Below are 112,984 nucleotides of genomic sequence, written 5' to 3' on the forward strand. Positions count from 1 at the left end.
CGTGCGCTCGACGGACGCGCGACATGAAGCCCTTGAAGCTCTTGAGCCCTGGAGATCCTTAACCTTTAGGTTAATAGATAAGCGTTGTAGACCACTTCGGTGGCGCGTCGCGCGGCAGCGGCCACGACGACGCTCGTATTGAGCCAGGTGTACCGGGCCGCGCCGGTCTCGAACCGGCAGAAGAGCCGGAAATAGTATTCGGCCGGGTCGACGGCCTCACCGGCGCCCAGCCGGGCCAGCACCTCGGGGCTGCCGGTGCGGTAGCCGGTGGTCTGCAGGTAGACCAGCGCCCCGTCGTGCGTGCGCAGCGTGTACCTGGTATCGACAGTGATCGAACCGTCGGCGTGCACCACCTGCCAGTCGGCTCCCCCCGGCAACACCTCGCCGGAGAAGCGTTCCCCGGTGAAGGCGCCGCCGACGATCGGCACCACCCGCCGATTGCCCCACTGCGTGGCGCCGAGGTCGAGGATCGGGTCCAGCCGCACGGTGACGGTGGCGAGCGGCTCCAGCCCCGGCACGTTCATCGGCGCACCCCGAACGACTCGCGCTCGTTGAGCAGCGCCGGATCGAAGCCGGCCGTCCTCTGGTAGCCGTCGGCGATGCGCGCCGGTTCGGCGTGCGGGATCGCGTCCTCGACGTCGGCGGTCGCGAGGCCGGCGAGGCCCCCACCGACGATGATCACCCGCATGGGACTCCCCCGATGTTCGACAGTCGGCGAATCGGCCGCTCAGGATTCTGCACTGTTAAAGAACCCGTCGTCCACCTGGACAAAACAGAGGATCCGTTGAGCCAACCGATACCGGACCGCCGAAGCTCAAGATTCGGTCTGCGGCTTTCGTAGCGTTGGCAACCCACCGGCACCCGAACGGGAACCCGCCGGCACCCGACGCCCCCGGAGCTTGCCTTGACGCACCGCCGCCTCCCCACCGTCCTTCGCGCGCTGCCCGTCGCGCTGGTCGCCGCGGCCCTGCCCGTACTGCCGGCCCTCACCGGCACCGCGAACGCCGCCACGGCGTACCACGAATACGCGCTCGACCGCGACGCGAGCAGCCCGGCCGCGATGACGGTCGCCGGCTGCAACGGCACGTGCGTCCTCGTCCCCAAGCCCACCGGCACCGACGACTGGGACAACATCAACGCCAAGCTCGTCGCCGCCGCCAAGAAGGCCACCGCCAGCAACCCGGTGAACGTGCTGCTCCAGAAGGGCACGTACTACCTGAGCCAGCCCCTGGACCTGCCGCCGAACGTCAACCTCAAGGGCCTCGGCATGGAGCAGAGCGTCCTGCGCATCAAGCCCGGCACGTTCGCAGCCTTCTCCTACTCGTACATGGTGCGCCCGAAGGCCGACCCCGAGGCGGGTCCGGACACCACACCCGGCAGCACCAACCTCGTCTCCGACCTCACGATCAACGGCAACTGCGTGGCCGGCGCCGGCACCTTCAGCAGCACCGCCGAGACGCTTCTGGCCTGCGCGGAGGGCCTGCCGTCGAACGCCGGCGGCGGGATCAAGGTCGGCCACCGCTGGACGGTCCGCCAGGTGCGCTTCACCAACCTCAACTACTTCAAGATCTGGGTGAAGGGCGCGACGGACGTTCGGATCGTCGACAACCGCTGGGACAACCGGGGCGGCGCCGGCGGCGGCGAGGAGGACAACATCGGCGGCGGCGGCAACGCCACGCGCGTCCTCATCGAGAAGAACGAGTGGGACGCGACGATCCGCGGCAACAGCATCGACCTGACGAACGCCGCCGACGTGACGGTGCGCGGCAACATCGTCACCGCGACGCCGGAGTGGGCGAACAAGCGCAAGGTCAAGGGCTACGGAACCATGTACATGGAGGCCGTCACCCGCGCGCGGATCACCGACAACGTGCTCACCGGGGCCGGCATCAGCCTCAAGTCCAACGTCGGCTACGACCCTGCCGGCGAGAACCTCGACGTCACCAACCCGCGCGACTCGGTCGTCAACGAGAACACGCTGCGCAGGTCGTTCGGCACGGCGATCACGGTCAACTACGACGACCACCCGGCCTCGGCACCCGCGCACGTGCGCCGCCCCGGCGGCAACAACGCCGTCATCGACAACGTCATCACCGACGCCGCCAAGAGCGGCATCATGATCGTCGGCCTCAAGAACGCCGACAAGGACACCCGCGACGTCGTCACCGGCAACCGCATCACCAACGTCGGCGTGCGCGCCAACCTGCCGGCGGAAGAACTGAAGGAGCTGACGCAGGCGGGCGACGTCAACCGCACCGAGTTCGACGGCTTCGAGCCCTCCGGCATCGCGCTCGGCGTCGGGAACGGCGACATCGTGCACCACAACACCGTCGTCGACACCCAGGGCGCCCCGACCACGTGGTACGGCCTGTCGATGGGCCAGCGCGGCAACAGCGGCACCACGGTCACCGGCATCCGGCTCACCGACGACAGCGGCAACGGCTGGGACACCGTCGTGAACGCCATCGGCGGCGCCCGGCGCACCGTCGACGGCAACCTCCCCGCGAAGCCGACCGGCCTGTCCGTCACCGACCGCACGTTCGGCTGGAGCGAGTCGAACGGCCCCGTCGGCGGCTACCGCGTCTACCGCAACGGCAAGCAGGTCGCCACGTACACCGTCGGCGGCCCGGTCCCGAACAACCTCGTCGCCGACTTCACGCCCGGCTCCGCCAGCTCGAGCGACCCCGGCTACTACAACGGCTGGCGGGCGTTCGGCGCCGGGCTGGCCGGGGCGAACGAGGACTACGCCACCGGGACGGGATCCCTGGCCGTCACGCCCCTGTCGGACACCACGGTCGTCGTGTACGGGCCGCTGGTGAAATTCGGCGAGGGCAACACCGTCGCCCCCGGGCAGAACATGACCTCGGTCGCCTCGTTCAAGGCGCTCGGCGGCAGCGGCCGCAGCGTGCGGGCCGGCGTCGGCTTCTTCACCGCAGAGGTCACCGGGCTGGGCGAGTTCGCGGCGCCGAGGGACGCGACCATGTCGACGACCGCCGGCTGGGTCACCTCGTCGTACACCACTCAGGTGCCGGCGAGCGCGATGTACGCGCGGTCGTTCCTGATCATCGATGGGGCCACCGCCGCCGACGCGCACCTCATCGACCGGGTCGGGCTGGTCAGCGGCACGGCCACCGAGGGCTGGGTCGACGCGGAGTGGGCGGCGGGCAACCGCTACCAGGTGGTGGCGTTCCGGGCCGGCGACGGCGCCAACTCGCCGGTCGCGACCGTCATCGACATCGGATAAGGCTTCTTGCCGCGGGGGCGGCGGACGTATTCGCGGTGCGGGCACGGCGGGCGCTTTCGCGGCGCCGGCACGGTGGCGCGAAGTGGTGGGGCGTTACGCCGGTTATCGAGCGTGGATAACCGGCGTAACGGCCCCACCACTTGCGTTTGTCGGGCGGACTCAGGCCGCCAGCGCCGCGCGGACCTTGCGGACCTCGGACAGGCTCAGGCCGCGAGCGCCGTGCGGACCTTGCGCGCCGCGGGCACCACGAGCGGCGTGCCGGTCTCCGGGTCGGGCACCACCCGCGACTCCAGCCCGAACACGTCGCGCACCAGGTCCGCGTCGACGATGTCCCCCGGCGCGCCCTCGGCCACGATCGCGCCGTCGCGCATCGCGATCAGGTGGGTGGCGTACCGGCAGGCCTGGTTGAGGTCGTGCAGCACCGCGACCAGCGTGCGGTCGCCGGACTCGCGCAGGTCCGCGCAGAGGTCCAGCACCTCGATCTGGTGCGTGATGTCCAGGAACGTCGTCGGTTCGTCCAGCAGCAGCAGCTCGGTCTGCTGCGCGAGCGCCATCGCGAGCCACACCCGCTGCCGCTGGCCGCCGGAGAGCTCGTCGACCGACCGCTCGGCGAGTTCACTCACTCCGGTCTGGGCCATCGACTCGGCGACCACCCGCTCGTCCTCGCGGGACCACTGCCGCCACAGCTTCTGGTGCGGGTACCGGCCACGCGCCACAAGATCCAGAACCGTGATGCCGTCGGGCGCGATCGAGGACTGCGGCAGCAGCCCGAGTCGCCGCGCCAGTTCTTTGCTCTTGAACTGGCTGAGCTCGGCCCCGTCCAGAAAGACCGACCCCTTGCGCGGCTTGAGCATGCGCGACAACGCTCGCAGCAGCGTCGACTTGCCGCAGGCGTTGGGCCCCACGATCACCGTGAACGAGTTGTCGGGAATGGCGACGGTCAGCTCCTTGGCGACGACCCGCTGCTCGTAAGCGAGGGTCAGCCCGGTGGCGTGTAACCGGCTCTGCTCGTCCAAGGCCCCTCCCGAGGGCTGCCGCGGCGTCTCCACTGGAGCGCCCGCAAAGTTAGGTGAGGCTATCATTCTTACCCGCCCCTATGCCTTCCGGGCCGGAAGGCATAGGGACCAGCTCGGAGGCAGCGTGACTAGCTGATGTGAGGCAAGCTGTACGCCGTGGATCTCAGCGACCCGTCGTCATCGATCACCCTCATCTGCGCGATCGCCATGGTCGTCGGCGTCTTCGGTGTGGTCGTCCCGATGCTGCCCGGCCTCCTGCTCTGCTGGGCCGCCGTGCTCGCCTGGGCGGTGCTCGCCGCCGACGGCTGGGGCCGCTGGGTCGAACTGGCCGCCGCCACCCTCATCGCCGTCGCCGGCATCACGCTCAAGTACCTGTGGCCCGGCCGCAATCTCAAGCGCAGCGAGGTGCCCAACCGTTCGCTGCTGCTCGGCGGGGTGCTCGGCGTCGTCGGGTTCTTCCTGATCCCGGTCGTCGGGCTGCCGATCGGTTTCGTCGCCGGCATCTTCCTCGCCGAACGCATGCGCCTCGGCACCAACGAGGCCGCGTGGCCCTCGACCAAGCACGCCGTCAAGGCCGCCGGCCTCGCCATGCTCATCGAGCTGACCGCCGCCGGCCTCATCGCCGCCAGCTGGGTCGTGACCCTGGTGGTGACCTGAGGTGCGGCAGCGCCTCTGGTGGAGCCTGACGGCGTCGGCGATCCTGGGGGCCGGCCTCGGCGTGCGGGCGTTCACGGGTGGGGCGTTCGCCAAGTACGCCGGCATCGCCCTGTACGCCGCGCTCGTCTACGCGCTCGTCGCCTGGCTGTTCCCGCGGCTCGCTCCACAGTGGACGGCCGTCGCCGCGACGGGGTTCTGCTGGCTGGTCGAACTGGCACAGCTGACGCCCTGGCCGGCGGAGCTGTCCGAACGGAGCGTCATCGCCCGGCTGGTGCTCGGCAGCACGTTCAATCCGCCCGACCTCTTCTGGTACTTCGTCGGCGCCGCCGTCCTTTTCGGCGCGCATGCCGTGGCCGTTCGTTCCGTTACTTCTACGTAGCGTTCCGGGCACCGCCGGTCATCTATACCGTCTGCGCCGGAGGTGGTGGCGGTGCTCGGAACGGTGCTGCGGCGGGGTGCCAACGTCGTTGTCAGCGAACGGCTTCTGACCGTCGAAGTCTCGTGGCGGGCCGGCACCGCTGTCGACCCGTGCGCGTTTCTGGTCACGCCGGACGGCAAGGTGCGCGACGACAACGACTTCGTGTTCTACAACAATCCGGAGCACGGGTCAGGGGCGGTCGTGCTGGCAGCCGACACGACGGGCACGGCCACGCTCACTGTCGATCTCAACCGGATCGACGCCGGCCTCGACCGCATCGTCATCGGCGGCTCCGTCGACGGTGGCACATTCGCCACGATCCCCGGCCTCCATCTGGCCGTGAACGGAGCGGCCGGCAGCCTCGCGACGTTCCCTCTCGAAGAAATCGAACCGGTGACCGCGATCGTCTTCGGTGAGCTTTACCGGCGCGGCACCGAATGGAAGTTCCGCGCGGTCGGCCAGGGCTGGGACTCGGGCCTGGCCGGATTGGTTACCACCTTCGGAATCGCGATCGAGGAGGACGACCCCGAGCCGTCACCGGCCACTCCGGCACCACGGCCCGACTGGCATCGTGCGCCCGACGATCCGGCGACGCTTCGCTGGTGGAGCGGGACGGAGTGGACCTCGCACAGCGTGCCCGTCCGCGCCGATACCCCGCACCAGTGCGGTCGTTGCGGCGGGCCGAAACGACCGTCCCCGTACTCGCACACACTGCTCATCTGCGCGCCGTGCGAAAGCGAGACCACGCACGTCCTCAACATTTGGCGAGGCAAGGTCGCCGAACTGCTCGCCACCAGTGGCCCCACGGGACCCGCGTGGGACCAGCTCTGGACCGACCTGCGGTTCTACCGTGTGCGCGAGGACAACGGCCGCGCCGCGATGCGCCCGATAGCACTGCAGCACCTCCAGCAGCTCGTCACCTTCGCATTCGCCGACGACCTCATCGAACAGCACGAGGTCGACGGGTTCGAGGAGGTGGTGCGGCAACTGGGCATCAGGGACCCCGCCGTGGACCACATGCGCGCCCGCCTCCAGCGGGGGCTCGCCCTCGCCGCCATCAGCAACGGCGACGTCCCGAACATCGACGAGACGACCCTGACGCTGGACACCGACGAGATACTGCACCTCGACGCCTCGGCTGTGCACGTGCGCTATCTGGCCAGCGGCCCGCGTCGCAACAGCGGGCGGCTCATCGCGAGCAATCGCAAACTCCGGTTCGTCGGCACGTCCGGCGGCTCGGAACTGGCCTGGGTCAAGGTGTTGGAGGTCCGGCCCGAATACGGCAGCGTGGTGCTTACGGCGACCGGTAAGGGAAGCGGCTCATACGAGGTCGACGATCCTGAGTACATATCCGCCGTACTGTCAGGTGCACTGAAGGTCGCCAAGCGCCAGGCGGCGATCCCAGCGCAACGCGACTCCCGGTCGATTCCGAGTCACGTCAAGGCGGCCGTGTGGCGGCGCGACGGCGGCGCGTGCGTGGAGTGTCAGGCGACCGAATACCTGGAGTTCGACCACGAGATCCCGTGGAGCCGCGGCGGCGCTACCAGTGTGAACAACCTCCGGCTGCTCTGCCGTCGATGCAACCTCGCCAAGGGTGCGCGCATCTGACCCAGAATGGGTTTCATGAAGCGGGGAGTGCTGGCGGTGTGTGCCGTCTTGGTGGTGGCCGGGTGCGGGGGCTTCGCCGACGGCGACGACAAGCCGTCCCTCGGCGAGGGGCCGCTGACCGCCTCCGCCGTTCCGGGCCCGCCGGTGGCGTTCCAGGTGAGGCTCGCCAAGGGCCAGCGGCTCGACCCGCAGCCCGCCGATCCCGCAGGCTGTCCCGGCCTGCGCACCTATCTGGCGAGCGGCCGGTACACGCTGGTGACGTTCGAGGCGTTCGCGGCATCGTGCCAGCTGCCCCGCGACAACGATCGATCGGGGAACGGCCGGCACGCGTGGTACCGCTCGGCGGCCGATGCGCCGGCCGGCGGGACGAAGGTGGCGACCCCGATCGGCGAGGCGCTCATTTTCGGCAGCGGCTATTACGAGTGCACCAACTCGTGCAGGAACTACACCGACACGGTCGCCGTCATCACGCTCGACAAGCCGGTGGACTCCGCTTATGCGGCACTTGTCGTCCGTTCCGACAAAGGCTCTGTCAGTTTGGAAGAAATGACGGCGCTGGTCCGCGACCGCCTCGGCGCATAGCGAAACGGGTGGGGACAATCGTCCCCACCCGTCACACCTGAATCAGTAGCCGGTCACGGCGTCGCGTGCGTGACGGCCGGCGTCACCGAGGTGGTCGCCCGCCTGCTTGGCCTTGGCCGCGGCCTTTTCGGCAGCGCCCTCGGCCTGCAGCCGCTCGTTGTCGGTCGCGTCGCCGAACTTCTCCTTGGCGGCACCCTTCAGCTCTTCAGCCTTGTGTTCCACCTTGTTCGTGAAACTCATTGTCGTCTCCTTCCGGCGTATGTTCTCCGGTACGCAAGAAGGCATGCCCGCCGCCACGGCCACCGAAACCTGAACAATCAAAATGTCACGTACAGCCCGCGCCCCGCATCGACCGCCCGCCGCAGCATTCGGGCCAGATCTTCCAGGGTGGTCGAGTAGCGCCGCGTCGCGATGACAGCGTCGACGGCGGCCAGATCCTCCCGCGCCCGCTCGGCCGAACGGAAGAACGAGCCCATTTTCCCCGGATCGAACGGATTGCGTGCCGGCCCGAACGGCGTGCCGAGCACCAGCTCCTCCGCGTTGCCCGGCACCTCGTTGCCCACGTCCTCGAGCACGAACTGCCACACGTCGGCCAGCCCGCGCTCGTCCCGGATCCGGTAGTAGGCCGTCAGCGCGTAGTCGCCGTATTCGTGGGCGTCCCGGACCTTAAGCCGATCCTGCCAGTCCGGCGGCAGCGGCCGGCCTTCGTACGGATCGGTCACCACGTCCCGGTGCGCCTCGATGAACGCCACCAACGGCGCCACGTCACCCGTTTCCAGCGCGCGCCGGAGGATCGGCGCCAGCTCGGCCGAAAAGCCCTCGTGGTCGAACGGATATGCCTTGTGGTCCATGGACATGGCGAACTCCTGTCACTGGTCCGTGTCGCGCAGCCACGGCATGAACCGCTGCGGCGGATAGTTCCGTGGCGGTTCGAGGGCACCGGTCTCCGGGTCGTAGCCGACGATGGAAACGTTGTCGGGCAGCCTGCCCTCGCGCGCCTCAAACGCCTTGATGAAGCGGATCATCTCCTGGCGATCCTTGTCGACGTCGCGGTCCTTGGGCTTGTAGTCCATGATTTCACCCCGCCCGTAGTGCACGCCGTCCGGCGAGGCCGTCTGGGTGTCCGTGGGGTCGACCGGTTCCCCCGTGCTGAGGTCGTACGAGCGCGGCACCTGGATCGGTGTGCCGTTCTTGTCGGTGATCGGTCTGGCGACCGAATCCCAGTTGCCTGATTGCCGGTCGATCGCCGCGCGTTCCGCGTGGACCCGCGTGCCGGTGCGGTTGGCTTCGGTCGAACCGGAGGTGCTCTCCCGCGGCTCCGGAATCAACCGGTAGTGGCGGCTCTGCGGGTGGTAGTAGTAGCTGTTGGGATCCTCGAGCACATGCGGCGGAACGTTGCCGCCCTCGGCGAGCCGGTCCTGGATCGACATGCCGCCCGGCGGGATCGGACGCTGCTCCGTCCCATGTGGACTGTCCTCAGTGGACTCCGTCGCACGGGGCGGATCCGTCGGCTCCGCACCGGTGGCGTCGCCGGTGGCCGGCTCGGTCGGTGCGGTGCCGTTGGCGGTGGCCGGCTCGGGCGGGGTGGTGGCTCCCTCGGCTGCCGGCGCGATGGGCGGGGTGCCGTCGGTGGTGCTTTCGCCCGATGAGGTGTCCTGGCCGGTCGGGGCCGGTGGATCCTCCGTCACGTCCGGTGGGTCGTCGTCCGACGACTCGGTCCCGGTCGGGTCGCCCTCGGTGGACTCATCAGCTGAGGCTTCCTCGTCCGGTGGCTCACGCTCGTCGGAGTCGCCGGATGTGTCGTCCTTCAGCGGCTCGGTCGGCTCTCCTTCTTCGGAGTCCTCGGAGGGGTCGTCACCGGACCGCTCCCCGGCCGTCCCGGGGGCCGTCCCCTCGCCGTCGGGCTCCTCGTCGCCCCTGTCCTCGTCTTCGGCCGGCGCCTCGGGCGGATTGCCGTCGTCGTCGCTGTCGGCGCCGTCGCCGCTGTCCTGGCCGTCGCCGTCCCGGCCGCCGTCGTCGCCATCGCTGTCGACGCCGTCGTCCCTGTCCCGGCCGTCGCCGTCCTCGCCAAGGTCGCTGCCGTCGCCGTCCTGGCCGTCGCCGTCCTCGTCGCTATCGCTACCGTCGCCGTCGCCGTTGTCCCGGCCGTCGCCGCTCTCGCCGCCCTCGTCGCCGCTGCCGTCGTCGCTGTCGTCGCTGTCGCCGTCGAAGCCGCTGTCCTGGCCGTCGCCGTCCTCGCCGCTATCGCTGCCGTCGCCGTCCCGGCCGTCGCCGCTCTCGCCGCCCTCGTCGACGACATCGCCCTCGTCCTCGCCGTCGCCGTCCTGGCCGTCGCTGCTGTCGCCGTCCCCGCCGGTGGAGCTGTCGCGTCCGCCCGCATCCTCGTCGCCCTCAGCGCCGCTCGTATCGCCGTCACTCGCGCCCGTTCCGCCCTGGGCGTCGCCGTCTTCCGTCCCGTCGGCGGCGTCACCCGAGCCGGAATCCCCGGCAGCCGCAACGGATTCCTCGGACCGGTCATCGTCCGAGGACTCAACAGGACCGGCGGAACCCGACGTGTCCGACGACGCCGGCGCGGTGGACGACGAGTCATCCTCCGACCCGCCGCCCTCCGCCGCCCCGGTGTCGTCCTCGGCGGATGAGCCCTCGTCCGGTACCGCAGGCGGATCCCCGTCGTCCCCGGCCGAGGCCGAGTCTTCCGAGCCGTCGGACTCCGCGGAACCTTCGAAAGAGGCGCCCTCGTCCGGCTCGGGCGGGTCCCCTCCCGAGCCGCCGGTCTCACCGGTGGAAGAGGCCGATTCCGCGCCGTCCGAGGGGACGTCGGGCGCCCCCTCGCTCTCCCCACCACCGCTGTCGGCCGGTGCCGAATCCGCCGGTTCGGCGCTCTCAGGGGGATGGTCACTCATCGCGGGTCGAGTTCGCGGCGCACGCGGTCGGTCCATCGGACGGCGCGGGCCCGGCCCTCGGCACTCCAGCGGTGCGGCGGATACGCGGCCCGGAACGCGTGGATGAACACACACACCCGGTAATCCGTCGTCGCGTCGGGCGCATCGCCCGGCACCGGGCCGGCGAGTTCGGCGAGCTTCGTGGCGAGGGCGGGCCACTTCGGCGACAGCCCGACGAGTTCGCGAGCGGCGGCGCGATCGCTCATGATCGACTCGGCCTGCTGGCGGAACGCGCACCGGTGCGCACACCCGTGGCATTCCTCGTACGGTGCCATCGCGTCGGCGGAGTCGCCGAGTGTGCGCAGGAAGCGGGCCCGCAGTTCGGCGTCGTCGGCCAGCGGCGCCTCGGCGATCCCGCGCGCGGCGGCGTCCTCGGCGCGCACGTTCGGGACGGTCACGGTCACCGCGCGGTCGAGCCCGTTGTGCGACACCACCGCCTGGAACGGTCGCAGTGCCGCGGCCGCGTCGATCTGGTCCACGTGCATCGACATCGTGGAGCCGAGCAGCTGCCGGTCCTCCTCGGCGGCGGTGCGGTGCATCACCTTCAGGTTGGTGATCTTGTACGCGTCCTCGGCGACCTTGCCGACCTGCTGGTCGATGAGCACGTAGGACTGCTTGTACTTGCGGTCCTCGGCGAGGCCCTGGGCGATGCGTTCGGCGGCGAGGGCGGCCGCGTTGCCCTCCTTAGGATCGCCGGCACCGGGCACGAAGCGCGGGAAGATCCGGTGCGCCTCCTCGATGAGCAGCACGTGCGGGGCCGCCGACGCCGCGCGCGAGGAGCGCCGGTGCCCGCGCACGGCCGTCAGGAGCAGCAGCGTGACGAGCGCCTGTTCCTTGGCGTTGTCGCCGACGCCGGCCAGTTCGACGATCACCGGCCGGTGCAGCAGGCCCGCGATGTCGAACGAGCGGCGGCAGTCCAGCGTCGGTCCGCAGGCGCCCTCGGCGAGGGCCTGCGCCCGCAGGGTGGCGGCGGCGTCGATGTTGTGCGCGACCTCGCCGGCGTAGCCCAGTTCGCCGACGACCTCGGCGATCATCGCGACGAACTCCCCCAGCACCGGCCACTGCCCCGCCAACTGCTGGGAACCGCGGTCCGAGGGATGGAACCCGCGCCGCCGGTAGGTGCGCACGAGCGCGCGCCGGTAGATGAACGGCAGCGGGTCCCACAGCCCGAACGCCGCCTCGAAGCAGGCGAGCAGGTTCGACACGTGCGCGCTCACGGTGGCACCCACCGGCACCTCGAAAGGGTTCAGGCGAAAGGGCGCCACCGACTCGTCCCCGACCGTGAGCACCAGCAGGTCCTCGAATCCGGGCTGGGTGGCAAGCCATCGATAATCGTCTAGTTCTGAATTGACCGGCTCGATGACGAGGAACGGCACGCCCGCCGCGCCGAGTTGCCGACACAGGTGCAGGGCGGTGTTGGTTTTGCCGCTTCCGGGCGTTCCCACGACAAAACCGTGGCGCGGCAGGTCGGCGACCGCGAACCGGACCTCGCTCCCACCCGTCTGGCGACCGAGCAACAGCGACGGACCGGCGACGGCCTCGACGACGCGGGCATCGTCCGGCGGCGCGGCGACCCGGAAGCCGGCGATCCGCCCGTCGGCCGCGACCGGCAGCCGGAACAGCGACGGCGCCTCGGCCCGGTCAACCAGCGTGCGCAGGATCGCCAGCCCGTGCCGCCCGGTATCGCGGTCGTAGCCGAGCCGCTGGTGCAGTTCGTGGTCGGGCAACTGAACAGGATCGATAGAGGCAAATGCGTTTCGCAGCGCCTCGAATTCCTCCGCGGTCCGCGGGTGGACGATGGCGTATCCGGTGGGCACCGCGGTGGGGTCCGCCCGGGCCGCCGTTTCGTTCGCCGACGATATGGAACGGGCCACCGCCTCCACAATCATCGAATCGAGCCCGACCGGTGAGGCCACGGTGACGGAGAAGCGGAAGGCCCGGTCGGCATAACGCGCAAGCGCATCCCGGAACATCGGTTCGAGCACGCCCGCCGCACTGTCGGCGGGGAAGCGGATTTTCCCGCCGGTGTCGGCCGGCATCTCGAACGGCTCACGCAGCCGCGCGTACCTGGTCGCCTCCAGCTCGAGCGTGCGGCGCACCTGCGGCGGCACCTGCTCGGGCGTGAACGCCACCGTCACCGACACCGGATGCGGATAGCCGCTCAGCACCTCCAGCAGCGGCGCCCAGCTCTCCACCTCCCGCGAGAACGGCTCCACGGCCAGATACGACGCCACACCGGCGTCCTGACGCACGGTGCCCTGCACCCGCAGCCGCTTGCCGACCTGGGCGATCCCGCCCGCAGCCGGCGCGAACGGCGTCAGCACGCCCTGCAGTTCGCCCTGATCCACCACCTTGCGGACCTCGACCTGCGGCGGCACGTCGGCGAGCCGGTCGGCCAACTCCGCGGCCCGCGCGACGGCCGGCACCGGCCCCGGCCCGGCGACCCGCCCGAGCAGCCACATCTTCAACGAACCGCGCGCCACGCGGGTGATCCGCAGCGCGGCGACCTCGCCCGGCCGGATCGACAGCAGCCGGTCGAGGTAGGCGCGCTGTTCGGTCACGGCGGCGGCGAGCCGCTGCGCCGGGTCGAGCCTGATCGAGTCGGCCCGGCGGGTCAGGTCGTACGCCGCCGTGATCTCCACGGCCGTCCACGCCCAGGTGCGGCCGTCCTGATCGAGCAGAACGGTCATGCGCTGCCGCTCCGCCTACTGCTGCGGCGAGCCGCCGTACGGCGGGCCGCTCTGCGGAGGCGGGGTCTGCGGCCAGCCCTGAGTGGGCCCGCCGCTGGACGGCGGCGCGCTGGTGGGATAGCTCGCGGGCGGCGCGCTGGTCGGATACGCCGCCTGCTGGTGCTGCGTCTGCTGATGCTGGGCCTGGTGCTGGTACTGCGCCTGCTGCTGCGCGGTGAACTGCTGCGCGCTGCTGACGTCCGGACCGCGCTGCGCGTCGAGGCTCGGCAGCTGAGCGATCTGTGCCCGGGCCACCTCGTCGGCCACCGGCGGCTGCAGGATCGCCGCCTGCACGCCCTCACGGGTCACGCTGTGGATCAGCTCCCGCAGCGCCCGCGCGGACGCCCCCCGCACGTCGCTGGACATGCTGTTGCTGAGGAACTGGAACATGTCGCGCAGCATGTGCGCGATCAGCACCACGGTCGACCGGCTGCGCCACATCGTCCAGCCCACGTAGAGATCAGTCCCGACCGGCCGGACGACGACGAGGCCCTGCTCCCGCCCGTTCGCCAGCAGCAGGATCGGCACCTCCTCGACCCTCGCGAGCCGCGCGTCGAACGGCGTCTGCCGCGCCCGCACCGTGTTCATGATCCACCAGTAGGAGACCGCCGCGGCCGCCCCACGCCCCTCGATGAGCAGCCCGTACTCCGCGATCGGCTCCCGCAGCGGCAGGAACAGCGCCACGATCCACACGACGACGACCAGCACCTGCACGATCAGCAGCGCGTAGGAGACGCCCAGCACACCGGCACCCGCGTTCTCCTCCGCGCTGCCGAACGGCCCCGACGAGCTGCTGGCGCTGGAGACGATCGCGAAGAACGAGAACAGCCAGATGAAGAACGAGATCACCGACACCACGATGAACAACGCCAGGAAGAACGCCGAACGCACCACGTGCGGCCGCCACACCCGGGTCGAGACGACGTCGCTGACCAACTCGTCCGGCGGCTCGTGCCGGAGTCGGTTGCTCCGGTAGTTGCCGTGGACATCGACGAGTGCGTTGTGGAACGCCGTCGTCGGATCGGACATCCTGAACCCCCGTAGGCCGCTGGCTTCCCTCGTAGCTCGGTGACAATATCCCGCCACGCAGAGCGACAGGTACCCCGTTTGACCACTCCTTGAGCAACAAAGATCCAGCTCCGCGCGACAGGTAGTCCGGTCGGCGTAACCCCATCGGTCGCGTCCGAACGAGTAGCCTTTCGCTATGACCGCAGAGGCGTTCAGCTCACACCTTCCACAGCCACTCACGCTCGACGACGTCGCGTTGATGGCCGAGGCGGATCCATACAGCCGCTTCTATGAGCTGAGCCCCACAGGAGTGCTGTCCGTCATGACCCCGCCCGGCCTGAGCCATGCACAGGTGGCCACCCGTCTCATGCTCTGGTTCGGTGAACATGGGTACAGAGAGGTGTTCCAGAATCTCGGCATCCGTACGGAGACCTCCGAGGGCACCGGCGCCCGGATCCCCGACCTGAGCGTCTGGAATCCCACCCCGACGGCGTACCCGGTGTGGGTGCCGGTCGACGGGCTGCTGGTCGCCGTCGAGATCCTCTCTCGCAGCACCGAGCTCACCGACAGGATCGAGAAGCGCGAGGAGTACGCCGCCGCCGGCATCACCCGCTACTGGATCGTCGGGAGGGACAAGGCCAACACCGTGACGATGCTGGTGCTGCAGGACGGGAAGTACGAGGAGGTCGAGGGGTCGCCGCGGCCGTTGTCGTGGCTGCTCAACACGACCCCGCAGCAGCATCTCAGGTGAGGGTGCGTTCGCGTTCGGCGCGTTTGCGGGTGGGCTCGTCGTCGCACCACAGCTGCATGAAGCACCCCTCCCGCGCCACGTAACCGCCGAGCTGCGCCCAGCCGAACCGGGTGCCGAAGACCTCCGGCGGGAGTACCGCGCGCAGGACGCCGTTCGGCTGGCGTTGGGGGTGCACGGCGCGAAAGCCGGCGCCGTCGAGCCAGTCCCGCCAGATGCGTTCCTCGTCGGGCGGCGGCTCGGCGGCGAGCACGTCGAGGAGTTCGGGCAGGGTGGCGCAGAGGCGTTCGAGCCAGGGGTCGCGGCCGGTGCCGTAGCGGCTGTACGCGAGGTAGCCGGCGGCGGACTGGACCAGGTAGACCGGGAGCCACTCCGTGCGCCAGGACAGCACCCGCAGGTCGGCCACACCGGGCAGGTGCACCGCCCCGGGGCGGAACTCCTCGAAGGACACCACCGGGCGAAACCGGGTGCCGTCGGCCAGGGAGAGGCTCGGCGAGCCGAGGAAGCGCAGTTCGGTGTAGTGGCCGCGGGGCAACGGTGTGCCGCGGAACGCGTCCAGGAACACCCGGGTGCGTTCGGCGTTTCGCAGGTGGCGGCGGTCGGTGTTGAGCGACTCCCGGCCGAGCGCGGTGAGCTTGAGCGCCTCGCCGTCCCGGGTCAGGTGGCCGAGGGTGCAGAGGTGGCGCACAGCCCGTTCCATCAAAGGCTTGTCGACCCCGAGGAACGCCGCGAGGCCCGCGACGTCCGAGATGCGGGCGTCGCCGACGGCCCGATCGAGGAACCGGTCGATGAGGTCGTACTCCTGGGTCTGCGCCCTGGTGAAGCTGACCTCGACCGACCAGAACGGCAGCAGCACGGCGAAGAACCGCGTGGGGCGTACTCCCGGCTCGGCGGCGGCGGCCTCGATGGCCCGGACTGCGGGGTAAAGCATCTTAGGCGGCGAAGCCCTTCCATGCGTCGGCCAGCAGGGGGCGGAGCGCCTTCGACGGGAGCACGGCGCCGTGACGGATGGCGTGCTCGCCGAGCCGTCCGATGAGCTTGCGGAAGTCGGGGTCGGCGGCGGCGCGCAGGCTGGCGAAGTCGCCGACCAGCACCAGCTGCTTGCGGGTGCGGCCGATGGCGGCGTTGAGGCGGCGCAGCTCGCGCAGCCGGTCGACCTGGCCCTCGCGGTTGCTGCGGGTGAACCCGAACACCACCACGTCCGGCAGCGCCCAGGACGGCGACAGCGCGTCGACGGTCGTGATGCGGGCGCGGGACATCGGATCGTCCGAACCGAGCCGGGCGCGCAGCAGGTCGACCTGTGCGCGGTACGGCACGAGCACCGTCCAGGCGACCCCGATCCGGCTGTACCACTGGGTGAGGCCGAGGATCATGTTCGCCTCGGCGGTGTTGGTGTAGCCGGCGGCGTTCCACAGCTCGGTGCCGGGCGCCTCGCGTTCGGCGCGCTCGCCGTCGGAGAGGTCGGCGGTGTCGAGCACGACCAGGGGCGAGGTGAAGAGCGGCAGCTCGCCGCCCTCCTTGACGTCGCTGGTCAGCAGCCCGTCGTAGAACTGCGCGGAGACGAACTCGGCGAGCACGGCCGGCATCCGCCGCTGCCGGTCGAGGAGCACCCGGTTGGCGGGCGGCGCGGTGCGGGCCAGCCGGTCGAGAAGGCTGCGGCCGAGGAGGTTCTGGCCGGGGTCGGCCGCGCCGGGCAGGGCGAGCCAGCCGCGCACCTCCTCGTCGGCGTACGGCGGCAGGTCCTGCGGGTCGCCGACGAGTACCGCCCGGCGGGCCCGCACCATCGGCACCAGCGCGGCGGGCAGCGGGATCCGGCCGGCGTCGACGATCACCACCAGGTCGAACGTCAGGTCCGGCCGATCGGCCAGCCCGGCACACGCCACGCCCACGACGTCGGCGTAGCGGACCAGTTCGTCGGGAAGCGGGGCGGCGGGCTCCTTGAGGCGGTCCCGCCAGTCGGCCAGCAGTCGGGCGCGTTCCTGCAGGATGGGGTGCACCTGGGCGGCCCACTGGTGGAAGCGCTTGAGCGTGGCGGGATCCTTGCCGGCATCCGGCGGTTCGGCGACGACGTCGGTCAGCAGGCGGCGCAGCGCGGCGGCGGCCCGGGCGGCGGCGGTGCCGGTGCGGCTGACGGCGACGTCGGCGGAGGCGACCCGTTCGGCGCAGTCGCGCACGGCCGGGTCGGTGGCGCAGGCCCGCCGCATCTCCTCGACCAGTTCGGTGAGCGCGTTCTGCGCCCTGGTCGCCTCCCGTTCGGCCTCGGTCAGCGCGGCGGTGGCGCGGTCCAGTTCGGCGGCGCGGCGGGTGGTCAGCGGGCGGTACGCGAAGCCGATCAGTCCCTCCGCGGTCACGCCGTCGAGCCGCTGCCGGGCCGTCTCGACCGCCGCCTGCGCCGCCGCGAGGTCCTGGCGGGTGCGTTCGACCGCGGTGTGCGCGGCGGCGAGAACGTGCGTGTAGCGGCGTTCGACCAGGGCGATGGCGTTGCGGTGGTTCTGGTCGGCGGTGGCGCGTTCGACCACGGCGCGGTCGCCGTCCCCGATGGCGCGGCCCAGCTCGGTGAGCCACGACGGTGCGGGCGAGGTGTCGGTCAGCCAGGGCGCGAGGCGCAGCGCGCTGGACTCCGTGCGTTCGAGGGTGCCGCGGCGCAGGACGGCGGCGGCCTTGCCCTCGTCGCCGATGCGCAGGACGCGGTGGTCGGCGGGGAGGCGTTCGAGGACGGTGTCGACGGCGCCGGTGGTGGGGCCGGTCACGAGGACCCGTTCGCCGCGTCCGGCCGCGGCCCGCACGATCTCCGCCGTGGTGCGGATCTTGCCGGTCCCGGGCGGCCCGAGCACCAGCATCACGTCTTGAACGCCCAACGCCCGCACGAAGGCGTCCGTCTGGGCCCGGTCGAGCGGCTCCGCCGGCCGGGGCGCATCCGCCGCGCCGGCCTCCGGGGCGGGCGCGAACGTGCCGTCGGCGATCAACGCCAGCAGTCCCGGGTTGGCGGAACGGTCGTTGCGCAGCGCGTCGACGGCGTCGTGCTGCGCGCGGGCGGCCTTCTCGCCGGGATCGTCACCGCCGACGCGGGATCTGCGGGGGCTGCCCACTCCGAGCCGCACCAGGTCGAGCTGGCGGTCGGCCTCGATGACGGCGTCCAGCACGTCGCAGAGATCGTCGTGGCGCTGCGGGCGCCGGGTCGCTTCGAGGCCCGGCGGGTCGGCGACGAGGCGCTGCCACGCGGCTGCCAGTTCGGCGTGGTAGGTGTGGTGCTCGGCGGGCACGGCCGTCGCGTCGGCATACGCCCGCCACCCGGGAACGCTCACCATCAGCGCCCCGCGGGAGAGCCGCCCGTGGTCGCGCAGGCGCAGGGGCTCGACCGACTCGACCAGATAGGCGCGCTGTCCGACGTCGGGCCGGACGACGACGCGGTGCCGCCGGGTGTGCAGGTGCAGCTCGCCGCCGTCGAACGTCGCCGGCACCACCGCACCGAAGTCACGCACCAATGTGGACAGATCGGGCAGCTCGAATTGTGCCGCCGCACGCCGGGTCGCTGGCACCAGCGCGAGCGGTCCCGGGAGACGCAGCCGCGCACCTGCGGTGGCCACCATGTCGTCAGACTCTAATTGTCAGAGTTCGTCACGCACAGTGCCTCAGTGGTTCCGTTCCGGAATCACTCATTTCAATGTGTCCGATTTCGTACATCGAACCTGTCCGATCACAGCCCACACCGGCACAATCCGGCATGGAAGAGTCGTTACGCAAGACCGTAAATCGGTCGAGCAGCAAGGGGGGAGGGCGGGCGGGTCGCGGCGACGATCCGCCCGCCCGCTTCTGTCACCGGAGTCTCACTAGGCGGAACGGACCTCCGGGTGCGCCAGCACGTACTCCGGCACCTTCTGCGTCCGCACCGCCTCCAGCAGCCCGAGCGTCGTCTCGTCCAACTCCTCCTGGCCCAGGTTCTGCTGGGAGGGGTTGTAGGTGCCGTTGTTGGTCTGCAGCGTCGTGATGCTGTCGCCGCCGATCCCGCGCATGGCGAAGATCCAGTCCTCCAGGTCGATGCCGCCGTTGTCGATCGTCATGGCCTGACCGACGACCTTCAGGATCTGGTTCAGCTTCACCGGGTTGGCGAGCACGCCGGCGCTGAGCGTCTGCTTCACGATCGCCTTGAGGAACTGCTTCTGGTGCCGCCCCCGGTCGTAATCGCTGTTGGGCAGCGTCTCCCGCTGGCGCACGTAGTCCAGGGCCAGGTCGGGCGTGAGGTGGTGGTTGCCGACGTGGTAGACCTGCGGGGTCACGCCGGGGATCGGCGTCAGCTTGGTGCCGCCGTTGGGCGCCTGCGACTGGCGGAACGGCACCGCCACCGTCCCGTCCTTCTTGTATCCGATGTGGACGGAGACGGTCTCCTGGTCGACGTACATGTCGACGCCGCCGAGGACCTTCACGACCTCCTTGAAGCCCTCGAAGTCGACGATCGCCGCGGCGTCGAAGGTGAGGCCCCACTCCTCCTTGATGGTCTTCGCGAGCAGGCCCATCGACTGCTTGCGGCGTTCGGTCGGGTCGACGAGGCCGTTGCCGCCGAGGCCGTACGCCTCACCGAGCTTCGCGATCTGCTGGCCCGTGCGCTGCTTCCCGTTGTTGAACGCGGGCACCGTCACGCGGGTGTCACGCGGCAGCGACACCAGGTATGCGGCGTCGTGCGCGGCGGGGATGTGCAGCACGATGATCGAGTCGGCCCGGATCTGATCCTCGACGGGCTGGTCCTTCCGGTTGTCCACGCCGACCATGAGGATGGTCTTGGCGCCGGTCACCGTGACGTGCTGGCGCTGCGGGGCGGCGTCACCGGCGGCACCGAGCAGGTCCTCCTGCCCCACCGACTTCGTGGCCTGCGGAAACAGCACGAACCTTCCGACCACTCCGGCACCGCTGGACAGCACCAGGAGAACACCGGTCGCCAGGCATAACTTCGCCCAGATCGGCGATCTTCGAGCCCTCGCACGAGTCACGCTTGAGAAGACGAAGCCAGTTACGCGTTTCGTTGCACAGACTTGCTCGGAACGGATCACATTTCACCAGGTGCGGGCATGGTTCCCGTGCGTGAGCGGCCCCGCGGATTCAGTTCAGGCCGAATCGGTGGTGCGCGCGCCCGATGCCCGCCAAGCTACGCGGCATGCACGACACCAAACTCCGCATGGGCTACGGCGCGCTGCGCCTGACCGGCCCCGGCGCGTTCGAGCGGACCGTCGACCGGCCCGCGGCCATCGCACTGCTGCGCCGGGTGGTCGACTCCGGCATCACGTTCATCGACACCGCCGACTCCTACGGGCTGGGCGACAACGAGGAACTGATCGCCGAGGCGCTGCACCCGTTCCCGGAAAATCTGATCATCGGGACGAAGGCCGGACAGGCGCGACCCGACCACCGGCGCTGGGTGCCGCTCGGCCGGCCCGAATACCTGCGCCAACAGGCGTACCTCTCGCTGCGGCGGCTGCGGGTCGACCGCCTCGACCTGTTCCAGCTGCACCGGATCGACCCGAAGGTGCCGTTCGAGGAGCAGATCGGTGCGCTGCACGAACTGCGCGAGGAGGGGGTGATCGCACGCGTCGGCCTCTCCGAGATCACCGTGGACGAGCTGGAGGCGGCGCGCCGGATCACCCCGATCGACACCGTGCAGAACCTGTACAACGCCGCCGACCGTTCGGCGGATCCGCTGGTCGACCGGTGCGAGGAGCTCGGGATCACGTTCCTGCCGTGGCTGCCGGTCGCCAACGGCACACCCGGTGCGGCGGCCGTCGAGGTAGCCCGCGACCTGGGTGTCACGCCCGTCCAGGCGAGCCTCGCGTGGCTGCTGCACCGTTCCCCCGTGATCCTGCCCATCCCGGGAACGACCTCGCCGGAACACCTGGCGGAGAACGTCGCCGCCGCGGGCATCACCCTCAACCCCGACCATCTGCGTCGTTTTGACGTGTGAGATCCCCGCCGACTGGGAAAGTTTGACCCACGCCGACCACCCGACCAGTCGCCGTGGGAGCCCACTTGCAGGAGGAACGCGCCGCCGGCCCAGGCCAGGCGGCGGACGAGCCTGACGTGGCGCCGGAACTGACCGGCGCCACGTCGCCGGAGCCGTCCGAGCAGCCCAGGGAACGTGGAGCGTCCGAGACGATGCTCGCCGAGTTGGCGACGCTCGACCCGGACAGCGAGGAGTACGCGCGGCTGCGCGCCCGGATCATCGAGGACCTCCTGCCGCTCGCCATCCACCTCGCGGGCCGCTTCCGCAACCGGGGCGAGCCGTTCGACGACCTGTCCCAGGTGGCCAACCTGGCGCTGATCAAGGCGGTCGACGGCTTCGACCCGGAGCGCGGGGTCAGCTTCAGCAGCTACGCCGTGCCGTTCATCGTCGGCGAACTCAAGCGGCACTTCCGCGACAAGACCTGGCAGATTCGCGTCCCGCGCCGGTTGCAGGAACTCAGCCTCCAGCTCAACCGCGTCACCGACGAGCTGACGCAGCGCCTCGGCCGTTCCCCCAGGGTCAGTGACCTCGCGGAGGAACTCGGGGTGAGCGAGGAAGAGGTCATCGAGGGCCTGGAGGCGGCGGGCGCGTACCACAGCCTCAGCCTCGACGCGCCCGCCGGCGGCGAGGAGGGCAACGCCACGCTCGTCGACCTGATCGGCGACGACGACAGCGACCTGAACGACGTCGAGGCGCGGGTGGCCCTGCCGCCGCTGCTCGCCACGCTGCCGGCGCGCGAACAGAAGATCCTCGCGATGCGCTTCTTCGGCAACCTGACCCAGTCCCAGATCGCCTCCGAACTGGACATCTCGCAGATGCACGTGTCCCGGCTGATCACCAAGGCGCTCGCGACGCTGCGTCGGGCGCTACTCGATGAGGAGTAGCGCCCGACGCTTCTTGGGGGCGGGGAAGGGGGTCGTTCCTAAAGGACCGTGCAGGTAGTGCCGTTGAGGCTGCCCGTGGGGTCGGCGTTGGTGCCGCTGAAGGTGCCCTGGAAACCGAAGGTCTGCGAGCCGCCGCCCGCCGGGAGCGAGCCGTTCCAACTGATGTTGGTGAACGACACCACGTTGCCCGACTGCGAGCTGCCCACGTTCCAGGCGCTGGTGACCTGCTGGTTGCCGCTGAACGTCAGGCGCAGCGTCCAGCCGTTGATCGGCGTGCTGCCGTTGTTGACGATCGTCACGTTGGCCACGAAGCCGTTGTTCCACTGGCTGCTGATGTCGTACCTGATCGTGCAGCCGCCGATCGGGTTCTGGCTGGACGGGGCGGCGCTGGACGGCGGCGGGCTGGACGGCCGGGGGCTCGACGGGGCGGCCGACGTGGGGCCCTGCGTCGGCCCCTGGGTCGTCGGGACCACCACGCCCTGCGTCATCGTGTACGCCAGATCCGGCACGAACTGCCCCGCCGCGGCTGCGCAGCCGTCCGCCTCACCCGGCGGCTTGATCCAGACGAAGGCGTCCACGCTGGCCAGGCCGGTGTTCGTCGTCGGGAACTGGCCGACGCGGGCGTTCTGGTAGTCGCACCAGTCGGGCCAGCCGTTGGGCTGCGGGTTCACCGGGGACGGCCCGTTGCCGTTACGCGCGGTGTCGATCACCTGGTGCACGTTCGACGGGTTGCCGAGTGCGCTCAGGATCGACTGGCCGTACGAGACCTCGTTCGACGTGATGCGGTAGTTCGACGGGTTGGTGTAGAAGCCGTCCGTGGTGCGCACGCCGGCCGCGTCCAACCGCCGCGCGATCTCGGCGGGCGCGTGCCACGCGGAGTGGCCGGCGTCCAGGTAGACCTTCGCGTTCGGGTTGGCCGCCTTGATCTTCTGCACGGCCTGCTTGGTGTTGTTGTTGCGGTCGTTGATGCCGTTCGAGTCGAGGCAGGTGGTCAGGGCCACCGCGTCGGGTTCCATCAGGATCATCGCGGTGCGGTTGCCCAGCCCGGCGGCGATGTTGCTGATCCACTGCTGCCAGATCGTGAAGTTCGCGGCACCGCCGGCGCTCGCGCCACCGCAGTCGCGGTTCGGCATGCCGTAGATGACGAGCTGCGGGATCTGGTTGCGGGCGTTGGCGGCGCCCACGTACGTGGAGACCTCGTTCTGCACCGTCGAGACGTTGACGTTCGACAGCCACTTCGCGGTGGGCTGGCTGTTGATCACCGCGTCGATGCGGGCGGCCCGGGAGTCGTTGGGGTTCGCGGCCACCCAGGCGGCCACGCTGGTGTCCGGGTTCCGGTAGAACGAGCCGGAGAGCGTTCCGGCCTCGGCGGTTCCCAGGGTCAGAGAGATGCCGGCGACGGCGAGGACAGCGGCGGCTCCACCGGCGGTCAATGGGCGCCAGTGGCGAGCGAGACGAGGTCGAGGCACGAATCGGACGCTAGGTCGCGCTCTCTGCGACCAGCAATGGGAGCGAACCGGGTCGAAGCGCTTCGCCTCGAAACTTAACCGCTCTGAGCTGCGGCGGGACGATCACCGCCCCGCCGCACTCAGAGTGAAAGCATTCAGCCTCGACGCCCCCGACGGGCGCGCATGTAGTCACTCACCACATACCGTCCGAGATCCTCGGCCTCCGGCGTGAAGACCCGGCCGCCACAGCGCCGCGCCACCGCGTCGATGAACCGCCGCAGCCCCGGATCGTCGCCCAGCATGAACAGGTTGATCGTCGCTCCGTAGCGGGTGATCTCGTCGACCTCCGCGATGGTGGCCTCGATCGTCTCCCGGCGCGGCGGCCAGTCGAAGAACGCCTCGCCGTCGTCGAGCAGGTGCGACGTCGGCTCCCCGTCGGTCACCACGAGCACCACCGGCTCCGCGCCCGGGTGCTTGCGCAGGTGCCGGCCGGCGATGCGCAGCGCGTGCTGCAGGTTGGTGCCCTTGGCGTAGTCCGGCTCGACACCCGCCAGTTCGTTCTGGGTCAGCGGCATCGCGTACCGGCCGAAGCCGATGATCTGCAGCGCGTCCTGCGGGAACTTCGTCGCCACCAGGTGCGACAGGGCGAGGGCGGTCTGCTTCATCGGGCCCCAGCGGCCGTCGAGCACCATCGAGACGGAGAGGTCCACGCAGAGCGCGACAGCGGCCGATGCGCGATTTTCCGTCTCGACGACCTCGAAGTCCTCGACCTGAAGAGTGACGGTGGATCCGGGCGCGCGCTTGACCGCGTTCCCGACCGTGCGGACCACGTCGAGCGGCTGCTCGTCGCCGAACTCCCACGGCCGCGACGCGCCCGTCGCCTCGCCCGCCGCACCGGCGCTGCGCACGTCGTGCTGACCCCGCCGACCGGCCTCCAACTCGGAGAACGCCCGCTTCAAGGCCGTGTTGCCCAGCCGCCGCAGCGCCTTCGGGCTCAACGTCGGCCCGTCGTCGCCCCGGGCCAGCCAGCCCTGCCGCCGCAGCTCCCGTTCGAGCTCCTGGAGCCGTCGCACGTCGTCCGCCGCCGCACGACCCAGCTGCCGCTGCACCGCCTCGACGTCGATGTCGTCGAGCGTGGCACCGGGGTGCTCCTGGCCCAGCTGGTCGAGGAGGTCGTCCAGCTCGGACAGCTCGCCGAGGGCGTTGGCGGCGTCGCCGTAGCCGAGGTCGGGGCCGTTGCCCTGCATGCGTTCGCGGCGGTCCCAGTTGAGGTCCGGGCGCAGCGTGCGCAGGTTGGCGCTCAGCGCGGCCATCTCACCGGCGAGGTCGGCGTTGCCGAGGGCCTGCTGCATGAGGCCGGCCAGCTCCTCGCGCTGCTGCGGGGTGAGCGAACGCATGAGCCGTTCGGCCGCCGCCGCCCGCCGCGCCAGGGCGTCGATCAGCTCGTCGATGGACTCCGGATTCTCCGGGAAGAACTCGCCGTGCTTGGCCATGAAGTCCCGGAACGCCTGCTCGGTGTCCTCGCCGCGGGCCTGCTTGTCGAGCAGCCCGTTGAGGTCGTGCAGCATCTCCCGGATGGCCTCGCCGGTGCGCGGATCCGCCCCCTGCAGCGCGTCCTTCAGCCCCTCGAAGCGCTGGCCGAGCACCTCGTTGCGCAGCCCGTCGAGGATCTGCTGGTACAGCTGCCGCGCCTCGTCGCTCGCCCAGTTGTACCCGGACAGTTCCTCGACCGCCTTGGCGGTGGAACGCGGCAGGTTGTCCAGCATCGCCTCGGCGAAGCGGGCGTCGTCGCCGTCGCGGCCGGCCAGTTCCTCGCGTTCGGCCGCGAGCGCCTGGTCGAGCTGGGCGCGCGCCTTGGTCACCGCCCCGTCGAGGTTGCCCCGGCGCAGCGCCTCGCGGCGCATCCGGCGGGCCCGGGCGGCCAGTTCGTCCAGCCCCCGCCCGCCGTCGGGGCCGCGCCGGAGCATGTCCCGCAGCGCGTCGCGCAGGCTCCCGCCGGCGAGCACCTCGGCACCCACCTGATCGACCGCCGCCCGAACGTCGTACGGCGGCGCGAGCGGATCGGGCCCGCCCCGCCACGCCCCGTACCGGAAGCGGTTGTTGGTCATGTGATCCCGCCCGAGATCGGGGCGGCGCCCGAGTCGCCGCCTTCCCTCGTCACTACGGTCGCTGCGCTCCCTACGCTCCTCGGTCCAGGCGGCGCCGCGCCGCCCCGATCCGTGCTCATTATTTGCTTCCGTACACGGTGCGCCCACCTTCGGTGAGGTCCTTGGAGAGCCGGCGGGTCAGGTGCAGCCCCTCGAGCGCGAACTCCACCGCCGACGCCGCCTGCGCACGCGTCGGCGCGTCGCCGAAGCCGAGCCGTTCGAGCACCTTCGCCAGCCCCGGAACGCGGCCGACCTGGCGCAGCACCTCCTCGGCGGGGACCAGTTCGCCCGTCTCGATGACGCCGCCCTCGGAGACGATGCCGGTGAAGCCGGACAGGTCCAGCCCACTCAGCCGCGCCCGGAACGTCTCCGCCGTCGCCGTGCGCAGCAGGTGCGCCAGGATCTCGACCTCACGCCCCTCCTCGCCGCTCTCGAACTCCACCTTGCCCCGCAGGGTGCTGGTGACCGTGATCGTGTCGCAGATGCGCGCCACGGCGTCCGGTTCCCCAAGAAGGGCGGAACGTCGGAGCGCGGACGCCGACACGGTCTCCGCCCCCGCGATGGCGAAGCGGGCCGACACGCCCGAGCGGCTGTCCACCGCCGGCGACTCACGCACGGCGCGGGTGAACCGGGCGATCACCTCGACCAGGTGCTCCGGCACCTCGGCGTGCAGCTGCGCCTCCTGACGGATCAGCTCCGTCTCCAGCTCCAGGTCCAGCGGGTAGTGCGTGCGGATCTCCGCGCCGAAGCGGTCCTTCAGCGGTGTGATGATCCGGCCGCGGTTGGTGTAGTCCTCCGGGTTGGCGCTCGCCACGAGCAGCACGTCCAGCGGGATCCGCAGCTGGTAGCCGCGCACCTGGATGTCGCGCTCCTCGAGCACGTTGAGCAGCGCCACCTGGATGCGTTCGGCCAGGTCGGGCAGCTCGTTGACGGCGAAGATGCCGCGGTTGGTGCGCGGCACCAGGCCGAAGTGGATGGTCTCCGGGTCGCCGAGCGTGCGGCCCTGGGCCACCCGGATCGGGTCGACGTCCCCGATGAGGTCGCCGACGCTCGTGTCGGGGGTGGCGAGCTTCTCCCCATATCTCATCGAACGGTGCAGCCAGGCGATCTTCAGGTCGTCACCGGCCTCTTCGGCGGCACGCCGCGACGCGGGGCTCACGGGGTGGAACGGGTGCTCGTTCAGCTCGGAGCCGGCGATCACCGGGGTCCACTCGTCGAGCAGGGACACGAGCGAACGGATCACGCGGGTCTTGCCCTGCCCGCGCTCACCCAGGAGCACGAGGTCGTGGCCGGCCAGCAGGGCACGCTCCAGCTCGGGCAGAACGGTGTCCTCGTAGCCGACGACGCCGGGGAAGCGCTCCTCGCCCGAACGGATGCGGGCCAGCAGGTTTTCGCGGAGCTCCTGCTTGACGGTGCGGTACCGATGACCACTGGAACGCAGCTCACCGGCGGTGCGCGGCAGGTCTGCCGGCGCGACGGGCAGGGCGGACGGAGCCTGGTCAGGCGTTACTGTCACCGCTCGACGCTAGCTCGGGAACGTTACGGTCGGCCGCCTCTCGCCGGTACGCGCAGAGCTGAAAACTGATCCACATGCTCTTTGACTTGTCCGGGCGCACCGCCCTCGTGACGGGCGGCAGCTCGGGGATCGGCCGGGCGATGGCCGCCGCGCTGGCGGGTGCGGGAGCCCGGGTGGTGCTGATGGCCCGCGGCGAGGGCCCGCTCCGGGAAGCCGCTTCGGAGATGGGCGCGACGTACGTGCCCGCCGACGTCGGCGACCGCTCCGCACTGCTGCGGGCCGCGGAAGCCGTCGGCGACGTGGACATCCTGATCAACGCCGCGGCCGTGAACCTGCGCCCGCCGATGGACGAGCTGACCATCGAGCAGTGGGACACCACGATCGAGGTGAACCTGACGGCGCCGTTCCTGCTCGGGCAGCACTTCGGACCCCGGATGGCCGAACGCGGCTGGGGCCGCATCATCAACATCGTCTCCCAGCAGGCGACCCGGGCGTTCGGCAACAGCGGCGCGTACGGCGTCTCCAAGGCCGGGCTGGCCGGGCTCAGCCGCTCGCAGGCGGAGGCGTGGTCCGCGCGCGGCGTCACCTCGAACGCCGTCGCGCCCGGGTTCGTGCACACGCCGCTGACCGACTTCGTCGCGAGCGATCCGGTGCGCAGCCGGGCATTGGCGGAGCGCACGATGATCGGCCGGAACGGCGTCCCGGCGGACTTCGCGGGAGTGGCGGTCTGGCTGGCCGGCCCCGGTTCGGAGTACGTGACCGGCCAGTTGATCTCCGTCGACGGCGGCTTCTCGGTCCACTAGTGTGCTGCCGCGTCGGTGTCCGCAAGTATTGGGGCCGTACACAGGTTATAAGCGGGCGATGAGGTGCAGATGTCCCCACTATTTGTGTAGACCAGGAAACCGCATCGACGGCAGCATCGGCGTAGGCTCGAGAATTACGGCGGACCTGTCGGTCGGAAATTGTTCGGTCCGCGCCAGCACTCCCCTGGGGTGATGACGATGGCACCTTCCGGACGTCCGATCGGCGAGGCCCTCGGAGTGATTCGCCGCCGCCGAGGTCTCACCCAGGAGCAGCTCGCCGAGCGCTCCGCCGTGTCGTTGAGCGTGATCCGCAAGCTGGAGCGCAACGACCGCGACTCGGCGTCCCTGGCGACTCTGCGCAAGCTCGCCGGCGCGCTCGACGTGACAACGGTCGAGCTGTTCCAGCCGACGCCCCAATTCGAGCGCCCGCCAGCGGACGACGACGGAGAGCTGTATGCCATTCGCCGCAGCCTTCAACCGGCGCGCAGTCTGGGCAGCCAACCGGCCGTGACGCTCGCCGACGTCGAGCAAACTCCGACCCTCGACACGCTCCGCGACTCGGTACGCGAGATCAACGGTCTGTTCAGAGACTCGAACTACGCCGCTGCGGTGGCGGCGTTGCCGAGCGCCATCGAGCATGCCCGCCTGGCCACCATGGATCCCCCGGCAACTGAGCGGGACGAGATGTGGCGACAGCTGTCCCAGACCTACCTGACCGCGGGGATGATCCTCATTCAAATCCGCCGGGACGATCTCGCGTACCACGCCCTCGGACTGGCGATCGATGCCGGCCGAGAGATCAACGACGATGTCCTGGTGGCCTCGGCAGTCTGTTCGGAAAACTGGCTGCTGACCCGGCAGGGCCGCTTCGACGACGCAGAGCGAGCCGCCCTGAACAGCGCAGAGGCGATCGAGCCGAGCTTCACCCGCTCGCCACTCTGGCACGTCGCGGTGTGGGGTTGGCTGAACCTCGGCGCCGCAGCTGCTGCCACTCGCAACAACCGGGTCGACGTCGCCGACGAGGCGCTCCGACGGGCCCGCGCGGCGGCATACATCACCGCCAGGTACCGGTCACCGCACGTGGCCCACTGGACCGGACTGTCGCCGTCGGTGGTAACGATGCGGCAGGTCGAGTTGGCGGTGGTGGCTGGTGACGTCGACCAGGCGCTGCGCCATGCCCGGGAAGTTCCGGACGACGCCACGCCCCGGGTGACCCACCAGCGCTTCCTGCTTGACGTCGCTGCGGCTCACTTGGAGCGACGGCAGCGTGAAGAGGCCCTGGCCATCCTGCTCGGCCTGCACTCGACGGTCCCGGGTTGGTTGCGCCATCAACGGTACGCCCGCAGCCTCACCGGCCAATTGCTTCGAGGGCGGGCCCGGACGATCCCCACGCCGCTGCGGGAGTTGGCCGACTTCCTGGACGTGCAGGACTGACCCATCCTGGGTCACTGTCCAATGTAGACACACCAAACTGACCCGCCACGCACCTTCACGCAGGGTGAAAGATTGAGCACGATCGAGGAAGTGCAGCGGTCGGCGAATTGGTGGGGTAGCGATGACGGCGACGTATCTCACCGCATCGGTGTGGGCGGTCATCGAACGCGCCCAGGCCGAGATCGACCGCCATGTCGCCGCCGGGGTGGACGGCCGCTGTCTCGGTTGCAACGAGCGGGAGCCGTGCTCATCACGAGCTGCCGCTCATTCCGTCTTGGCGCGGTCGAATTCCCTTCCGCTTCGGCGGCCCGGCCTGGCAAGTCGAGGTGTCTCGGCGGATTCACGTTTCAACGGGTTCGCCGAAACGTAGTTCGCGCTCCGTTCAGTTTCTTTCCGAATTCGATCGGCTCGTCCTCACCGACAGGACGGGTCTGAGGAGTGTGCCCTCATGTCTGACGTCATCGCGCATCACGCCTGGTGTGACCCGACGCAGTGCGCCGTCGACCGGCCCGACTCATGCCATCGCGGCGCGGTCCATCGCATCGATTCGGTCTTCCTGGGAGATGTGGAAATCGCGATGCAACTCGTTGCCAATGCCGACGATCCGATCGGGGAGGCTCCGGTGGTGCTGGAGGTGCGGCTGATCCGTTCGTTCGGGGTGAGCGTCGAGGGTTACCACCTGGGCGGCAAGGCCGTGCGTCAGTTGCACGCGCTGCTCGGCCGGCTGATGCCCGCACTCCCCGCGGAGATCTGAGCCGTCGGGCCAGCGCGATCTTCCCGGTAGGCGCCTCGACCGACGCCCACACCCCGTCCGCGAAGCGGAACGCCCGCCGCACGGCGAAGTACGCGGTGAACTCCTCCTCGGCGCGACCCATGCCATATAGGCGAACGCGGGCCCGGGGATCGGTTGCCCTACTTCCAGACGAGTTCGGCGAAGGTGGGGCCGGCCGCCTCCGGGTGCCGCTGGCGCAGGAGTTCGCCGGCGAACGTCGTCGGCCGGGCCTTGCGCGGATCGCGGAGCGCCTGCGCCACGATCACGTCCATGAGCCGCTGCGCCACGTCGCCGCGCGGCAGGGCGGCGAGCGCCTCGGGCGGCACCTTCGCGGCCGGCCCGGCGACGTCGAGCATCGTTCCGGCCTGCATCAGGCGCACCTCGGCCGGGCTGCGCTTGGTCAGTCCCAGCGAGGTGTGCAGGGCGATCGCCTCCCACACCACGCCGACGCGTGACGCGGCCATCCCGGCCGACTCCAGGAAGGCGGCCGCCGCGTCGGCCCCGTCGACCTCGAACCGCTGCCCGGTGTCGGCGGCGTCGGTGAGCCCGAGGTCGTGCAGCAGGGCGGCGACGAAGAGCAGTTCGTCGTCGAACTCCTCGCCGCCGGCCTCCCCGACGGCCCGCCCGAAGAGGTAGGCGCGCAGGCAGTGGTGGGTGAGCCAGTCGGGTTGGGTCTCCCTGGCATATCGCAAAGCGGCGTCGGCAAGGGGTGTGGAAGGCGTCATGCGAAGGATCCTGCGGCGACCGAAAGCAACATACGAGTGGCCAGAAAGACTATCTCCGCTAAGTTCGCGACATGCGTGTCGTCGCCGTGCTCGCCCTGCCGGGAGTGGTCGGGTTCGATCTGATGGTGCCGTGCGTGGTGTTCGGGGCCGCCTCGGATCGGGTTCGCCGGTACGAGGTGCGGGTCTGTGCCGCACCCGGGGCGGGCAGCACCACGCGGCGCTACGGCGGGCTGACGTTCCGGGCGCCGTTCGGGCTGGACGGGTTGGACGATGCGGACCTGGTCGTCGTGCCCGGCTACGACCTGCGCATCCCGGAGCCGCCGGCGGCGCTCGACGCGCTCAGAAGGACCGCCCGGCGGGCGACCGTCGCGTCGATCTGCACGGGGGCGTTCGCGCTCGCGGCCGCCGGGCTCCTCGACGGGCTGCGCGCCACGACCCACTGGCAGTACGCCGCCCTCCTGAAGGAACGGCACCCGCGCGTGGAGGTCGCCGCCGACGCGCTCTACCTCGACAACGGCAGCCTGCTCACCTCGGCCGGGGTGGCCGCCGGCCTGGACCTCTGCCTGTACCTGGTGGGGCGCGACCACGGGGCGGCCGTCGCGGCGGAGACCGCCCGCACCGTCGTGATGCCGCTGCACCGCGACGGCGGGCAGGCCCAGTACGTCGCCTACACGCCGCCCGCCGACGCGACGGCCATCGCGCCGCTGCTCGACCGGCTCCGCGCCCGGCTCGGCGAGCCGCTGACCCTGGCGAGCATGGCCGCCGCCGGCGGGATGAGCGTGCGCAGCCTCCAGCGGCGCTTCGCCGACCAGGTCGGGAGCAGCCCGCTGCAGTGGCTGCTGCGCGCGCGGATCGACCGGGCGCGGCAACTGCTGGAGACCACCGACCTGCCGATCGACCGGGTGGCGGCGGAGGTCGGGTTCGGGTCGCCGGTGACGCTGCGGCACCACTTCGGGCGGGTTGTCGGGGTGGCACCCACCGCGTATCGGGCCACGTTCCAAGGAAAATAGATGAAGCACAATGAGCGGATGTCGATGTTCGCAGCGGTTGAGGCGCCGATCAGCATCGCCGGCCGGACCCGCCTCTCCGGCGACCTGCACACCGCCGCCGCGCGGCTCGCCACCCGCCTCGGCGGGGCGAGGGCGGTCGCCGTGCACGCCACGCCGTCCCTGGAGACCGTGGTGGGGGTGCTCGCCGGGCTGCACGCGGGCGTTCCGGTCGTGCCGGTGCCGCCGGACTCCGGGCCGCTGGAACGCGAGCACATCCTGCGCGACAGCGGCGCGGAGATCGTGCTGTCCGAGGAGACCGTCGACCTCGACGCCACCGGGCCCGAGGCGCCCGCCGTGCAGCGGGATCCCGCGCTGATCCTCTACACGAGCGGCACGACCGGACCGCCGAAGGGTGTCGCCCTGTCGCGCGCCGCGATCGCCGCCGGGCTCGACGGGCTCGCCGAGGCCTGGCAGTGGAACGCCGACGACACGCTCGTTCACGGCCTACCGCTGTACCACGTGCACGGGCTCGGCCTCGGCGTGCTCGGCGCGCTGCGCACCGGCTGCCGGCTGGTCCACACGGGACGGCCGGTGCCCGCCGCGTACGCGGCCGCGGGCGGGTCGCTCTACTTCGGCGTTCCCACGATCTGGTCGAGAATCGCGGCGGACCCGGGGGTGTCGCGGGCCCTGCGCCCGGCGCGCCTGCTCGTCTCCGGGTCGGCGGCGCTGCCGACACCGGTCTTCGCGGCACTGCGGGCGCGCAGCGGGCACGCGCCGGTCGAGCGGTACGGCATGACCGAAACGATGATCACGGTGAGCGCCCGCGCGGACGGCCCGCGCCGGCCGGGACATGTCGGCACGCCGATCCGCGGCGTCGAGACGAGGCGCAGCCCCGAGGGCGAACTGGAGATCCGCGGCGCCACGCTCTTCAGCGGCTACGTCGGCCGCCCCGAGGAGACGGCGAACGCGCACACCCCGGACGGCTGGTTCCGCACCGGCGACGCGGCGGAGATCGACGCGGACGGCTGGCACCGCATCCTCGGCCGGATCCGCACCGACCTGATCAAGAGCGGCGGCTTCCGGATCGGCGCGGGCGAGGTGGAGGACGCGCTGCTCACCCATCCGGCGGTGCGCGAGGCGGCGGTGGTCGGCGCGCCGCACGCGGACCTGGGCGAGCAGGTGGTCGCCTACGTGGTGGCCGACGGCGTGGCCGAACGCGCCCTGATCGAACACGTCGCGACGAGCCTGTCCGTCCACAAGCGACCCCGCCGGGTGGTGTTCGTCGAGTCGTTGCCCCGCAACGGCATGGGCAAGCTGCAGAAACACCTGCTCCAGAAATAGGGCGACGCCCCCGGATCCGTCCGTGGATCCGGGGGCGCCTGAAGGGGAGCTTCTATCGCGTGGACGTCGTCCAGTAGTGGTCGTCGCGACGGTCGCAGGGCCAGAGCGTCAGCCTGGCGTCGCGCCCGCCGGCGCCGTTCACGCCGTCGACGTCGAGGCACAGGTCGGTCTGCACGTGCCGCAGCATGAACCGCGACCGGTTGCCCACCGCCGTGAACATCTGGTTGTCCCGGTCGCCCAGGATGCAGCGGTACTCGGAGACCGGCGTTCCCTCGTCGACCTCGCCGCCGCCCGGCACGTCGAGGCACAGCCCGTCGCGGTCGTTCATGATGGCGAACTCGTCGCTGCGGTCGTTGACGCTCAGGAGCCAGAACTGCTGGTTGTCCCCGCTGCCCGGCCGGCAGTCGTACTGGCTGACCGGCCCGCCCTCGCGACCGTTGCCGGTGCCGGGCAGGTCGACGCACATACCCGTCATCACGTTGCGGATCAGGAACGGCCGGCGGCTGTCGAAGGGCGCCGCTTCGGTGCGGTCGTCCGCTGACGCGGGTGCCGCCAGGGTGAAGGCGCTGGCCACGACCAGCGCCACCGTGAAGATCGCTCGAGTGATGTCTCGGGTACGCATAGTTGCACTCTAAGCAACCAAACGCATACTGTGGGCTAAATCCGACAAATAGGTAAGCGTCAGCGAACGCAACACGCCGTCACCCGGTTACGGGCCGGACGTTACAGAACCGGAGGACGACGGTCGGAGGAGCCGCACAAAACTGCGCTTGCAGCGGGCTCACCTCACCGATGGTCGATACATTGCCACTGCTCGTAACCGGCGATAACCGCGCGGAGGTCCATTCCGGTGCAGCGTCAGCGCACGCTCAGCCCTCAGGTGCTGGGCCCCGACGGCACGGTCGTCACCCGCAAGTACACCCTGATCGAGGAACTCGGCCGGGGCGCGAACGGCACGGTCTGGCGCGCTCGCGCGCACACCACGGGCCGCGAGTACGCGATCAAGATCCTGCACGCGGATCAGGTGAGCGCGCCGAAGGCGCTGGCCCGGTTCCTGCAGGAGCGCACGATCCTGCTCAAGCTGCGCCACCCCAACCTCGTCGCCGTGCACGACCTGCTCACCACGAACGACGGTGCGCCGGCCCTGGTGCTCGACCTGGTGACCGGCGGCACACTGCGGGAGTTCCTCCGGGAAAGAAGAACCCTGCCCCCGGCGGAGGCCGCGCGCCTGCTCGGACAGGTCGCCTCGGCGCTGGCCGCCGCCCACGCGCACGGCATCGTGCACCGCGACCTCAAGCCGGACAACATCCTGCTCGCGCCGCTGATGGACGGCTCGATCCAGGCCCGGCTCACCGACTTCGGCATCGCCCGCCTGCCGGGCAGCTCCAACAACCTCACCACCACCGGCGCCGTGCTCGGCACGCCCAACTACATGGCCCCCGAGGTCATCGAGGGCCGGCCCGCCACCGAGGCCGCCGACGTGTACGCGCTCGGGATCCTGCTCTACGAACTCCTCGTCGGGCGGCCGCCGTTCGACGACGAGTGCGACACCGTGATCCTGCTCCGGCACACCCGCGCCGCCCCGAAGCCGGTCACCGGCATCCCGGTGCGGTTCTGGGCGCTGATCGAGTCCTGCCTGGACCGCAACACGCAGCGCCGCCCCGACGCCGCGGCGCTGGTCGACACGCTCGCCTCCCTCGCGGACGAGAGCACCGGCCTGCCGGCCTCGCCGCCCCGCCCGCGCGGCACGTACCTGCCCGCCGACGAGCCGTCCGCGCAGGAGAGCGCACCACCCGTGCCGCAGCAGCGGCGCCGTCGCTGGAAGCGGTCGGCCATCGCCGCCACCACGGCCGTGGTGCTGCTGATGGTGATCGCCGCCGGCGGCTACCTCGTCACCCGGCACGGCGGCACCGGCCACAACGCCGACACCGCGGCCGCCGCGACGGCTCCCCCGCCCACCGAAGCGGAGTCCGGCGCGGGTGGCGCGGGCGTACCCGTCGTCGACGACTCCGGCGTGGCCGCCGCCGGCCCCGCGGCCGCCACGTCGGGCGTTCCGTCGTCCGGGCCGCCGCCGCGCATGGCCGCCCCGGCCGGCGGCACCCCCGAGGGCTACGGGCCGTGGCGCTGCGCCGACTTCAGGTGGGCGCTGATGCATCCCGTGCTCGGCAAGACCTGCAACGCCACGGGCCCGTCCGTGCGCATCCTGGCGACGTTGAAGGCGGCACCGGGCGCGCAGACCGACGTCAGCATCGCCGTGCAGAACACCGCCACGGACCAGGTCGTCGGTGGGCCGTTCACCTGCGCCGGGCTGAAGTACACGGAGACCGCGCCGGAGCAGAGCTGTGGGCCGTTCGCCGTGGACCTGCCGAAGGGCGGCAAGTACCGGGTGATCGCCACCTGGAAGTACACCGACGCCGGCATCGTGCCGGGCGGGGCGGTGCGCGGCGACACGTTCGAGTGGTGAAGACTCGGGCGTCGTGAGCAGCTTTCTGGAGCACACCCGGTCGCTGCCGGCGTCGTACGTTCCGGAGATCGCGCTGCACCAGGCCGACGACGCCATCGCGCTCTGGGAGCGCACCGAGGAGGCCGCGGGCGGGGCGCGGCTGGCGCCGCCGTTCTGGGCGTTCGCGTGGGCGGGCGGGCAGGCGGTGGCACGCTACCTGCTCGACCACGCCGACCTGGTGGCCGGTCGCAGCGTGCTCGACCTCGCCGCCGGTGGCGGCATCGTGGCCATCGCCGCCGCGCGTGCCGGTGCGGCCCGGGTCGTCGCCACCGAGATCGACCCCACCGCTGTCGAGATCCTCCGGGTGAACGCCATGAGCAACGGCGTCTCCGTCGAGGCCCTGCTGGGCGACGTGCTCGACGACACCACGCTCGCCGCGGACGTGGTGACGGCCGGCGACGTCTTCTACAGCCGGGAGATGGCGCGGCGGATGCTGGCGTTCCTGGACCGCGCGGCGGCCCGCGGGTCGCTGGTGCTGGTCGGCGACCCCGGCCGCGCCTACCTGCCGCGCGAGCGGTTCACGGCCGTGGCGGAGTACCCGGTGCCGACGACGCTCGCGCTCGAGGACGCCGAGGTCAAGGCCACCACCGTCTGGCGCCTCACGCCCTGACGCCCACGCTCCACCTGCTCATCGAACCCTGTCTCCGTCCTTGACGGCGCTCTCCGGCGCTGCCTATCCTAACGCCGTTAGAATATCTAACAACGTTAGGAGTATGCGGCGCGGACCGCTGCCGCACCGACTCGAGCCAAGGAGACTGACATGCGTACGCGTACCTTCGTTCCCGGCCTCGCCGGCATGGTGGCCGCAGCGGCCCTGATCGCAGGCATCGTCGTTGCCGGGCCCGCGGCCTCCTCCGCGGCGTCGCCCGGGGAACGGCCCGCGCAGCAGGTCGTGGATGCACAGAAGCACGAGACGGACCGGGTGCCGGCGATCGGGCGGCGGTGGGCCGCCGCGTGGATGACCACCGACACCCGCGATCTGGCGCGGCTCTACACCAGGGACGCGGTCTACACGGACCGCGCCCTGAACCTGGTGTTCCACGGCCGGGAGGGGGTTGTGGAATGGGAGACCGGTTCCCATCAGCTCGTCGGGAATCTCGGGTTCGAGGTGACCGGTGGCTTCCGCGGGAGCGACGGGGTGGTGGTCGAGGGGGTGTTCACCGGCCACATCGTCGGTGCGCCCCGTCCGTTCGCGGTGCCGACGGTGACCGTGCTGCGGCTGCGCGGAGACCTGATCCGGTCGAGTAGCGACTACTACAACCGGGGTGAAATCCTCAGCGATTCCGGTCTGCCCGCGGACTGGACCCCGACCGGCAACTGATGCCTACGCGTCGCCCGGCGGGTCGGTCCGCCAGCCGCGAAGCAGCGCGTCCAGCGCCTGCTGGGCGAGCCGCCGGGCACGCTCGTTGCCGACAGTGCCGATGCGGCCGAGTGACGCTATGCCGTACAGGGTGCCCCAGACGATGTCGCAGGCCTCGCCGAAATCGGCCAGAACCACGTCGTGGGCCTCCGACCACGTGGTGAGCAGTTCCTTCAGAACGCCGACGGTGGGGGCCGCCGCGCGCAGCCGCTCGTCCGCGTCGACGGCATCGCCGTTCATGATCTGATACAGATGCGGGTGGTCGCCGGCGAACCGCACGTACTCGGACGCGAGCCGCATCATGCGCCGGTCGATGTCGGGCTCCTCGGGGGCCTGCTGGAGCTCGGCCAGCATCAGGCGGTGGCCGTGCGCGACGAGTTCCAGCACGAGCGCGTCCTTGTTGGCGAAGTGCTGGTAGACGACGGGTGCGGAGTATTCGACGTCGGTGGCGATGCGCCGGACCGTCAACGCGGTGACACCCTCGTTTTCGAGGATGTGCAACGCGGCCTCGACGATTCGTGCGCGGGTGCTCGCGCGTTCGCGGGCCCGTCTGGTGCTGGTCGGCATCGTTGTCACCTCGCTTCCGGCGGGTTCACGGCGCAGCGATCCTAACAACGTTAGAAGTCCTCGATCACGTCACGATCGCGAACGCGCGCACCGGGAACGTCCCCAGCCCCGCCACCCGCACCGGCGTGGCGAAGAAGCGGAACCCGTTCGCCGGCAGGGCGTCCAGCCCGGTGAGGTGCTCCACGATGAGGATCCCCGCGGCGAGCAGTCCGGTGTGCGCGGGGCGGGCGGGTCCCTCGCTGAAGCAGTCGATGTTCACGGAGTCGATGCCGACCAGGGCGGGACGGCGCGCCACGAGCCACTCCACCCCGGACGCGGCCAGGAACGGCGCGGCGGAGTCGCCGTACGCGGCCGTCCCGAAGTGCCGGTCCCAGCCGGTGTGCAGCAGCACGGCGGCACCTGCGAGGTCGGCGTCGCCGAACGCCTCGGCGAGGGAGTCATCGGTGATCGCGCGGGAGGCGAACGACGCCCGGTACCCGGCCAGGTCGGCGCAGGACTCCAGCGGCACACCGGAGAGATCGGGGCCGGCGGCGTACCGGTGCGCGGGCGTGTCGAGGTAGGTGCCGGTGTTGGCCACCATCTCGATGCGCCCGATGTGGAACTCGGTCCCCGGCCCGTAGACCGCCGGCGAGTCCGCGCGGCTCAGGTGATCGCTGATGGCGGGGGCCGGCAGCCCGGGATAGGTGACCTGGCCGTCGGAGACGACGTGGTTCAGCTCGACGAAACGACCCATGCGTCAGACCGTCGCACGTAGCGGCGCTAACGTGGTAGCGGCAATCCCTCAAGCAATGCTTTAGGAGGACTACCGTCGTCGCCCTGGATCCCCGGAAGCTGAGCGTGCTGGCGGCCATCGCGCGCTGCGGCAGCCTCTCCGGCGCGGCGGCCGCGTTGCACGTCACACCCTCGGCCGTCTCGCAGCAGCTGGCGCACCTCGAACGGCTCGTCGGCCGGCCGTTGGTGGACCGTTCGGCGCGGGGGACGGCGCTGACCGCGGCCGGCCGGGTGCTCGCCGCCAGGGCGGAGGCGATCGACGACGAACTGGCCGGCGCCGAACGCGACCTCGCCGCACTGGACGGGCGGGCCGCCGGCGGCGTGACCGTGGCGGCGTTCCCGACGGTGATCCGCAATCTGCTCGTCCCCGCCATGCGCACGCTCGGTGAGACCCACCCGGAGGTCGCGGTCCGCATCGTCGAGGGCGAGGGCGACTCGGCTCTCCGGCGGCTGCGCCACGGCGAGGTCGACGTCGTCATCATGGAACGCGACGCCGGCCTCGGGCTCGGCCGCCACCGCCAGATCACCGTGCTGCCGCTGCACACCGACCCGTACCGGATCGCGGTCCCCGCGAGCTGGCCCGAGCCGACCGGGCACGCCGACCTCGCCGACCGCCCGTGGATCGCCGGACCGCCCGGGACGGCCAGCGGGCAGGCCCTGGAGCGGCTCGGGTGGAGCGCCCGGGTGGCGCACGTGTGCGTCGACTACCCGACGACGTTGACGCTGGTCCGCGCGGGGCTGGGCGCCGCGGTCGTCCCGGCGCTCGCGCTGATGAATGAGGACCTTTCGGGGATACGGGCAACCAGGCTCACGGGAGCCGGAGCCAGGCGTCTCGACGGTCTCATCACGGGCAAGCGGAGCGGTTCGCCCGCCGCCGAGGCCCTTTTCGCCGCGATCCGCGAAGTGGTCAGGACGCTCTGATCAGCACGTCGCCCGCGAGCCGGCCCCGCTCCGGCGTTCGTTCGACCGCGCCGCTCGCCAGCAGCGTGGTCAGCGCAGCCGCGCAGTCCTCCGCCCGGTACACGGTCTCGGTGAGCGCGAACTGCTTCAGCTCCGCCACCGTTCGCCACTCGACGGTGCGCAGGTGGGCGAGCAGTTCGCGGCGCAGCGGGCCGGGGTGCGGGCGCAGCGAGATGTCGAGCAGGTGCCCGTCCGGATCGCCCGGATCGCGGTAGCGCACCCCCGCGTACTCGTCCACGGCCCACAGTTCCGCCTTGAACGCCTCCAGCCGCTTGAGGTGCCCCGTCCCGAAGCCCACCAGCCGCGCGGCGCCGGCGGCGTCGACGAGCTCCACGCCGGCCGTCAGCGCGAAGCCGGTGCCACGCAACGCGTCGCGCTGCGCCGCCCAGTCCCCCGCCCCGGCCGTGAACATCAGCTCGCTCGGTCGCCCCGACGCGACGGCCCGCAGCACGGCGTGCACCGGCGCCCCGTCGAGGAACGCGAACACCGGCGCACCCGCCGCGCCGGCGGCCGTCAGCGCGGCCGGCAGGTAGGTCTCCACCGCGCCGCTGACGGTGAACACCTGCAGGTCGCCCGCGTCGTGGCGTTCCCCCGAAAAGAGCACGAGGGACAGGCGGCGGCCGCGGGGACCGAGGTCGGCGAGGGCGCGCACGACGGCCTCCGCCTCGGCGGGCGCGGCGCACGCCACCGTGGCGCGCTTGGCGTGCAGGGCCCCGGGAGCCCACGACTCCAGACAGCGGACCAGCAACTCCCGCACCACAGCGTCGAGGCTCACGCGCATAGTCTCCTACGGCTGAGGTATGTATGGGGAATGACACGAACGGTGGAGATCAAGGGCGGCACCATCCCGCTCGTCGGCTTCGGCACGTGGCAACTGAGCGGCGAGACCGCGTACGAGGCGACCCGGCACGCGCTCGAGGTCGGCTACCGGCACATCGACACGGCGACCATGTACCGCAACGAGGACCAGGTGGGGCGGGCGCTGCGGGACAGCGGCGTGCCGCGCGACGAGGTGTTCATCACGACGAAGTTCTACTTCGACCGCATCGGCGAGGAACGCAAGGTCATCGAGGCGAGCCTCGCGGCGCTCGGCGTGGAGCACGTCGACCTGTGGCTGGTGCACTGGCCGCCGCGCAACGACGGTGAGTCGGTCGCGATCTGGAACGAGTTCCGGGCGGCCCGCGACGCCGGGCTCACCCGGTCGATCGGGGTCAGCAACTACTCCCTCGCCCAGATCGACGAACTGGTCGAGGCGACCGGCGAGGCCCCGGCCGTCAACCAGGTGCCGTGGAGCCCGGCCAAGCACGACGCGGCGTTCCTGGCGCAGAGCCGGGAGCGGGGCGTGGTGATCGAGGGCTACAGCCCGCTCAACGACAGCGACCTCAGCGACCCGGTGTTCGTGTCGATCGCCGAGAAGCACGGGGTGAGCCCGGCACAGGTGATCCTGCGCTGGCACCTGGAGCACGACATCGTGGTGCTCCCGCGCTCCTCGCGCAAGGAACGCGTCGAGTCGAACTTCGCGCTCGACTTCAGCCTGGATTCCGACGATGTCGCGCGTATTGACGCGCTGGGGAAGTAGCCCTGTAGGGTGTCGACCATGTTCGCGCGACGGAATCAGTGGTGGCCCGCCTGACGGCGGCCCCTTCCTCGCGCGTATTTCCCGCGGCCGCCTTTCGAGGCGGCCGTTCGTCGTTCTCGTAGGCGGCCTTCGTCTTTTTCGGAGGTCTCACGTGTCTTTCACGCCACCGCCCGGCCCGTTCGCGCTCCTGCGCCGTTCCCACGGCGTCGAGTTCATCACCGGCACCGTGTCCACTGTGGACAGACTGGCGGACATCCCGCTGCCGTCGCTGGCGGTGATCCCGTATCGGCAGGTGGCCGAGCGCGGGTTCGACCACGTGGACGACGGGGTCCCGCTGGAGTGCCTGCGCGTGGAGTCGCACACCACGCTCGATCCGGCGCTGTTCCCGCCGCTCGACCCGCCTTCGCTGAGCGATGGCCGCTTCGACCTGGACGATGCGACCTATGCATCCACTGTGGAGGATGTGCTCCGCGACGAGATCGGCCGCGGCGAGGGCGCGAACTTCGTCATCCACCGCACCTACGAGGCCGACGTGCTCGGCGACCCGGTGGCGGCCGCGTTGGCGGCGTTCGGGCGGCTGCTGCGCGACGAACGCGGTGCGTACTGGACGTTCCTCGTGCACACCGGCACCCGCACGCTCGTCGGCGCCACCCCGGAACGCCACGTCAGCGTCGACGACGGCCTGGTGATGATGAACCCGATCAGCGGCACCTACCGCCACCCCGCGGGCGGCCCCGACGCCGAGGGGCTGCGCGCCTTCCTGGCCGATCCCAAGGAGGCCGAGGAGCTGTACATGGTGCTCGACGAGGAACTGAAGATGATGGCCGCCGTCGCCGAGGGCGGGGGTCAGGTCGTCGGGCCCTACCTCAAGCCGATGGCGCACCTGCACCACACCGAGTACCTGCTGGCCGGCCGCACCACGTTGGACGTGCGGGACGTGCTGCGCGAGACGATGTTCGCGCCGACGGTGGTGGGCAGCCCGGTCGAGAACGCCTGCCGCGTCATCGCCCGGCACGAGCGGCGCGGCCGCCGCTACTACGCGGGGGTGCTGGCGCTGCTCGGGCTGGACGAGGCGGGCCGGCAGACGCTGGACGCGCCGATCCTGATCAGGACGGCCGAGATCTCGGCCGCCGGGCGGCTGCGCATCCCGGTCGGGGCGACGCTGGTGCGCCACTCGACGACGGCCGGGGAGGTCGCGGAGACCCGCGCGAAGGCGGCCGGGATCCTCGCGGCGTTCGGGCGCGGCTCCGGCGTGTCCACAGTGGAGGGTTCTTTCGAGCGCATCGATCCCGACCTGACCACTCTGCCCGGCATCGCGGAGGTCCTCGCCGCCCGGAACGAGCACCTGGCCCGCTTCTGGCTGGACCAGCGGCCGGCCGCCGCGCCGCCGCACCTCGGCACGGCACTGGTGATCGACGCGGAGGACACGTTCACCGGGATGCTCGCGCTGCAACTGCGCGCGCTCGGCCTGACGGTGACGGTCCGGCCGTACGACACCGCCGACTCCGGCGGGTACGACCTCGTGGTGTTCGGCCCGGGGCCGGGCGACCCACGCTCCACAGTGGACGAACGCATCGTGCGGCTGCGCGCCCTGCTGAAGGAACGGCTGGACGCGGGGCTGCCGACGCTGGGCGTCTGCCTCGGCCACCAGCTGCTGTGCGGCCTGCGCGGCCTCGAACTCGTCCGCCGCGACGACACCTATCAGGGCCTGCAACGGGAGATCGACTTCTTCGGGCGGCCGGAGCGCGTCGGCTTCTACGCCAGCTTCACGGCCCTGGACTGCGGGAACGAGGTGCACGCGATCCGCGGCCCCGGCTACGCCGGTGTGCAGTTCCACCCGGAGTCCGTCCTGAGCGAGCACGGCCTGGACCTGCTCCGCGAACTGGTCACCGGACTGCTCGTCAGACAGAGCGCGTGAAACGGCGGATGGCGGCGACCCCACCCAGGTCGCCGCCATCCCTTTCACCCCCGGCAACGACCCGGGCCTGGGTCGCTGCCGTTACCACCCCACAATCAGGTCATTGGTCCATGCGTTCGGCCATGCGTCGAAGTGCACGGGCGGCGGCACGGCGTACTCGGGGATTGCCGGCGCGGTGCGGGACCACGGGGGCGTCCGGCATGGCCGAGTACATGTCGCGGGTAAGGAAGCGCATGCCCGCGATGATCGGGTCATTGTTCATGTTCACGATGACGACTCCTGGTTGATCGGACCCGTGGTCGCGCGGACCACGAGCGTGGTCGGCAGTACCCGGTGCCGGGCCTGCGGATCTGCGGGCGGGTCGAGGAGGAGTTCCCCCGCGATCCGGCCCCGCTCGACGCTGGGCTGGCGGATGGTCGTCAGGCCGACTGCGGCGGCTTCCGGAATGTCGTCGAAGCCGGTGACCGACACGTCCCGCCCGGGCCGCAGTCCGCGCACGGCCAGCGCGTCCAGCACACCCAGGGCCAGCACGTCGGACGTGCTGAGGATCGCGGTGCAGCGATCCTGGCGGTCGAGCGCGTGCCCGGCGGCCTCGGCGCCGACCAGGCGGTCGTTCTCGGCCGCGTTGATGAGGACAACGTCGGCGAGGTCCACGCCGGCGGCCACGAGCGCGTCGCGGAAGCCGCGCACCCGTTCGCCGCTGACGTAGTAGCGCAGCTCGTCGGGGTGCACGTCGACCGGACCGGTGACCGACGTGTCGGTGATCCAGTGGCCGATCAGCGCCACGCGGCGGTGTCCGAGCGCCGCCACGTGCGCCGCGAGCCGGCGGGCCGCCTTGCGCTCGTCGATGCCGACGAACCCGACCTCGCCCGACAGCTGTCCGGTGATCGCCGGGTCCTCGCCGCCGACCACGGGCAGCCCGCGGAAATTGATGATCTCCAGGGCCTTGAACCAGTCCGGCACGCAGTACACGCAGAACGCGTCCACCGCGGCGTTGCGCACCGCGTCGAGCGCGCCCTCCTGGTCGTTGTGCGGCAGCGGGATCAGCAGCAGCGAGGTCTTGCGCTGCTCGGCCGCCTCGGCAAGCCCGCGCAGGTACGCCACCGCGTACGGGTCGCGGAACGCCATCGACAGGTTGGCCGTCAGCAGCACACCGATCGCGTCGACCTTGCCGCGCCGCAGCGAACGGGCACTCGGGTTGGGCCCCGGGTAGCCGAGCCGCTCGGCCACGGCGAGGATCCTGGCGCGCAGCTCCGGGGAGAGCTGGTCCGGCCTGCTGTAGGCGTTGGAGACGGTGCTGCGGGAGACACCGACCTGGTCGGCGACGGTCTGCAGAGTCGCTCCCACGATGTCACCTCCCGCCTCGGATACCGCTCTCTGAATCGATACAGTACCCGTCGGCGGAGGGCGGCCACAACGTGATCGCGGTTACCCGGAACGGACCACCCGATCCCCGGCCCAGGGCGGCATGAACTCCACCCAGCGGTCCGGTCGGGCGGGTTCGAACTGCACGAGCACGCGGGTCAGGTTTTCCGGCAGGGTCCGGCAGGCGAAGCGGGCCCCGGGCTGTGCCTGCGCGGCGAGGTACGGCGGGATCTGCGCGAGATACCGGCCGTGCGCGGCGGCCCGGCCGGGGAGCGCCAGTTCTGCATCGATGCGGTAACTCAGCGTGCCGTCGCGCGATTCCTCGGTGGCCACGTTCCGCAACCAGATCTCGCCGACGACGCTGTCCCGCTCCCACGCGCCGCTGCGCTTGCGCCAGAGCACGATCGCCAGGGCCACCGCCAGGAGGCCGAACAGCACCCCAAGCGCGAGGAGGAACGGCATCGCCTCCGGATCCAACGCGACCTGCAACCCACCGAAAGCCACTAGCAGAACGGCTAGTACGCCGCTGATTCCGATCCACACCCTCACGCGAAGACAGTACGCAAAGGAGCCGGAATTCTTTTCACCCTGCGTATCGATCCAGGGATCTTGCCAGTATTCGGACCTCGTCACGCAACGCGTCCGGGTGCTCGATCCGGAACGGCCAGCCGAGTCCGGCGAGCAGCTGGGCCATCCCGTCGAGGCGTTCGGCGCGGCCGGTCAGGCGCACGCCGCCCGGCACCTCGGCCAGGGTGCCGACCGTCGCGGGCAGCCGCCGCCGGGCCGTGGCCAGCTCCGTCTCCAGCACGACCGACACCTCGTGCGCATAGGGAACGGCGGCCAGCCCGGCCATGACGTGCGCGGTGGGGTCAAAGTCGGCCGGCGGCTCGAAGGTGGCCGTTCCGGCGCGGGCGGAGCCGATCCTGTCCAGCCGGAACGTGCGCACCGCGTCGCGCCGGTGGTCCCGTCCGGTCACGTACCAGCGGCCGGTGTGGAAGACGAGGCCGTAGGGGTCGAGGTCCCGTTCCCCCGAACGCCCGTCCCAGGAGGTGTACGCGAGGGTGACGGTGCGCTGCTCCCTGGCCGCTCCGGCGAGCGTCAGCAGGACGTCGGTGCCGGGCGGGGATGCCGGGCGTTCCGGAGCGGTGAAGGCGAGCGCGGACAGCAGGGGGTCGACGCGCCCGGCCAGGCTGCGCGGCAGCACCCGGGTGACCTTGGCGAGCGCCGAGTCGACGGCGGCGCGGGCGTCGGTGACCAGCCCGGTCCGCCGACCCGCGACGAGGCCGAGCACGACGGCCACCGCCTCGTCGTCGGTGAACATCAGCGGCGGCAGCTTGTACCCGGGCGCGAGCCGGTAGCCGCCGTAGCGCCCGCGGCGCGCCTCCACCGGGATGCCGAGGTCGGCCAGGTGCGTGGCGTACCGGCGAACGGTGCGCTCGTCGACGCCGAGCCGGCCGGCGAGCGCGGCGACGGTGTGCGCGCCACCGGCCTGGAGCAGCTCCAGCAGGGCGAGCACGCGCGCCGTGGGCCGAGTCAAGGTTTCTCCCTAATCCGGGCGGATCCTGCCCGGATATGAGCCTAGCGTCGAACGCATGACGACCTACGTACTCGTTCCCGGGTTCTTCCTCGGCGGCTGGGCCTGGCGCGACGTCGCCGCCCACCTGCGCGCACGCGGCCACGAGGCGCACCCCGTGACGCTCACCGGGCTCGGCGAGCGCGCCCACCTGGCCCGGCCGGACGTCGACCTCGACACGCACATCGACGACGTCGCCCACCTGCTGCGCTACCGCGAACTGCGCGACGTGACGCTGGTCGGGCACAGCTACGGCGGCGAGGTCGTGACCGGCGTGGCCGACCGGCTGCCGCACCTGGTCTCCCGCCTGGTCTACGTCGACACCGGCCCGCTGCCCGACGGCGTCTCCCAGAACGACTTCGCTCGTTCGGCCGGCGCGCCGCAGGAGCCGACGGACGGTTTCCTCCCGCCGCCGCCGTGGGCCTCGGTGAGTGAGGGTGAGGACGGCGTGGACCTCGCGCGGCTCTCCTCGTTGGCCACGCCCCAGCCGTGGGCCACCGCGACCGCGCCGGTCCGGCTCACCGGCGCGTGGGAGAAGATCCCGTGCCACGGCGTCTTCTCCAGCTTCACGGTCGAACAGGTGCGCGCCATGGCCGCCACCGTCCCGTTCTTCCGGCTGATGGTCGGTCCACAGTGGACGTACGCGGAACTGCCCGGCTGGCACTGGCCGCTGCTCAACCGGGCGGCCGAGCTGTCAGTCCTGCTTGAGGGGTAGCTCCCGTGGCTGCTCCTCGGGCAGCGGCTCCGCCGGCTCGCGCCAGGTGAGCGCGACGCGGTAGGCCACCGCGATGAGCGGCGTCGCGAGCAGCGCACCGCTCACGCCGGCGAGCAGTCCCCCGGCCGCCACCCCGACCAGCACGACGGCCGGGTGCAGGGCGAGCGCACGGCTCATGATGAGGGGCTCCAGCAGGTTCCCCTCCAGCTGCTGGACCAGCAGCACCACGCCGAGGGCGAGCAGGGCGTCGGTGAAGCCGTTCGCGGCGAGGGCCACGAGCACGGCCACCGCGCCCGCCGCCGTCGCACCCAGCACCGGCACGAACGAGGCGAAGAACGTCAGCAGCGCCAGCGGGATCGCCAGCGGCACGCCGATGATCCACAGCCCGAGGCCGATCCCCAGGGCGTCGATCGCCGCCACGAGAACGATCCCGCGGGTGAACCCGCCCAGCGTCTGCCAGCCGGCGAGCCCCGCCCGGTCGGCCCGCGCGCGGGAGTGCTCCGGCACCGCCCGCAGCAGGAACCGCCACATGACCGGGCCGTCCTTGAGCAGGAAGAAGAGCAGCACCAGGGCGAGCAGCGTGGAGCCCAGGATCTCCAGCACGGTCGCCGCCCCGCGCAGGGACGCCGCACCGAGTGCGCGGGCCCGCTCGCCGGCCTGCTTGCCCAGGGAGTCCAGCTGGTCCTGGCTCAGGCCGAGCGGCCCCTCGACCAGCCAGTCCCGGATCTCGCGCACGCCCTCCGTGGCCTGCTTGGCCAGGGCGGGTGCCTCGTTGGTGACCGCGACGGCCACGATCGCGAGCGTGCCGGCGACCACCAGCACGGCCGCGAGCACCGCGATCAACGCGGCGAGGCCGCGCGGCACCCTCAGCCGGCACAGCAGCCGCACCAACGGCTGCAGCAGCGCCGCCATCAGGAGCGCCACGGCGATCGCCAGAACGACCGGGGTCACCAGGCCGAGCAGTATCGTCAGCACCCAGATCACGCCGGAGGCGACCAACACGGCCGCGCCGTAGATCAGGATCGCGCGTACCCAGCGTGGTACGCCCACAGGTTCCGCCTCGCGCTCGGCGCGGCGTTCGGTCTCCTCCTCGGTGGCCACGAGATCAGTATCGGGGCGCGCTGCCTCTTCGGCTCATTGACAGCGGTGGAGAGACGCACAAAAATATTCACCACCCCCATTGGGAGCGCTCCCAGCGCCCCGCCACCCACAACCGGAACCGCCAATCCGGTGAGGAGTTTTCGTGACGCGTTCACCGTTCACGCGTGCCGCGCTCGCAGGAGGTCTGGTCGGCGCGCTGATCGCCGTACCGCCGGCCTGGGCCGAAGGCCCCGAGCAGATCGTCAACGGCACGTTCGACAACGGCACCGCCAACTGGTGGTCCACCGCCAACGCCCCCATCTCCGTCGTCGACGGCGAGCTGTGCCTCTCCGGGCCCGGCGGCACCGTCAACCCCTGGGACGTCATCGTCGGCCAGGACAACATCGACATCGTCAACGGCGAGACGTACAAGCTGTCGTTCACGGCGCACGCGAGTGTGCCGATCGTGGCGCGCGTCCTCGTGCAGAACAGCGCCACCTACCTCGAGTCGCTCGGCGGCGTCACCGACCCGCCCGTGGACACCACGCGGCGCACGTACGAGTACACGTTCGCCGGCAAGGAGGACAACCCGGCCGGGCAGTTCGCCTTCCAGGTCGGCGGCAAGAGCGCTGAACCTTTCACGTTCTGCTTCGACGACGTCTCGCTCACCGGCGGCGCCGTCATCCCGCCGTACGAACCCGACACCGGCCCGCGCGTGCGCGTCAACCAGGTCGGCTACCTGCCGAACGGGCCCAAGGCCGCCACGCTCGTCACGACCGCCACGACACCGGTCGCCTGGCAGCTCAAGGACGCCACCGGCACCACCGTTCTCAGTGGACGCTCCACGCCGGCCGGCACCGAACGCACCTCCGGCCTCAACGTGCACACCGTCGACTTCACCCGCTACACCCGCACCGGAACGGGCTACACGCTCGTCGCCGACGGCGAGACCAGCCACCCGTTCGACCTGTCGGCCGCGCCGTACGCGAAGCTGCGCACCGACGCCCTCTCGGTCTACTACCCGTGGCGCAGCGGTATCGCCATCGACGACGCCATCGCCCCGGGCTACGGCCGCCCCGCCGGTCACGTCGGCGTGAGCCCCAACCAGGGCGACACGAACGTCGGGTGCTGGCAGGCCGGCTGCGACTACACCCTGGACGTCTCCGGCGGTTGGTACGACGCCGCCGACCACGGCAAGTACGTCGTCAACGGCGGCATCGCCGTGCACCAGCTGATGAGTTCGTTCGAACGCACGAAGACCGCGCGCAGCGCCACCCCCGCGAAGGACGGCGCGTTGCGCCTGCCGGAGACCGGCAACAGCGTGCCGGACGTTCTCGACGAGGCCCGGTGGGAGCTGGAGTTCCTGCTGAAGATGCAGGTGCCCGCCGGCAAGCCGCTCGCCGGAATGGCGCACCACAAGGTGCACGACGAGGCGTGGACCGGCATTCCGCTGTACCCGCACGAGGATCCGCAGCGGCGCTTCCTGCACCCGCCGTCGACGGCCGCGACGCTCAACCTGGCGGCCACCGCCGCGCAGTGCGCCCGGCTGTTCGCGCCGTACGACGCGACGTTCGCCGCGCGGTGCAAGAAGGCGGCCGAGACCGCGTACGCCGCGGCGAAGGCGAACCCGGCGGTCTACGCGCCCGGCGGAGCGGACAACCCGCCCGGCGGCGGCCCCTACGACGACCGCGACGTCAGCGACGAGTTCTACTGGGCGGCGGCCGAGCTGTACCTGACCACCGGCCGCTCGCAGTACGCCGCCGACGTGATGGCCTCGATGCACCACACCGCCGACGTGTGGCGGGAGCGCGGGTTCGACTGGGGCCACGTCGCCCAGCTCGCCCGCCTCGAACTGGCAACCGTCCCCAACGCGCTGCCCGACCGCGAGCGGGTGCGACGTTCCGTCGTGGACGGTGCGCGCAAGTACCTGGCGACCCAGCGCACCAGCCCGTGGTCCCTCACGTACGCGCCGTCGGACAACGTCTTCGACTGGGGCTCCAACCAGCTCGTGCTCAACAACCTGGTGGTCATCGCGACCGCGTTCGACCTGACGAACGACGCCACCTACCGCGACGCCGTCGTGCGGGGCATGGACTACCTGCTCGGCCGCAACGCGCTCAACCAGTCCTACGTCACGGGCTACGGCGAGCACCACTCCGAACGCATGCACAGCCGCTGGTTCGCGCACTCCGTTGCGCCCGCGATGCCGAAGCCGCCCGTGGGCAGCATCGCCGGCGGCCCCAACTCGGCGTCGTCCACCTGGGACCCGACCGCCGCGGACAAGCTCGCGGGCTGCGTCGACACGCCGCAGTTCTGCTACATCGACGACATCCAGTCCTGGTCCACCAACGAGATCGCGATCAACTGGGCGTCGGCGTTGGGCTGGGTCGCGGGCTTCGTCGCCGACCAGGGCAACGGCGGCAAGCTCCCGCCCGCGGGTGCCTGCCGGGTCGACTACCACGCCCTCAAGCTGCCCGGTGGCAGCCAGGTCGTCGCGTTGACCGTCACCAACACCGGCCGTCGCACCGTGGACGGCTGGACCGTCGAGTTCGCGTTCACCGGCGGCCAGCGGGTCGTCGGGGCCGTCGGCGCCACCAGCACCCAGCAGGGCGCCACGCTCACGCTGCACGACGACGATCGGTTGCGGCCCAGGGGGTCGGCGACCGTCCTGTTCGCGGCCACGGATCCCGTCGGGACCGTGGCGCCGGTACCCGAGCTGTTCAGGCTGAATGGGGAGGCTTGCGGCTGACGGCCGGGGCACGGTACACCGGCGGGGGCCGGTGACCGGTCGGGGTACCGCGCGCGGGCCGGCCTCTGGGCAGGGCCGGCCCGCGCGGACCATCCCGTCCGGGGAGTGACATCCGGTTTTCGTCGATGACCCGGGGGGTACCGGAGAGACGTTCCCGTGACGTCCCCCTGGAGGAACCGAATGTCAGAAATCCTCGCCGCGTCCAGCGTGGACGTGCAGGGCGGGCTCAGCGACATGCTGCGCACGATCCTGCTGTTCCTGCCGAAGGCGCTCCTGTTCGTGCTGATCCTGGTCGTCGGCTACATCGTCGCCAAGGTCCTGCTCAAGGTCGTCGACAAGGTGCTCGAACGGGTCGGGTTCGACCGCGTGGTGGAACGCGGGGGCATCCGCGCCGCGCTCGCCCACAGCAAGTACGACGCCAGCGACATCGTCGCCAAGCTCGTGTACTACGCGGTGCTGCTGTTCACGCTGCAGCTCGCGTTCGGCGTGTGGGGGCCGAACCCGGTCTCCGACCTGCTCAACGACGTCATCGCCTGGCTGCCGAACGCGTTCGTCGCGATCGTCATCGTGGTGATCGCCGCGGCTATCGGTGCGGCCGTCAAGGACATGATCAGCGGTGCGCTCGGCGGCCTCTCCTACGGGCGCATCCTGGCGAACGTCGCCTCGTGGTTCATCGTCGGGCTCGGCGTCATCGCCGCGCTCAACCAGATCGGGGTGGCCACCACGGTCACCATGCCGGTCCTGATCGCCGTTCTGGCCACGGTCGCCGGCATCCTCATCGTGGGCGTCGGCGGCGGGCTCGTGAAGCCGATGCAGTCCCGCTGGGAGGGCATGCTCGAACGGGCGCGGACGGAGTCGCAGACCATCGCGGAGCACGCCAAGGCGTACTCGGCCGGTCAGCGCGACATGGAGGAGGCCATGGCCGGCCAGGTGTACGCGGGTGCGGCCACGCCGGCGCCGGCGTCGGTGCGCACGTCGTTCGACCAGGAGCCGGTGCAGCCCGGGACGACCCCGGTCGCCACGCCGGCCTCGACCGCTCCGGCCACGCCGGCGACTTCGGCCACTCCGGCGACGGAGGCCACGGGTACGGCCCGCCGGTCGGGCGCCGCGGCCACGCCGGACGTTCCGCCGCAGGCCGCTCCGCCGCCGCGCGGCTGGCCGGTCAGCGAACAGCCGACGCAGGTCATCCCGCAGACGCCGCCCGCGCAGCAGTAGGACACGTTCGGAAGAAGGCCGGCCGCGATGGCCGGCCTTCTTTCATGCGTGGAATCGCCCCACGGCCTGCTGGAGTTCGGTGCTCATGCGGGCCAGTTCGTCGGCGGCGTCCTGCGCCTCCTTGATCCGTTCCGTCGTGGCCCGTCCCGCCTCGGCGACCTGGGAGATGTTCGTGGCGATGCGCTGCGAACCGTCCGCCGCGTCGGAGACGTTGCGGCCGATCTCGTTGGTCGTGGACGTCTGTTCCTCGACCGCGCTGGCGATCGTGGTCTGGTAGTCGTTCATCTTGTTGATCACCTCGGAGATGCGGGAGATCGCCTCCACCGCGCCCGAGGTGTCCGCCTGGATCGACGTGATCCGCCGGGAGATGTCCTCCGTGGCCTTCGCGGTCTCCTGGGCGAGTTCCTTCACCTCGCCGGCCACCACCGCGAAACCCTTGCCGGCGTCGCCGGCGCGCGCGGACTCGATCGTCGCGTTGAGCGCGAGCAGGTTCGTCTGCTCGGCGATCGCCGTGATCACCCGGATCACGTTGCCGATCTCCGCCGACGAGTCGCCCAGCTTGGAGACCGTCTCGGTGGTCTGCGCCGCGACCGCCATCGCGTCCGCCGACACCTGCACCGCCGCGGCCGCGTTCTGCGAGATCTCCCGGATACTCGCCGTCATCTCCTCCGCGCCGGCCGCGACCGTCGTCACGTTCCTCGACACGGAACCGGCCGCGCTCGACGCGACGTTCGCCTGCTCCACGGTGTGGTCGACCGAACGGGACACCTCGCCCGCGACCGTCGTGAGGCGCTGCGACGCGTCCGCCAACTGCGTCGCCGAGCCGGTGACCAGCCGCAACACGTCGGCGATCGAGTCCAGCGAACGGTTCACGGCGGCGCCCATCTGCGCCAGTTCTCGGCCGCCCGAGACCGGCACGCGCACCCGCAGGTCGCCGTCGGCCACCCGGTCGAGCACGTCGATCGCCCGGTGCAGCGGCCGCAGCAGGCTCCGTGCGGTCAGCAGCGCCAGGGTCATCGACAGCACCACCCCGATCGCCAGCATCGCGAACGTCGACATCCGCGCGCTCTCGTACGCCGCGGCCGCCTCGTCGGCGTGCGTCTTCGCCGCCTGCTGCTCCGACTCGCCCGCCTCGGTCAGCGCGGCCGCGATGTCGAGGCTGAGCTGGTTGAGCGTCTGCCCGACGTTGGGGTCACCGGCCGCGCCGCGCGCCTGCTGCGCCGCGGTGTCGGCCATGATCTGACCGAACTTCGTGTAGTCGGCGCGCACCCGTTCCAGCGCCGCCAGCGACGTGGCGGTCATCGGTAGCTTCTCCGCGGCGTCGAGCTGCTGCCCCATGGACGTGAACGCCTCGGTCGCCTGCTTCACCATCGTGGCGTGCACTGCGGGCGGCTGGCCCGGGATGGCGGAGGCGGCCGAGTTCGTGGTGTACGTCCCGAACGTGATCTCCAACCGCTGGATCGCGCTGAGCGGCACCGTGCCCTGGGCGTACACCTCGGAGGCGGACTCGTTCAGTGACGCCATGCGGTTCACCGCGAAGCCGCCCAGCACCACGATGATCATGAGCACCAGCGCGAAGCTCGCGAGCAGGCGTTCGCGCAGGCCCATGGCGCGTCGAGCGGTGTCGTCATGCGTGGTCATCACGGACTCGTATCGACCGCTAGGCCCTGAAAGTAAGGAAATGCCGCATTGAAACTCAAGATCTGCCGGGCGCCGACCCCGACGACGACGGCGGCGGGCTCCACCCGGGTGGGGGCGGCGCACCCTCGGGCGGCGGCCACGGCGGTGGCCAGGGCGGCGGCGATCCGCCCGGCGGAGGCGGCGGGTAGTACCCCGGATAGCCCGGCGGGGGCGGCGCGGTCGGCCCCCCGTCCGGCCCGAACATCAGCTCGGCCCCGCGTGCCGCCGCCACGACCAGGCCGAGCGCCAGCGGCACGCCGATCACGGCCGCGATCACGTGCCGCCGGTCGAACCGTCCCCGCTGTCGCGGAATCGACCCCCGACTGACCAGCGCACCGGGGCGCACCCGCCCCGCGGCCCCGCCGGGCGGCGCGCTCACCAGCGCCAGCAGCAACTCCTGGGCGGTCGGCCGGTCGGCCGGATCCTTCAGCAGCGCGGCCGCCACCAGTTCCCGCAAGCCGTCCGGCAGCACGCGCAGGTCCGGCTCCGCGTTGAGGATGCGCCACGAGCGCGACGTGGCGTCCGTTCCCCCGAACGGGTGATCGCCGCTCCCGGCGTAAGCGATGCAACAACCCCAGCCGAAGACGTCCATCGCCGGCACCGGCTCGCCGCCGTCCAGCTGCTCCGGCGCCGACCAGCCGAGGCTGCCCATCACCAGGCCGGTGGCGGTGTAGCCGGTGCTCAGGTCGAGCGCCCGGGCGATGCCGAAGTCGATGATCCGCACCCCGCCGAGGGTGACCATGACGTTGCTCGGCTTCAGATCGCGGTGCACCAGGTCGCTGTCGTGCACGGCGGTCAGCGCCGCCGCGACGCCCACGGCCAGGTTGTGCAGCGCGTCCGGCGCCATCGGCCCGTTGCGCTGCACCAGCTCGTGCAGCGCCATCCCGTCGAGGAACTCCGTCACCAGGTACGGCCGGCCGTTCAGCTGCCCGTCGGCGCGCACCGGCGCGGTGCAGAACGCCGGCACCCGCCGCGCGAGCTGGATCTCCCGCGTGAACCGGGCCCGGAACTCCGGATCCTGCGCCAGATGCGGGTGGATCACCTTGATCGCGACCCGGCCGGTGCCGTCGTGGCTGCCGTCGGTGGCCAGGTACACCGACGCCATCCCGCCCACGCCGAGGCGGCCGAGCAGGCGGTAGCCCCCGATCTCCGTCGGGTCGGACTGTTCCAGCGGCGCGACGGCAGCCGGGCTCAACCCGGTACCTCCCAGGTCCGTCAGTTAGCGGGCCCGGACAGTGTGACCGTCCGTGTTGCGGAAGAAAAGTCGATCAGGCGATCGCGGGAGTCAGGTGCTCCAGCACGTAGCGGCTGCCGGAGGCCTTCGCCATGTGGTGGGCGTCGTTCGCCGCCTCGATCAGCCGGTCCGGGCTCGCGTCCAAGCCGTCCTGACCGGCCACGACGACCGCGCCGATCACCGCGGGCACCTTGAGCTGAGCGTCCGCGATCGTCACCGGTTCATCGAGGGAACGCATGATGCGCGCCGCCACCATGTCGACGTTCTCCTCGGAGCCGGCGTTCTCCAGGAGGGCCACGAAGCCCTCGCCCTGCACCCGGCCCACCGTGTCGCTGCCGCGCAGTGCGGCGACGAGCCGGTTCGCCGTCGAGCGCAGCACCTCGTCGAACGCCTCGCGGCCCAGCGGCTCGGCCGCCCGCGCGCCGTCGGCGAGGTCGATGAAGAGCACGGCCAGCGTGGTGCCGTTGCGGCAGGCCCGCGCGAACGCGTCGTAGAGCCGGTTGGTGAGCATGCGCTTGTTGGGCAGGCCGGTGAGGGCGTCGTGCAGCGCGCGGTGCTCCTCGCGGCGCTGGTCCGTGATGTCGCGGTTGACCAGCACGTATCCGCGCAGTGCGCCGAAGTCGTCCGTGGTGGTGTTGAGCGAGCAGAGAACGGTGAGCGGGATGCCGTCGGCACGGCGTTCGCGGATCTCGCCGCGCCAGCCGCCGTGCTCCATCGCGATGCCGCTCACGTCCGACAGCGCCAGCGGCAGCCCGTCGTTCGTCATGAACTGCGTGTTGAGCAGCGAGAACAGGTCGCAGCCGAGGGCGTCGGCGCGGGTGTAGCCGTAGATGCGTTCGGCGCCGGCGTTCCAGCTGACGACCCGCCGGTCGGCGTCGAGGCTCACCAGGGCGTCGGAGATGTCGTCGAGCACCTCGATCTGGCGGCGCAGTTCCTCCGTCACAGCGGTGGCGTCGGCCAGCACGCGGGCGTTCATGATCGTCACCGCGGTGAGGTCGGCGAGCGTCGTGGCGAACGCGAGGTCCTCCTCGCCGATGGTCTGGTCGAGCAGCGAACCGGCGGCGACGCCCACCAGCCGGCCGTGCACCGACATCGGCACGAGGCACATGCCGCCGCCGAGCGCGGGTTCGTCGGCGATGAGCACCGCCTGCCCGGCCGTGAGCGCCGGGTGCGGGATGCCGGAGCCGCTCTGCACCAGGTCGGCGATGCGGTCCAGCAGAACGGGGTCGTGCCCGGCCAGTTCGACCAGGAGCGGGCCACCGCCGGGCGGGGTCAGCCACACGCTGATGCCACCGGGGAAGTACGGCGCCAGGTGGGTTGCCAGCGCCGCGGCCAGGCGGTCCTCGGCCGACATCGCCTCGACCATCCCGTCGGCGACGTCGACCACTGCGCGCAGGCGGATCATGGCGCATACCTCCGGAGCGCTGGGGCTGACCTCACTTTTCGAGAATCGGCGCCTGCGCGGGAGGGTTGAGGACTTCGGCGTCGGCAGCGTCGGGATCGAGGCCGGGCAGCCGGGCGGCGACGGCGGCCCGCAGGGCCCGCTGCACGGTGGCGGGATCCCGGTCGGCGTCCACGATCACGAACCGCTCGGCCTCCGGCAGTGAACGGTACGCCGCGTCGGCGGCGGCCAGGTAGTCGAGATCCTCGTGATCGGTGCCACGCAGCTCGATCCGGGTGTACGCCAGCCCGGGCCGAACGGCCAGGAAGACCGTCAGGTGCGGCTCGGGGAACGCGCGGAACCACCGCCGCGCCCGCCGTTCCCGCCGGGTGCCGGCGCGTCCCGCGGAGTGCGCACGCGCGCTGGCGTACTGGCACCACGAGTACCGGTCCATGACGGCGGTGCGCCGCCGCAGCCGGGAACGCACGAGCGCCCGCAGGATGGCGATCCAGCGCAGCACGGTCTCGACGAAGAGCATGCCGCCGGTACCGAGCAGGTTTTGCGCGTCGCGGTAGCCGAGCCGCTTGGCCAGGAGCCCGAACCAGCGGCGACCGCCGGCGTTCTGCCAGTAGTCCGCGGGGTGGCCGTGCGTGTCCAGCCACTCGGCGAGCAGATGCGCCTGGGTGGTCTTACCCGCGCCGTCGATACCGACGAGGGCGATGATCCATCGTTTCGGATCTTTACCCTTCATCTGAGCTACGGTAACCCGCCCGCACCACTTCGGCGCCCCGTTACCGGGTACTGAAGGGCACCTCAGGCGGCCAACAGCCGCCAGTAGCCCCACGGGTTGTAGAACAGGTCGTCGTCCCGGTACCGGCTGCACTCGCGGTGTCGCAGCGTGCGAGTGGGGCTGTTGGCGTCGAGCCCGAAGGTGTCGCCGTCGTGGATCTCGTTGGTCCCGCGGTCGACCAGCAGGTAACGGCCCAGCCCGTCCATCCACTCCAGGCCGAGGTCGTCGTCGGCGGCGGTGATCTCGACGTCGGGCTCACCGAGCAGGTGCAGCCCACAGCTGTAGTACACGAGCCCGCTGGACAACGGCCGCCGCACGAACGCCGCGAACAGCGCCGGCGCCTGCCCCGCGCGGTCGGTGGCGGTGGCGGCCGCGTCGGCCAGGTAGAGCCAGCGCTCGCGGCCGTGCGCGATGCCGCTGCTCTCGCTCTTGACCGCGTCGGCACCCTCCCGCAGCAGCGCGCCGATGACGGCGAGCATGCGGGCCGACACCCCGAACGCGTCCTCGGCACCGGCCTGCGGCCCGAGGATGTAGGCGACCGCCTTGTGCTCGGCGACGGCGGCCTTGTCCCGGTCGGTGAAGCTCGGCACCACGCGGTCGGCGGAGACCTCGAACGCCTCCGGCATCCGCGGGTCGGGCTCGTCCTGGGTGTAGTCCCGGTCCAGCCGGAACCCGGGTCCACCGACCCGCCCGACGACGTCTGCGAGGCGCTCCACGTCGAGCTTCGCGCCGACCGCGCACACCACGTGCTGTGAGTGCGGTGGATTGACCTCGCTGGCCATGCGCGGACGGTAGCACGCCCACTCCCACCCGTCGGCGGAGCAACCCATCTGTGAGGCACTGTGAAATGGCAGCGTCACGGGGTCGATCAGCTACGCACTGTGCAGGTAGGGTGTGCACCGTGTCGCTTCAGGAGGTACGACAGGTGCCCGTGGAGGCCCCGGACGCACGCATACTTCGTCAGCTCAAGCTGGCTGTGGACAGCATGAGTACCGATCGGGCGACCGCCTACGCCCGGTCTCTCGGCTTCACGCCTCCCACCTGCGAACGCGGCTGGGAGGTGCGGATCCGGGTCGAGCCGGACGGCTCCGAGGGCCCGGTCGTCTGGATCCGTGTCGCCTCTTAGACAGCGGGCCCGACGGGGAGGACACCCCGCCGGGCCGACCGGTCAGAAACTGCCGGCGAGGTCGTTCACGCCGGGACGCTCCACATCGCCGAGAACGCCGCCGCCTCGCCGGCGAGCCACCGCTCGACCTCCGCGGCCTTCTTGTCGTCGAGGCCACCCGGGTCGGGGCGGTGAACAGCGGCCCGACGGATGTCCACCACGACCGGCTCGGCCCCCGGCAGCACCCGCTCCATGTGCCGCGACATCAGGTGCAACGTCGCCAGGACGGCCTCGGCCGCCGGCGGCTCCGGGTCGAAGTACAGCCGGACGGCCTCGGCCCGCCCGTCGTCGTAGCGCAGCGCCAACTGCGGGTTGATCTTCACAGGGAGTGCGCCGACCACCGCCAACGCGTCACGCGACTGGGCGAGTTGCACCGCACCGAGATCACCCAGAGAGTCCACATAGGACAGTGTGCCGGGAAGCAGGGTGCGGTAGAGCGGCTGCCACCGCGGCTTGACGGTCTCGACCACCTTCGTCAGGTGGGTGCCCGGGGTGCGCCACTGGATGTCGGCCTTGAGCGCCTTGATCAGTGAACCATGAGGATTGAAGCCACTTTGGCTCACCCGCTGACGCCGGAGACCACCCACGAAATTCGCCTTCGCGGGGCCGCTGCGCCCCACGTACCGAGCGAACGCGAGGAGGGTTGCGTACGGGGCGGGGGACTCGATCACGGGCATGTTCGCTCCTCTTCGCGACGACGCCTTTAGAACATACATTCTAATCGACGCGCGCCACATCGGCGACACCCTGGGTTATCCGTCCTGGTGAGCGGGTACGGGAGCCGGGCAAGCCTGCCCAGCCGCACGAGGAGCCACAGATGTCCGAGCGCGCCACCGTCCGGGATTCGGACGCCGACCCCCGCCAGCCCGACCTGCCGCCCGAGGATCGGATGCCCGACCGTCCCAGCAGGCTCGGCGGCCGCGGCATCTGGGAGACGCTCAAGCGGACCGTCAAGGAGTTCCAGAACGACAACCTGACGGACTGGGCGGCGGCCCTCACCTACTACGGGGTGCTCTCGATCTTCCCCGGCATGATCGTGCTGACCTCGGCGTTCAGCCTCCTGGGCAACGGGGACACCGCCGAGCGGGCCGTGAACGAGATCGTGCCGCCGGAGTACGGCGACGACGTCAACAAGTTCCTGAACCAGCTGTCGGGCGCGCAGGGGGCCGGCCTCCTCGCGATCGTCGGTATCCTCGGCGCCCTCTGGTCGGCGTCCGGCTACGTGTCGGCGTTCATGCGGGCGTCGAACTCGATCTACGACGTGCCCGAGGGCCGGCCGGTGTGGAAGACGGTGCCGGTGCGCCTGGGCATCACCATCGCCATCGGCCTCATGCTCATCGCGAGCGCCGCGATCGTGGTCTTCACCGGGCCGATCGCCGAGAAGGTCGGCGGCTTCATCGGGCTGGGCTCCGTGGCCGTCACGGCCTGGGACATCCTGAAGTGGCCGGTGCTGGTCCTCATCGTGAGCACGATGTTCGCGCTGCTCTACTGGGCCTCCCCGAACGCGCGCCACGGCGGCTTCCGGTGGATCTCCCCGGGCGGCATCCTGGCGGTCCTGCTGTGGATCGTGGCCTCGACCGGGTTCGCCTTCTACGTGGCCGGCTTCTCCTCGTACAACAAGACGTACGGCACGCTGGGCGGCGTCATCGCGTTCCTCGTGTGGCTGTGGATCTCGAACATCGCGGTACTCTTGGGCGCGGAGTTCGACGCGGAGTTGGAGCGAGGACGGGCCATCCAAGCCGGACACCCCGAGGATGAGGAGCCGTACATCAAGCTGCGTGACACCCGGAAGGTGGAGGAAAGCCAGGACCAGAGCCTGTAACAAGCGGGCAGTTCGGCTTCCACTCACAAGCTCATGCACATAAGCCTCACAGCAAGCCGCCACCCCACAGGCCGGGTCGCATCCGTGCGGCCGGACCCGGGGTGGCGCGCGCACGGAGGGAAAGAGACCGTGGACCTTTCGATCATCACTCGCCGCCTCCCGGGCGGGGTGGTCGAGATCAGCCCGCACGGTGAGATCGATCTGGAAAACGCGGGCGAACTGCGGGGCGCCATCGATGCGGCGTTCGCCGGCGAGGAGCCCCGGCTGATCCGGATCAACCTGCGTTCCGTCACGTTCATCGACTCGGTCGGTATCAGCGCACTCGTGGGCGGTTACCACCTGGCCAACGTGCGGCACGCGCGGTTCGTGGTGACCGAGCCGACCGATTTCGTGTACCGCCAGCTGTACATCTCGGGCCTGTTGGGCCTGTTCGGCGCTCCGCAGCCGCGGGAGGCGCACCAGGACCATGACGAGCCGGAGCCGGTGGGCTGACGCCCGCCGGTCGCAGGAAACGCGACGAGGCCCCGCCGGACACGTCCGGCGGGGCCTCTTGCGTCGTTACTCAGATCTTGAACAGATCCCCGGTGGCGAGCACCATGTTGCAGTTGTTGCTGTAGGTCTGCTTGAAGTTGACCTTGTGACCCTTCCACGTGCCCATCACCGTCGCGGTCACGGGCGAGTAATCCATGGTGCAGGCACCCTCGGTCGGCGCGATCGCGGCCGGGTCGCCCCCGGCGGTCGCGAGCGTCTTGCAGGCGGCGGCGGCCTGCTTGTGGGTGCCACCGGCGGGAGCGCAGGTGAGCGTCGCGACCTGCGGCTTGCCGCCCTCGGGCGTGACCGTCACGACCAGCTTGGAGGTCGGTGCGGCGGCGCTCGCCGGCTGGCTCATCAGGACCGCCCCGGTAGCAGCGGCACCGGCCAGGAACAGCGTGATCATCATGCGACGCATTTCAAGCACCCCCGTGTTGTAACGACGTGACTACGTTACGTTGCGGAGACGCCCCTGCACCACAATGCAACCCGTATCCGGACCAGTCGGATATGCCGGCTATCCGAACGGATGACAGACAGACCGGACGGACGGCGCGGAAGCGCTCAGTCCTCCCCGGCCAGCCCGTGCGGGCTCTCCGGCTCCCGCACCGATTCGGGACCCCCGTGCAACTGATCCGCGAAGTTGGTGGAGTCGTGCTCGTCCGCGAAGTCCGGTTCCGGATCGGGCGCCGAACCGTCGGCCGCCGCCTGGAACGGGGCAGGGCCGCCGTGACGTTCGCCGGGTGCCGGTGTCAGTTTGCTCATGGTCCACCGATTTCCCGCCGCGTGCGCGGGTAAACGACGCGCCATGGCATCCGGAGTTCTCTTCGACGTCGACGGCACCCTCGTGGACACCACCTACCTGCACGCGGTCTCCTGGTGGCAGGCGCTGCAGCAGTTCGACCGGGATGTGGCGATGGCACGGATCCACCGCGCGATCGGTATGGGCGGTGACAAGATCCTGGATGAACTCCTCGGCGCGGACCGCGACCGGAGCGACGACGATGAGCTGCGCACCGCCCACGACACCGTCTACGCGCAGTACTGGACCCGCCTGCGCCCGCACGCCGGCGCGGCAGAACTGCTGCGCGGCTGCGCGAAACGCGGCTGGAAGGTGGCGCTGGCCTCGTCGGCGGCGCCGCACGAGTTCGAGGCGCTGCGGCGGGCGCTCGACGCCGACGACGTCGTGGAGGCCGCCACCACCTCCGGCGACGCCGAGGAGAGCAAGCCGGCGCCGGACATCCTCGACGCGGCACTGGAGCGCATCGGCGTGCCGCCAGAGCGGGTGATCTTCGTCGGCGACGCCGTCTGGGACGTGTACGCGGCGGCGAAGTTGGACATCCCGTGCATCGGCCTCACCTGCGGCGGCCTCTCCGCCGCGGAACTGACGGAGGCCGGCGCGATCGCCACCTACGACGACCCCGCCGACCTCCTGCGTCACCTCGACGACCTGCCGGCTTCCGCGCGGAAACGGCTCAGTTGACGGTGAACGTGTAGCTCCCGGACGGGACCAGATAGGTCGACGGGCCGGCCGCGACCGCCTCCGGCGGGACCGCCACGGTACCCGCGGGCACCCGCACCGTCGCGGTGACGTTCGGCGGCACCACGATCCGCAGCGTGAAGCGGTTGCCCTCCTGGCGCCAGTCGCTGCGGGTCTGCCCGTACGGCGTGACCAGGTCGGTGACCGCCGACGGCACCCCGGCGCCCGGCTTCGGCGCCACGAGCACGCGCCGGTAACCGGGTGCGGCCGGGGCGACGCCGCCGATCGAGCGGTACATCCAGTCGCCGACCGCGCCGAACGCGAAGTGGTTGAACGAGTTCATGATCGGCGTCTGGAGCCCACCGCCGGGCATGATGCTGTCCCACCGCTCCCAGATGGTGGTGGCGCCGTGTGCGTTCATGTACCCCCAGCCCGGGTAGTCCGGCTGGAGCAGGATCCGGTAGGCCACGTCCGCGTGCCCGGTCTCGGTCAGCACGGGCAGCAGGTTCTCCACGCCGAGGAACCCGACCGACAGGTGCCCGCCCCGCTCGTTGACCTTCGCCACGAGCCTGTCCGCGACCGCCTGCCGACGCGCGGCCGGAACGAGTTCGAAGCTCAGCGCCAGCACGTAGGCGGTCATCCGGTTGCCGGCGAGCGTCCCGTCGGCGGCGACGTAGGCGTTAGTGAACGCGGTCGCCACCTGATCCGCCAGCTGCCCGTAGCGCGCGGCATCCGCCGTGCGGCCGGTGGCGGCGGCCATCCGCGACACCAGCCGGGCCGACCAGGAGAAGTACGCCGTGCTGATCAGGTGTTTGTCGGTGTCCCCCTCGACCGAGACCCAGTCGCCGTAGGTGTCCCGCCGGCGGATCAGGTCGGCGTCGGCGGTCGAGCGCAGGTACTCCACCCAGCGGGCCATCGCCGGGTAGCTCTCGTCGATCACCCGCACGTCGCCGTAGCGCTGCCAGAGCGTGTACGGCACGATGACGCCGGCGTCGCCCCAGCCGGCCTGCCCCTCGCCGGCCGTGACGAACGGCGCCACGTCGGTGAACGCGCCATTGTCCCGCTGGGCGTCCTGCATGTCGTCGCTGAACTTGTCGAGCAGCCCGTGCACGTCGAAGGCGAACGTCGAGGTCTGCGCGAAGACGGCGATGTCCCCGGTCCAGCCGAGCCGCTCGTCGCGTTGCGGGCAGTCGGTCGGCACCGTCAGCAGGTTGGAGCGCGCGCCCCAGAGGATGTTGTGCTGCACCTGGTTGACCAGGGCGTTCCCGGTGGAGAAGGAACCCGTCGACGCGCCGTCGGTCCACGCGGCGAGGCCGGTCAGGTTCTCCGCGGTGGGTGTGCCCGGGAAGCCGGTGATCTCCACGTACCGGTACCCGTGCTGGGTGAACCGCGGTTCGAACACCTCGTCGGCGCCGGTGCCGGCGAGCGTGAACGCGTCCGTGGCGCGGGCGGCGCGCAGGTTCTCGGTGTAGATGGTGCCGTCGGCGTTGAGGATCTCGGCGTGCCGCAGCGTCACCCGGGTGCCGGCGGGGCCGCGCACGCGCAGCCTGTTCCAGCCGGCGAAGTTCTGGCCGAGGTCGGCCACGTAGACGCCCGGCCTCGGCTGGGTGATGGCCACCGGCCGCAGTTCCTGCTGGACGCGCACACCCGGGTCGACCTGTGCGACGAGGCGGGGTGCCGGCCCGGAGCGCACCGTGACGGTGCCCCACGACGAGTCGTCGAACCCGGCCGCGTTCCAGCCGGCGATGCCGTACCGGGCGTCGACCTGTTCGCCGCCGTACAGGTCGTTGCTGACGATGTCGCCGGTGGCGGCGCGCCACGTGCCGTCCGTGGCGACCACGGTGCCGGTGCCGTCGGGATGTTCGACCACGAGGCGGGCGGAGTACCACGGGTTGGGGCCGTAGCGCCGGGCTCCCACGACGGCGATGGTGCCGGCGTACCAGCCGTTGCCGATCAGCGCGGCGATCGCGTTGGTGCCCTGCTGGAGCAGGCCGGTGACGTCGTAGGTGCGGTACTGGAGGCGTTCGTTGTAGTCGGTCCAGCCGGGCGCGAAGCGCTCCTCGCTGACCCGGCGCCCGTTGACGAACGTCTCGTGCAGGCCGAGCGCGGTTGCCATGAGGCGGGCCCGCGCGATCGGCTTGCTGAGCGTGAATCCCTTCCGCACGTAGGGCGCCTCGGTCTCCCAGGTCACCTGGTCGCCCCAGGGTCCGCCGCCGTACGTGGTGGCGGCGCGCGCGGCCGGCCACGCGGAGTCGTTGAAGCCCGGCTGTTCCCAGCCGGACGGCCCGCTCTGCGACGCCTTCCAGCCGCCGTCCGAGGTGACGACGGAGGTGCCGTTGTTGACGATCCGCGCGAGCACGCCGGCCGCGCTGGTGCTGGTGTTGGTGGCCGCGATCGCGATCGTGTTGGCGCCCGGGCGCACCCGGTCGGTGATGTCCACTGTGGACGCGTGCTTCCACGAGTCGGCCATCCGCGGGGACTGGCTCACCGGTACACCGTTGACCCAGACGTCAGCCTGGTCGTCGCCGGTGATGACGAGCGTCGTCCGTCCACTGAGGACACTCGGCAGGGTGAGGGACCGCCGGAAGTAGCGGGTGCCGACCGGCGCCGTGCTGTCCGGGTTGCCCTCGGGGTACCACATCCACGTGGCGCCGCTCAGCGTCACCGCGCTCGGCCGACCGATGAAGGCACCCGGCTCGGAGAGCGCCGTGTCGAAGCGCGCCACCGGGCTCCACTCACCCGCCCGGCCCTGCGCGTCCCACACGCGCACCCGCCAGTGGTACGTGCGGTTGCCGGCCAGCGCCGGCCCGCCGTAGGGCACGTCGACGGAGCGGTCGGCGGCGACCCGGCCGCTGTCCCAGACGCCGGTGGCGTTCGTGGTGGTGCCGACCGTGATCTGGTAGGCGCCCTGCACCTGGCCGACCGCGTCGGAGGCGAGCTTCCAGCCGAAGAGCGGCTTGGCCGCGTCGATGCCGACCGGGTCGGTGCGGCGTTCGGTGGTGAGGGCGGTGGCGCGCACGGGTGCCGCGACGGTCGGGTCGGGCGCCAGGACGTCCGCGTACCAGGGCGCGACGCCGTATCCGCCGAGGTCCGCGGCCCCCGCCCAGCCGTTGTCGTCGAGGTCGGGCTCCGCCCAGTTCTCGGGAACGCCCTGCGCCGCCCGCCACGCCGAGTCCGTCACGAGGTCGACGTTGCCGCCGGTGGTGGCGATGCTGACCCGGCCGATCACACCGGCCGGGCCACCGCTGTTGCGCGCGGCGAGCGCGACGGTGTTGTTGCCGCCCGGCTTGAGCGCGGCGGCGAGGTCGACGTAGACGGCCTGTTTCCAGGAGTCCACCACCCGCTTGGAACCGGCGAGGTAGCGGCCGTTGACCCAGACGTCCACGGTGTCGTCGCCGGTGACGACGAGGCTGGCGCCGGTGACCGTGCCGGCCGGCACGGCGAACGTCCGCCGCAGGTACCGCTGGGCGACGGGTGCGCTCGATGCGGGGTTCCCCTCGGGGTACCAGATCCAGTGCGCGCCGACCAGCTCGGCGGCGGGTGCGGCTGCGTGCGACGGGGTGGCGGGGGCCAGGGCGACCAGCGTGAGCACGGCCGTGGCCAGTGCGCGCCGGCGCGGTTTTCGGGAGCTGGGCATGCGGAAATCTCCCCTGTGCGGAGGACGGTGAGCATGGTGCGGCGAACCCTGGATCGATGGGCGGCGGTCGATCTAAAACGTTTCAATCCAGGTGGTGCACGACTCTATGCCCGCCCGCGACGCGGGGGCAAGACTGTGACCGTTCTCAATATGTGCTGGTCTATACCGAGGGTCAGCCGATCGGCTTCGGGTAGTCCGTCAGGTCCCACGGCTCGTGCACGGCCTTGCCCGCAACGCCGCGCAACTCCGGCACGTACCGCCGCACGTAGTCGCCCTTGGGGTCGAACCGGTACGCCTGCCGGAACGGGTTGAAGCGCCGGTACGGCTTGGTGTCGTTGCCCGTCCCGGCGACCCACTGCCAGTTGCCGTAGTTGTTGGCGACGTCGGCGTCGAGCAGCAGCGAGTCGTACCAGGCCGCCCCGGCGCGCCAGTCCAGATTGAGCTGCTTCGTCAGGAACGAGGCCGTGATGAGCCGCGCCCGGTTGTGCATCCAGCCCTCGGCCAGCAGCTGGCGCATGCCCGCGTCCACAATGGGCACTCCGGTGTGTCCCTGCTGCCACGCCTCCAGCGCGTCGTCCTCGTAGTGCCACTCCTCGCGGGCGTTCGCGCGGTAGGCCTTGACCCGCAGGTCGCCGAAGCCGTGCAGCACCTGCGCGTAGAAGTCACGCCAGCAGAGCTGCCGCACGAACGCCTCGCTCGCCTTCGCCCGCGCCGCCAGTTCCAGCGGCGACAGGCATCCGAAGTGCAGATAGGGACTGATCCGCGACGTCGCGTCGCCCGGCATGTCGTCGTGCCGGTCACCGTAGTCCGCCACGCGTTCGAGCCATCGGTGGAACCGCGCACGCCCGGCCGTCTCGCCCCCGACGGCATAACCCTGCGGCCCGTCGCCGATCGCCGGCAACCGTCCACTGTGGAGCTTCTCGGGCGGCAGCCGCAACGCGTGCGGCACCTGCTCGGCGTCGCGCCGGCGAACCTTCTCCCAGGCGCGGAAGTACGGCGTGAAGACGCGGTAGTGGTCGCCCCCGCCGGTCGGCTTGAGCTTGCCGGGCTCGACGACGGTCACACTGTCGCGGAACACCTTCACCGCGCGCCGGCCGGCGCCCTCGACGAGGCGGCGCTCCCGGCGGCGGGCGTAGGCGCTGACGTCACCGGCGAGCGCGATGCCCTCGGCGTCCACAGTGGACGCCACGCGCAGCGCCTCCTCGGCCGGATCCCCCTCGCGCACGATCAGGTCGGAACCCTTGTCCCGCAACGCGTTTCGCAGATCCGCCAGGCACTCGGCGAGGAACCTGTCCCGGTGCGGACTGCTGCGCACCGCCGGATCCCGCACGAACAGCGGCACCACGTGCTCCGCCGCCCGGGCCGCCGCGGCCAGCGCCGGATTGTCGTGCAGCCTCAGGTCACGCGTGAACAGGACGACGGCGGTGCGCATGGACGTTCCCCCACATGGTTGTGCTCTTACAGAAGTGCGGCGAGCGCGGCGGCGAGCGGCGTGCGGCCCGGGTCGGCGGGCCGGCCGGGGACCGTGACGGGTCGCCCCTGCCGGGTGACCAACGACCCGGCCGCCATCGCCAGCCGCTTCGCCTTGGGCACCACGGCGCGGGCCACGAACACGTCGTAGTCCTGACGCTCCACCTCGGACAGGATCGCGCCGTAGACCCGGTACGCCGCACGGATGCACGACTGCGACGAACGCTCCAGGAGGGGGATCCCGGTCGCCGCGAGCGCGTAGTGGGCGCGGGCGCGCTGCACCTCGAACGCGATCAGTTCACGCATGGCGGGGGTGGCCGTGCGTCGTTTCGCCGCCTCGGCGAGGTCCGCCGGCGTGACCCCGAACCGGCGCAGGTCGACCAGGGGCAGGTACACCCGCCCGCGTTCCAGGTCCTCGCCGACGTCGCGGATGAAGTTCGTCAGCTGGAACGCCAATCCCAACTGGCGGGCCGGCTCCCGCGCGGCGGCCGGGTCGGACGCACCGAGGATGGGCAGCATCATCGTGCCGATGACGGCGGCCGAACCCTCCATGTAGCCCAGCAGGTCGTCGTAGGTCTCGTAGGACGGCACGGTCAGGTCCATGGCCATGCTGTCCAGGAACGTCTTGAAGTCCCCGCGGTCGATGTCGAACCGCTCGATCGTGTGCAGCACGGCCGGCAGCAGCGGGTCGTCGACCCCGTCGCCGGCCAGTCCCGCGAGGAACGCCGTCGACCACTCCTCCAGCCGCCGCGCGCGCTCCTCGACCGGGAGCGTGGCGGTGCTGTCGACGATGTCGTCGGCGTGCCGGGTGAAGCCGTACAGGGCGTGCACGTGCGGCCGCTTCCACGCGGGGAGCAGCTTGGTGGCCAGGTAGTAGGTCCGGCCGTGCTCCCGGTGCAGCGCACGGCAGCGTTCGTAGGAGTCCTCGAGTCGCAGCTCCATGGCGCGTGACCCTCCTAATCGACGCATCAATCGACGCAACCAGCAGACTACGTTACGATCGGCTGACCGACCAGCCGAACACTCCGGGATACGGTCGGCGAGGGAGAAGCGGATGCGCACGGTGGACGGGCCGACCGAACGGGTGGTCATCGTCGGAGCGGGCCTCGGCGGGCTCGCCGCGGCCCTGCACCTCGCCGGCGCCGGCCGCCAGGTCACCGTGCTCGAGCGGGAGTCGCAGCCCGGCGGACGGGCCGGACGGCTGCGCCTGGGCGGGTACGAGTTCGACACCGGGCCTACCGTGCTGACCATGCCGGACCTGGTCGCCGAGGCCCTCGCGGCGGTCGGCGAGGAGCTGTCCGACTGGCTGGAGCTGACCAGGCTGGATCCCGCATACCGGGCGCACTACCCCGACGGTTCGACGTTGAACGTCATCACTGAACCGACGCGGATGGCCGCCGAGATCGCCGACCTGTGCGGGCCGCGCGAGGCCGACGGCTACCTCCGGTTCGTCGACTGGACCCGCCGGCTCTGGGCACTGGAGCGCGACGACTTCATCGGGCGCAACCTCGACACCCCGCGCGACCTGCTCACCGGCAACCTGTTGCGGCTGCTCGCGAGCGGCGGGTTCGGCCGGCTCCAGCCCGCCGTCGACCGGTTCTTCAAGGACCCGCGCACCCGGCGGATCTTCTCGTTCCAGGCGATGTACGCCGGGCTCGCGCCGCAGAAGGCGCTCGCCCTCTACGCCGTCATCGCCTACCTCGACTCCGTCGCCGGCGTGTACTTCCCGCGCGGCGGCATCTCGGCCGTGCCGCGGGCCCTCGCCGGCGCCGCGTCCAAGCACGGCGTGACGTTCCGGTACGACACGACGGTCTCCCGGGTGGAGACGTCCATGGGACGCGCCCGGGCCGTGGTCACCGCCGACGGTGATCGCATCCCGGCCGACGTGGTGGTGCTCAACCCCGACGTCCCCGCGGCGCTCTCCCTGTTGAACGAGGAACCGCCGCGCCTGCGCTACTCGCCGTCGTGCGTCGTGCTGCACGTCGGATCCACCCAGGGCTACTCGCGCATCGCGCACCACAACATCCACTTCGGGCGGTCCTGGCGCACGACGTTCGACGAGGTGATCCGGGACGGCATGCTGATGAGCGATCCGTCGCTGCTCGTCACCAACCCCAGCCGCAGCGACCCCTCCGTGGCACCCGACGGGCGGCACACGTACTACGTTCTGGCGCCGGTGCCGAACCTCTCCGGCGGGCGGCTCGACTGGCGCGGCGGCCTGCGCGCCTCGTACCGGGACGAGATCGTCGAGACCCTGGAGGAACGCGGCTACGTGCGTTTCGGCGCCGGTGTCGAGGTCGAGGCGATCACCACCCCGGCCGACTGGGAGGATCAGGGCATGGCGGCCGGGACGCCGTTCGCCGCGGCGCACAGCCTCCTGCAGACCGGGCCCTTCCGCCCCACGAACCTCCACAGAGGACTGTCCAATGTGGTCTTCGTCGGCTCCGGGACGCAACCCGGCGTCGGCGTGCCGATGGTGCTCATCTCCGGGCGGCTCGCCGCCCAGCGCGTGACGGGAGTCCGATGATGGACCGCGAGTCGCTGCTCGTCGAGTTGGTCGACGACGACGGTGTGCCCACCGGCACGGCCACCGTCGACGACGCCCACCGGGCACCCGGGACGCTGCACCGGGCGTTCTCCGTGCTGCTCCTCGACGACGCCGGGCGGGTGCTCCTGCAGCAGCGCTCGGCCGTGAAGACGCGGTTCGCGCTGCGCTGGGGCAACGCCTGTTGCGGCCATCCGGCGCCCGGCTCTTCTCCCGTCGACTCCGCCGCCGTGCGGCTGCGCGAGGAGCTGGGCCTGTCCACAGTGGACTTCAGCGCCGCGGACCTGACCGACGCCGGCGTCTACCTGTACCGGGCCACCGACGCCGCCACCGGCCGGGTCGAGCACGAGTACGACCACGTGCTCGTCGGGCACGTCGACGCCGGTACCCCGCTGCGGCCCGACCCGGCCGAGGTCGCCGCGCTGCACTGGATCGACCTCGACGTGCTCCGGGCCGACCTGGCCGAGCGGCCGGCCGAGTATGTTCCGTGGCTCGCCGGTGTGCTGTCCGTGCAGGCGGGAGCGACACATGGGCGATGACGGCCTCACCGCAGGGGCGGTCGCCCGCCGCCTGGGCGTCGCCGTCACCACCCTGCGCACCTGGCACCAGCGTTACAACCTCGGACCCAGCCGCCACGAGCCGGGTCGGCACCGCCGCTACACCGACGAGGACGTGGCCCGCCTCGAACTCATGCAGCGATTGACGGCTGACGGCGTTCCCCCGGGAGAGGCTGCCCGGTGGGTGCGGGAACGGCCGATGGAGATCACGCGGCCGCTACGCCGGGCGGTCTCCCCCGCGCGGACCCTGCCGGCCGTATCGTCCGCGGCCCGCGACGGCGGCGGGCTCGCCCTGCCGGCCGCCGCGCCTGCCGCCCGCGGACTCGCCCGCGCCGCCCTGCGCCTCGACGCGGACGCGGTGCGGCACATCGCCGGCGAGGCCGTCCGCCGGCTCGGGGTCGTCCTCGCGTGGGACGCGGTGCTGCGCCCCGTCATGGCCGCCATCGGCGAACGGCACGGGCGCACCGGCGACCTCATCGACGTCGAACACCTCGTGTCGGCGTGCTACTCCGACGTCTTCGGCGCGGTGCCCCGCACGCCGCCGCCCGACGGCCGGGTCGCCCGGGTGCTGCTCGCCTGCACCGACGAGGAGCAGCACAGCCTGCCCATCGAGGCCACCGCCGCCGCCCTCGCGCAGGCCGGTGTGCCGTCCCGGATGCTCGGCGCGCGCGTGCCACCCGACGCCCTCCGCACGGCCGTGCGCCGGACCGGGCCGGTCGCGATGCTGCTCTGGTCGCACCATCCGCGCACCGCGGCGATCGGCCAGATCACGGCGTTCACCGGCGAACGCTCCCGCCCCATGCTGATCGTGGCCGGCGGCCCCGGCTGGAACATCGAGGCGCTGCCCCCGGGCGTGGCCACCCCGCGCACCCTCGGTGAGGCCGTCGAACTCCTCGTCGGGGCCACAAAATAGCGGTCTCCCAGGTTTGTGCCAGGGCTCCTTTTGGTTGAACCGCAGGTCACACGCGTCTCGTTAGCGTGAGCCACCTCGTTAGACCGGCTCACCCCTGGAGTACCCGCCATGACCCGCATTCGGATCGCGACCCTCGTCGCCGTTCTCGCCACGGGCCTCTTCCTCATGGGATGCGGCGCCCAGGAGTCAGCCACCTGGCACGACGCCCCGGTCGCGGCAGAGCCCGCCGGCCTCGCGGGCGGAACGGCCGGCGGCGAGCCGATCAGCACACCCCCGTCCGGGTCGCCCTCCCCGTCGACGTCCTCGTCCCCGTCGTCGAACGTCTCCACGCCGCCGGACGGCATCCTGAAGAACACCGGCAGCCAGACCGAGGTGTCGCTGACCTTCGACGACGGGCCGGACCCCTCGTACACCCCCAAGATCCTCGAACTCCTCCGCAACAACGGGGCGAAGGCGACGTTCTGCCTGGTGGGTGTGCAGGTCCAGCAGTTCCCCGACCTGGTGCGCCAGATCGTCGCCGAGGGCCACACGCTGTGCAACCACACCTGGAAGCACGACCTGAAGCTCGGCACCCGCGGCGAACAGGCCATCCGCGCAGACCTGCAGCGCACGAACGACGCCATCCTGGCCGCCGTTCCCGGTGCGCAGATCAAGTACTTCCGCCACCCCGGCGGCATGTGGACCCCCACCGCCATCAAGGTCGCCCAGGCCATGGGCATGACGTGCGCCGGCTGGGAGGTCGACACCGACGACTGGAACGTCGCCAAGTACCCGGCCGGCGAACACATGAAGCAGCACGTGCTCAGCACCCTGCGCAACAGCGTTAAGCCGGGTTCGATCGTGCTGGCCCACGACGCCGGCGGCGACCGCCGCGGCACGATGGCGGCGTACGAGATCGCCCTGCCGGAGCTCAAGTCGAAGTACCAGCTCGTGGGCCTGCCCTAGGGGTTCACCCGGCGCGCCGGGTAACCGGTTTGGAGCTGGGGAGAGGGATCACGTATGCTTTCCAAGCCTCCGGCGGGGCCGGGTGGGGAGTAAGACCGCCATCTGGCTCTTATGCGAGAATAGCGGTGCCGCCCCCATCGTCTAGCGGCCTAGGACGTCGCCCTTTCAAGGCGGTAGCACGGGTTCGAATCCCGTTGGGGGCACGACCGGGTTTCCGGACCAGGTCCTGTGGAGCAGTTGGAGTGCTCGCCGCCCTGTCAAGGCGGAGGTCGCGGGTTCAAGTCCCGTCAGGACCGCAAGGCCCATCATGGGCAGGTAGCTCAGTTGGTACGAGCGTCCGCCTGAAAAGCGGAAGGTCGGCGGTTCGACCCCGCCCCTGCCCACTTGCATAGCTTGACCTGCACGAACTTGTGGCAGGCGGCCCCTCGCGGTCATAGCAGACCGCTTGACGAGAGGCCGCCTTTCTCATGTCTGTCCAGACAAAGGTCAGGTTCGTGCAGCCCCTCCCGGCCAATATCGGCCGGTTGCAGGCCCTGATCAACCCTTACGCTCTGTCACTTCGAGCGTCCGGCAAAGCCGATAAGACCCTCCGCACCTACCGCGATGCTGTGACGAAGTTCGCAGGATGGCTCCTCGACTCGGGAGCCTCCGCGGAGGAGGTCGTCAAGGTCGTCCGCGATGACTGGGCCGATGTCGAGAAGACCGACATCGAGCACTACATGATCTGGTTGATGGAGCGGTACAGCGACGGTTACGCCAACAACCAGTACCGGGCGCTTCAGCAGTTCTTCAAGTGGCACTCCGACGAGGAGGAGCTACCGAACCCGATGGCAAAGCTCTCCCCGCCCAAGCCGGGCGAACGGGTCGTGCCGGTCCTGGAGGTCGACCAGCTCGGGATGCTGATCAAGGACTGCGACGGCAAGAGCTTCGACGCCCGCCGGGACGTGGCAATCATCCGGTTCTTCGCAAGCACCGGCGCCCGGCTGGCCGAGGTGGCGAACCTCGACATCAACGACGTCGACCTCACCACCCGCACCGCCCGCGTGATCGGCAAGGGCGATCGCGAGCGGATCGTGAAGTTCGACCACAAGTGCGCGCAGGCAATCGACCGCTACCTCCGGGTCCGGGCGCGTCACAAGCTCGCCGACAGCCCGAAGCTATGGCTCGGGGTCCGCAACCGCGAGCCCATGACCCCCGACGGGGTGTACCAAATGATCGCGCGGCGCGGGGGCCGGCTCGGGATCCCGGTCCACCCGCACATGTTCCGGCACACGTTCTCGCACCGGTGGCTGGACGCGGGCGGGGCCGAGGGCGACCTGATGGAAATCAACGGGTGGACGTCACCGCAGATGATCCGCCACTACGGCCGAAGCGCTCGCGGTGCCCGTGCGCGCCGTGCGTACGACAGGGTCGACGTGATGGGCGGGGTGTAAACGCCGTGGCGACATGACCGGTGTGCGAGTACGTTTGCCGCTCACCGGTCAATCGCCCAGAAGGGAGCCGCAGTTGCATCGTCCTCACCACTGACAGGGAGGTTTTGACGATGCCTGCTGCCAACCCAAGCGATCGCGCACTCGTCGCGCGCCAGGCTGCGCACACCCGATGGGCTCGCTGCGACGACCCGAAAGCCGCTACCGCGCCCGCCCGGAAGGGCTTCCTCGCCCGGTTTGAGCGGGAGGTCGACCCCGATCAGACGCTGGACCCGGCTGAACGCGCCCGGCGAGCGGAGCACGCGATGCGGGCATACATGACGCGGATGGCGATGCGGTCCTCGCAGTCCCGGCGAGGTTCTGGGTCGCGATAATTTCGTCGTCTTTCGAAACCGCCATGGGCTCTCCTGGCCGTGGATAGAACAGAACTCGGCCAAGTATTCTGCACGGAATGCGGACGGAGCCTAACGGCAGTAGTTTCCCGTTGCAAGAACGTTGTTCGAAACACGCGGCATCGGGGAACGGCGGTGCTTCCCAGCGTAGGAGGGTTGCCGTTGACGCTCCGCCTTAACGTTAGACCGCGGGCCGGACTCACTCATCACCTCTCGGTGATCCGAATCCTCGATCCTTACCATGGCATTAGCCGGCTCTCCAACTACCAAGCCAGAAAGTGATGCGGCAAGCGTCTTGACCGCTATGAAAATGGCGGTCAAGATTGCCGCAACCGCAGCGAGATTACTTTGCACCCGGCGATTGGATAAGGCGACAAACCCCTCCACCACTTTGATGCGAAGGTCCGATAACCACACAGGAGGGAGAGGGCCTCGCACACCGCCAAGTCGCCTAGCTTTCAAGATGGCCGAATTCCATCGGGAGGCTGTGCGACGCCTCGACTCCCGGAACCGCCTCGACGCGCTTTTCGTTGCACTTTTACCCTTACTAGGCTTCGCCGATGTCATAATCCGCTCCGGCTCTCCTCTAGGCAGATAGGGGTTCGGGACCAGACTGCCCTAACCGTCAGCCATCCAGGCGATGCCTCCGTGGGCGCTATCCCGCCTCTTAATACTCAATATTTCCGCTCGAACTGCCCGACGGACCACATCCTCCAAGTCAGATGGGAGTGCGAAGTCCGGCTGGCAAGCCAGATCACGAAGGTGCTCATACGCATTCTTTACGACTTGCCGAGTCGAGCACTCCGCATAACGTTCAGCGTCCTCGTCGCCAACATTCAGACCCGTGTACCAGTCAAGAAGTTGACGTTTCGCTTCTGCGCGTTCGCGCTCACGATGCGACGAAAGCGCTTCGTAGTACCAGGGCGCCGGCTGAGTCGAGTCGACGACATCGCGCTGGGCATCCTTCTTGAACCAGCTAAAGATCAACAAAAGTGGAGCTTGCAGTGCTGGGATGCTCAAGATCGCAGCTACGAGAGCACTGACGGCGACTAACAGACTCCATTGGTCAAATTGCATGCCCCCTCCGCCCTGCCGCGCACGTGCACCCGAAATACTACATCTCGCGCTTTTCATATCCTTTGAACAGCCATGTCCTCTTTGTGATGAATCAGGACTGTGGCCGTGCGCACACCACGGCCCCGGAACCGTTTGATTCCGGGGCCGCTACTGGAGGTGAGCGCTCTCTGTTACGCGGTGGTGGGTTGCACGGCGGCGAGCGCGTACATGGTGCCGCCGGGGAACCGCTGGCGCTTCACGGCCGCCATGGCTGCGGTGAGATGGGCGTGGTCGCGGCCGTCGAGGTTGTCCATTCGGCGGCGAATGGTGGTGGTGGACACGCCGAGGTCGATTGCGGTGGCGTTGATGCCACCGTCGTTGATCGCGAGGCCGACGGCGAGAAGGTCGAGGGGTAGGAGTCGTTCAGCGGCGAGGCGGGCGGCGGTGGCGTCGTCTCGGGTCTCTTCGCGGGCGAGAACGTGGGCGACTGCCTCGGTGAACTGTTCGGTGGTGAGGCCGGTGCGGACGAGTAAAACGCCTTCGTCCTTGTGGAGTGTGGCTTTACAGCTTCCCTCCTTGACCCATGCAATCGGGATGTTCCGTCGTGCTAGTTCCTTGATCGGGTCGAACCGATCGGCCTTCGGCGTCAAGCCCGCTACCCTTCCCGCCCACGAGGATGGCTGACTGTCGAACATACGTTCGGCGAAGCAGCCATTTTAGACGGAGATCGATTGGGCGCCTTCACTCTTTCGGCTGAACTTGATCACACACTGTCGACAGGGTCAGGTATTGGACTCTGCGCGGCGGCGCGGCGTGCCTCGTCCACTGGTAGCGCGTTCGACTCTGCGGCGGGCGGCTCGTGCGATGTCGTCCATCTCGGCGGGGATGCCGGCCTCGTCGTCGGTTGGCTCGGGGAGCGCTTGTTGACCTCGCCAGGCAGCTAATAGGGCTTGAGCGGTGTCGAGTATCAGGCGCTGAGCGTAGGGCGGCAGTTCGTCGACGTCGTCGGGTAGGGCTCGACCGAGCGCGGAGCCTTCGATGACGCGGTCCATGTCGACGCCGATCCCTTGCGCCGCAGCGAGCACGATCAGGCCGGGCGGCACGTCGCACGCCCTGGCAAGGGCGTTGATCGTCTCAACGGTAGGGACGTCGGCATTCTTGCCAGCGCCGTACTTGTGCGCGGTCGCGGGCGATATGCCTGCGCGCTTGGCGAACTTGTCCCAGGAGTCCCCGCGTTTGGCGGCAAGAAGCTCGACCAGCGTCATCATGTGGAGCGGCCTCCCGGGGCGTTCACGGTCGCGGACGTGCGTCCGCGCGGAGCGATAGCGACAGAAAGTGTCGGTTACCGCTCGGCGCTCAGCATAAACGGATCCGCCACGTCGGGGCGTTCATGAAACGTTGACGTTCATTCACTTTAGGCGTACGTTCGTCGCGATCAACCGACCCGTCCACCTTGGACACTCACCTGCCGGACGGGTCGGGAACTCAAGACCACCAGGAGGTGACGTGTGACCTCATCCGCCCGCCGCCGGCTGATCGCGGAGGCCCTTTCGCTGGGCTTCCGACTGGTCGGCACCGACGGCCGGACCCACATCCGCATGGAACACGCGGTGACCGGTCGGTGCGTGTCGCTGCCGAACTCGGTGCCAGATCACCGACCGCTGATCGCGCGGTATCGGGCCGCCCTGCGGCGAGCCGCCGGCCTGTCGAACCAGGGCCGCGCGGCCGTCGACGGGCAGCGCCGCACCCGCATCCATCGGTCCACTCCCCCGGCGCCGATGACGGCTCTCACCGACCGCCAGCAGGCCGAGATTCAGGCACGCAGGGTGTACGTGCGACGACTTCGAGAGTTGCGTGAGATCGCGTCGTTGATGCGGTAGCTCGCGGCGGCCGACCAGCGTGGTCGGCCTTTTCTTTTGCCTCGTGCATTCGCTTTTCAGAGACGTTCATATGTGATTGGAGAACGATGGGTGTGTTGACCCGCCGGCAGGCGGACGTGTTGCGGATGGTCGGCCGGTACGTGCAGGCGTACGGATACCCGCCGAGCTACCGCGAGATCGGCGAGGCTGTCGGGCTGCACTCGACCGGCGCGGTCGCCCACCAGGTGCGCCGGCTGGTCGAGTCCGGTCACCTCCGGCAGCGGCGCGGAATCCCCCGCGGACTGTCCCTGACCATCGATGGCGGTCCGCAGTGACGACGACGTACTTCGCCACGATCGTCATCGACAACACGATGCCGCTCGGCGACCTCATCGGCCGTTTGCTGGTGATCCGCCCGACGGCCCACCTCGACCGGGTCGCCGTACCCGGCGGGTTCGCGGAGGGCATCCGGGTCGACGTCATCGACGTCGACGGCACCGACCCGGCCACTGGCGATCAGGGAGCCCTGCGCCGCGACGTCGTGTGGTGCAACCCCCGACTTGTCGAAGCGCTGAAGCCGCACATCGGCGACCTGATCCTCGCCCGGCTCACCACCGGCGCCGCCAAACCGGGCCAGCACCCGCCGTGCCTCCTCGCCGACGCCACGAGCGACCCGGTCGCCGTGCGGCCCCACTTCCTGTGACGCCGCTGCTGCGCGCTTTCTGAACGGAGGACCATGCCCACCTGTGCCACACCGGCGAGGGCGCCGCGCGTTGTCGCGTACGGCGGCGGTGTGCAATCGACCGGTCTGCTCGTGCTGGCCGCGACGGGCCGGCTCGACATCTCGACGTTCCTGTTCGCCAACGTCGGCGACGACTCCGAGCACCCGGCGACGTTGCGCTACGTCCGCGAGGTCGCCGTCCCGTACGCGGCGGCGCACGGCATCGCGCTGCACGAGCTGCACCGCCAGCGTCGCGACGGCAGCGTCGAAACGCTGTTCGGCCGGCTCACCCGAGACGGGTCGCGGTCACTGCCGATCCCGGTCCGGATGTCCTCGGGCGCACCGGGGACGCGTTCGTGCACGGCAGATTTCAAGATCAAGGTAGTGGGGCGGTGGCTGCGCGCGCACGGTGCCAGCGCGCGCACTCCCGCGATGGTCGCCGTCGGCATTTCGCTCGACGAGATCCACCGGGCGAACTCGCGCAAGGTCGAGCCGTACGAGCGGCTGGTGTATCCGCTGCTCGACCTGCGGATGCGGCGCACCGACTGTGCAGCGACGATCCGCGCGGCCGGGTTGCCGGTGCCGCCGAAGTCCTCGTGCTTCTTCTGCCCGCTGCACCGGGCCGGGGCGTGGACCGCGATGCGCCACGACGAACCGGACCTGTTCGACCGGTGCGTCTCGTTGGAGCGCACGCTGAACGAGCGCCGGACCATGCTGGGCAAGGATCCGGTGTTCCTCTCCCGCTACGGGGCACCGCTGGACGCGGTGGTGCCCGTCGGGGTCGTTCCCCTGCCCTTCGTCGAGGACGAGGACGGCTCCGGGTGCGACAACGGGTGGTGCGCCGCGTGAGCGCACTCGCCCATCACGGCCCCGCCCCCACACCCCGAGCGCCCACGGCCCGTGATCTCGGCCCGTGCGCCCGCTGTCGGGCGCCGTGCCTGCGCTACGGACCCACCGGCAACCCCGTGTGCGCCGCGTGCGGCGGTCCGTCCCGCGCACTCCCGGCACGACCGAAGATGCGGCCCCACCCGATCGTGCCGCCGATCGCGGTGCCGAGTCTCGTCGGTGCGGCACTCGCGTACGCGGTGCACGGGTGGCCGGTGTTCCTATTGCTGCCGCCAGACAGGACACCGCCCACGGTTGGCCGGTCCATCCAGCACGGCGGAGCCACCCGCGACCCGGCGCGGATCCGCGCGATGGTCGACCGGTACCCCGCCGGGCTGCTGGCGATCCAGACCGGGGCCGCGTCCGGTCTCGCGGCGATCGAGGTCGACCCGGACGGCGGCGGCCGACGTTCTCTCGCGGCGCTCGACGCGGACGGGTTGCTGCCCGGCACGCTCATGGCCGACACCGGCTCCGGGAAGCTCCACCTGATCTACGCCCACCCGGGCGTGCCGATCCGTTCCGGCACAAGGCTTCTCGGCCCCGGGATCGGCGTGCAGGCCGACGGCGGGTACATCGTGGTGTCCCCGTCGCGGCACCCGCGCACCGGCGGCCTGTACCGGTGGCACGGCGGTAGCCCGTTCACGCACCCACCCGCAGCCCTGCACCCCCGGCTCGCGGCACGGCTGGCGAAGACCCCACCGCACCGGCGACATCTCACGCTCGCCCCCGATCCGGCCGTTTCCGAAAGGCATACGAGGTGAGAGAGCTACGCCAGGTCGGGCGGTTCGAGTGGGAACAGATCATCCTGCGCGCCCGGCTGACCGGCGTCATTGCCGGCAACGGCAAAGGCACCCGCGGCGGTGTCTCGGCCGCTGCGTTCAAGGCCGTCGCGCTGGCCTGGGCGTCGCACGCGAACGCGGACGGCAGCGAGGTCTTCCCCGGTGACGCGACCCTCGCGGTGGAGGCCGAGGTCGGTCTCCAGGTCGCGCAGGCGGTCAAGAAGAAGCTCGTCGAGCTGGGCCTGACCGAGCGGGTGCGGGCCGGCTTCCGGCGCCAGCGCTACGGCGACGAGTACCGGCTGACGCTGCCGTCCGATCTCCTTGACGTCCTCGACGTGCTGACCCCGGCCGCGGTGAAGGCCGCCGCCGCAGCCGCCTACGCGAAACGCCGCGGACGTCGTGGGGGATCCGACGGATACCCCACACAGCCTCTCCCCCTCGATGGTGTGGGGGATCTGGTGGACACCCCACACGCCGAGCCGGACGAGATCCGTGGGGGATCCGATGGCACGCACAACGGGGCTTGTGGGGGATCCGATGGCACGCATGTGGGGGATCCGACGGCACGCGATACCAACCCCAGACCAACCCCGTCAGGACCAACCCCACCGATAGCTGATCTTCGTACGGCCGTCACCGCTTCACGCGCGAGCCCACCCGCACAAGATCGAAATTCTGCGCCGAAGAAGAAGTGCGAGCACGGCTTCCCGATCGCGTTCCGGCCCGACGGCGCCTCCACCTGTGCGCTGTGCCGCCGCGCCGCCAAACCGCCCGAACCGCAGCCCCAGCCCGCGCTACGCCTCATCCACGGAGGAGCCATGACCTCGCCGACCGTCCAGCCAAACGACCTCGATGAGAAGCACACCACCGTCGCTGATGCCGCGGGAACGGCATGAGCACGGCCGTGGGACTGGTCCGCTCGGTCGCGGGGCCGCTCGGCGTCCGGTCCTGCCCGCGCTGCGCCGTGGCCGTCTGGACAGCCGTCACCGCCGGGGTCCCGGTTCACATCGACCCGGCGTGCGTCAACGCCGACGGCCTCGACGCCGCCGGCCTTTCGGGGCGATGGGCGTTCAGCCTCGACCGCCAGCCGGACGGAGTCCGTGTGGCGCACCGCTGCCGCGAACCGGTCCCCGACGCGCACCGCGCACCGCCCGCCTGAGATCACCGAACCACGCCGGAGGAACGACGAGTTGAGCACGCACCGCAAACGGCGGGGAGCCGCCACCCAACGCATCGCCGCTGACGCCTGGAAAGCCGACGGCTGGCCCTACGCCGAACCCGTCGGCGCCGGCATCCCGGGCCGAGACCTCACCGGAACCCCGGGCATCGGGATCGAGGTCAAAGCCCGCCGCGACCTCGACCTCACCGGATGGCTGCGCCAAGCCGTCCGCAACGCCGACGCAGACATCCCCGTCCTGCTCGTACGCCCCGACAGGTACGGCCCGGCCACCGTCGACCAGTGGCCCGCCATCGTCCCGCACGCCGTCCTGCGCCGCCTCCTGCGCGCCGCCGGCTACGGCACCCCGACCGACACCGGGAGCGCGAAGTGATCGACCGGGAACACCTGCTGCACCGCATCGCCCAGGACGTGACCGCGCTCGTCGACCCGTACGACCACGCCGAATCGGTCGAGGTGCAGGACGGACCGCGACGCCGACGTCGGCGGATCATCACCCGACACCCCCCGCTGCTCGACCAGCTCGCCGACGCGGTCGAGCCCTCCCGGGCCGCGGCCGGTGGCGGGCTGCGCGGCTACGCCTCCACGCCGTCCGCGCGGCTCGACGCGGTCGACCGGCTCCTCGCCATCGACGCCGGAGCCGCGATGTGGCTGACGGTCCGCCTCGGCGAACCGCTCCGCGCGGACACCCCGGCGAACCTGCGCGGACTCGTCGGCGCGGCGCACTGGTTCGACGATGACAACCTCGCCGACCTGGCCGCCGCCGTCCGCGGCTGGCACACCTGGGCGCGCACCGTCACCGGATGGGACACCCCACCGTGGCGACCCAACGCCCCCTGCCCCGCCTGCGAATACAACGGCGGGCTCCGCGTCCGGCTCGGCACCGGCACCGCCATCTGCGTCGAGTGCGGCGCCGCGTGGGACGCCGACACCATCAGCACCCTCGGCCGCTACGTCCGCACCTACACCGAGGTAGCCGCGCCGTAAATGAGTTGGCGCTCGCCCCGACACGCGTCATAGTGGTCTCGGCGCCCGCAGTGTCTCCGCTGCCCGGGCGTCTCTTCATCTCCACCCGCGAAGAGCCCACCGCGCTCCCCTTCCGTGGTGCGGCCGGTCCCATTACAGCGCGCCCGCCGACGATGAGCGGCCCCCAAGACGACACTCGCCGTTGAGCGTGCCCAAACCGGGCCGGATTGCAGCCGCGAGCCAGACTAGTACTCCAGCAGGAGATCCGTTCTGACCTGCGCTGACGGTGTGTTTTTGTCCGGCGATGGCAGACAGCCACCGTCGAGCCTGAAGGTTGTGTGGACCGAACAGGATGCGGCGGTGGCTGCGGCTTACAGGGTAGATGCCCGGCGATGGGCTGGGCTGTTCGACGGGTTGATGGACACGATCGGGGCGCGGTTCGCCCGGCCGGAACCTCGCCGCCGGGTCCGCGACTTCGTCGCGGGACTGCTGGCGCCGTTGCCGGTGAAGAACTGCTGGACGATCGCCGAGCACGCCGGTGACGACGGTCCGGGCGGGATGCAGGACCTGATCGGCCGGGCCAGTTGGGACGACGCTTTGGTGCGCGCTGACGTGCGTGACTTCGTCGCGCAGCGGCTGGGTCACGCCGACGGAATCCTGGTCGTGGACGAGACCGGCGATCTGAAGAAGGGCGTCCACACTGTCGGGGTCCAACGCCAATATTCAGGAACGGCGGGGAAGATCGAGAACTGCCAGCTCGCGGTACACCTGTCGTATGCGTCCCCGCTCGGGCACACGCTGGTCGATGTCGCGCTCTATTTGCCGCGCTCGTGGGCCGACGATCCGCAGCGGCGGACGGAGGCAGGCGTTCCGGACTCGGTCACCTTCGCCACGAAGCCTCAGTTGGCGCGAGCGTTGATCGACACCGCGGTCGCTGGCGGGCTGCCGTGCCGGTGGGTGACCGGCGACGAGGCATACGGCGGCGACCCGCACCTCGCCACCGCGCTGCGTGCACACCAGCTCGGCTATGTCCTGGCGGTGGCCTGCACGCACCGGGTGCCGACGGGGCACGGTGTCCAGCAGTCCGGCCAGATCGCCGCCGCGCTGCCTTCAACCGCGTGGCAGCGAATGTCGGCGGGCGACGGCGCGAAAGGATTCCGTTACCACGACTGGGCATTCGTCGACCTGCCCAAGGCCGAAGACCAGCACGGCGGTCGGCACTGGATGCTGATCCGCCGCAACCGCACCACCGGCGAGTTGGCGTTCTACCGGTGCTGGTCACCGCATCCGGTGCCGCTGCACCACCTGGTCACGGTCGCCGGCCGACGCTGGAGCATCGAGGAATCGTTCCAGGCAACCAAATCCGGGCTCGGTCTCGACCAGCATCAGCACCGCCGCTGGAAGGCATGGCACCGCTGGACCACGCTCGTCATCGCCGCGCACGCATTTCTCACTGCCGCAGCAACGCTCAGCACCAGCAGCGTTACCAGCGTTCCGGACGGTCTGATCGCGATCACCGTCAACGAACTCCGCCGACTGTTCCACGCCCTGATCATCGAACCCGCCCGACCCCGAGCCGACGCCATCACCTGGTCCATCTACCGCCGACGCCACCAACACGCCGCCAAAACCAGCCACTACACCCGACAAGCCCTCACCGAGCCATAAAACGGATCTCCTGCTGGAGTACTAGGGTACGTCGACATGGAGGCAGTCAACGTTCGCGAAGCAATGCAGCTAATGCCACAGGTGGAGCAGCGGGCAAAAGAAGCGAAGCTTTCATACGCTTTCGAGATAGAGTCAGCCGAGTACTCGGCTATTCGAGTCTCGATACCGCGACTTGGCGGAACACCCCGCGACATTCTAATTTCACCAGAGAATGTCGCATTCTACTTGGCAGCAAACTTCGAGCATTGGTCGTTCATAGAAGACCGCTTCGCGATCGATCGCGGCGACACAAAAGAGGTCGAACTCGCCCTCTCGCCACACAGTTTCACTGACGCTAGGCGCCTCATGCAACTCGGAGGTTACCAAGAATTCGCAGGAGCGATACTCAAGCGCGAATTCACGAACGAAATGGTTGTTGAATTCGCACAACGGCCGCAAAATAGCCTGCGAATCCGGATCGGACGATCAACTCCCGCCCTTCAAATGTCGGGCATCGGCGACTCCCGGGGCGACATTGTTCGAACCATAGCGAGCCTGTTCATCGCCGGCCTTAGCGGAGAAAGTAGGCGTCCCGAGCGCCTGGCAGCAGTAATTGCGGACATCACGAACGCAACCTTGTTCGACCTAGCGGTGGTCAACGGCATAAACGTTGAAGCCATGGATTATCCGAGGCTAGAAGTAGTAACCGCACAACGCTTCAACACGGGACCAACGCCCCGGGTTCCACAGTCGCGCTATTCACCCGAGGCAAGTTCGCTTTTTCGCTACGCTCAGAGCGCCGACAGACAGCCCTTACTTCGCTTCTTGGCCTTCTATCAAGTAATGGAGCATTTCTTTCCAACCTACACAGAAATCGACACCCTGGACCGCATTCGCCAAATAGTCATCGATCCGTCGTTTAACTCTGACGATAGGACGAAACTCGCCCGACTCGCACAGGCCATACGGTCCAAAAGTTTTCCATCCGAAAAAGAACAGATACGATCTACCATTCAGCATTGCGTCGACGTCGACGATTTAAAAGCATTCATTAACGAAAGCCCCGAGCGCGCCAAGTTCGTCGGACTCAAAAAGGATGGCCTGAGGTACGTTAGGCAAATCTCACAGAATGATCAAAGCACACCGCTTACCTCACAGGTTGCGGATCGTATTTACGAAATTAGGTGTCGCATTGTTCATGCGAAGGATGGTGGCGGTCCAATGCAAGCGGAACTACTGCTGCCCTTTGGATCCGAAGCGAAACTACTCGGTCATGACATCGACATTGCCCGGTTCGTGGCAGAAAAGATCTTGGTTGCGAATGCCCGCCCGACGTCCTGGGCTTAACGATGCTGGCAGGATGCCGTGACCTCGTGGGAGGGATCCACCCGCCGGGAACGGCTCCCCGACGACTGGACGGTGCGCCGCGCGCACACCCTCGTCCGAGATGGCTATCGATGCACCGCGGTCCTTGCACCACACGGGAAGCGATGTGACCAGGCCGCGACCGACGTCGACCACATCCGGCCCGGTGACGACCACGACGAGGCCAACCTCACCGCGCTTTGCAAGTGGCACCACAGCCGTAAGAGCGCCGCCGAGGGAGGGCGCGCCGCCGCGGCCGTTCGAGCGCCACGTCACCGCCCGCCCGAACCACACCCTGGAGAACTGTGACGCGTGTAGTGATCATCAACCCCGTCGGCGGACATGAGCAGGGCACAGCCGTTGACTACGACCCACACACCGCAGAGTGGCTTGCCGAACGCGGTTACGTCGCGACCGTCGATGAGCCCGAGCTGTCCGCGCCGGCGACCGAACCGCCGCCAGCTCCACGCCGCAAGCGGGCCGGCGCTCCGCCGCCCATTACGGAAGGTGACGACCGGAGTGGGGGGTGACCCCCTGGGCGGGGGCGCACCCACCGGAACGTCATAGCATCCCCGGTCCTGTACGGGTTTACTACTCGCGATAATGCACTGAGAGTGATCGGCGATCGCCCCGCGAGGACGATCGCCTCTCGACTAGACGGCTACGAACTGCGTCCGAAGTAGACGCCAATTGCGGTAACGGCCGCTGCACCTAAACCACCGACTGCGGTAAGTGCGGCAGCAGGTGCATTAACGATTGCCAGTCCCGTGACGGCTGCGAGGCTGCTCCCAGCCAACGACGCGCAATACACCGCTACTCGTCCACGCTCGCTTGCACTTCCACGACCCTGCCGATGTGGTCTGGAATGGCTCCTACGTACGCTCATACAGCCCTCCGAACTTGCTCCTGGAAACCTGGAGGCGCAAGGGCGGCCTGCTAGCCACAGCAGGCCGCCTTCTAATGCACAGCGGATGCCGCCCTTGCTGCCTTGCAGAATTCTCGGACGGGCCGATTGACCCCGCTTAACGGAGGGCCGCCACAAATGGCGACAAAGGGGACTTCCTTGACAGTGGGTATACCCCCACCAAACCTAGTAACGACTAGCCGGAGTTTCGGTAACGGTGCAAATTGCCACTCTGACCGTTGAGTCAATCGACGTAAATTTATATATGCAGGTCACACCATCGCACCTGTGATCAGGATCACTATTTCTAGCATCTCCGGAAGATCATCCCTGCCGTGATTCAGCTCTTACCTCGACTCGACGGACAGTCAGTCCGTCGCGATTGGTTGGAGGGAGCAGATATGGGCACCCGTGGGCCAGTCCCGAAGAGATCGGTCGAGCGTCGACGCCGGAACTCAACCGGAATCACCACTCAAGTACAGCCGCAAAGTCAGCTCAACGCACCACCGCTGGACTTTCCAGCCCACCCCGTAGCCGCACGGTGGTACGCCTCTCTCGCCGAGTCCGGCCAGTCACACTTCTACGAACCGTCGGATTGGGCCGCGGCCTGCCTGGTCGCCTTCGACCTGACCCGGCATCTGAACTCCGGGCGAGTGTCGGCGCAGATGCTCGCTGCGCTGTGGTCGGCGATGGGCGACCTGCTCACCACCGAGGCCGCTCGGCGCCGGGTGCGCATGGAGATCGACCGCAGCGTCGACGACGGTGAGGCCGACGCGGCGCGGGTCGCGGTGATGGCGGCGTACCGCCGTGGCGTTGGGGCGTCGTGACCCGCTCGGCGCACTGGTCACCGGCCCGGACGGTATCCCGACGCTGACGCTCGGCTGGACGGTCTTGGAGTGGACGGTCGAGTACCTGCGTCAGCCGGACGGGCCGGATGCTGGTGCGCCGTGGCGGTTCACCCCGGAACAGGTCCGCATCGTCTTGTGGTGGTACGCCATTGACCCGCGGGGCCGGTTCGTCTACCGCCGCGCCGTCATCCGCCGGTCGAAGGGCTGGGGCAAGGACCCGCTGTGCGCGGCGCTGGCGTGTATCGAGTTCGTCGGCCCGTGCCGCTTCGGCGGGTTCGACGCGGCCGGCGACCCGGTCGCGGTGCCGCACCCAACGCCGTGGGTCCAGGTCACCGCGGTCAACCTGGCGCAGACCCGCAACACCATGTCGCTTCTGCCGGGGATGCTGTCCCCGGCCGCGGTCGACGACTACGGCATCGACCTCGGCAAAGAGATCATCTACGCCCGCTCCGGCGGCCAGATCCAGTCAGTGACCAGCTCGCCCCGGGCGCTGGAGGGCGGCCGACCGACTCTGGTCATCGCGAACGAGACACAGCACTGGCTCGCCACGAACGACGGGCACGCAATGGCCCGGGTCGCCCGCCGCAACCTGGGCAAGTCCCGCGACGGGGCCGCCCGGCTGGTCGAGATCACCAACGCGCACGAACCCGGCCTGGACTCGGTCGCCGAACAGTCCTATGAGGCGCACCTGGCGATGGTCGAGGGCCGCACCCGCGGCGGTGGCCTGCTGTACGACTCGCGGGAGGCGCCGCCGGAGACGGTGTTGTCCGATCCGACGAGCCTGCGCGCCGGCCTCCGGGCGGCGTACGGGGATGCGACGTGGACCGACCTCGACCGGCTCGTCGACGAGGTGTACGACCCGAACACCCCGGCGTCGGAATCGCGGCGGTTCTACCTCAACCAGATCGCCGCCGCCGAGGACGCATGGACCACAGCAACCGAGTGGGACGCCTGCGTCTACGACGACCAGCTCGGCCCCGGCGACGTCGTCGCCCTCGGCGGGGACTTCTCCCGCACCGACGACGCGACCGCCCTCGTTCTGTGCCGCCTGTCAGACGGACTCCTCGCACCCGTCGGGGTGTGGGAGCGTCCGGACGGCCCGGCCGGTGACGGCTGGGAAGTACCGCGCGAGGACGTCGACGACATGGTCGCGCACATCTTCGGCCGATACCGGGTGGTGGCCTTCTACGGCGACGTGGCCGGGTGGGAGTCCTACATCGACGCCTGGTCCGTGCGCTACCGCGACCAGCTCGCGGTCAAAGCCTCGCCCCGCTCGGTGGTCGGCTGGGACATGCGCGCCCGCACGGGCGAGTTCACCCGCCGGGGCGCCGAAGCAACCCTCGCCGCGATCACCGACCGGACGTTGCGCCACACCGGCGATCCGGTGTTGCGCCGACACGTGCTCAACGCCCGCCGCCGACCGAACCGGTGGGGCGTGTCGTTCGGCAAGGAGCACCGTGAATCGCCCCGCAAGGTCGACGCACTCGCCGCCGGCATCCTTGCCCGACTCGCCCGACAGGATGCCCTCGCCGCGGGAGCGGACGGGGCGGGCGAACGCTCCGGTGAGGTGTGGGCGCTTTAGTGGCGACGCCTACTCCTCGTCGTCGTCCCACTCAATGTTGGTTGGCCGCTTGCCGGTTTGGACGAACTCGCGGACGGCATCACGGGCCTGCGTGGGGGTGAGCCGGAGCCGGTCTGCAACGTAATCGGTCGGCACACCGTTGTAGTTGAACCACAGCGGGCCGTTCTCCCACGGCGGCAAGGCCGGGTCGTATCCGATGCCGACGCCTTCCGGTCCTGTGTAGAGAACGCTGGCGCGGTCGGGATGGCCGAGGGTGATTTCGATACCGACTGGGAACGGCCCGAAGGTGGCACCGTCGGCGAAGATACCGGCCTTGTACCCGTAGCCGTCTTCGTCGCGGCTGGCGGCTACCCGATCGAGGACCGTATCGAGGTCATCGACCGTAGAGACGGTGGCCTGGCTGTGCTCGTCCCACTCGCCCCAACCGACGCGGTACGCGCTCATCGCTGTGTTACCCCTTCTCCGGTCCCGGTGTATGTGCCCCAGTAGACCGGGCCGTCCTTACCGGCAACGTACACGTCGAGGGTCATGCCGCGATCGAGCAGGCTCGACAGCATCGCATGGCACCCGAGAGGACCGATACACGGACGCTTGCTCACGACCAGCACCGCATGATTCACATTGCCGTCACGCATGATGCCGCTCGTGTGGCCTTCCACATGGGAGCCGGCCACGTCGAGTCGGTGCCACCGCCGTTTGAGCGTGGCGTAGTTGTCCACGACGGCATTCGACGTCCCGTTGAGCAGCAGCCCGTTGTGTAAACGCCTACCCTGTCCGTCGGTCATCACGCCGGCCGTCTTCGAACCCGGCGGCACATGCAGATCGGTCGCGATGGCCGATACAAAGTCCGGAATCGAGCGCGCCGGGTCAACCCGGAAGCCGGGCGCTGGCTCCGGTGGCGATGCCCGTTCGGCATCGGGCGATTGGCTGCTGGGGCCGCCGTCGTCCGCTACCGCTTTCGCAGGTTCGCCCTCGGATCCGTCCGGCGATGCACCTCCGCCGCCGGCATCACGAGCCTCCGAAAGCGCTGCCTCGACATGCTGTTGCGCCAAGGTGCAGTGCTGTCCAACAGTAATGAGAACGTTCCTGATGCCTTCCAGCCGGGCGAGCATCGGACCTGGCCGCCCGCCCTGCAACGTCGCCGCAGCAGCGCGTTGAACCTCCACCAGGCGGTCAATCGTGGTTCCGATCCCGTCGTGAACGGCGGCAAGCGCCGCCCCGATCGGGGTCAGAATATCGATTGTCTGTTGCGGAATCATCTGCCTCGGTGCCAGCGACACCGGTCGTCTCGCCTCCTGGACTGCGCCGCCGAGGCCGGCGATCCGGGCGCGAATTTCGCCGATGCCCGAACGAACCCGTCCCATCGCCTGCGCGATTCCGGTGAACCCGGTCGCCGCCATGTGCGCTGCGATGTCCGCGGAACCGCGTTCGGCCCCGCCCGCGATCTCCCCGGCCCGGGCGATCCCGGTCTGCATCGCCGCGAGGTCGCCGTCGAGGTCGTCGATGAGCGTCACGCCCTACGGCCCTCGCATCCGGTCGACACCGATCGAAGCGTAGGAGTCTCCACCAGCGCCGACAAGGCGCGGCCGAACTGCAACAGGGGGCGGGGATGCTGAGTCGACGTGACGCGGTCGATACAGCCGCGGGGATCCTGCCGAAGTACCGCGCCGAACTCGAACGCCTCGACCGGATCGATCGGTACCTGCGCAACGAACACGACGGGCCGTACATGCCCCGCGCGGCGTCGACGGAATACAAGCTGCTCGCCAAGCGCGCCCGGACGAATCTATTGCCACTGGTCGTCAACGGCGTCGCCCAGGCGCTCTACGTCGAGGGCTACCGCCGCTCGGACGGGGCCGCCCCGGCAGGGGCGTGGCAGTGGTGGCAGACGAACGGGCTCGACGCGCGCCAGTCGGCGATCCACCGCGCCGCCCTGGCCTACGGCACCGCCTACGTCACGGTCACCTCCGGCGTCGACGACCTCGGCGCGCAGATGCCGGTCATCCGCGGCGTGTCCCCGCGGCGGATGCTCGCGGTGTACCAGGACGAGACCGCCGATGACTGGCCGGTCTTCGCGCTGCGCGTCGACCCGCAGCAGGCCGGCACCGACCGGCGGCTGATGCTGCGCCTCTACGACGACACCGCGGTCCACTTCCTGTCCGTCGACACCTCCGGCGACCGGCCCGAGTACATCGACACCCGCACCCACGACATCGGCCTGTGCCCGGTCGTGCGCTTCGCCGACGTCCCCGACCTGGAGGGCCGCGCGCCGGGCGAGGTCGAGCCGCTGATCGAGGTCCAGGACCGGATCAACCAAACGGTGTTCGACCTGTTGGTCGCGCAGACGTTCTCGTCGTTCAAAATCCGCACCGTTTCCGGGATGGCGCCGCAGCTCGACGAGCACGGCCAGCCGAGGCCGTTGCCGGTCGACGCGCGCCGGTTCCTGATGGCGAAAGACCCGGACACGAAGTTTGGGCAGCTCGACGAAACCGACCTGCGCCCGCTGCTCGCCTCGGCGGACGCGGCGATGCGGCACATGGCGGTCATCTCCCAGACCCCGCCGCAAGACCTCCTCGGGGAGCTGGCGAATCTGTCCGCGGAGGCGTTGACCGCCGCCCGCGACGGGCAGACCCGCAAGCGCATCGAGCGGGAGCACGTGTTCGGCGAAGCGTGGGAACAGACCCTGCGCCTGGCCGCCTACGTCGCCGGGGACACCACCGGCGCACGCGACCGCGCCGCTCAGGTCGCGTGGCGGGACGTCGAAGCCCGCTCGCTCGCCCAGGTCGCCGACGCGCTCGGGAAGATCGCGCAGATGCTCGCCGTCCCCGTCGAAGCGCTCTGGTCGCGCATCCCCGGGGTCACCGCGACCGACATTGAGCAGTGGCGCCAGATGCGCGCCACTGAGCAGGCCGCGGACCCGATGCGACGCCTCGCCGACCAGGTCGAACGCCAAGCCGCACCACCACCCTGACCAACCCGAAAGGGGGCCGCGGGCGTGCCGGTGTCCGCGGCGGGGGCGACGTTGACCGCCCGGCACCGGGCCGACCAGCTCGCCCTGCGGAGCCGGTTCGCCGGCACTTTCCTTGCGGCGTGGCCGGTCCTCGATCCGTTCCGGCTCGACGACACCACCCCGGCGTGGCTCGCCGTCGCCGAACGCATGGTCAGCGACGCCCGCCGCACTTCGGCCGCGACGACCGCCGGCTACTACCGGGCGCACCGCGACGCCGAGCTGGCCCACCTCAACCGCGACCACGGCGACGGGTTCGCCCGGGTCGTCGACGACGGCCCGGACCCGGTCGCGTTGCGGACCTCGCTGCTGGTCACCGGGCCGGTCACGATCCGGCGCCTGTCCGGGCAAGGCGTTCCGGTGCCGGAGGCGGCACGGGCCGCGGTCGTTCGGGCCGAGGCCGCCGCCGCGCGACACGTCCTCGATGGTGGCCGGAACACGATGCGCACCACGATCGCCGCGGATCCGGTCGCGCTCGGATGGGCGCGGGTCACCGACGCGAACCCGTGCTGGTTGTGCGCGATGGCCGCCTCCCGCGGACCGGTCTACAAGACCCGCGACAGCGCGCTGTTCACCTCCAGCACCGGTGGGCAACCGTGGCACGACGGATGCGCCTGCACCGCGGAACCGGTCTACAGCCGCAATGCGGCATGGCCCGGCGACGGCCGAGACTGGGCACGGCTGTGGGCGGAAGTCACCACCGGCCTCTCCGGTGAAGACGCCCGGCTCGCGTTCCGCCGCGCGGTCGACGCACAACGCCGCGACCGGAACCGCGCCGGAACCACCGACGACACCGGGCCGGAACCGGAAACCGCGCCCACTCCGGAACCCGTTCCCGCCCCCGAACCGGAACGAGCGGAAGCCGTTCCGCCCCGGGAGCCGGAACCGGAACAGCCCGCCGACCAGGCACAACCCGAGGGTGTCGACCCGCTCGACGGGGTCGACCTCGCCGAACTGTCCGACGACGCGCTCTATGACCTGTTCGGCGACGTGTCCGCCGACCCGGACACACCGGAACCGGTGTTCGACCGGCTGCTCGCCGAGATGGAACGCCGCGAGTCCGCCGGAACCGACCCGTCCCCGGAACCGGAACCCGCCCCGGAAGCGGTGCCGGATCTCCCGGAACCCGTCGAGCAGGCGCCGGAGCCGGAGCCGGTGGATCCGCTCGACGGGCTCGACCTGGCGGCACTGGCGGATGCCGACCTGTACCGGCTGTGGCGCGACCACGCCGACCAGCCGGACGCGGTCGAGCGGATCGCCGCGGAACTCGCCGCCCGCGACGCCCGCACCGCCGGCCCGGCCGAAGACGCCGCGCCCGAGCCGGCAGACGAGTGGCCGGAGCCCGCGGTCGAGGAATGGCCGGACTGGGACGCCGAAGACCTCACCGACGAACAGCGGCGCATCGACGAGTTGGTCGCCGCCGGGTGGGACTACCGCGACGCCTACGCCGAGGTCCACCAACAAGACGCCGCGGAACTAGAGCGTCAGGAACGCGCCGCCGCCGTCGACGTCGAGCGCCGCGCCGGAGAGACCCGCGACCAAGCGGTCCGCCGGATGTACGACGAGTGGCTACACCTCCAGCTCGTCGCCGCCGAAGAGGCGACGAACGGCTACCTACTCACCAGGGCCGGTGAAGCGGCCGGCATCGACCCGATCAGCGTGTTCTCCGGCCCCGCAGCGCGGGCACGCAAATGGGCCAGCGAGGAACTGAAACGGTGGTGGACAGACAATCCACGGCTGACGTTCACTGAGTTCCGCGCGCAGATCCTCGGCCGCGACACCGACCGGCAAGCCGCCGAACGCATCCGCTCCCAAGGCAACGACAGGGACTTCGGACTATGACCGCCACCGTCACCCGCCTCGACCGGCTACACGCCATGCGCGCCGCCCGCACGGCGGCACTGCGCGCGCTGCCCGTCACCGTCTGCCCCTACCGCACAGACGGCGACGGTCGACAGCGCGTCCTTGCCCGGGTCTTCGTCCGCGAGTACCTGCGACACCAACCGCCAGCAGACGACTTGATCGATTACTCCCGATAGAGCTTCGTTCTATGGAGTCGGCGGGCCGGGTGCAGTGGGCGGCTCGATCGATGGCGGTTGCCGCCGTCCAACGAGTTCTAACAGCCACGGACCGATATGACGGAGAGTGCTGAGCCAGGAGGTCACGGGGAACGCTTTGGCGATTGGTGGAGCAGCTTTAAGAGCCTCGACGCCATGCAGTTTGGTGATCGCGAAGCAGAACAAGAGCCACAGCGCCCACGCCACCACGGGCAAGATCGCCATCAGGGCGAAAAAGGACACGATTCTTCCACTCCAAACAGGGGAAGGTCGATCCTCAAGGCGGCATTTTACACCACGCACCTACTCGGCGGCAGGACTCCTTCGCGTCCGAATCTCGCCATACCGATCGAAGTTCAGAGGAGACCACGCATGCCTGAGATCGCTGCGGACCAGGATCCCGCGATCGAATCCGCAACATCGCCGACCTCCACGTCAGCACCAGCCTCTACGGCGCAATCGCCGAGTACACCGCCGTGGGAACGCAACGGGAAGCCGTTCGACCCGGCCCGCGCCTGGTCGCTCATCGAGAATCTGCGCGCCGACCTCGCCGCCGCGCGCACCACCCCGCCCGCCGGCCCCGCCGGGACGGGCACCCCGCCGGCCCCGGTGGACGTCCCGGACGTGCAGACGCTGCGCGCCGACCTGGTCCGCGAACGGGTCGCCCGCCGGTTCGGTTTCGATGACGCGCTGCTCGACCTGCTCGGCACGGGTGACGAAGCGACCCTCACCAGCCGGGCGCAGACCCTCGCCGACCGGCTCAACCCGCCGGGCGCTGGTGGCGGGTCGCCGGTGCCGCGCCGCCCGGTCGAACAACTGCGCGGCGGCGCCGACCCGACCACCGACGCCGAGGAAACCGACCCGGCAAAGCTCGCCGGCAAGGTCCGGCGTGGCTTCTAACCCGACCATCCCCACGCTGCCGCTGGAGGCTTGCCTGTGCCGCACCAGTTCCTGAAACCGACCGTCATCGCCCGGACCGCGCTCGGGCTGCTGGAGCGCGAAATCGTGCTGCCCGCCCTGGTGTGGCGCGACGCAGTCGCCGACTTCGCCGGTGCCCTCGACGACACCGTCACCCTGCGCGTCCCGGCCCGGCTCAAGGCCCGCCGGGTCGCGCTGCGGGATCACTCCAACCCGATCGTTACCGACGAGCTGAAAGAGACCGCGGTCCCGGTCAAGCTCGACACCCACGTCTATTCCGCGGTCGGGGTCACCGACGAAGAACTCACCCTGGACATCTCCGACTTCGGCGCCCAGGTCCTCATGCCCCAGGTGCGCGCCATCGCCGAGGACATGGAAGACCAGCTCGCCGCCACGATGGCCGCCGCCACCTACGCCACCACGCTCGCGCTCGACCTGACCAAGCCCGAAGACACCCTCGTCGACGCCCGCATGGCGCTGAACAAGGCCAACGTCCCGCTCGGCGACCGGTTCGCTGTCGTCGGCGCCGATATGGAAGCGGTGTTCCTCAAGTCCGAAGTGCTGAAGAAGGCCGACTCCTCCGGCTCGGACTCCGCACTGCGGGAAGCCGAGATCGGCCGGGTGCGCAGCTTCCCAACCTACGTCGCCAACGCCCTGCCGCCGAAGGCCGGCTACGTGTTCCACCGCTCCGCGTTCGTGCTCGCGCTGCGCGCCCCGGTCGTGCCGGACGGGGCCACGTTCGGCCGCTCGGAGTCCTACGCCGGAATGGCGATGCGGTGGCTGCGCGACTACGACGCCGCGTACCTGCGCGACCGGTCCGTCGTGTCGTCGTTCTCCGGCACCAAAGCCGTCGTCGACGGCCCCCTCGCCGTGCCGTCCGGCTCGCCCGCCGGCACACCGGCGGTGCCGACGTTCGTCCGCGCGGTCAAGCTCACCATGTCCTGACCGGTCGGGAGGCTGCCGTGTTGCCCCGCCTCATCGAGCCAGCCGCGGTCATCACCCGACTCGCCCGCACCCTGTCTCCCGCGCAGCTCGCGCGCCTGGACGCCGTCGTCGACGACATCTCGACCGAGATCCGCTCCGCCACCGGCCGCACCTGGACTCTGCCGGATGGCATCCTCGACCCCGCCCGGCCCGACCTGCTCGCCATCATCGCGGGCCGCGCCGCCGAACGCGCCATGCGCAACCCGGGCGGGCTCGCTGCCGAGACGGTCGGCGACTACAGCCGCCGCTTCCCCGACCACGACACCGGCGACGTTGGCCTGTACCTGAGCGACGGGGAACGGCGGATGCTCGAAGCGATGACCGGCGCGGGCACCGGGCTGGTGTCCGTGCCGACCGTCCGCGACGTCGTCGTCGACGAGCGGCGATGGCTGTTCGACGGGCACGGCGGAGACCTCATCCTGCACGAGGACCGGCCCGCCTGATGCTGCTCCCGCACCCGGTCACCGTCTATCCGTCCCAGCCGGACACCGACCCGGACGGCAATCCCATCCGCCGCCCCGCGCCCGCCGGGGTCGACGTCGACGGCTACGTCCAACCCGCAGCCACACCCGGCGGCACCCGCGACGACCGGGCGGCCCGGGTGCGGGCGGTCGCCTACCTCGACCCGGATGCGCCGTACCTCGACCGCGGATCCCGACTCGTCCACGACCACACCACCCACGAAACCGCCGGCCCTGCCCGCCGACACACCGACCCGGACGGGACGTGCGTGTTCTGGCGGGTCGAGCTGGTCGCCGCGGAGGACTGATGCCCACCCTGAACCCCCGCCTGACGACGATCGTCGCCCGGCTCCCCGCGGTCCGCCGCCAGGTCCGCACGGTCGCCGCTGACGTGCTCACCGCCGCCCGCGACCGCGCCCAAACACAACGCCGCACCGGCGCGTTCGCCCGATCGCTGCGCCTGGCCCGAGGCCGGGTCGACACGCGAGTCGAGTCCACCGACCCGGCCGCGCTCGCCATCGAGTACGGCCACACCACCCCCGCTGGACAACCGATCCCGGGAGAGCACATCCTCGGCGGAGCCGCCGCCGACATCGCCGCACGGAGGTGACCGGATGCCACCGGACGCGGAAACCGTTGTCCTGCAATGGCTCCGCACCCGACCGAACCTATCGGCCGTGCGGTTCGGCACGACCCGGCCCGCAGACCTGTCCCGGCACCTGCCGTTCGTTGCTATCTCGCGGATCGGCGGCGGCGGTGCCGCGCCCTCGTGGCGCGGCGGGCTGCTGGTCGACCGGGCCGGGCTCACCCTGACCGGCTGGGCCAAACCGCACCGCGCCGACGCGCGCGGCCTCGTCCGCACCGTCGTGTATGAGTTGTCGACCACCCGCGGCGTGATTGCTAAAGCCGGGGTCCTTGTCCGTGTCATGGTCCTGGCCGGACCGATGCCTCTGCCGGACCGGAACGCGCCTGAAGGCATCCACCGATTTGTTGCGACGGTGCAGGCCATCGTGCGATAGATGCCCATTACATCGACCGCCCGCCAATAAGACCGACAATTGCGCCAAACCCCATCTTGAAGGCGGTCGAACACGCCTCGCTCGCGGCCTGCACCTGGGCTGACTCGCCACCGAAAAGCGCAAGAACAACATTCAAGATCAGCGAAACAACGGTCAGGCCCACAACCGTGGAAAAGATCAGCTTAAATCGCGGCGATACGGAAGCGTCCGGCGTCCGACCCTTGTCCATCCGTTCCCCTTCAAGTAACTCGATCCCGACGATGCGGGGCCTTGCGCACACTTCCGAGCCCAGGGCGTTAGATGCGTCCCAGGCGAATCGGAAATCCGCGCCGAGTTACTTGTCTCCGTTCGGTGAACAGGGAACTTGCGAACACTGTACGCCGCCATCTTCTGGGTCACACCGACTGACAGGTAGAGGATCACCAAGTGGCACTTGACGACTCGACACTCGTGATCCCGGGTGTCGGCTTCATCTACACCGCCGCTCCCGGCACGGCGAAGCCCGCGAACGTGGTGGCCCCGGAGACGCCGTGGGTCGATCAGGGCCACACGTCGGAGGATGGGCTGACGATCTCGTTCGAGATCAGCCGCACGAAGCGGCGCACGTGGCGCGCTCGTGCGGGGGTGCGGGTGTCGGTCGACGAGGTGAACTTCACGTTGGGGTGGCAGGCGTTGCAGGTCGACAACGACTCGCTCGCGGCCTACTTCGGCGGTGGCGACATCTCGACCGCGGACGTGTTCGGGGTGCTGAAGGCACCGGCGCCAATCGAGCGGGCGCTGTTCATCCGGCTCGTCGACGGCCCGACCGAGGTCGACCTGTATGCGGCGAAGGTGGCGATCGGGCCGAACGGTGAATCGACCGCGGGTCCGGAGGACTTCGCCGGGTTCCCGTTGCAGGCCGAAGTCCTCGACCATGCTGCCGCCGCGCATCTGGCGCAGTGGCTCGCCCCGCACCTCGGCGCCCCGTCCGGTGCCTGACCGTCCACTGTGGAGGTAGTGCATGTCTGCGCTTGACGCTGTCGCCGCGGAGGCGACCCGCGACCGGGCCGCGCCGCTGTTGGAACGGCGGATGCACGGCCGGACGTGGCGCTTCGGCACCATCGACGTCCGCCCGGCCCGGCTGCGCCGGTATGCCGTACTGGCCGAGTCGGTCGAGGGCCGGCCCGCGGAGGAGATCAGCGGCGCTCAGGCGGTGGAGCTGGCCGGGATGGCGGAGGAGATGCTGCGCTCGGCGTTGCCGGCCGTGGACCGGGACGCCTTCGACGATGCGCCGTTCACCGGCACAGAGATCGGCGAGTTGATCTCGTCCTACTTCGCGGCGGTAGGTGTGGGGCCGGGGGAATCTGCGGCCTCGCCCGTCTCCTCGCCGCGTGGCCGGAGGCGGTCGAGGCGGACCTCACGACGCTAGGCGTCGCCCTTGCCGACCTGTGGACGGGCCGGCTCACGTTGCGCCGCCTGCACACCCTCATTCGCGAGTTGCCGGGCACGTCCCGGCTCGCCGTCGCGGTCCGCGGCGGTGTCGTGCATGACGGCTGGGACGTGCACGCCTACCTGTTGGCCGCGGTCGTGAACGCGGTCCAGGCGAACACGCACGCGCTCGTGCAGGTGAACTCCCGCCGCCGGATCCCGCCGCCCAACCTGGTGCCGCTTCCTGGCCAGCCGCGCCGTACCGGTCGCACGGTGCGGGTCGCGGACCTTCCCGGCGCCCGCCCTTCCCCCGGCTAACACCGGGGCCGCGTGCGGGAGGGGGTCCGCCTCGTGACCTCTCCCGGTGGTGTGGAGGCTGCGCGCCTGTCGGTGCGGGTGCTGCCGGACACCTCGAAGTTCGCCGCCGAGTTGCTGCGCTTCCTGCGCCGCATCGAGCAACACGTCGAACTCACCCTCCGCGCCGCGGTCGACCTCCCGTCGCTGCTCTCCTCGGTCCGGCACGCGATCACCGCCGCCCGCCGGCTCCCGGTCCGGCTCCCGGCCCAACTCGACACCGCCGGCCTTGCCGCCGCGGTCCGCCGCGCCGCCGCATCGGCCGAGGACGGCGTGGCCGTGCGGGTCGGGGTCGAGCTGAACACCGCCCGGCTCGCCGCGCATGTGCGCGCGGCGGTCGCGACCCGGTCGGGGCGGGTCCGGCTGGAACCGGACATGGCCCACTTCGCCCGCGAACTGTGGCACTGGATCCAGCAGCTCGAAGACCGGTTCACGCTGTTTCTGCGGGTCGAGCCCGACATCGTCAACCTGCTGTCGTCGCTGCGGGCCGCGGCCGACATCGCCCGCCGCACCGTCGTGGTGCAGCTTCGCACCGACCTCGACCCGACCGTCCTGATCGCCCAAACCCGGGCCGCCGCCGCGCTCGCCTCGCGGACCGCGGGGTCGATTCGGGTGCCGGTCGACATCGACACCAGCCGGATCGCGGCCGGGCTGCGCCGCATCGGCGGCGCGGTGGCCGGAGCCGCCAGCCGAGGAGCCGGACTCCTCGCCTCCGGCGTGAAGGTCGGGCTGATCGCCGCCGGACTCGGCGCCGCGGTCGTGCAGGCCGCGAACCTCGCCGCCGCCCTCGCCCCGGCCGCCGGTGCCCTCGCAGCGATTCCCGCCCTGGCCGCGGTCGCGGGTGGCGCGGTCGCCGCACTCAAGATCGGTTTCGCCGGGGTCGGCGACGCGATCGGCGGGAACGTCGACGCGCTCGGCCGGCTCGCCCCGGCCGCGCGGGCGGTCGTCGACGAGGTCCGCGGGCTTGCGCCGCAGTTCGACGCGTTGCGGCGAGTCGTTCAGGAATCGCTGTTTGGGCCGCTGATCGGCGAGGCCCGCGCGCTGGCCGAAGTGTGGCTGCCGCTGCTGGAGACCCGCCTTTCGGGGATCTCCGGCGCGTTCAGCGCCATGTTCGCCAGGGCCGGTGAAGGCGCGCGGACACCGGAGTTCCTTGCCGGGATCGATGCGGCGCTGCGCGCGACACAGGCGGGTGTGGCCGCGTTCGCGGCGGTTACCGGCCCGCTCGTGCGCGCCCTGGGCGTGGTGATCGGGGCGTTCGCCCCGGCGCTCGGCCGGGCGGCCGAGGCCGCCGCCGCGCTCGCCGGCTCGTTCGCGCAGTTCCTACTGAACGCCGACCGGACCGGCGAGTTGGCCGGGTTCGTGTCCACGGTCGGCACGACTCTGCGCCAGATCGGCACGGTTCTCGTCCAGCTCGGCGGGATCTTCGCCGGGGTCATGTCCGCCGCGCAGACATCCGGCGGTGGGCTGCTGGCGACGCTCGGGCAGATCCTCACGAGCGTCAACGCGTTCGTGTCCGTCGGGCCGGGACGCGACGCCCTCGCCGGGCTGTTCGGCGCCGCGCAGGCCGCGGTCTCGGCGCTGTTGCCGATCGTGCTCGACCTGGTCGCGGCGATCGGCCCGGCGCTGGCTGATCTGCTCGGGCCGGGTGGGCTCGCCGGTGGGCTGGCCGCCCTCGCCCCGGCCGCGAAACCGGTCGGGGCTGCGCTGGCCGGGATCGGCCGCGCGGTCGCGCCTCTGCTCGGTCTGCTCGGTTCGGTTCTCGCGGACGCGCTGACTTACCTCGGCACGTTGCTGTCGATGCTCGCGGCCGAGTTCGGGCCGCTGATCGCCGTGTTCGCCAAGGCCGGCACCGCCCTCGCGCAGGGGCTGCTGCCGGTGCTGATGACCGCTTTGGAGACCGGGCTACCGGCCGCGGTCGCGGTCGGTGAAGCGCTCGCGACGGCGCTCGGGCCGATCGTGCCCGTCGTCGGCGAACTGGTGACCGCGTTCGTGCAGAACCTGCTTCCGGCGCTGACGCAGCTTCAGGGCGTCATGTCGAGCGAACTCCTGCCGGTGCTGACGGAGGCTGCGACGCAGGTCGGTGGTGCGCTGGTCCAGGCGCTGCGCGACCTCGCGCCGATCATGCCCGACCTCGCCAACGCGGCGGCCGGCCTCGCAACCGCGGTGGTTCAGGTCGGTGTGGCGTTGCTGCCGCTGCTGCCGATCCTGGCCGAGATCATCGCCCGGCTGGTCGGCTCCGGGGCGTTGACGGTCGCGGTGGAGTCGCTGACCGGGGTGGTCATCATCGCCGCCGCGATCATCGGCGCCCTGTCGAACGCGTTGCGGGTGGTGGTCGGCTGGCTGGTCCAGGCGTGGGACTGGTCGCAGCGCACCAGTGCGGCGATGGAGGCCGGTTTCGGCGCGGCGGTGTCCTACATCGCCTCCCTGCCGGGGACGATCCGCGGGTTCTTTGCCGGTGCGGGCGGGTGGCTGGTCGACGCCGGCCGCAACCTCGTCGACGGGCTGTTGAACGGGATTCGGCAGATGGCCGCCCGCGCGATCCAGGCGGCCCGCGATGTCGCGACGTCGATGGTTAACGCGGCCAAGTCGGCGCTCGGGATCCGTTCCCCCTCAACGGTGTTCGCCGGAATCGGCGAGAACGTCGTCGCCGGGTTCGTGGCTGGGATCGACTCCGCCCGCCCGGCCGCCGCCGGTGCGATCGACCGGCTTGTCACCGTGCCGTGCCCGCCGACGGTCGAGCCCGACGGCGGAACGGATCCGGTGGTGAACCTGACCGCGTTGGTGCGCATCGGCGACGGCCCCGTGCTCGACGCTGTCGAGACCGCCGTTTCCCGGGATCCGGAGCGGTTCGCCCAGCATGTCCGCGCGGGTGAGCGCAGTTTGACCCGTCGCGGCTGAGGGAGGCGTCTCGTGGGTTTGTTCCTTGGCACACCGGGCCGGCTCATCGCGCTTCCTGAGCCGGACCCGGGGGTGTCGGCGACGGTGGTGCGCCGCTTTGGCGTGCATGACCTGCTCGGCGGGGGCCGCGTCGTGGACCGGGCCGCGGTGGGTCGTCGCGAGTGGCGGCTGTCGTGGCAACGACTCTCGGAGGACGAGTTCGCGGTGTTGGAGGCGTTCCACACCGGGGCGTTCGGGCCGGGGCCGTGGGTGCTGGTGAGCGATGACATCGGCTGGAACTGGTTGACGCCGAACCAGGCATCCGGCACCGACGTGTTGGGCACCGCCGACGGGTTCACCGTCGGTCCCGCCTCTGGCGAGACGGCCGTACCCCAATGGGGCGGGTCGGTCTCCGGGTTCGCCTGTCTGGCCTGGACGGTCCCGACGAACGCCACGTCCGGGCGGTTGTGGGTCGTTCCGCCGTTGCGGTGGCCGTTCACGGCCGGGGCGCGCCGCGGTGTGCCCGTCGTGCCCGGGGCGGTCTACACGTTCGCGGTGTCGGCGGCGGCCGACGTGCCGGTCACGGTCCGGGCGAACGCCGGCTGGCTCGACGCCAACGGCGAGTATCTGCCGGCCCCGCACGCCGGGCCGCCGGCTGTGCTCGGGCCGACCTATCAGCGGCTGTCGGTCACCCTGCCCGCGCCGCCTGCCGGTGCGGCGTTGCTGGAGACCACGGTGTCGGTCGACCTGTCCACCGTTACAGCGAACGCGACGGTCCGGCTGGACCTGCTGTCGCTCACGACCGGGACCGTGGCGCCGCCGTGGCGTCCGGGTGGGGGCGTGCCGGTGGTGTCCGTGACCGACCTTGCCGACCGCTACCCGTGGCACGACGTGCACGACTGCGCGATGACTCTGCTGGAGGTGGGCTGATATGCGGCCGGTGACACCCGAGCTGGCCGCCGCGATCGAAGCGGCGGAGCGGCGGCCGGTGCTGGCGGTGCGGGTCGACTGGGACGGCGACGGCTACGACGGTGACGGCAGCGTCGACGACCTGTCGGCCCTCGCCGGGGAGGTCGTCATCGACCGGGCGCTCGCCGGGGAACTGCCCGACGAGGTGTCCATCGTGGAGGGCTCCGCCGCCGCGTCGTTGACAGTTGACCTCGACGCCGGTGGGTGGCAGGTCGAGGACGAGACCGGGCACGCGGCGTGGTACTTCTCCGCCGCGAACCCGGACGGGCCGTTCTCGTGGCGGCAGATCCTGGGACGTCCGGTCACCGTCGACGTCGGTTTCCACACCACTACCGGCCCGCAGTGGGTGCGCCGGTTCACCGGCCGCACCCGCGCCCTACCGGTCTCCTCCCGCCGGCGCAGCGCGCAACTGCGCGCGCTCGACGGGCGGGAGCGGCTGCGGCAGGTGGTGCAGGTGCCCGGGGCGGTCACCCGCGACGTCGGGCTCACCGCGACGTGGCTCGTCTCCTACGTCCTGCACCAATGCGGCATCCCCCCGTCCCCACCACCCCGAACCCCGTGGGGCACAGACCGGGTGCCCCGGCTGTGGATCCCCGCCCACGGGTCGATCCAGCCGCTTATCGCCGGCACCGTGACCCTCGTGCGCCGCCGGTCGACGGTCGCGTCGACCGACCGCGCCCAACACCGGTACGTGCCCGGACCGTTCGTCATCGCCCCGCACCTGTACTACAACCGGGCGGCCGAGAACGACCAGGTGACCGGGACGCTCACGTTCGCCGACATCACCAACCAGGGCGGACGCATCGTGGCCTCCCAGGTGTATCGGCTGGAGATGTGGGTCCGCGGCGACTCCACCCTCACGGCGCCGCCGGAGCCGATGGGGATCGTGATGGAGGACAACGGCCCCGACCGGCTCAAGACCACCGGACGGATCTTCCTCGGCCTCACCCCGGAGCGGCGGCTGCGGTACTACTGCACCGCCCGCGGCGGCACCGCCCCGGTCGCCGAGGCCACCGGCCCGCAGATCCCCGCCGACGGGCAATGGCACTTCATCGGGGTGCAGATCGACATCCTCGCCGACGAGGTCACCTTTGCCCTCGACCAGCGGCCTCCGGTCACCGTCGAGACGCCGACCGCGGCCCCGTACAACGAGATCTGCCCGTCCCGGGTCGTGTTCACCGCGTGGGCGCCGTTCGCCGAACTGCACGTCACGTCCGACCCGCTCGATGCGCCGTGGCTCAACACCGTGCCGTTCACCCCGGGCGCGCGCCTGGACCCCTCGGTGCTGACGCTGGACGCGGTGGTCGAGCGGGAGCCGCGCGAGGCGTGGGCACTGCTCAGTGAAATCGCTGCGGCGGAGCAGGCCGTGATCGGCTTCGACGAGGATGGCGTGTTCGCCTACCGCAACCGGACCCGCCTCACCGACCGCGATGCCGTCCGCGTCGTGCGCACGCTGAGCGCCGAGTCGGCAATCACAGACCTCGACGCCGAGGTCGCCATCGACCGGGTCCGCAACGTCGTCACCGTGCCGTACACGCCGGTCGTGATGGACACCGCCGTGCAGGTCCGCACGTGGGTCTACGAAACGCGGGACCTGCACACCGTGCCCGCCAACGGGACGGTAGAGGTGTGGGCGTCGCCGGAGCGGCCCCTCGCCGACGTCGACCTCGACGGGTACGCGGTCACCGAACAGCCGAACTTCCCCAACACCTACGTGACCCTGTCCCGCACGCCGGAGGGCACGCAGCTCGTCTTCGACAACATCACCATGACCGTCGTCGCCTGGACCGTCGGCACCCTGCGAATCCGCATCGTCAACGGCAACGCCTTCGACCTGCACACCGCCAACAGCGCCGGCTTCCCCACGATCGGCGTGGCCGGGGTCGCCTCCCGCGTCGACCGCCCGATCGGCGTCCAGGTCCGTGACCCCGACTCCGAAGCGGTGCACGGCCAGCAGCCCTACGCCGCCTCCGCGAACCCGTGGATCCAACGCCGCGAGGTTGCCGACACGCTCGCCCGCGCGCTGCTGGCCGACCTCGCCACACCGCATCTGGTCGTGACGAACCTCGTCATCGTCGGCGACCCCCGCCTCCAGCTCGGCGACCGGGTCCGCGTCGTCGACCGCGACGGGATCGCGCTCGACGGCGAGTACTGGATCACCGCCATCCGCGACCGGATCCGCGCCGACGGCCCATACACCCAGACCCTCGCCCTACGCCGCGCCGCCCCACGCTGACCACGCGGCACCGGGGCGGGTTGAGGAGGAACCGAATGCCGAATCCCGACCCGAGCCGGATCACCGCCGCGCTGTGGTACTTCGCCGAAAGCTGCCTCGCGATGCAGCCCGGCACCCAGTACGGCGGCACGTTCGCCGACAAACCCGGATACCACAACACCCGTAACAACCTCATCAACCAAGGCCGGAGCAACGACTACTCGATCCGCCTTGCCGCCGACCGTGCCGGACCGGGCGACAAGTGCGCCGCGTTCGACTGGACCTTCCCCGACGCCCAGAGCGGGAAGTACGGCACGATCATCCGCTACGGCGAACGAGTCCGGAACGCCTACCGGACAAGGGATCCACGCCTGCACGGCTGGCGGGAAGTCCTCATCCAAGCCGACTGGGACAACGCCGCCGAAGGGTTCGACTTCACGAGCTGGAGCGAACGGACGCCGGACGACTCCCACCTGTGGCACGGCCACTTTTCGTGCCTGCGGCAGTACCTCAACGACATGACCGTCATGCGCGGCATGTTGTCCATCCTGGTCGGCGAAAGCCTCGACACCTGGCGCGCCGGCCTGTCCCGATACGGAGGACCCAACGTGGCCGAACTGACCGACGCCCTCGCCCGGCAGATCCACAACGCCGACACCTACCTGTGGCGCGGCCTCACCCAACTCGACGACGTGGTGCCGGACATCAAGTCCGCGACCGGCACCGGCACCATCACCAACGAGTTCGCGCGCCAGTTCAAGCGGCTCGTCGCCGACGTCAAGGACCTGAAGAACCGGCCGCCGGTGACCGTCGACGGCGCCCAGGTCGCCGCGGCCCTCATCGCCGATCCGACGTTTGTCAACGCCCTGTCCGCCGCAATCATCGAGCGGCTACCGAGCACCGGCGACGTCGCCGCCGAACTCGGCCGTCGCCTGTCCGCCACGAACGCCTGAGCAAAGGAGGATCCCGGTGCCGGTCGCCGAGCTACTGATCGCCGTGGCCGGCACCGGCACCGTTACCACCCTCGCCGGTGCCGCGATCGGGCACCTCACCGGACGCCGCCGGCTCCACGCCGAGACCGCCCGCCTGCACGCCGAACGCACCGCCCTGCACGGTCAGGCCGCGCACGCCCTCGCCGAAGCGGCCGGAGTCCTCGCCGACGAACTGCGCAACGAACTCGAACGCCTCACCGACGACCTACGCGAAGCCCGCCAAGCACTCAGCGACGCCCAGACCGAGGCATCACACCTGCGCGTCGAGCTGGCCGCCGCCCGCGCCGAGATCGCTCGCCTCCAAACCCACATCGACCACCTCGCCCGCCGCTAAACCTCCGGTCGGCTCAGGTCATCGAGCCGGCGCCATCCGGTTCCGGCGACGAGTTTGGTCAACACGTCGCGAGCCTCGTCCTCGGTGGCGAACTCACCCAACGTCGAGCGGCCCGCCCGCCGCGCCTCGACCTCCCACAGGCCGCCGGCCCCGTTGTACCGCAACCACACATCGCGCCGGCCGCCCGTGCCCCAGTTGCCATTCCACCAGTGCTCCCGCGTCTCCACGCCCACACCGTATCGAACACACGTTCTAGCAGGTCAAGCCCAACACACCGTACCGAAAGGATCACCCTGTGAACGACAACCCGACCGCCGTCGGCGCGACCATCTCCGCCGCCACCAAGGCCGTACTCCTCGCCCTCATCGCCACCGGCGTACTGCCCTGGACCGACCTCCAGGTCGCCGCGGTCGCGCTCGCCATCACCGCCGTCGTCGACCTCGCCGTCACGTTCGGACTCATCCGCCCCCGCGTCACGCCGGTATCCGATCCGCACGACAACGACGGTCGATCGCTCATCTCGATCACCAGCCTCTAAAACGCGGACACAGCGGCCCCGTTCGCTTCCCATCCGGGAGGCGAGCGGGGCCGCTGTTCGTATTTGCGCGACGTCTGGACTGGATCCGGTAATGGCTCCTCAGCCGATAACTTGCACGTCCGAACGGCCGCCTGTTCCTATGTGTCGCAGGCGATCCCGTCGCCGTCGCGATCCAGCCCAGACCGATAGCCGGGCTGCCCCTTGTACAGCGGCGCCTTACCCGCCCGGCGGACCTCGTCGCAGTTCTTGTAGTACACCGACCCGCCACCGGTCGTCGCGGGCGGAGCGGGCGGGCGGCCCGTGGTCGCCGCGGGAGCAGGCGGGCGGCCCGTCGTCGCCGCAGGAACTGCGGCCGGGTTCGTTGCTGCCGCGCCGCCGGTCGGGCTCGTGCTGGCAGCGGGCTCGATGGCCGCGGCCGGCGCGGTCGTGGGCGCCGTGGTACCCGCGGGCTTCGGCGTCTTGTCCTCCGGTTCGCCAACGACCGCCCCAAAGACGGCGCACACCGCGCAGAGGGCTAAGACCCCGCCCGTGATCGACAGGACGATCGTCAAAGGCTTGGGAGCGGTTCGTGCCCGTGGAGTAGTCACCGGCGCACCGTACGGCGAAGACCGAAACTGTTCTGTCCAGTTTCCACACTGCGCAGCAAATCGAGCCCTTCGACGAACGCATCGAGGCTGGTGGTGCCAGCAGACTGTGCCGCTGGCACCGACGTCCCGAGCGCGGCAGGGATAGCCCTGCCAAGCGATGCGCTCGGGGACGCCTGGGCTACCCAGGCAGGTAGGGCGCAGCCTCGACTTTGGCGCGGCCGGTGGTGTAGGTCAGCAGGTCGGCGAGCTGCGGCTCCAGGAACGGTGCCGCAACGGCGGCGAACAGTTCGTAGTTGTTCATCCGCTCGGTGAGGTCGGGCCTGTCGCGCCATACGGTTGTCGGGTCGCCGCCCTTGTCCCGCATCCGCGCGCCGTGTTGAAGGACGGTGCCAAGGATGACAGCTTGGTCGGCTGCGCTCACCGACAGCGTGTCGACGTGCACGTCGAGGAGTTCGGGTCCCACCGGGCGCGCATCGCTGTGTTCGTGCCGTAGCTCCCGCACGACCCGCATGGTGTCCTTCCCGAAGTGCCCTTCCAGCTCCTCGGTCAGATCAGCGAAGTCGTCCACGAGGCGCGCAGCGTCGTGCAGGAGCGCGGCGACGATCAGGTACTGCGGGAGCCGGTACACGTGCTTGCGTAGCACGGAGGCGAGCTGGATGACGTGGCCGAGGGCAGGGCTGCCGTCGAGGGGGATGCCGGAGGACCACGACTGTGCGAGGGACAGCGCGTCTCTGACGAGCGGTTCTTTGGGCAGGATCCCCACGGAACGGACCTCACCGCGTTGCCCCGCACGCTCGGGACGGGATTGCTTCCCGTGGCGTGGTGTTGGTGCCGGCATGGGTGCCTCCAGTCGGGTCCGTAGGTGGGGTGCGATGACGGGCAGCCCGGGGCACGAGCCGGGCTCGATCGATGAGCTGCCCGTCATCGCGGCGCGCGGCGGGCGCGCCCTACCCTCGCGGCGGGGCAGCCGTGAGGGAGTTGGTGTGCTGGCCGGCTTCGGTGGCCGCCCAGTCGGTGACGTGGTGCAGTTCCTCGGCGAGGCGGTGCGGTAGACGCGGTTTCGCGGCTGCGGCGAATGCGTTGAAGTAGGGCACGCGGGCCACGAATTTCGGCCTGTCGCGGAAGTATGCGGCGGTGTCGCCGGAGTGCGTAGCGCGGCGCAGGATGGACGTGAGGCTGGCGACCTTGTCGGCCGCGCTGGCGTACACCGTCCAGTCGCTGAGCCCGTTCAGGTCGGGCTCGGTGCTGTGGTCTAGCGCGACGTGTTCGGCCTCCAGCCCGCGCACGGTCTGAGCGACGGCGGGGCCGAACCGGTTGGTCAGCAGCTCGTCAAGGTCTGTGTCGGTGGGCGCGAAGTACGGGGCGTCGTGCAGCAGCGCGGCAGCCACCAGTTGCGACGGTGCGGGGTCGAGCGTGCGGGTCAGGACGGTAGCGACGCGCACGGCGTGGGCGATGGCCGGCGCCTGGTCGATGACGTGGCCGTCGCACCACGTGCGGGCAAGGCGGAGAGCGTCGGCGACGAGTGGGTGGCGGGGTAGAGAGCCCATGGTCCGCTATCTACCTTTCTGTGCTGTTTGGTACTACGGTGTGCGGTCATGAAGCGCGGCCAGCGATCCGCCTCTTGGGAGGCCGACACCTGCGCGGTGTGCCCGGCCCAGCTCCTCGGCGCGGGCGAGTTCGACGTCACCGACCGGCCCGGCCGTGACTCCCGCTACGAGCCGACCGCCGGCTACCGGGTCAACGCCGTTACCGCCGCGCCCACGTGCGTGCACCCGTACCGGGTCGGGCTGATGCCCGGGGCGTACGCCAGCACCAACGCCCCGCTGCCCCAGGCGTCCCCGCCACCAGCGCCCGAGCCAGCGCATCTGGAGCTGCCGACGGACGCCGATGACCTGGAGGGCTGGTGCATCGCGATGCTGCGGGTGGTGGAACCGGAGGAGATGGCCTCCGCACTGGCGCGCGCGGAGGCCACCGCCGTTACCCGCTTCCCGGCCCGCCAAGTCGTGGCGGTGCTGCGGAAGGTGTGGGCGAGTGAGCTAGCCCGCCAGCACTAGCCGGGCGGCCTCACCGGTGAAATCGATGCTGTGGCTGCGACCGTCGCGGCCGATACCGACGGTGGCGTAGCGCTGGTTCAGGATCTGCAGCCGGCTGCGGGTGGTCGCGGCGTCGATCCAGTAGCGCGGGTTCGGCTCACCCCAACCGGCGGCGAGGTAACACCGGTGGGTGTAGTCGCCGGGGTTCCAGCCGAAGCGTTCCTGATCGGTCATGTGCACGAACCGGATCCCGAGCGCGGCGGTCATCCGCTGGCACAGCGTGTACTGCGCGAGGACGGCATGGACCATCTCGTCCACCGGCGCAGAAACCACCAGCTCGGCGGCATGTTCGTCGCCGTCGGTCAGTTCGAACACCGCCGACTTCAGTGCCAACACGCGCATCGCCTCGTCGAACAGCGGGCCGGTGTCGGTGTCGAGGTTCCACGAGGCGATGATCGGGTATCCGGTGAACGTTGCCCAGCAGTCGGTGTAGCGGCGCGCGGAGTCGCCGAGCCGCTCATAGTCCGGGTGGGCCTTCAGCGCGTCGAGGATGTCGTTGGCGCGGGCGGCGACTTCGGCCGGCGCGGGCAGAGTGGTCATGGTCATGTGGTTGATCTCCTTGTCTAGCAACGCTTTCCGGAAGGCTGATGTGGGTCACAGGTCCGTCATGGCGGCTCCGTTCTGCGGCGCACAGGGCCGCCGCATCCGTCGCTCGTCGGGCGTAGCGCCCCAGAGCGTTCATGGCGTCTCGGTACGCCCGGTGGTGGGAAGCGGGTGTGGGTGCTCGCGGGTCCGTACACCGCCGCGTGAGCGCAGCGCGATGCCGGAGTCGCGGAGGATGCGGTGCACGAAGCCGTAGGAGCGGTCCAGCTCGTCGGCGATCGCCCGGATCGACATCTTCTGGTGCCGGTACATGTGAACGAGCTTCTTGGTCATGGCGGCCCGCGCATCGCCGTAGAGGCGCCTGTGCCGTGACGGCTTACCGATCTGTGTCATCCCAGGCCGCCGTCGGGGTCGGTCGGCTCGCGCTGCATTGGGAACATCTCCGGGCCGCCGCGGGGCAGCAGCAGCCGGCGGCCGGTGTCGAGGAAGCCGTGCCGTAGGTAGAGGCGGCGGGAGCGTTCGTCGGATGCTTCGAGGTAGGCCGGCATCCCGAGCAGGTCGAGCTGGCGCAGGTGGTCATCGAGCAGGGCTGTACCGAGGCCCATTCGTTGCAGGTAGGGCTCGACAGCGAGGAATGCGAGGTGATGATGCGGCTCGCTGGGGTGGTGCTGCTCGAATGCGTCGTCTAGGGCGCGGAAGCGGTCCAGGTGACGGCCGCAGATTTCGGCTAGGCGTTCGTCGTAGCCGTCGATCGGCGGCAGCGGCTTGTCGCGGTGGAACCACACCGCCGCGCCCTTGTCGGCGAAGACGGTCCACACCTCGCCGTGGCGAAACGCGTGCTCGACGATCAAGGTGAACTGCTGGGCAAGCAGCCGCTCACGTTCTTCCTCGTCGTTCGGCACGAGCCATTCGGCGACAGCCATCTTCGCGAAGGCCCCGGCGATCCTTCGGGCAACCATGTCGGCCTGAGCCGGCTCCGCCCGCCGGACGGGAAGCATGGACGTCATCAGGCCACCGCCCGATGCACACCGACCGACGCGTCAACCGTGAGAGCGGCTTTCGCGCCGGCCCCGATGCGCTCGTAGACCTCCGGGCGCCAGACCTTGAGCATCAGCCCGACGATGATGCCGAACACGGCCAGGCCGGCGAACCCGGCGGCCGGTGTCCACCGCAGCGGCCCCGGGACGCCGAGCAGGACGTCGAGGTTCGCGATGGCGCAGGCCGAGATGACCAGCAGCGCGGCACAGGACAGCACGGGAGCGATCACGGCCTGCCACACATTCTCCTCATCACGTTCGCGGATGAAGAACGCGAGGACTGAGACCGAGGTGGTGGTAATCAGCAGAAGAACGCCGACGCCGCCGCTGGTCCCGCACCAGAAGAACAACTGCACCAACGGGTCCCAGCCCATCGCCGCGTACGTGAGGATGACCGCCAGGCCAAGGACGCTTTGGGCGAGGGAGCCGGCGACCGGCGCGTTCGTCTTCTGCCACACCTTCCCGAATATGCGAGGTAGGACGCCTTCGCGGCCGAGGGCGAAGATGTAGCGGCCGGTCGTGTTGTGGAACGAGATCATCGCCGCGATCACCGAGGTCAGGAACAGCACCGAGCCGATTCCGGCGACCGTGGCGCCCAGGTGGGTCGCCGCGAGGTCGAAGATCAGCCCAACTGATTTGTCCTTCGCGGCCTGGACGACGTTGTCCGGGCCGACAACAACGGTGATCGCCCACGACGACACCGAGTACAGACTCATCAAGATGCCGACGGACAGGTACGTCGCGATCGGCACGGTGCGTTGCGGGTCGCGGGACTCCTCGGAGAACGTCGCCGCCGATTCGAACCCGACGAACCCGAGCACCGCGAGGGCGAACGTGGCGCCGACCCCGGGGTTCGCCAACGTTTCCGGGTTGAGCGCGGCGAACGACATCACACCTTCGAACGGATGCAGCAGGTTCGCGGCGTCGAACACGACGATGACCACGATCTCGGATACCAGCAGCCCGGCGAGGACTTTGCCGTTGACGTCGACCCGCAGCACCCCGAGGACCGCCACGAGTGCCCACGACATCAGCGCCACGAGATACCACGGCACCGTTACGCCGAGCATCGCCAGGACCGGCTCTGCCGCCGCGCCGACCGCCCCGTAGAGGCCGACCTGAAGCGCGTTGTACGACAGCAGCGCCACCCATGCGGCGCCGACACCAGCCGGGCGGCCGAGGCCGCGGGCGATGTAGGCGTAGAACGCCCCGGCGTGCTCGATCCGGCGGGCCATCGCCACATAGCCCACCGAGAACAACATCAGCACGACGCCGATGACCAGGAACGCCACCGACAGCGCGATGATGCCGGTCACCGCCCACCCGGTCGTCACCACACCGGCCACGACCGTGAACGGCGCCGCCGCGGACAGGACGAAGAACACCACCGCCCACACGCCGAGCCGGTCGCGGGCCAACGTCTGCGCCACCAGGTCGCCGACCTGTGGACGAGGAAACTCAATCGTGGACATAACGGACTCCGAGGGGCAACAGAGGGGCAGAAAAAGATCAAGAAAGAGGGTTAGTGCGGGGCGAGGACCTGGCCGGTTTTCACCTGGCTCACGGCCTCAAGTACTTCGGTCAGGTTCGGTGTCAGGCACGCGCGGACCCGGCCGAGTTCGGCCAACGCCGCGGGGCGAGTCATCCGGTCCCACAACACGGTCTCGGTCAGACCAAGGAGGTCGACGAGGCTGGCCAGCATCACGTCGGCGGAGGACAGCGGATCGGCCCCGCCGTGCGAGTACGGCATCAGCCGATACGCCAACCGAAGCCCTGGCGCCGCGACCACGTCCTCGCGGCCGACCGTCTCCCAACCCGATCGGCTCCGGCGCACACCCCACCGCGGCGCCTTACGCACCAGACCGCGACGCTGCAACCGCTTCGCGACCTCATCGACCGCCGACGTCTCCCAAAACCGCACCCAGGTCGACAAGTCCTGATGCTGCGGCTGCGACAACATCGTGTCCAACACGGAATGCGCCAACGCATCGCGTGGCGGCTCGCGACGCTCCACCTTCAGCACACCGTTCTTCGCCGAGATGTTGCCGAACAGCACCAGCTCCGCCAGCAACGAGCCAGCCAGCCCGGACGCCAACACGCGCGAGTGAATCTCGCACCGACGGGTCTTCTGGTGCGCCACAAGGAAGAGGTCACCGGCAAGAAGCACAGGGCTCGCCTGGTCGGCCGGTTCGGTCCTGGGCCATGAACGCCCTGTATGCATGCCCGCCTCCTGCCTTCGCCTGGTTCGCCCACGATCGACGCCGAAACCCAGTAGAGCTACCGTCGTATGGCAGCGGGGCAGATAACGAAACGCACATCTACCCCGCGCTACCCAAGAGCCTTACGGTTAGTGCCAACAGAGTCACCGTTTCGCTGTTTCCGAAACGGGTTACCGAAACGCTGGAAGGGGCCAACACGTGATCACCGGCCACAGTTTGCGTCTCGCGCGCGAACAGCGGGGTGTAGGTCTCGACCGATTGGCGGCCTTGATTGGACGCACCAAAGGTCACCTAAGCCAGGTTGAGCGCGGCGTTAACGGACGGGGAGTGACACCCGCCCTGGTCCGTGCATACGAGGAAGCCCTCGGGGTGCAGGTAGAAGCCACGCCAATAGGCGGAAGCTTTCCGGAAACCATGAAATCGGTGAGCAACAACCTGGGCCGGGAGCGGACAATACCTCGGCAACATGGAAATGCCGCAACCTCCGTCGAGGATGCGGCAGCACGCGCAATGGATTTTGCAGTTTGGGCGGAGGCTACGAACGTGGGTGTAACGACCTTAGAGCGACTGGAGACTGAGACGCGTCGGCTTGCGAAGGATTACCTGACCCGGCCACCCATCGAGGTCTTTGCTCATACCTCGAAACTCACGCGGACCGCGTTCGACTTGATTCAAGGCGGCCATCAGCACCTGAACCAGACCCGCGATCTGTACGTCGCGGGCGGCTGGCTGTCAGCGCTGCTGTCGTGGATCTCCGGCGATCTCGGTCAGCCTGCCGCCGCAGCGGAACATGCTCGTGCAGCCTTGATATGTGCGGATCAAGTAGGTCATGCAACCCTTCGCGCCTGGGCGTTGTCGGTTGCGTCGAAAGCCGCCTACTGGGACGGGGACTACACAACGGCCGCCGACCATGCCCGGGAGGGCCAGAAATCCGGAGCGAACGGCACGGCGCTCGTCTTCCTCGCCTGCCAGGAAGCTGACGCACTCAAGGAAACGCGGCGAACGAGCGAGGCGGTCGACGCACTCAATCGAGCCCGGTCCTTCCGCGATAAAGTCGATTCAACGGATGATGTCGGCGGGCTCTTTTCCTGCGGACACGCAAGGCAGGCAAACTATGAAATTGGCGTCCGCCTGGCCGCGAAGGAACCCACAGAAGCACTGAAAGCCGCCAAGCACGCGGAAGAGGCTTACAAGTCGGGTGAGCAATGGGCATATGGAACCTGGGCACAGATTCAGTTCGGTGTTGCACTCGCTCGA

114 protein-coding genes and 3 tRNA genes (1 of these 117 cut by a window edge) are annotated in these 112,984 nt (G+C 70.4%); 67 read left to right on the top strand and 50 right to left on the bottom strand.

Annotation, left to right across the window (positions count from 1 at the left end; all coding sequences use genetic code 11):
* Nucleotides 1-65: 65 nt before the first annotated feature.
* Both Val02_RS34000 and Val02_RS34005 read right to left on the bottom strand, forming a co-directional pair.
* Nucleotides 66-524, bottom strand: a complete 459-nt coding sequence (locus Val02_RS34000) for a DUF3237 domain-containing protein (protein ID WP_203903389.1) — start codon at nucleotides 522-524, stop codon at nucleotides 66-68.
* A complete protein-coding gene (locus tag Val02_RS34005) occupies nucleotides 521-688 on the bottom strand; it encodes a hypothetical protein (protein ID WP_203903390.1) in 168 nt (55 codons plus the stop codon). The genes Val02_RS34000 and Val02_RS34005 overlap by 4 nt, the downstream gene beginning before the upstream one ends.
* A 216-nt stretch (nucleotides 689-904) precedes the next feature.
* Between Val02_RS34005 and Val02_RS34010 the strand changes: the two genes are divergently transcribed.
* Complete coding sequence (locus tag Val02_RS34010; protein ID WP_203903391.1) at nucleotides 905-3,244, top strand: right-handed parallel beta-helix repeat-containing protein; 2,340 nt, start codon at nucleotides 905-907, stop codon at nucleotides 3,242-3,244.
* 203 nt (nucleotides 3,245-3,447) lie between these two features.
* Here the strand turns inward: Val02_RS34010 and Val02_RS34015 are convergent, their stop codons facing one another.
* Complete coding sequence (locus Val02_RS34015) at nucleotides 3,448-4,227, bottom strand: ABC transporter ATP-binding protein (protein ID WP_239153564.1); 780 nt, start codon at nucleotides 4,225-4,227, stop codon at nucleotides 3,448-3,450.
* A 189-nt stretch (nucleotides 4,228-4,416) separates the two neighbouring features.
* Here Val02_RS34015 and Val02_RS34020 point away from each other — a divergent pair, with 189 nt between their 5' ends.
* From Val02_RS34020 to Val02_RS34035, 4 genes are read left to right on the top strand one after another with little or no spacing between them, the layout of a single operon-like run.
* A complete protein-coding gene (locus Val02_RS34020) occupies nucleotides 4,417-4,917 on the top strand; it encodes a DUF456 domain-containing protein (RefSeq protein ID WP_203903393.1) in 501 nt (166 codons plus the stop codon).
* 1 nt (nucleotide 4,918) lies between these two features.
* Entirely contained in the window at nucleotides 4,919-5,296 is a 378-nt protein-coding gene (locus tag Val02_RS34025; protein WP_203903394.1) for a ribosomal maturation YjgA family protein, read from the top strand.
* A 51-nt stretch (nucleotides 5,297-5,347) separates the two neighbouring features.
* Nucleotides 5,348-6,943, top strand: a complete 1,596-nt coding sequence (locus tag Val02_RS34030; RefSeq protein WP_203903395.1) for a TerD family protein — start codon at nucleotides 5,348-5,350, stop codon at nucleotides 6,941-6,943.
* A 15-nt stretch (nucleotides 6,944-6,958) separates the two neighbouring features.
* Complete coding sequence (locus tag Val02_RS34035; RefSeq protein ID WP_203903396.1) at nucleotides 6,959-7,525, top strand: hypothetical protein; 567 nt, start codon at nucleotides 6,959-6,961, stop codon at nucleotides 7,523-7,525.
* 42 nt (nucleotides 7,526-7,567) lie between these two features.
* On the opposite strand, the gene Val02_RS34040 is transcribed toward Val02_RS34035, so the two are convergent.
* The 5 genes from Val02_RS34040 to Val02_RS34060 form a co-directional block, all read right to left on the bottom strand.
* The gene (locus Val02_RS34040) at nucleotides 7,568-7,765 is read right to left on the bottom strand and encodes a CsbD family protein (RefSeq protein ID WP_203903397.1); all 198 of its coding nucleotides are present in this window, start codon (nucleotides 7,763-7,765) and stop codon (nucleotides 7,568-7,570) included.
* 77 nt (nucleotides 7,766-7,842) lie between these two features.
* On the bottom strand, nucleotides 7,843-8,382 hold the full coding sequence (locus tag Val02_RS34045) for a hypothetical protein (protein ID WP_203903398.1): 540 nt from the start codon (nucleotides 8,380-8,382) through the stop codon (nucleotides 7,843-7,845).
* Nucleotides 8,383-8,394: 12 nt separating this feature from the next.
* Entirely contained in the window at nucleotides 8,395-10,428 is a 2,034-nt protein-coding gene (locus Val02_RS34050) for a hypothetical protein (RefSeq protein WP_203903399.1), read from the bottom strand.
* Nucleotides 10,425-13,157, bottom strand: a complete 2,733-nt coding sequence (locus Val02_RS34055; RefSeq protein ID WP_203903400.1) for an ATP-binding protein — start codon at nucleotides 13,155-13,157, stop codon at nucleotides 10,425-10,427. Before Val02_RS34055 ends, Val02_RS34050 begins: the two co-directional genes overlap by 4 nt.
* Before the next feature lie 15 nt (nucleotides 13,158-13,172).
* Nucleotides 13,173-14,225 carry a proline-rich domain-containing protein gene (locus Val02_RS34060; RefSeq protein WP_203903401.1) on the bottom strand — a complete coding sequence of 351 codons (1,053 nt, stop codon included), beginning with the start codon at nucleotides 14,223-14,225 and terminating at the stop codon, nucleotides 13,173-13,175.
* Between the two features lie 175 nt (nucleotides 14,226-14,400).
* Between Val02_RS34060 and Val02_RS34065 the strand changes: the two genes are divergently transcribed.
* A complete protein-coding gene (locus Val02_RS34065) occupies nucleotides 14,401-14,955 on the top strand; it encodes a Uma2 family endonuclease (RefSeq protein ID WP_203903402.1) in 555 nt (184 codons plus the stop codon).
* On the opposite strand, the gene Val02_RS34070 is transcribed toward Val02_RS34065, so the two are convergent.
* The 3 genes from Val02_RS34070 to Val02_RS34080 form a co-directional block, all read right to left on the bottom strand.
* Nucleotides 14,948-15,883 (bottom strand): hypothetical protein, encoded by a 936-nt coding sequence (locus tag Val02_RS34070; RefSeq protein WP_203903403.1) that lies wholly within the window; start codon nucleotides 15,881-15,883, stop codon nucleotides 14,948-14,950. The two genes, Val02_RS34065 and Val02_RS34070, sit on opposite strands and share 8 nt — an antisense overlap.
* A 1-nt stretch (nucleotide 15,884) precedes the next feature.
* A complete protein-coding gene (locus Val02_RS34075; RefSeq protein WP_203903404.1) occupies nucleotides 15,885-18,542 on the bottom strand; it encodes a DEAD/DEAH box helicase in 2,658 nt (885 codons plus the stop codon).
* Nucleotides 18,543-18,782: 240 nt separating this feature from the next.
* Nucleotides 18,783-19,847: an LCP family protein gene (locus Val02_RS34080; protein WP_203903405.1), complete on the bottom strand. Its 1,065-nt coding sequence runs from the start codon at nucleotides 19,845-19,847 to the stop codon at nucleotides 18,783-18,785.
* A 254-nt stretch (nucleotides 19,848-20,101) separates the two neighbouring features.
* On the opposite strand from Val02_RS34080, the gene Val02_RS34085 reads away from it, so the two are divergent.
* Nucleotides 20,102-20,902, top strand: a complete 801-nt coding sequence (locus Val02_RS34085; RefSeq protein WP_239153547.1) for an aldo/keto reductase — start codon at nucleotides 20,102-20,104, stop codon at nucleotides 20,900-20,902.
* Between the two features lie 53 nt (nucleotides 20,903-20,955).
* On the top strand, nucleotides 20,956-21,825 hold the full coding sequence (locus Val02_RS34090; RefSeq protein WP_239153548.1) for an RNA polymerase sigma factor SigF: 870 nt from the start codon (nucleotides 20,956-20,958) through the stop codon (nucleotides 21,823-21,825).
* A 38-nt stretch (nucleotides 21,826-21,863) separates the two neighbouring features.
* On the opposite strand, the gene Val02_RS34095 is transcribed toward Val02_RS34090, so the two are convergent.
* From Val02_RS34095 to Val02_RS34105, 3 genes are all read right to left on the bottom strand, one after another.
* The gene (locus Val02_RS34095; RefSeq protein WP_239153549.1) at nucleotides 21,864-23,294 is read right to left on the bottom strand and encodes a glycoside hydrolase family 6 protein; all 1,431 of its coding nucleotides are present in this window, start codon (nucleotides 23,292-23,294) and stop codon (nucleotides 21,864-21,866) included.
* 134 nt (nucleotides 23,295-23,428) lie between these two features.
* The gene (locus Val02_RS34100; RefSeq protein WP_203903407.1) at nucleotides 23,429-25,381 is read right to left on the bottom strand and encodes a vWA domain-containing protein; all 1,953 of its coding nucleotides are present in this window, start codon (nucleotides 25,379-25,381) and stop codon (nucleotides 23,429-23,431) included.
* 118 nt (nucleotides 25,382-25,499) lie between these two features.
* Nucleotides 25,500-26,936, bottom strand: a complete 1,437-nt coding sequence (locus tag Val02_RS34105) for a sigma 54-interacting transcriptional regulator (protein ID WP_203903408.1) — start codon at nucleotides 26,934-26,936, stop codon at nucleotides 25,500-25,502.
* Between the two features lie 74 nt (nucleotides 26,937-27,010).
* Between Val02_RS34105 and Val02_RS34110 the strand changes: the two genes are divergently transcribed.
* The 3 genes from Val02_RS34110 to Val02_RS34120 all read left to right on the top strand — a co-directional run bounded on the left by Val02_RS34110 (nucleotide 27,011) and on the right by Val02_RS34120 (nucleotide 29,927).
* On the top strand, nucleotides 27,011-27,739 hold the full coding sequence (locus tag Val02_RS34110) for an SDR family NAD(P)-dependent oxidoreductase (protein ID WP_203903409.1): 729 nt from the start codon (nucleotides 27,011-27,013) through the stop codon (nucleotides 27,737-27,739).
* A gap of 198 nt (nucleotides 27,740-27,937) precedes the next feature.
* A complete protein-coding gene (locus Val02_RS34115; RefSeq protein WP_203903410.1) occupies nucleotides 27,938-29,173 on the top strand; it encodes a helix-turn-helix domain-containing protein in 1,236 nt (411 codons plus the stop codon).
* A 448-nt stretch (nucleotides 29,174-29,621) separates the two neighbouring features.
* Nucleotides 29,622-29,927 (top strand): hypothetical protein, encoded by a 306-nt coding sequence (locus Val02_RS34120; RefSeq protein ID WP_203903411.1) that lies wholly within the window; start codon nucleotides 29,622-29,624, stop codon nucleotides 29,925-29,927.
* Nucleotides 29,928-30,085: 158 nt separating this feature from the next.
* Here Val02_RS34120 and Val02_RS34125 read toward each other — a convergent pair whose 3' ends face one another.
* Complete coding sequence (locus tag Val02_RS34125; protein ID WP_203903412.1) at nucleotides 30,086-30,670, bottom strand: HD domain-containing protein; 585 nt, start codon at nucleotides 30,668-30,670, stop codon at nucleotides 30,086-30,088.
* 71 nt (nucleotides 30,671-30,741) lie between these two features.
* Here Val02_RS34125 and Val02_RS34130 point away from each other — a divergent pair, with 71 nt between their 5' ends.
* Together Val02_RS34130 and Val02_RS34135 are read left to right on the top strand one after the other, a co-directional pair.
* Nucleotides 30,742-31,680 carry a GlxA family transcriptional regulator gene (locus tag Val02_RS34130; RefSeq protein WP_203903413.1) on the top strand — a complete coding sequence of 313 codons (939 nt, stop codon included), beginning with the start codon at nucleotides 30,742-30,744 and terminating at the stop codon, nucleotides 31,678-31,680.
* 24 nt (nucleotides 31,681-31,704) lie between these two features.
* Complete coding sequence (locus Val02_RS34135; protein WP_373317991.1) at nucleotides 31,705-33,000, top strand: AMP-binding protein; 1,296 nt, start codon at nucleotides 31,705-31,707, stop codon at nucleotides 32,998-33,000.
* A 52-nt stretch (nucleotides 33,001-33,052) separates the two neighbouring features.
* Here Val02_RS34135 and Val02_RS34140 read toward each other — a convergent pair whose 3' ends face one another.
* Complete coding sequence (locus tag Val02_RS34140) at nucleotides 33,053-33,622, bottom strand: RICIN domain-containing protein (protein WP_203903415.1); 570 nt, start codon at nucleotides 33,620-33,622, stop codon at nucleotides 33,053-33,055.
* Between the two features lie 228 nt (nucleotides 33,623-33,850).
* Between Val02_RS34140 and Val02_RS34145 the strand changes: the two genes are divergently transcribed.
* The 3 genes from Val02_RS34145 to Val02_RS34155 all read left to right on the top strand — a co-directional run bounded on the left by Val02_RS34145 (nucleotide 33,851) and on the right by Val02_RS34155 (nucleotide 36,824).
* Nucleotides 33,851-35,464 carry a serine/threonine-protein kinase gene (locus Val02_RS34145; RefSeq protein ID WP_203903416.1) on the top strand — a complete coding sequence of 538 codons (1,614 nt, stop codon included), beginning with the start codon at nucleotides 33,851-33,853 and terminating at the stop codon, nucleotides 35,462-35,464.
* Nucleotides 35,465-35,477: 13 nt separating this feature from the next.
* On the top strand, nucleotides 35,478-36,113 hold the full coding sequence (locus Val02_RS34150; RefSeq protein WP_203903417.1) for a class I SAM-dependent methyltransferase: 636 nt from the start codon (nucleotides 35,478-35,480) through the stop codon (nucleotides 36,111-36,113).
* Nucleotides 36,114-36,263: 150 nt separating this feature from the next.
* The gene (locus Val02_RS34155) at nucleotides 36,264-36,824 is read left to right on the top strand and encodes a nuclear transport factor 2 family protein (protein ID WP_203903418.1); all 561 of its coding nucleotides are present in this window, start codon (nucleotides 36,264-36,266) and stop codon (nucleotides 36,822-36,824) included.
* Between the two features lie 3 nt (nucleotides 36,825-36,827).
* Here the strand turns inward: Val02_RS34155 and Val02_RS34160 are convergent, their stop codons facing one another.
* On the bottom strand, nucleotides 36,828-37,430 hold the full coding sequence (locus tag Val02_RS34160; protein WP_203903419.1) for a TetR/AcrR family transcriptional regulator: 603 nt from the start codon (nucleotides 37,428-37,430) through the stop codon (nucleotides 36,828-36,830).
* A gap of 64 nt (nucleotides 37,431-37,494) precedes the next feature.
* Nucleotides 37,495-38,163: a cyclase family protein gene (locus Val02_RS34165; RefSeq protein ID WP_203903420.1), complete on the bottom strand. Its 669-nt coding sequence runs from the start codon at nucleotides 38,161-38,163 to the stop codon at nucleotides 37,495-37,497.
* A gap of 104 nt (nucleotides 38,164-38,267) precedes the next feature.
* On the opposite strand from Val02_RS34165, the gene Val02_RS34170 reads away from it, so the two are divergent.
* A complete protein-coding gene (locus Val02_RS34170) occupies nucleotides 38,268-39,122 on the top strand; it encodes a LysR family transcriptional regulator (RefSeq protein WP_203903421.1) in 855 nt (284 codons plus the stop codon).
* On the opposite strand, the gene Val02_RS34175 is transcribed toward Val02_RS34170, so the two are convergent.
* A complete protein-coding gene (locus Val02_RS34175) occupies nucleotides 39,109-39,936 on the bottom strand; it encodes a hypothetical protein (RefSeq protein ID WP_239153551.1) in 828 nt (275 codons plus the stop codon). The genes Val02_RS34170 and Val02_RS34175 overlap by 14 nt on opposite strands.
* A 36-nt stretch (nucleotides 39,937-39,972) precedes the next feature.
* On the opposite strand from Val02_RS34175, the gene Val02_RS34180 reads away from it, so the two are divergent.
* Both Val02_RS34180 and Val02_RS34185 read left to right on the top strand, forming a co-directional pair.
* A complete protein-coding gene (locus tag Val02_RS34180) occupies nucleotides 39,973-40,740 on the top strand; it encodes an aldo/keto reductase (RefSeq protein WP_203903423.1) in 768 nt (255 codons plus the stop codon).
* Between the two features lie 151 nt (nucleotides 40,741-40,891).
* Nucleotides 40,892-42,658, top strand: coding sequence for an anthranilate synthase family protein (locus tag Val02_RS34185; RefSeq protein WP_239153552.1), 1,767 nt, complete (start codon nucleotides 40,892-40,894; stop codon nucleotides 42,656-42,658).
* A 100-nt stretch (nucleotides 42,659-42,758) separates the two neighbouring features.
* Here the strand turns inward: Val02_RS34185 and Val02_RS34190 are convergent, their stop codons facing one another.
* From Val02_RS34190 to Val02_RS34205, 4 genes are all read right to left on the bottom strand, one after another.
* On the bottom strand, nucleotides 42,759-42,926 hold the full coding sequence (locus tag Val02_RS34190) for a hypothetical protein (RefSeq protein ID WP_203903425.1): 168 nt from the start codon (nucleotides 42,924-42,926) through the stop codon (nucleotides 42,759-42,761).
* Nucleotides 42,923-44,005, bottom strand: a complete 1,083-nt coding sequence (locus Val02_RS34195; protein ID WP_203903426.1) for a LacI family DNA-binding transcriptional regulator — start codon at nucleotides 44,003-44,005, stop codon at nucleotides 42,923-42,925. The genes Val02_RS34190 and Val02_RS34195 overlap by 4 nt, the downstream gene beginning before the upstream one ends.
* Nucleotides 44,006-44,086: 81 nt before the next feature.
* Nucleotides 44,087-44,572, bottom strand: a complete 486-nt coding sequence (locus tag Val02_RS34200; protein WP_203903427.1) for a hypothetical protein — start codon at nucleotides 44,570-44,572, stop codon at nucleotides 44,087-44,089.
* A gap of 34 nt (nucleotides 44,573-44,606) precedes the next feature.
* Entirely contained in the window at nucleotides 44,607-45,560 is a 954-nt protein-coding gene (locus Val02_RS34205; protein ID WP_203903428.1) for a helix-turn-helix transcriptional regulator, read from the bottom strand.
* Between the two features lie 55 nt (nucleotides 45,561-45,615).
* Between Val02_RS34205 and Val02_RS34210 the strand changes: the two genes are divergently transcribed.
* Nucleotides 45,616-46,311 carry an alpha/beta fold hydrolase gene (locus Val02_RS34210; protein ID WP_203903429.1) on the top strand — a complete coding sequence of 232 codons (696 nt, stop codon included), beginning with the start codon at nucleotides 45,616-45,618 and terminating at the stop codon, nucleotides 46,309-46,311.
* On the opposite strand, the gene Val02_RS34215 is transcribed toward Val02_RS34210, so the two are convergent.
* Nucleotides 46,291-47,412 (bottom strand): AI-2E family transporter, encoded by a 1,122-nt coding sequence (locus tag Val02_RS34215; protein ID WP_203903430.1) that lies wholly within the window; start codon nucleotides 47,410-47,412, stop codon nucleotides 46,291-46,293. The two genes, Val02_RS34210 and Val02_RS34215, sit on opposite strands and share 21 nt — an antisense overlap.
* Nucleotides 47,413-47,554: 142 nt before the next feature.
* Here Val02_RS34215 and Val02_RS34220 point away from each other — a divergent pair, with 142 nt between their 5' ends.
* Nucleotides 47,555-50,140, top strand: a complete 2,586-nt coding sequence (locus Val02_RS34220; protein ID WP_203903431.1) for a glycoside hydrolase family 9 protein — start codon at nucleotides 47,555-47,557, stop codon at nucleotides 50,138-50,140.
* Nucleotides 50,141-50,320: 180 nt separating this feature from the next.
* The gene (locus tag Val02_RS34225) at nucleotides 50,321-51,355 is read left to right on the top strand and encodes a mechanosensitive ion channel family protein (RefSeq protein WP_203903432.1); all 1,035 of its coding nucleotides are present in this window, start codon (nucleotides 50,321-50,323) and stop codon (nucleotides 51,353-51,355) included.
* Nucleotides 51,356-51,397: 42 nt separating this feature from the next.
* Here Val02_RS34225 and Val02_RS34230 read toward each other — a convergent pair whose 3' ends face one another.
* The 5 genes from Val02_RS34230 to Val02_RS34250 form a co-directional block, all read right to left on the bottom strand.
* On the bottom strand, nucleotides 51,398-52,996 hold the full coding sequence (locus Val02_RS34230; protein WP_203903433.1) for a methyl-accepting chemotaxis protein: 1,599 nt from the start codon (nucleotides 52,994-52,996) through the stop codon (nucleotides 51,398-51,400).
* A 55-nt stretch (nucleotides 52,997-53,051) separates the two neighbouring features.
* Complete coding sequence (locus Val02_RS34235; protein WP_203903434.1) at nucleotides 53,052-54,230, bottom strand: serine/threonine-protein kinase; 1,179 nt, start codon at nucleotides 54,228-54,230, stop codon at nucleotides 53,052-53,054.
* Between the two features lie 73 nt (nucleotides 54,231-54,303).
* Nucleotides 54,304-55,674 (bottom strand): GGDEF domain-containing protein, encoded by a 1,371-nt coding sequence (locus Val02_RS34240; protein ID WP_203903435.1) that lies wholly within the window; start codon nucleotides 55,672-55,674, stop codon nucleotides 54,304-54,306.
* 31 nt (nucleotides 55,675-55,705) lie between these two features.
* Entirely contained in the window at nucleotides 55,706-56,401 is a 696-nt protein-coding gene (locus Val02_RS34245) for a dTMP kinase (protein ID WP_203903436.1), read from the bottom strand.
* A 62-nt stretch (nucleotides 56,402-56,463) separates the two neighbouring features.
* Complete coding sequence (locus tag Val02_RS34250; protein WP_203903437.1) at nucleotides 56,464-57,222, bottom strand: hypothetical protein; 759 nt, start codon at nucleotides 57,220-57,222, stop codon at nucleotides 56,464-56,466.
* Nucleotides 57,223-57,425: 203 nt separating this feature from the next.
* Here Val02_RS34250 and Val02_RS34255 point away from each other — a divergent pair, with 203 nt between their 5' ends.
* Nucleotides 57,426-57,566 carry a hypothetical protein gene (locus Val02_RS34255; RefSeq protein ID WP_203903438.1) on the top strand — a complete coding sequence of 47 codons (141 nt, stop codon included), beginning with the start codon at nucleotides 57,426-57,428 and terminating at the stop codon, nucleotides 57,564-57,566.
* Between the two features lie 65 nt (nucleotides 57,567-57,631).
* Here the strand turns inward: Val02_RS34255 and Val02_RS34260 are convergent, their stop codons facing one another.
* Nucleotides 57,632-58,282 carry a hypothetical protein gene (locus Val02_RS34260; protein ID WP_203903439.1) on the bottom strand — a complete coding sequence of 217 codons (651 nt, stop codon included), beginning with the start codon at nucleotides 58,280-58,282 and terminating at the stop codon, nucleotides 57,632-57,634.
* A 140-nt stretch (nucleotides 58,283-58,422) separates the two neighbouring features.
* On the opposite strand from Val02_RS34260, the gene Val02_RS34265 reads away from it, so the two are divergent.
* Nucleotides 58,423-59,427, top strand: a complete 1,005-nt coding sequence (locus Val02_RS34265; protein WP_203903440.1) for a YihY/virulence factor BrkB family protein — start codon at nucleotides 58,423-58,425, stop codon at nucleotides 59,425-59,427.
* Nucleotides 59,428-59,556: 129 nt separating this feature from the next.
* Nucleotides 59,557-59,919, top strand: a complete 363-nt coding sequence (locus Val02_RS34270) for an STAS domain-containing protein (protein WP_203903441.1) — start codon at nucleotides 59,557-59,559, stop codon at nucleotides 59,917-59,919.
* 70 nt (nucleotides 59,920-59,989) lie between these two features.
* Here the strand turns inward: Val02_RS34270 and Val02_RS34275 are convergent, their stop codons facing one another.
* Nucleotides 59,990-60,376, bottom strand: a complete 387-nt coding sequence (locus Val02_RS34275; protein WP_203903442.1) for an SSI family serine proteinase inhibitor — start codon at nucleotides 60,374-60,376, stop codon at nucleotides 59,990-59,992.
* Nucleotides 60,377-60,522: 146 nt separating this feature from the next.
* Nucleotides 60,523-60,723, bottom strand: a complete 201-nt coding sequence (locus tag Val02_RS34280; RefSeq protein ID WP_203903443.1) for a hypothetical protein — start codon at nucleotides 60,721-60,723, stop codon at nucleotides 60,523-60,525.
* Between the two features lie 43 nt (nucleotides 60,724-60,766).
* Here Val02_RS34280 and Val02_RS34285 point away from each other — a divergent pair, with 43 nt between their 5' ends.
* Nucleotides 60,767-61,441, top strand: a complete 675-nt coding sequence (locus Val02_RS34285; RefSeq protein WP_203903444.1) for an HAD family hydrolase — start codon at nucleotides 60,767-60,769, stop codon at nucleotides 61,439-61,441.
* Here Val02_RS34285 and Val02_RS34290 read toward each other — a convergent pair.
* The 3 genes from Val02_RS34290 to Val02_RS34300 form a co-directional block, all read right to left on the bottom strand.
* On the bottom strand, nucleotides 61,434-65,075 hold the full coding sequence (locus Val02_RS34290; protein WP_203903445.1) for a family 78 glycoside hydrolase catalytic domain: 3,642 nt from the start codon (nucleotides 65,073-65,075) through the stop codon (nucleotides 61,434-61,436). The two genes, Val02_RS34285 and Val02_RS34290, sit on opposite strands and share 8 nt — an antisense overlap.
* Before the next feature lie 172 nt (nucleotides 65,076-65,247).
* Nucleotides 65,248-66,507: a cryptochrome/photolyase family protein gene (locus Val02_RS34295; RefSeq protein ID WP_203903446.1), complete on the bottom strand. Its 1,260-nt coding sequence runs from the start codon at nucleotides 66,505-66,507 to the stop codon at nucleotides 65,248-65,250.
* A gap of 26 nt (nucleotides 66,508-66,533) precedes the next feature.
* Nucleotides 66,534-67,487, bottom strand: coding sequence for a phytoene/squalene synthase family protein (locus tag Val02_RS34300; RefSeq protein WP_203903447.1), 954 nt, complete (start codon nucleotides 67,485-67,487; stop codon nucleotides 66,534-66,536).
* A gap of 112 nt (nucleotides 67,488-67,599) precedes the next feature.
* Here Val02_RS34300 and crtI point away from each other — a divergent pair, with 112 nt between their 5' ends.
* The 8 genes from crtI to Val02_RS34340 all read left to right on the top strand — a co-directional run bounded on the left by crtI (nucleotide 67,600) and on the right by Val02_RS34340 (nucleotide 72,938).
* Entirely contained in the window at nucleotides 67,600-69,072 is a 1,473-nt protein-coding gene (gene crtI / locus Val02_RS34305) for a phytoene desaturase family protein (protein ID WP_203903448.1), read from the top strand.
* Complete coding sequence (gene idi / locus Val02_RS34310) at nucleotides 69,069-69,629, top strand: isopentenyl-diphosphate Delta-isomerase (protein WP_203903449.1); 561 nt, start codon at nucleotides 69,069-69,071, stop codon at nucleotides 69,627-69,629. Before crtI ends, idi begins: the two co-directional genes overlap by 4 nt.
* Nucleotides 69,619-70,560 (top strand): MerR family transcriptional regulator, encoded by a 942-nt coding sequence (locus Val02_RS34315; protein WP_203903450.1) that lies wholly within the window; start codon nucleotides 69,619-69,621, stop codon nucleotides 70,558-70,560. Before idi ends, Val02_RS34315 begins: the two co-directional genes overlap by 11 nt.
* Nucleotides 70,561-70,668: 108 nt before the next feature.
* A complete protein-coding gene (locus Val02_RS34320) occupies nucleotides 70,669-71,505 on the top strand; it encodes a polysaccharide deacetylase family protein (protein WP_239153553.1) in 837 nt (278 codons plus the stop codon).
* 130 nt (nucleotides 71,506-71,635) lie between these two features.
* Nucleotides 71,636-71,708 (top strand) — tRNA-Glu (locus Val02_RS34325).
* A 19-nt stretch (nucleotides 71,709-71,727) separates the two neighbouring features.
* A tRNA-Asp gene (locus Val02_RS34330) sits at nucleotides 71,728-71,801 on the top strand.
* A 13-nt stretch (nucleotides 71,802-71,814) separates the two neighbouring features.
* Nucleotides 71,815-71,888 (top strand) — tRNA-Phe (locus Val02_RS34335).
* Between the two features lie 111 nt (nucleotides 71,889-71,999).
* Nucleotides 72,000-72,938 (top strand): tyrosine-type recombinase/integrase, encoded by a 939-nt coding sequence (locus Val02_RS34340; RefSeq protein WP_239153554.1) that lies wholly within the window; start codon nucleotides 72,000-72,002, stop codon nucleotides 72,936-72,938.
* A gap of 1,007 nt (nucleotides 72,939-73,945) precedes the next feature.
* Here the strand turns inward: Val02_RS34340 and Val02_RS34345 are convergent.
* The 3 genes from Val02_RS34345 to Val02_RS34355 form a co-directional block, all read right to left on the bottom strand.
* On the bottom strand, nucleotides 73,946-74,404 hold the full coding sequence (locus tag Val02_RS34345) for a hypothetical protein (RefSeq protein ID WP_203903452.1): 459 nt from the start codon (nucleotides 74,402-74,404) through the stop codon (nucleotides 73,946-73,948).
* Nucleotides 74,405-74,574: 170 nt separating this feature from the next.
* Nucleotides 74,575-75,033 carry a hypothetical protein gene (locus tag Val02_RS34350; RefSeq protein ID WP_203903453.1) on the bottom strand — a complete coding sequence of 153 codons (459 nt, stop codon included), beginning with the start codon at nucleotides 75,031-75,033 and terminating at the stop codon, nucleotides 74,575-74,577.
* A gap of 132 nt (nucleotides 75,034-75,165) precedes the next feature.
* Nucleotides 75,166-75,651 carry a helix-turn-helix domain-containing protein gene (locus Val02_RS34355; RefSeq protein WP_203903454.1) on the bottom strand — a complete coding sequence of 162 codons (486 nt, stop codon included), beginning with the start codon at nucleotides 75,649-75,651 and terminating at the stop codon, nucleotides 75,166-75,168.
* Between the two features lie 240 nt (nucleotides 75,652-75,891).
* Between Val02_RS34355 and Val02_RS34360 the strand changes: the two genes are divergently transcribed.
* From Val02_RS34360 to Val02_RS34420, 13 genes are all read left to right on the top strand, one after another.
* Nucleotides 75,892-76,263: a hypothetical protein gene (locus Val02_RS34360; protein ID WP_203903455.1), complete on the top strand. Its 372-nt coding sequence runs from the start codon at nucleotides 75,892-75,894 to the stop codon at nucleotides 76,261-76,263.
* Between the two features lie 86 nt (nucleotides 76,264-76,349).
* Nucleotides 76,350-76,577 carry a LexA family protein gene (locus Val02_RS34365; RefSeq protein ID WP_203903456.1) on the top strand — a complete coding sequence of 76 codons (228 nt, stop codon included), beginning with the start codon at nucleotides 76,350-76,352 and terminating at the stop codon, nucleotides 76,575-76,577.
* Nucleotides 76,574-76,945 (top strand): hypothetical protein, encoded by a 372-nt coding sequence (locus tag Val02_RS34370; protein WP_203903457.1) that lies wholly within the window; start codon nucleotides 76,574-76,576, stop codon nucleotides 76,943-76,945. Before Val02_RS34365 ends, Val02_RS34370 begins: the two co-directional genes overlap by 4 nt.
* A 90-nt stretch (nucleotides 76,946-77,035) precedes the next feature.
* A complete protein-coding gene (locus Val02_RS34375) occupies nucleotides 77,036-77,812 on the top strand; it encodes a phosphoadenosine phosphosulfate reductase (protein WP_239153555.1) in 777 nt (258 codons plus the stop codon).
* Nucleotides 77,813-77,979: 167 nt separating this feature from the next.
* Nucleotides 77,980-78,609, top strand: a complete 630-nt coding sequence (locus tag Val02_RS34380; protein WP_203903459.1) for a bifunctional DNA primase/polymerase — start codon at nucleotides 77,980-77,982, stop codon at nucleotides 78,607-78,609.
* A complete protein-coding gene (locus Val02_RS34385; RefSeq protein ID WP_203903460.1) occupies nucleotides 78,606-79,523 on the top strand; it encodes a hypothetical protein in 918 nt (305 codons plus the stop codon). Before Val02_RS34380 ends, Val02_RS34385 begins: the two co-directional genes overlap by 4 nt.
* Nucleotides 79,520-79,786 (top strand): hypothetical protein, encoded by a 267-nt coding sequence (locus tag Val02_RS34390; RefSeq protein ID WP_203903461.1) that lies wholly within the window; start codon nucleotides 79,520-79,522, stop codon nucleotides 79,784-79,786. Before Val02_RS34385 ends, Val02_RS34390 begins: the two co-directional genes overlap by 4 nt.
* A gap of 31 nt (nucleotides 79,787-79,817) precedes the next feature.
* Nucleotides 79,818-80,177, top strand: coding sequence for a hypothetical protein (locus Val02_RS34395; RefSeq protein WP_203903462.1), 360 nt, complete (start codon nucleotides 79,818-79,820; stop codon nucleotides 80,175-80,177).
* On the top strand, nucleotides 80,174-80,791 hold the full coding sequence (locus Val02_RS34400; protein ID WP_203903463.1) for a DUF7341 domain-containing protein: 618 nt from the start codon (nucleotides 80,174-80,176) through the stop codon (nucleotides 80,789-80,791). Before Val02_RS34395 ends, Val02_RS34400 begins: the two co-directional genes overlap by 4 nt.
* Nucleotides 80,792-81,187: 396 nt before the next feature.
* On the top strand, nucleotides 81,188-82,438 hold the full coding sequence (locus tag Val02_RS34405) for an IS701 family transposase (RefSeq protein ID WP_203903519.1): 1,251 nt from the start codon (nucleotides 81,188-81,190) through the stop codon (nucleotides 82,436-82,438).
* Nucleotides 82,439-82,474: 36 nt separating this feature from the next.
* Nucleotides 82,475-83,764, top strand: coding sequence for a hypothetical protein (locus Val02_RS34410; protein WP_203903464.1), 1,290 nt, complete (start codon nucleotides 82,475-82,477; stop codon nucleotides 83,762-83,764).
* Between the two features lie 1,323 nt (nucleotides 83,765-85,087).
* Complete coding sequence (locus Val02_RS48895) at nucleotides 85,088-85,513, top strand: phage terminase small subunit (protein ID WP_203903465.1); 426 nt, start codon at nucleotides 85,088-85,090, stop codon at nucleotides 85,511-85,513.
* A complete protein-coding gene (locus Val02_RS34420) occupies nucleotides 85,500-87,116 on the top strand; it encodes a terminase large subunit domain-containing protein (protein ID WP_239153557.1) in 1,617 nt (538 codons plus the stop codon). The genes Val02_RS48895 and Val02_RS34420 overlap by 14 nt, the downstream gene beginning before the upstream one ends.
* Before the next feature lie 9 nt (nucleotides 87,117-87,125).
* Here the strand turns inward: Val02_RS34420 and Val02_RS34425 are convergent, their stop codons facing one another.
* On the bottom strand, nucleotides 87,126-87,560 hold the full coding sequence (locus Val02_RS34425) for an Imm1 family immunity protein (protein ID WP_203903467.1): 435 nt from the start codon (nucleotides 87,558-87,560) through the stop codon (nucleotides 87,126-87,128).
* The gene (locus Val02_RS34430; protein ID WP_203903468.1) at nucleotides 87,557-88,630 is read right to left on the bottom strand and encodes a DUF6244 family protein; all 1,074 of its coding nucleotides are present in this window, start codon (nucleotides 88,628-88,630) and stop codon (nucleotides 87,557-87,559) included. Before Val02_RS34430 ends, Val02_RS34425 begins: the two co-directional genes overlap by 4 nt.
* A gap of 95 nt (nucleotides 88,631-88,725) precedes the next feature.
* On the opposite strand from Val02_RS34430, the gene Val02_RS34435 reads away from it, so the two are divergent.
* From Val02_RS34435 to Val02_RS34475, 9 genes are all read left to right on the top strand, one after another.
* A complete protein-coding gene (locus Val02_RS34435; protein ID WP_203903469.1) occupies nucleotides 88,726-90,087 on the top strand; it encodes a phage portal protein in 1,362 nt (453 codons plus the stop codon).
* Between the two features lie 24 nt (nucleotides 90,088-90,111).
* On the top strand, nucleotides 90,112-91,965 hold the full coding sequence (locus Val02_RS34440; RefSeq protein WP_203903470.1) for a VG15 protein: 1,854 nt from the start codon (nucleotides 90,112-90,114) through the stop codon (nucleotides 91,963-91,965).
* Entirely contained in the window at nucleotides 91,962-92,162 is a 201-nt protein-coding gene (locus Val02_RS34445) for a hypothetical protein (protein WP_203903471.1), read from the top strand. The genes Val02_RS34440 and Val02_RS34445 overlap by 4 nt, the downstream gene beginning before the upstream one ends.
* A 390-nt stretch (nucleotides 92,163-92,552) precedes the next feature.
* Nucleotides 92,553-93,080 (top strand): hypothetical protein, encoded by a 528-nt coding sequence (locus tag Val02_RS34450; RefSeq protein ID WP_203903472.1) that lies wholly within the window; start codon nucleotides 92,553-92,555, stop codon nucleotides 93,078-93,080.
* A 36-nt stretch (nucleotides 93,081-93,116) separates the two neighbouring features.
* Entirely contained in the window at nucleotides 93,117-94,043 is a 927-nt protein-coding gene (locus Val02_RS34455) for a phage major capsid protein (RefSeq protein ID WP_203903473.1), read from the top strand.
* Between the two features lie 17 nt (nucleotides 94,044-94,060).
* Nucleotides 94,061-94,525 carry a hypothetical protein gene (locus Val02_RS34460; RefSeq protein ID WP_203903474.1) on the top strand — a complete coding sequence of 155 codons (465 nt, stop codon included), beginning with the start codon at nucleotides 94,061-94,063 and terminating at the stop codon, nucleotides 94,523-94,525.
* Nucleotides 94,525-94,851 carry a hypothetical protein gene (locus Val02_RS34465; protein WP_203903475.1) on the top strand — a complete coding sequence of 109 codons (327 nt, stop codon included), beginning with the start codon at nucleotides 94,525-94,527 and terminating at the stop codon, nucleotides 94,849-94,851. The genes Val02_RS34460 and Val02_RS34465 overlap by 1 nt, the downstream gene beginning before the upstream one ends.
* A complete protein-coding gene (locus Val02_RS34470) occupies nucleotides 94,851-95,153 on the top strand; it encodes a DUF5403 family protein (protein ID WP_203903476.1) in 303 nt (100 codons plus the stop codon). The genes Val02_RS34465 and Val02_RS34470 overlap by 1 nt, the downstream gene beginning before the upstream one ends.
* Nucleotides 95,154-95,157: 4 nt before the next feature.
* Entirely contained in the window at nucleotides 95,158-95,562 is a 405-nt protein-coding gene (locus Val02_RS34475; RefSeq protein ID WP_203903477.1) for a hypothetical protein, read from the top strand.
* A 7-nt stretch (nucleotides 95,563-95,569) separates the two neighbouring features.
* Here the strand turns inward: Val02_RS34475 and Val02_RS34480 are convergent, their stop codons facing one another.
* Entirely contained in the window at nucleotides 95,570-95,791 is a 222-nt protein-coding gene (locus Val02_RS34480) for a hypothetical protein (RefSeq protein ID WP_203903478.1), read from the bottom strand.
* A 197-nt stretch (nucleotides 95,792-95,988) separates the two neighbouring features.
* Between Val02_RS34480 and Val02_RS34485 the strand changes: the two genes are divergently transcribed.
* From Val02_RS34485 to Val02_RS34520, 8 genes are all read left to right on the top strand, one after another.
* The gene (locus tag Val02_RS34485; RefSeq protein WP_203903479.1) at nucleotides 95,989-96,540 is read left to right on the top strand and encodes a phage tail tube protein; all 552 of its coding nucleotides are present in this window, start codon (nucleotides 95,989-95,991) and stop codon (nucleotides 96,538-96,540) included.
* 22 nt (nucleotides 96,541-96,562) lie between these two features.
* On the top strand, nucleotides 96,563-96,970 hold the full coding sequence (locus Val02_RS34490) for a hypothetical protein (protein ID WP_203903480.1): 408 nt from the start codon (nucleotides 96,563-96,565) through the stop codon (nucleotides 96,968-96,970).
* A 68-nt stretch (nucleotides 96,971-97,038) separates the two neighbouring features.
* Nucleotides 97,039-97,287, top strand: coding sequence for a hypothetical protein (locus tag Val02_RS34495; protein ID WP_239153558.1), 249 nt, complete (start codon nucleotides 97,039-97,041; stop codon nucleotides 97,285-97,287).
* 33 nt (nucleotides 97,288-97,320) lie between these two features.
* Entirely contained in the window at nucleotides 97,321-100,221 is a 2,901-nt protein-coding gene (locus Val02_RS34500) for a phage tail protein (RefSeq protein ID WP_203903481.1), read from the top strand.
* Between the two features lie 12 nt (nucleotides 100,222-100,233).
* On the top strand, nucleotides 100,234-101,130 hold the full coding sequence (locus tag Val02_RS34505; protein WP_203903482.1) for a hypothetical protein: 897 nt from the start codon (nucleotides 100,234-100,236) through the stop codon (nucleotides 101,128-101,130).
* A gap of 1 nt (nucleotide 101,131) precedes the next feature.
* Nucleotides 101,132-103,405: a hypothetical protein gene (locus Val02_RS34510; RefSeq protein ID WP_203903483.1), complete on the top strand. Its 2,274-nt coding sequence runs from the start codon at nucleotides 101,132-101,134 to the stop codon at nucleotides 103,403-103,405.
* 35 nt (nucleotides 103,406-103,440) lie between these two features.
* Entirely contained in the window at nucleotides 103,441-104,337 is an 897-nt protein-coding gene (locus Val02_RS34515; RefSeq protein ID WP_203903484.1) for a hypothetical protein, read from the top strand.
* A gap of 16 nt (nucleotides 104,338-104,353) precedes the next feature.
* Entirely contained in the window at nucleotides 104,354-104,710 is a 357-nt protein-coding gene (locus Val02_RS34520) for a hypothetical protein (protein WP_203903485.1), read from the top strand.
* Here Val02_RS34520 and Val02_RS34525 read toward each other — a convergent pair.
* Entirely contained in the window at nucleotides 104,707-104,937 is a 231-nt protein-coding gene (locus Val02_RS34525) for a hypothetical protein (protein ID WP_203903486.1), read from the bottom strand. The genes Val02_RS34520 and Val02_RS34525 overlap by 4 nt on opposite strands.
* Nucleotides 104,938-105,005: 68 nt before the next feature.
* Between Val02_RS34525 and Val02_RS34530 the strand changes: the two genes are divergently transcribed.
* Nucleotides 105,006-105,248: a hypothetical protein gene (locus tag Val02_RS34530; RefSeq protein ID WP_203903487.1), complete on the top strand. Its 243-nt coding sequence runs from the start codon at nucleotides 105,006-105,008 to the stop codon at nucleotides 105,246-105,248.
* 137 nt (nucleotides 105,249-105,385) lie between these two features.
* Here the strand turns inward: Val02_RS34530 and Val02_RS34535 are convergent, their stop codons facing one another.
* The 3 genes from Val02_RS34535 to Val02_RS34545 form a co-directional block, all read right to left on the bottom strand.
* Entirely contained in the window at nucleotides 105,386-105,799 is a 414-nt protein-coding gene (locus Val02_RS34535; RefSeq protein WP_239153559.1) for an excalibur calcium-binding domain-containing protein, read from the bottom strand.
* A 214-nt stretch (nucleotides 105,800-106,013) separates the two neighbouring features.
* Nucleotides 106,014-106,598 carry an HD domain-containing protein gene (locus tag Val02_RS34540; RefSeq protein WP_203903489.1) on the bottom strand — a complete coding sequence of 195 codons (585 nt, stop codon included), beginning with the start codon at nucleotides 106,596-106,598 and terminating at the stop codon, nucleotides 106,014-106,016.
* Between the two features lie 184 nt (nucleotides 106,599-106,782).
* On the bottom strand, nucleotides 106,783-107,382 hold the full coding sequence (locus Val02_RS34545; protein WP_203903490.1) for an HD domain-containing protein: 600 nt from the start codon (nucleotides 107,380-107,382) through the stop codon (nucleotides 106,783-106,785).
* A gap of 48 nt (nucleotides 107,383-107,430) precedes the next feature.
* Between Val02_RS34545 and Val02_RS34550 the strand changes: the two genes are divergently transcribed.
* Complete coding sequence (locus tag Val02_RS34550; protein WP_203903491.1) at nucleotides 107,431-107,889, top strand: hypothetical protein; 459 nt, start codon at nucleotides 107,431-107,433, stop codon at nucleotides 107,887-107,889.
* On the opposite strand, the gene Val02_RS34555 is transcribed toward Val02_RS34550, so the two are convergent.
* The 5 genes from Val02_RS34555 to Val02_RS34575 all read right to left on the bottom strand — a co-directional run bounded on the left by Val02_RS34555 (nucleotide 107,872) and on the right by Val02_RS34575 (nucleotide 111,729).
* Entirely contained in the window at nucleotides 107,872-108,474 is a 603-nt protein-coding gene (locus Val02_RS34555; protein ID WP_308440038.1) for a hypothetical protein, read from the bottom strand. The genes Val02_RS34550 and Val02_RS34555 overlap by 18 nt on opposite strands.
* Before the next feature lie 132 nt (nucleotides 108,475-108,606).
* A complete protein-coding gene (locus Val02_RS34560) occupies nucleotides 108,607-108,864 on the bottom strand; it encodes a helix-turn-helix domain-containing protein (RefSeq protein WP_203903492.1) in 258 nt (85 codons plus the stop codon).
* A complete protein-coding gene (locus Val02_RS34565; RefSeq protein WP_239153560.1) occupies nucleotides 108,861-109,478 on the bottom strand; it encodes a GNAT family N-acetyltransferase in 618 nt (205 codons plus the stop codon). Before Val02_RS34565 ends, Val02_RS34560 begins: the two co-directional genes overlap by 4 nt.
* Nucleotides 109,478-110,980: an APC family permease gene (locus Val02_RS34570; protein ID WP_203903493.1), complete on the bottom strand. Its 1,503-nt coding sequence runs from the start codon at nucleotides 110,978-110,980 to the stop codon at nucleotides 109,478-109,480. The genes Val02_RS34565 and Val02_RS34570 overlap by 1 nt, the downstream gene beginning before the upstream one ends.
* A gap of 50 nt (nucleotides 110,981-111,030) precedes the next feature.
* Nucleotides 111,031-111,729 carry a GOLPH3/VPS74 family protein gene (locus Val02_RS34575; protein WP_203903494.1) on the bottom strand — a complete coding sequence of 233 codons (699 nt, stop codon included), beginning with the start codon at nucleotides 111,727-111,729 and terminating at the stop codon, nucleotides 111,031-111,033.
* Between the two features lie 196 nt (nucleotides 111,730-111,925).
* On the opposite strand from Val02_RS34575, the gene Val02_RS34580 reads away from it, so the two are divergent.
* Nucleotides 111,926-112,984: the 5' portion of a helix-turn-helix domain-containing protein gene (locus tag Val02_RS34580; RefSeq protein WP_203903495.1), read on the top strand. It continues 219 nt past the right edge of the window; only the first 1,059 of its 1,278 coding nucleotides appear in the window; its start codon is at nucleotides 111,926-111,928; its stop codon lies off the right edge, out of view.

Origin of the sequence: Virgisporangium aliadipatigenens (genome assembly GCF_016863615.1) — a bacterium.
GTDB classification, from domain to species: Bacteria; Actinomycetota; Actinomycetes; order Mycobacteriales; family Micromonosporaceae; genus Virgisporangium; species Virgisporangium aliadipatigenens.

Excerpts from the sequence above, each read along its gene's own strand:
- Val02_RS34000 (WP_203903389.1), bottom strand. The coding sequence starts at position 524 with ATGAACGTGCCGGGGCTGGAGCCGCTCGCCACCGTCACCGTGCGGCTG.
- Val02_RS34005 (WP_203903390.1), bottom strand. The coding sequence starts at position 688 with ATGCGGGTGATCATCGTCGGTGGGGGCCTCGCCGGCCTCGCGACCGCC.
- Val02_RS34035 (WP_203903396.1), top strand. The coding sequence starts at position 6,959 with ATGAAGCGGGGAGTGCTGGCGGTGTGTGCCGTCTTGGTGGTGGCCGGG.
- Val02_RS34040 (WP_203903397.1), bottom strand. The coding sequence starts at position 7,765 with ATGAGTTTCACGAACAAGGTGGAACACAAGGCTGAAGAGCTGAAGGGT.
- Val02_RS34045 (WP_203903398.1), bottom strand. The coding sequence starts at position 8,382 with ATGTCCATGGACCACAAGGCATATCCGTTCGACCACGAGGGCTTTTCG.
- Val02_RS34050 (WP_203903399.1), bottom strand. The coding sequence starts at position 10,428 with ATGAGTGACCATCCCCCTGAGAGCGCCGAACCGGCGGATTCGGCACCG.
- Val02_RS34055 (WP_203903400.1), bottom strand. The coding sequence starts at position 13,157 with ATGACCGTTCTGCTCGATCAGGACGGCCGCACCTGGGCGTGGACGGCC.
- Val02_RS34060 (WP_203903401.1), bottom strand. The coding sequence starts at position 14,225 with ATGTCCGATCCGACGACGGCGTTCCACAACGCACTCGTCGATGTCCAC.
- Val02_RS34065 (WP_203903402.1), top strand. The coding sequence starts at position 14,401 with ATGACCGCAGAGGCGTTCAGCTCACACCTTCCACAGCCACTCACGCTC.
- Val02_RS34070 (WP_203903403.1), bottom strand. The coding sequence starts at position 15,883 with ATGCTTTACCCCGCAGTCCGGGCCATCGAGGCCGCCGCCGCCGAGCCG.
- Val02_RS34075 (WP_203903404.1), bottom strand. The coding sequence starts at position 18,542 with ATGGTGGCCACCGCAGGTGCGCGGCTGCGTCTCCCGGGACCGCTCGCG.
- Val02_RS34085 (WP_239153547.1), top strand. The coding sequence starts at position 20,102 with ATGCACGACACCAAACTCCGCATGGGCTACGGCGCGCTGCGCCTGACC.
- Val02_RS34100 (WP_203903407.1), bottom strand. The coding sequence starts at position 25,381 with ATGACCAACAACCGCTTCCGGTACGGGGCGTGGCGGGGCGGGCCCGAT.
- Val02_RS34110 (WP_203903409.1), top strand. The coding sequence starts at position 27,011 with ATGCTCTTTGACTTGTCCGGGCGCACCGCCCTCGTGACGGGCGGCAGC.
- Val02_RS34115 (WP_203903410.1), top strand. The coding sequence starts at position 27,938 with ATGGCACCTTCCGGACGTCCGATCGGCGAGGCCCTCGGAGTGATTCGC.
- Val02_RS34120 (WP_203903411.1), top strand. The coding sequence starts at position 29,622 with ATGTCTGACGTCATCGCGCATCACGCCTGGTGTGACCCGACGCAGTGC.
- Val02_RS34125 (WP_203903412.1), bottom strand. The coding sequence starts at position 30,670 with ATGACGCCTTCCACACCCCTTGCCGACGCCGCTTTGCGATATGCCAGG.
- Val02_RS34130 (WP_203903413.1), top strand. The coding sequence starts at position 30,742 with ATGCGTGTCGTCGCCGTGCTCGCCCTGCCGGGAGTGGTCGGGTTCGAT.
- Val02_RS34135 (WP_373317991.1), top strand. The coding sequence starts at position 31,705 with ATGTTCGCAGCGGTTGAGGCGCCGATCAGCATCGCCGGCCGGACCCGC.
- Val02_RS34140 (WP_203903415.1), bottom strand. The coding sequence starts at position 33,622 with ATGCGTACCCGAGACATCACTCGAGCGATCTTCACGGTGGCGCTGGTC.
- Val02_RS34155 (WP_203903418.1), top strand. The coding sequence starts at position 36,264 with ATGCGTACGCGTACCTTCGTTCCCGGCCTCGCCGGCATGGTGGCCGCA.
- Val02_RS34160 (WP_203903419.1), bottom strand. The coding sequence starts at position 37,430 with ATGCCGACCAGCACCAGACGGGCCCGCGAACGCGCGAGCACCCGCGCA.
- Val02_RS34165 (WP_203903420.1), bottom strand. The coding sequence starts at position 38,163 with ATGGGTCGTTTCGTCGAGCTGAACCACGTCGTCTCCGACGGCCAGGTC.
- Val02_RS34180 (WP_203903423.1), top strand. The coding sequence starts at position 39,973 with ATGACACGAACGGTGGAGATCAAGGGCGGCACCATCCCGCTCGTCGGC.
- Val02_RS34210 (WP_203903429.1), top strand. The coding sequence starts at position 45,616 with ATGACGACCTACGTACTCGTTCCCGGGTTCTTCCTCGGCGGCTGGGCC.
- Val02_RS34225 (WP_203903432.1), top strand. The coding sequence starts at position 50,321 with ATGTCAGAAATCCTCGCCGCGTCCAGCGTGGACGTGCAGGGCGGGCTC.
- Val02_RS34230 (WP_203903433.1), bottom strand. The coding sequence starts at position 52,996 with ATGACCACGCATGACGACACCGCTCGACGCGCCATGGGCCTGCGCGAA.
- Val02_RS34240 (WP_203903435.1), bottom strand. The coding sequence starts at position 55,674 with ATGATCCGCCTGCGCGCAGTGGTCGACGTCGCCGACGGGATGGTCGAG.
- Val02_RS34245 (WP_203903436.1), bottom strand. The coding sequence starts at position 56,401 with ATGAAGGGTAAAGATCCGAAACGATGGATCATCGCCCTCGTCGGTATC.
- Val02_RS34250 (WP_203903437.1), bottom strand. The coding sequence starts at position 57,222 with ATGGCCAGCGAGGTCAATCCACCGCACTCACAGCACGTGGTGTGCGCG.
- Val02_RS34255 (WP_203903438.1), top strand. The coding sequence starts at position 57,426 with ATGAGTACCGATCGGGCGACCGCCTACGCCCGGTCTCTCGGCTTCACG.
- Val02_RS34260 (WP_203903439.1), bottom strand. The coding sequence starts at position 58,282 with ATGCCCGTGATCGAGTCCCCCGCCCCGTACGCAACCCTCCTCGCGTTC.
- Val02_RS34265 (WP_203903440.1), top strand. The coding sequence starts at position 58,423 with ATGTCCGAGCGCGCCACCGTCCGGGATTCGGACGCCGACCCCCGCCAG.
- Val02_RS34275 (WP_203903442.1), bottom strand. The coding sequence starts at position 60,376 with ATGCGTCGCATGATGATCACGCTGTTCCTGGCCGGTGCCGCTGCTACC.
- Val02_RS34280 (WP_203903443.1), bottom strand. The coding sequence starts at position 60,723 with ATGAGCAAACTGACACCGGCACCCGGCGAACGTCACGGCGGCCCTGCC.
- Val02_RS34285 (WP_203903444.1), top strand. The coding sequence starts at position 60,767 with ATGGCATCCGGAGTTCTCTTCGACGTCGACGGCACCCTCGTGGACACC.
- Val02_RS34290 (WP_203903445.1), bottom strand. The coding sequence starts at position 65,075 with ATGCCCAGCTCCCGAAAACCGCGCCGGCGCGCACTGGCCACGGCCGTG.
- Val02_RS34295 (WP_203903446.1), bottom strand. The coding sequence starts at position 66,507 with ATGCGCACCGCCGTCGTCCTGTTCACGCGTGACCTGAGGCTGCACGAC.
- Val02_RS34300 (WP_203903447.1), bottom strand. The coding sequence starts at position 67,487 with ATGGAGCTGCGACTCGAGGACTCCTACGAACGCTGCCGTGCGCTGCAC.
- crtI (WP_203903448.1), top strand. The coding sequence starts at position 67,600 with ATGCGCACGGTGGACGGGCCGACCGAACGGGTGGTCATCGTCGGAGCG.
- idi (WP_203903449.1), top strand. The coding sequence starts at position 69,069 with ATGATGGACCGCGAGTCGCTGCTCGTCGAGTTGGTCGACGACGACGGT.
- Val02_RS34315 (WP_203903450.1), top strand. The coding sequence starts at position 69,619 with ATGGGCGATGACGGCCTCACCGCAGGGGCGGTCGCCCGCCGCCTGGGC.
- Val02_RS34320 (WP_239153553.1), top strand. The coding sequence starts at position 70,669 with ATGACCCGCATTCGGATCGCGACCCTCGTCGCCGTTCTCGCCACGGGC.
- Val02_RS34345 (WP_203903452.1), bottom strand. The coding sequence starts at position 74,404 with ATGCAATTTGACCAATGGAGTCTGTTAGTCGCCGTCAGTGCTCTCGTA.
- Val02_RS34355 (WP_203903454.1), bottom strand. The coding sequence starts at position 75,651 with ATGATGACGCTGGTCGAGCTTCTTGCCGCCAAACGCGGGGACTCCTGG.
- Val02_RS34365 (WP_203903456.1), top strand. The coding sequence starts at position 76,350 with ATGGGTGTGTTGACCCGCCGGCAGGCGGACGTGTTGCGGATGGTCGGC.
- Val02_RS34380 (WP_203903459.1), top strand. The coding sequence starts at position 77,980 with ATGCGGCCCCACCCGATCGTGCCGCCGATCGCGGTGCCGAGTCTCGTC.
- Val02_RS34390 (WP_203903461.1), top strand. The coding sequence starts at position 79,520 with ATGAGCACGGCCGTGGGACTGGTCCGCTCGGTCGCGGGGCCGCTCGGC.
- Val02_RS34405 (WP_203903519.1), top strand. The coding sequence starts at position 81,188 with ATGGACACGATCGGGGCGCGGTTCGCCCGGCCGGAACCTCGCCGCCGG.
- Val02_RS34410 (WP_203903464.1), top strand. The coding sequence starts at position 82,475 with ATGGAGGCAGTCAACGTTCGCGAAGCAATGCAGCTAATGCCACAGGTG.
- Val02_RS48895 (WP_203903465.1), top strand. The coding sequence starts at position 85,088 with ATGGGCACCCGTGGGCCAGTCCCGAAGAGATCGGTCGAGCGTCGACGC.
- Val02_RS34425 (WP_203903467.1), bottom strand. The coding sequence starts at position 87,560 with ATGAGCGCGTACCGCGTCGGTTGGGGCGAGTGGGACGAGCACAGCCAG.
- Val02_RS34435 (WP_203903469.1), top strand. The coding sequence starts at position 88,726 with ATGCTGAGTCGACGTGACGCGGTCGATACAGCCGCGGGGATCCTGCCG.
- Val02_RS34445 (WP_203903471.1), top strand. The coding sequence starts at position 91,962 with ATGACCGCCACCGTCACCCGCCTCGACCGGCTACACGCCATGCGCGCC.
- Val02_RS34450 (WP_203903472.1), top strand. The coding sequence starts at position 92,553 with ATGCCTGAGATCGCTGCGGACCAGGATCCCGCGATCGAATCCGCAACA.
- Val02_RS34465 (WP_203903475.1), top strand. The coding sequence starts at position 94,525 with ATGCTGCTCCCGCACCCGGTCACCGTCTATCCGTCCCAGCCGGACACC.
- Val02_RS34470 (WP_203903476.1), top strand. The coding sequence starts at position 94,851 with ATGCCCACCCTGAACCCCCGCCTGACGACGATCGTCGCCCGGCTCCCC.
- Val02_RS34475 (WP_203903477.1), top strand. The coding sequence starts at position 95,158 with ATGCCACCGGACGCGGAAACCGTTGTCCTGCAATGGCTCCGCACCCGA.
- Val02_RS34480 (WP_203903478.1), bottom strand. The coding sequence starts at position 95,791 with ATGGACAAGGGTCGGACGCCGGACGCTTCCGTATCGCCGCGATTTAAG.
- Val02_RS34490 (WP_203903480.1), top strand. The coding sequence starts at position 96,563 with ATGTCTGCGCTTGACGCTGTCGCCGCGGAGGCGACCCGCGACCGGGCC.
- Val02_RS34510 (WP_203903483.1), top strand. The coding sequence starts at position 101,132 with ATGCGGCCGGTGACACCCGAGCTGGCCGCCGCGATCGAAGCGGCGGAG.
- Val02_RS34515 (WP_203903484.1), top strand. The coding sequence starts at position 103,441 with ATGCCGAATCCCGACCCGAGCCGGATCACCGCCGCGCTGTGGTACTTC.
- Val02_RS34545 (WP_203903490.1), bottom strand. The coding sequence starts at position 107,382 with ATGGGCTCTCTACCCCGCCACCCACTCGTCGCCGACGCTCTCCGCCTT.
- Val02_RS34550 (WP_203903491.1), top strand. The coding sequence starts at position 107,431 with ATGAAGCGCGGCCAGCGATCCGCCTCTTGGGAGGCCGACACCTGCGCG.
- Val02_RS34555 (WP_308440038.1), bottom strand. The coding sequence starts at position 108,474 with ATGACCATGACCACTCTGCCCGCGCCGGCCGAAGTCGCCGCCCGCGCC.
- Val02_RS34560 (WP_203903492.1), bottom strand. The coding sequence starts at position 108,864 with ATGACACAGATCGGTAAGCCGTCACGGCACAGGCGCCTCTACGGCGAT.
- Val02_RS34565 (WP_239153560.1), bottom strand. The coding sequence starts at position 109,478 with ATGACGTCCATGCTTCCCGTCCGGCGGGCGGAGCCGGCTCAGGCCGAC.
- Val02_RS34570 (WP_203903493.1), bottom strand. The coding sequence starts at position 110,980 with ATGTCCACGATTGAGTTTCCTCGTCCACAGGTCGGCGACCTGGTGGCG.
- Val02_RS34575 (WP_203903494.1), bottom strand. The coding sequence starts at position 111,729 with ATGCATACAGGGCGTTCATGGCCCAGGACCGAACCGGCCGACCAGGCG.